The organism is Janthinobacterium lividum (assembly GCF_034424625.1).
Classification (GTDB): Bacteria; Pseudomonadota; Gammaproteobacteria; order Burkholderiales; family Burkholderiaceae_D; genus Janthinobacterium; species Janthinobacterium lividum.
This window is the reverse complement of sequence record NZ_CP139976.1, coordinates 685813-799811: the sequence shown is the minus strand read 5'-3', so window position 1 is coordinate 799811 and position 113999 is coordinate 685813. Positions and strand designations below refer to the sequence as shown.

The 113999-nt window shown below is 61.6% G+C and carries 110 protein-coding genes, 1 tRNA gene, 1 pseudogene and 1 riboswitch (2 of these 113 only partly in view); of the genes and pseudogenes, 23 read left to right on the top strand and 89 right to left on the bottom strand.

The window, feature by feature from the left end; genetic code table 11:
* The 15 genes from U0004_RS03525 to U0004_RS03455 form a co-directional block, all read right to left on the bottom strand.
* Positions 1 to 1403 carry the 5' portion of a TonB-dependent receptor gene (locus U0004_RS03525; RefSeq protein WP_070259577.1) on the bottom strand. It extends 1051 nt beyond the left edge of the window, so 1403 of the gene's 2454 nt are visible here — the first part of the coding sequence; its start codon is at positions 1401 to 1403; the stop codon falls past the left edge of the window.
* Between the two features lie 104 nt (positions 1404 to 1507).
* Positions 1508 to 2491: a siderophore ABC transporter substrate-binding protein gene (locus tag U0004_RS03520; protein WP_070259575.1), complete on the bottom strand. Its 984-nt coding sequence runs from the start codon at positions 2489 to 2491 to the stop codon at positions 1508 to 1510.
* A gap of 1 nt (position 2492) precedes the next feature.
* Positions 2493 to 3263, bottom strand: a complete 771-nt coding sequence (locus tag U0004_RS03515) for an iron ABC transporter ATP-binding protein (protein ID WP_070259573.1) — start codon at positions 3261 to 3263, stop codon at positions 2493 to 2495.
* Positions 3260 to 4210, bottom strand: a complete 951-nt coding sequence (locus U0004_RS03510; RefSeq protein WP_070259571.1) for an iron chelate uptake ABC transporter family permease subunit — start codon at positions 4208 to 4210, stop codon at positions 3260 to 3262. The genes U0004_RS03515 and U0004_RS03510 overlap by 4 nt, the downstream gene beginning before the upstream one ends.
* Complete coding sequence (locus U0004_RS03505) at positions 4207 to 5160, bottom strand: ABC transporter permease (protein ID WP_174718116.1); 954 nt, start codon at positions 5158 to 5160, stop codon at positions 4207 to 4209. The genes U0004_RS03510 and U0004_RS03505 overlap by 4 nt, the downstream gene beginning before the upstream one ends.
* Positions 5161 to 5176: 16 nt before the next feature.
* Positions 5177 to 6952 (bottom strand): ABC transporter ATP-binding protein, encoded by a 1776-nt coding sequence (locus U0004_RS03500; protein ID WP_070259568.1) that lies wholly within the window; start codon positions 6950 to 6952, stop codon positions 5177 to 5179.
* The gene (locus U0004_RS03495) at positions 6946 to 8712 is read right to left on the bottom strand and encodes an ABC transporter ATP-binding protein (protein WP_070259566.1); all 1767 of its coding nucleotides are present in this window, start codon (positions 8710 to 8712) and stop codon (positions 6946 to 6948) included. The genes U0004_RS03500 and U0004_RS03495 overlap by 7 nt, the downstream gene beginning before the upstream one ends.
* A 115-nt stretch (positions 8713 to 8827) precedes the next feature.
* Positions 8828 to 9796, bottom strand: a complete 969-nt coding sequence (locus tag U0004_RS03490; RefSeq protein WP_070259564.1) for a FecR domain-containing protein — start codon at positions 9794 to 9796, stop codon at positions 8828 to 8830.
* A gap of 3 nt (positions 9797 to 9799) precedes the next feature.
* Positions 9800 to 10318 (bottom strand): sigma-70 family RNA polymerase sigma factor, encoded by a 519-nt coding sequence (locus U0004_RS03485; RefSeq protein WP_070259611.1) that lies wholly within the window; start codon positions 10316 to 10318, stop codon positions 9800 to 9802.
* Between the two features lie 121 nt (positions 10319 to 10439).
* Positions 10440 to 11855, bottom strand: coding sequence for a lipopolysaccharide biosynthesis protein (locus U0004_RS03480; protein WP_070259563.1), 1416 nt, complete (start codon positions 11853 to 11855; stop codon positions 10440 to 10442).
* Between the two features lie 18 nt (positions 11856 to 11873).
* The gene (locus U0004_RS03475; RefSeq protein ID WP_080753191.1) at positions 11874 to 12422 is read right to left on the bottom strand and encodes a dTDP-4-dehydrorhamnose 3,5-epimerase family protein; all 549 of its coding nucleotides are present in this window, start codon (positions 12420 to 12422) and stop codon (positions 11874 to 11876) included.
* 55 nt (positions 12423 to 12477) lie between these two features.
* Positions 12478 to 13401 carry a glycosyltransferase family 2 protein gene (locus tag U0004_RS03470; protein ID WP_070259562.1) on the bottom strand — a complete coding sequence of 308 codons (924 nt, stop codon included), beginning with the start codon at positions 13399 to 13401 and terminating at the stop codon, positions 12478 to 12480.
* A 110-nt stretch (positions 13402 to 13511) separates the two neighbouring features.
* Positions 13512 to 14603 (bottom strand): redox-regulated ATPase YchF, encoded by a 1092-nt coding sequence (gene ychF, locus U0004_RS03465; RefSeq protein ID WP_034778348.1) that lies wholly within the window; start codon positions 14601 to 14603, stop codon positions 13512 to 13514.
* A gap of 153 nt (positions 14604 to 14756) precedes the next feature.
* Positions 14757 to 14990, bottom strand: a complete 234-nt coding sequence (locus U0004_RS03460) for a helix-turn-helix domain-containing protein (RefSeq protein ID WP_070259561.1) — start codon at positions 14988 to 14990, stop codon at positions 14757 to 14759.
* Positions 14990 to 15571 (bottom strand): hypothetical protein, encoded by a 582-nt coding sequence (locus U0004_RS03455; RefSeq protein ID WP_070259560.1) that lies wholly within the window; start codon positions 15569 to 15571, stop codon positions 14990 to 14992. Before U0004_RS03455 ends, U0004_RS03460 begins: the two co-directional genes overlap by 1 nt.
* 118 nt (positions 15572 to 15689) lie before the next feature.
* Here U0004_RS03455 and U0004_RS03450 point away from each other — a divergent pair, with 118 nt between their 5' ends.
* Positions 15690 to 16787: a serine hydrolase domain-containing protein gene (locus tag U0004_RS03450; RefSeq protein WP_070259559.1), complete on the top strand. Its 1098-nt coding sequence runs from the start codon at positions 15690 to 15692 to the stop codon at positions 16785 to 16787.
* On the opposite strand, the gene pth is transcribed toward U0004_RS03450, so the two are convergent.
* The 7 genes from pth to U0004_RS03415 form a co-directional block, all read right to left on the bottom strand.
* Complete coding sequence (gene pth, locus U0004_RS03445) at positions 16788 to 17372, bottom strand: aminoacyl-tRNA hydrolase (protein ID WP_034753275.1); 585 nt, start codon at positions 17370 to 17372, stop codon at positions 16788 to 16790.
* Between the two features lie 115 nt (positions 17373 to 17487).
* On the bottom strand, positions 17488 to 18096 hold the full coding sequence (locus U0004_RS03440; RefSeq protein WP_070259557.1) for a 50S ribosomal protein L25/general stress protein Ctc: 609 nt from the start codon (positions 18094 to 18096) through the stop codon (positions 17488 to 17490).
* Positions 18097 to 18264: 168 nt separating this feature from the next.
* A complete protein-coding gene (locus U0004_RS03435; RefSeq protein WP_034753270.1) occupies positions 18265 to 19215 on the bottom strand; it encodes a ribose-phosphate pyrophosphokinase in 951 nt (316 codons plus the stop codon).
* A gap of 151 nt (positions 19216 to 19366) precedes the next feature.
* Positions 19367 to 19443: transfer RNA gene (locus U0004_RS03430), tRNA-Gln, on the bottom strand.
* 78 nt (positions 19444 to 19521) lie between these two features.
* On the bottom strand, positions 19522 to 20406 hold the full coding sequence (ispE, locus tag U0004_RS03425; RefSeq protein ID WP_070259550.1) for a 4-(cytidine 5'-diphospho)-2-C-methyl-D-erythritol kinase: 885 nt from the start codon (positions 20404 to 20406) through the stop codon (positions 19522 to 19524).
* Positions 20403 to 21053, bottom strand: a complete 651-nt coding sequence (locus U0004_RS03420; RefSeq protein ID WP_034778337.1) for an outer membrane lipoprotein LolB — start codon at positions 21051 to 21053, stop codon at positions 20403 to 20405. The genes ispE and U0004_RS03420 overlap by 4 nt, the downstream gene beginning before the upstream one ends.
* Positions 21054 to 21139: 86 nt before the next feature.
* On the bottom strand, positions 21140 to 22924 hold the full coding sequence (locus U0004_RS03415; protein ID WP_070259609.1) for a tetratricopeptide repeat protein: 1785 nt from the start codon (positions 22922 to 22924) through the stop codon (positions 21140 to 21142).
* Positions 22925 to 23092: 168 nt separating this feature from the next.
* Between U0004_RS03415 and mutM the strand changes: the two genes are divergently transcribed.
* The 5 genes from mutM to U0004_RS03390 are packed head-to-tail and all read left to right on the top strand — an operon-like array spanning position 23093 to position 29506.
* Positions 23093 to 23929, top strand: coding sequence for a bifunctional DNA-formamidopyrimidine glycosylase/DNA-(apurinic or apyrimidinic site) lyase (gene mutM / locus U0004_RS03410; protein ID WP_034778336.1), 837 nt, complete (start codon positions 23093 to 23095; stop codon positions 23927 to 23929).
* A 30-nt stretch (positions 23930 to 23959) separates the two neighbouring features.
* Positions 23960 to 25861 carry a dynamin family protein gene (locus U0004_RS03405; protein ID WP_070259548.1) on the top strand — a complete coding sequence of 634 codons (1902 nt, stop codon included), beginning with the start codon at positions 23960 to 23962 and terminating at the stop codon, positions 25859 to 25861.
* A gap of 44 nt (positions 25862 to 25905) precedes the next feature.
* Positions 25906 to 27081, top strand: coding sequence for an A/G-specific adenine glycosylase (gene mutY, locus U0004_RS03400; protein ID WP_070259546.1), 1176 nt, complete (start codon positions 25906 to 25908; stop codon positions 27079 to 27081).
* 38 nt (positions 27082 to 27119) lie between these two features.
* Positions 27120 to 28886: a sensor histidine kinase gene (locus tag U0004_RS03395; protein WP_167468622.1), complete on the top strand. Its 1767-nt coding sequence runs from the start codon at positions 27120 to 27122 to the stop codon at positions 28884 to 28886.
* On the top strand, positions 28883 to 29506 hold the full coding sequence (locus U0004_RS03390; protein ID WP_034778325.1) for a response regulator transcription factor: 624 nt from the start codon (positions 28883 to 28885) through the stop codon (positions 29504 to 29506). Before U0004_RS03395 ends, U0004_RS03390 begins: the two co-directional genes overlap by 4 nt.
* Here U0004_RS03390 and U0004_RS03385 read toward each other — a convergent pair.
* From U0004_RS03385 to pilM, 10 genes and pseudogenes are all read right to left on the bottom strand, one after another.
* Positions 29503 to 32712 (bottom strand): molybdopterin dinucleotide binding domain-containing protein, encoded by a 3210-nt coding sequence (locus tag U0004_RS03385; RefSeq protein ID WP_070259544.1) that lies wholly within the window; start codon positions 32710 to 32712, stop codon positions 29503 to 29505. The two genes, U0004_RS03390 and U0004_RS03385, sit on opposite strands and share 4 nt — an antisense overlap.
* Before the next feature lie 10 nt (positions 32713 to 32722).
* Positions 32723 to 33835 (bottom strand): NrfD/PsrC family molybdoenzyme membrane anchor subunit, encoded by a 1113-nt coding sequence (nrfD, locus tag U0004_RS03380; protein ID WP_070259542.1) that lies wholly within the window; start codon positions 33833 to 33835, stop codon positions 32723 to 32725.
* Between the two features lie 3 nt (positions 33836 to 33838).
* Entirely contained in the window at positions 33839 to 34549 is a 711-nt protein-coding gene (gene dsrO, locus U0004_RS03375; RefSeq protein WP_070259540.1) for a sulfate reduction electron transfer complex DsrMKJOP subunit DsrO, read from the bottom strand.
* Positions 34550 to 34906: 357 nt separating this feature from the next.
* Entirely contained in the window at positions 34907 to 36043 is a 1137-nt protein-coding gene (locus U0004_RS03370) for a deoxyguanosinetriphosphate triphosphohydrolase (RefSeq protein WP_070259538.1), read from the bottom strand.
* A 1-nt stretch (position 36044) separates the two neighbouring features.
* Positions 36045 to 37664: a bifunctional shikimate kinase/3-dehydroquinate synthase AroKB gene (aroKB, locus tag U0004_RS03365; protein WP_034778314.1), complete on the bottom strand. Its 1620-nt coding sequence runs from the start codon at positions 37662 to 37664 to the stop codon at positions 36045 to 36047.
* A 39-nt stretch (positions 37665 to 37703) separates the two neighbouring features.
* Entirely contained in the window at positions 37704 to 39941 is a 2238-nt protein-coding gene (locus U0004_RS03360; RefSeq protein WP_231958522.1) for an Ig-like domain-containing protein, read from the bottom strand.
* 55 nt (positions 39942 to 39996) lie between these two features.
* A pseudogene (locus tag U0004_RS03355) lies at positions 39997 to 41322 on the bottom strand (type IV pilus secretin PilQ); the annotation flags it as partial.
* Positions 41323 to 41414: 92 nt separating this feature from the next.
* Positions 41415 to 42452 carry a pilus assembly protein PilP gene (locus U0004_RS03350; RefSeq protein WP_070259532.1) on the bottom strand — a complete coding sequence of 346 codons (1038 nt, stop codon included), beginning with the start codon at positions 42450 to 42452 and terminating at the stop codon, positions 41415 to 41417.
* Between the two features lie 2 nt (positions 42453 to 42454).
* Positions 42455 to 43027: a PilN domain-containing protein gene (locus U0004_RS03345; protein ID WP_070259530.1), complete on the bottom strand. Its 573-nt coding sequence runs from the start codon at positions 43025 to 43027 to the stop codon at positions 42455 to 42457.
* The gene (gene pilM / locus U0004_RS03340) at positions 43024 to 43656 is read right to left on the bottom strand and encodes a pilus assembly protein PilM (RefSeq protein ID WP_167468621.1); all 633 of its coding nucleotides are present in this window, start codon (positions 43654 to 43656) and stop codon (positions 43024 to 43026) included. The genes U0004_RS03345 and pilM overlap by 4 nt, the downstream gene beginning before the upstream one ends.
* A 301-nt stretch (positions 43657 to 43957) precedes the next feature.
* On the opposite strand from pilM, the gene U0004_RS03335 reads away from it, so the two are divergent.
* Positions 43958 to 46303 (top strand): penicillin-binding protein 1A, encoded by a 2346-nt coding sequence (locus U0004_RS03335; RefSeq protein ID WP_046681678.1) that lies wholly within the window; start codon positions 43958 to 43960, stop codon positions 46301 to 46303.
* Positions 46304 to 46478: 175 nt separating this feature from the next.
* On the opposite strand, the gene cyaY is transcribed toward U0004_RS03335, so the two are convergent.
* Positions 46479 to 46808, bottom strand: coding sequence for an iron donor protein CyaY (gene cyaY / locus U0004_RS03330; protein WP_034778305.1), 330 nt, complete (start codon positions 46806 to 46808; stop codon positions 46479 to 46481).
* Positions 46809 to 46848: 40 nt separating this feature from the next.
* Between cyaY and lptM the strand changes: the two genes are divergently transcribed.
* Positions 46849 to 47031 carry an LPS translocon maturation chaperone LptM gene (gene lptM / locus U0004_RS03325; protein ID WP_070259526.1) on the top strand — a complete coding sequence of 61 codons (183 nt, stop codon included), beginning with the start codon at positions 46849 to 46851 and terminating at the stop codon, positions 47029 to 47031.
* On the opposite strand, the gene U0004_RS03320 is transcribed toward lptM, so the two are convergent.
* The 5 genes from U0004_RS03320 to U0004_RS03300 all read right to left on the bottom strand — a co-directional run bounded on the left by U0004_RS03320 (position 47028) and on the right by U0004_RS03300 (position 52907).
* Entirely contained in the window at positions 47028 to 47681 is a 654-nt protein-coding gene (locus tag U0004_RS03320; RefSeq protein ID WP_070259525.1) for a protein-methionine-sulfoxide reductase heme-binding subunit MsrQ, read from the bottom strand. The genes lptM and U0004_RS03320 overlap by 4 nt on opposite strands.
* Before the next feature lie 9 nt (positions 47682 to 47690).
* Positions 47691 to 48668 (bottom strand): protein-methionine-sulfoxide reductase catalytic subunit MsrP, encoded by a 978-nt coding sequence (gene msrP, locus U0004_RS03315; protein ID WP_070259523.1) that lies wholly within the window; start codon positions 48666 to 48668, stop codon positions 47691 to 47693.
* Positions 48669 to 48752: 84 nt separating this feature from the next.
* Positions 48753 to 49904: a c-type cytochrome biogenesis protein CcsB gene (gene ccsB / locus U0004_RS03310; protein ID WP_034778299.1), complete on the bottom strand. Its 1152-nt coding sequence runs from the start codon at positions 49902 to 49904 to the stop codon at positions 48753 to 48755.
* Between the two features lie 49 nt (positions 49905 to 49953).
* Positions 49954 to 52050: a cytochrome c biogenesis protein ResB gene (locus U0004_RS03305; protein WP_034778297.1), complete on the bottom strand. Its 2097-nt coding sequence runs from the start codon at positions 52048 to 52050 to the stop codon at positions 49954 to 49956.
* Between the two features lie 185 nt (positions 52051 to 52235).
* Entirely contained in the window at positions 52236 to 52907 is a 672-nt protein-coding gene (locus tag U0004_RS03300) for a c-type cytochrome (RefSeq protein WP_034778295.1), read from the bottom strand.
* Between the two features lie 186 nt (positions 52908 to 53093).
* Here U0004_RS03300 and yihA point away from each other — a divergent pair, with 186 nt between their 5' ends.
* Positions 53094 to 53837, top strand: coding sequence for a ribosome biogenesis GTP-binding protein YihA/YsxC (yihA, locus tag U0004_RS03295; RefSeq protein WP_034778293.1), 744 nt, complete (start codon positions 53094 to 53096; stop codon positions 53835 to 53837).
* 76 nt (positions 53838 to 53913) lie between these two features.
* Here the strand turns inward: yihA and U0004_RS03290 are convergent, their stop codons facing one another.
* The 5 genes from U0004_RS03290 to U0004_RS03270 form a co-directional block, all read right to left on the bottom strand.
* On the bottom strand, positions 53914 to 54795 hold the full coding sequence (locus U0004_RS03290) for a hypothetical protein (RefSeq protein WP_231958520.1): 882 nt from the start codon (positions 54793 to 54795) through the stop codon (positions 53914 to 53916).
* Between the two features lie 271 nt (positions 54796 to 55066).
* Positions 55067 to 58177: an efflux RND transporter permease subunit gene (locus tag U0004_RS03285; RefSeq protein ID WP_034778288.1), complete on the bottom strand. Its 3111-nt coding sequence runs from the start codon at positions 58175 to 58177 to the stop codon at positions 55067 to 55069.
* Positions 58174 to 59346, bottom strand: coding sequence for an efflux RND transporter periplasmic adaptor subunit (locus U0004_RS03280; protein ID WP_070259520.1), 1173 nt, complete (start codon positions 59344 to 59346; stop codon positions 58174 to 58176). Before U0004_RS03280 ends, U0004_RS03285 begins: the two co-directional genes overlap by 4 nt.
* 88 nt (positions 59347 to 59434) lie before the next feature.
* Entirely contained in the window at positions 59435 to 60793 is a 1359-nt protein-coding gene (locus U0004_RS03275; RefSeq protein ID WP_034778284.1) for an ATP-binding protein, read from the bottom strand.
* On the bottom strand, positions 60790 to 61518 hold the full coding sequence (locus tag U0004_RS03270) for a response regulator (protein ID WP_034753223.1): 729 nt from the start codon (positions 61516 to 61518) through the stop codon (positions 60790 to 60792). Before U0004_RS03270 ends, U0004_RS03275 begins: the two co-directional genes overlap by 4 nt.
* A gap of 186 nt (positions 61519 to 61704) precedes the next feature.
* Between U0004_RS03270 and U0004_RS03265 the strand changes: the two genes are divergently transcribed.
* A complete protein-coding gene (locus U0004_RS03265) occupies positions 61705 to 62238 on the top strand; it encodes a Spy/CpxP family protein refolding chaperone (RefSeq protein WP_167468620.1) in 534 nt (177 codons plus the stop codon).
* Between the two features lie 96 nt (positions 62239 to 62334).
* Here the strand turns inward: U0004_RS03265 and dsbD are convergent, their stop codons facing one another.
* The 33 genes from dsbD to creB form a co-directional block, all read right to left on the bottom strand.
* Positions 62335 to 64281 (bottom strand): protein-disulfide reductase DsbD, encoded by a 1947-nt coding sequence (gene dsbD / locus U0004_RS03260; RefSeq protein ID WP_081345859.1) that lies wholly within the window; start codon positions 64279 to 64281, stop codon positions 62335 to 62337.
* 156 nt (positions 64282 to 64437) lie between these two features.
* Complete coding sequence (rplQ, locus tag U0004_RS03255) at positions 64438 to 64830, bottom strand: 50S ribosomal protein L17 (protein ID WP_034753219.1); 393 nt, start codon at positions 64828 to 64830, stop codon at positions 64438 to 64440.
* 148 nt (positions 64831 to 64978) lie between these two features.
* Complete coding sequence (locus tag U0004_RS03250) at positions 64979 to 65956, bottom strand: DNA-directed RNA polymerase subunit alpha (protein WP_008444343.1); 978 nt, start codon at positions 65954 to 65956, stop codon at positions 64979 to 64981.
* 108 nt (positions 65957 to 66064) lie between these two features.
* Entirely contained in the window at positions 66065 to 66688 is a 624-nt protein-coding gene (gene rpsD / locus U0004_RS03245; RefSeq protein ID WP_010394478.1) for a 30S ribosomal protein S4, read from the bottom strand.
* Between the two features lie 258 nt (positions 66689 to 66946).
* A complete protein-coding gene (rpsK, locus tag U0004_RS03240) occupies positions 66947 to 67351 on the bottom strand; it encodes a 30S ribosomal protein S11 (RefSeq protein WP_010394475.1) in 405 nt (134 codons plus the stop codon).
* 17 nt (positions 67352 to 67368) lie between these two features.
* Positions 67369 to 67734, bottom strand: a complete 366-nt coding sequence (gene rpsM / locus U0004_RS03235; RefSeq protein WP_046681666.1) for a 30S ribosomal protein S13 — start codon at positions 67732 to 67734, stop codon at positions 67369 to 67371.
* Between the two features lie 14 nt (positions 67735 to 67748).
* Positions 67749 to 67862 carry a 50S ribosomal protein L36 gene (gene rpmJ / locus U0004_RS03230; RefSeq protein WP_010394471.1) on the bottom strand — a complete coding sequence of 38 codons (114 nt, stop codon included), beginning with the start codon at positions 67860 to 67862 and terminating at the stop codon, positions 67749 to 67751.
* Between the two features lie 42 nt (positions 67863 to 67904).
* Positions 67905 to 68123 (bottom strand): translation initiation factor IF-1, encoded by a 219-nt coding sequence (infA, locus tag U0004_RS03225; RefSeq protein WP_005663428.1) that lies wholly within the window; start codon positions 68121 to 68123, stop codon positions 67905 to 67907.
* 18 nt (positions 68124 to 68141) lie between these two features.
* Positions 68142 to 69476: a preprotein translocase subunit SecY gene (gene secY / locus U0004_RS03220; protein ID WP_010394438.1), complete on the bottom strand. Its 1335-nt coding sequence runs from the start codon at positions 69474 to 69476 to the stop codon at positions 68142 to 68144.
* A gap of 32 nt (positions 69477 to 69508) precedes the next feature.
* Positions 69509 to 69940 carry a 50S ribosomal protein L15 gene (gene rplO, locus U0004_RS03215; RefSeq protein ID WP_034753211.1) on the bottom strand — a complete coding sequence of 144 codons (432 nt, stop codon included), beginning with the start codon at positions 69938 to 69940 and terminating at the stop codon, positions 69509 to 69511.
* Positions 69941 to 69970: 30 nt separating this feature from the next.
* Positions 69971 to 70150: a 50S ribosomal protein L30 gene (gene rpmD, locus U0004_RS03210; protein ID WP_010394435.1), complete on the bottom strand. Its 180-nt coding sequence runs from the start codon at positions 70148 to 70150 to the stop codon at positions 69971 to 69973.
* A gap of 10 nt (positions 70151 to 70160) precedes the next feature.
* The gene (rpsE, locus tag U0004_RS03205) at positions 70161 to 70679 is read right to left on the bottom strand and encodes a 30S ribosomal protein S5 (protein ID WP_010394433.1); all 519 of its coding nucleotides are present in this window, start codon (positions 70677 to 70679) and stop codon (positions 70161 to 70163) included.
* Between the two features lie 9 nt (positions 70680 to 70688).
* Positions 70689 to 71051, bottom strand: a complete 363-nt coding sequence (gene rplR / locus U0004_RS03200) for a 50S ribosomal protein L18 (protein ID WP_010394431.1) — start codon at positions 71049 to 71051, stop codon at positions 70689 to 70691.
* A 13-nt stretch (positions 71052 to 71064) separates the two neighbouring features.
* Positions 71065 to 71598 carry a 50S ribosomal protein L6 gene (gene rplF, locus U0004_RS03195; protein WP_034778281.1) on the bottom strand — a complete coding sequence of 178 codons (534 nt, stop codon included), beginning with the start codon at positions 71596 to 71598 and terminating at the stop codon, positions 71065 to 71067.
* A gap of 10 nt (positions 71599 to 71608) precedes the next feature.
* Positions 71609 to 72004, bottom strand: coding sequence for a 30S ribosomal protein S8 (gene rpsH / locus U0004_RS03190; protein WP_034753208.1), 396 nt, complete (start codon positions 72002 to 72004; stop codon positions 71609 to 71611).
* Positions 72005 to 72018: 14 nt separating this feature from the next.
* Positions 72019 to 72324 carry a 30S ribosomal protein S14 gene (rpsN, locus tag U0004_RS03185; protein WP_010394423.1) on the bottom strand — a complete coding sequence of 102 codons (306 nt, stop codon included), beginning with the start codon at positions 72322 to 72324 and terminating at the stop codon, positions 72019 to 72021.
* Positions 72325 to 72326: 2 nt separating this feature from the next.
* Positions 72327 to 72866 carry a 50S ribosomal protein L5 gene (gene rplE / locus U0004_RS03180; protein WP_010394421.1) on the bottom strand — a complete coding sequence of 180 codons (540 nt, stop codon included), beginning with the start codon at positions 72864 to 72866 and terminating at the stop codon, positions 72327 to 72329.
* Positions 72867 to 72872: 6 nt separating this feature from the next.
* Positions 72873 to 73187 carry a 50S ribosomal protein L24 gene (rplX, locus tag U0004_RS03175; protein ID WP_034753204.1) on the bottom strand — a complete coding sequence of 105 codons (315 nt, stop codon included), beginning with the start codon at positions 73185 to 73187 and terminating at the stop codon, positions 72873 to 72875.
* A 9-nt stretch (positions 73188 to 73196) separates the two neighbouring features.
* Positions 73197 to 73565, bottom strand: coding sequence for a 50S ribosomal protein L14 (gene rplN / locus U0004_RS03170; protein WP_008444317.1), 369 nt, complete (start codon positions 73563 to 73565; stop codon positions 73197 to 73199).
* Between the two features lie 253 nt (positions 73566 to 73818).
* Positions 73819 to 74091, bottom strand: a complete 273-nt coding sequence (gene rpsQ, locus U0004_RS03165) for a 30S ribosomal protein S17 (protein ID WP_010394415.1) — start codon at positions 74089 to 74091, stop codon at positions 73819 to 73821.
* Positions 74088 to 74279: a 50S ribosomal protein L29 gene (rpmC, locus tag U0004_RS03160; protein ID WP_010394412.1), complete on the bottom strand. Its 192-nt coding sequence runs from the start codon at positions 74277 to 74279 to the stop codon at positions 74088 to 74090. Before rpmC ends, rpsQ begins: the two co-directional genes overlap by 4 nt.
* A gap of 12 nt (positions 74280 to 74291) precedes the next feature.
* Complete coding sequence (gene rplP, locus U0004_RS03155; protein ID WP_034753201.1) at positions 74292 to 74711, bottom strand: 50S ribosomal protein L16; 420 nt, start codon at positions 74709 to 74711, stop codon at positions 74292 to 74294.
* A 2-nt stretch (positions 74712 to 74713) separates the two neighbouring features.
* A complete protein-coding gene (gene rpsC, locus U0004_RS03150) occupies positions 74714 to 75538 on the bottom strand; it encodes a 30S ribosomal protein S3 (RefSeq protein WP_034753199.1) in 825 nt (274 codons plus the stop codon).
* 9 nt (positions 75539 to 75547) lie between these two features.
* Complete coding sequence (gene rplV, locus U0004_RS03145) at positions 75548 to 75880, bottom strand: 50S ribosomal protein L22 (protein WP_170840583.1); 333 nt, start codon at positions 75878 to 75880, stop codon at positions 75548 to 75550.
* On the bottom strand, positions 75877 to 76152 hold the full coding sequence (rpsS, locus tag U0004_RS03140) for a 30S ribosomal protein S19 (protein WP_008444295.1): 276 nt from the start codon (positions 76150 to 76152) through the stop codon (positions 75877 to 75879). Before rpsS ends, rplV begins: the two co-directional genes overlap by 4 nt.
* 10 nt (positions 76153 to 76162) lie before the next feature.
* Positions 76163 to 76990, bottom strand: a complete 828-nt coding sequence (rplB, locus tag U0004_RS03135) for a 50S ribosomal protein L2 (RefSeq protein WP_034753198.1) — start codon at positions 76988 to 76990, stop codon at positions 76163 to 76165.
* Positions 76990 to 77307, bottom strand: coding sequence for a 50S ribosomal protein L23 (gene rplW, locus U0004_RS03130; protein ID WP_010394398.1), 318 nt, complete (start codon positions 77305 to 77307; stop codon positions 76990 to 76992). Before rplW ends, rplB begins: the two co-directional genes overlap by 1 nt.
* Complete coding sequence (gene rplD / locus U0004_RS03125) at positions 77304 to 77924, bottom strand: 50S ribosomal protein L4 (RefSeq protein ID WP_034753197.1); 621 nt, start codon at positions 77922 to 77924, stop codon at positions 77304 to 77306. The genes rplW and rplD overlap by 4 nt, the downstream gene beginning before the upstream one ends.
* Positions 77925 to 77927: 3 nt before the next feature.
* Complete coding sequence (rplC, locus tag U0004_RS03120) at positions 77928 to 78584, bottom strand: 50S ribosomal protein L3 (protein WP_010394393.1); 657 nt, start codon at positions 78582 to 78584, stop codon at positions 77928 to 77930.
* A 325-nt stretch (positions 78585 to 78909) separates the two neighbouring features.
* Entirely contained in the window at positions 78910 to 79098 is a 189-nt protein-coding gene (locus tag U0004_RS03115) for a hypothetical protein (RefSeq protein ID WP_070259516.1), read from the bottom strand.
* 240 nt (positions 79099 to 79338) lie between these two features.
* Positions 79339 to 80730, bottom strand: a complete 1392-nt coding sequence (creD, locus tag U0004_RS03110) for a cell envelope integrity protein CreD (RefSeq protein ID WP_070259514.1) — start codon at positions 80728 to 80730, stop codon at positions 79339 to 79341.
* Positions 80731 to 80816: 86 nt separating this feature from the next.
* Entirely contained in the window at positions 80817 to 82238 is a 1422-nt protein-coding gene (gene creC, locus U0004_RS03105; RefSeq protein WP_070259512.1) for a two-component system sensor histidine kinase CreC, read from the bottom strand.
* Positions 82235 to 82960, bottom strand: coding sequence for a two-component system response regulator CreB (gene creB, locus U0004_RS03100; RefSeq protein ID WP_070259603.1), 726 nt, complete (start codon positions 82958 to 82960; stop codon positions 82235 to 82237). The genes creC and creB overlap by 4 nt, the downstream gene beginning before the upstream one ends.
* Before the next feature lie 176 nt (positions 82961 to 83136).
* Here creB and U0004_RS03095 point away from each other — a divergent pair, with 176 nt between their 5' ends.
* Complete coding sequence (locus U0004_RS03095; RefSeq protein WP_070259510.1) at positions 83137 to 83685, top strand: tetratricopeptide repeat protein; 549 nt, start codon at positions 83137 to 83139, stop codon at positions 83683 to 83685.
* A 19-nt stretch (positions 83686 to 83704) separates the two neighbouring features.
* Here U0004_RS03095 and U0004_RS03090 read toward each other — a convergent pair whose 3' ends face one another.
* From U0004_RS03090 to rpsL, 6 genes are all read right to left on the bottom strand, one after another.
* A complete protein-coding gene (locus U0004_RS03090; protein ID WP_070259509.1) occupies positions 83705 to 84550 on the bottom strand; it encodes a DUF817 domain-containing protein in 846 nt (281 codons plus the stop codon).
* A 215-nt stretch (positions 84551 to 84765) separates the two neighbouring features.
* Complete coding sequence (gene rpsJ / locus U0004_RS03085; protein WP_010394389.1) at positions 84766 to 85083, bottom strand: 30S ribosomal protein S10; 318 nt, start codon at positions 85081 to 85083, stop codon at positions 84766 to 84768.
* Positions 85084 to 85262: 179 nt separating this feature from the next.
* Positions 85263 to 86453, bottom strand: a complete 1191-nt coding sequence (tuf, locus tag U0004_RS03080) for an elongation factor Tu (protein ID WP_034753125.1) — start codon at positions 86451 to 86453, stop codon at positions 85263 to 85265.
* Between the two features lie 72 nt (positions 86454 to 86525).
* Positions 86526 to 88631 (bottom strand): elongation factor G, encoded by a 2106-nt coding sequence (gene fusA, locus U0004_RS03075; protein WP_034753184.1) that lies wholly within the window; start codon positions 88629 to 88631, stop codon positions 86526 to 86528.
* A 108-nt stretch (positions 88632 to 88739) separates the two neighbouring features.
* On the bottom strand, positions 88740 to 89210 hold the full coding sequence (gene rpsG, locus U0004_RS03070) for a 30S ribosomal protein S7 (protein ID WP_010394377.1): 471 nt from the start codon (positions 89208 to 89210) through the stop codon (positions 88740 to 88742).
* Positions 89211 to 89362: 152 nt separating this feature from the next.
* Positions 89363 to 89746: a 30S ribosomal protein S12 gene (rpsL, locus tag U0004_RS03065; RefSeq protein ID WP_010394376.1), complete on the bottom strand. Its 384-nt coding sequence runs from the start codon at positions 89744 to 89746 to the stop codon at positions 89363 to 89365.
* 425 nt (positions 89747 to 90171) lie between these two features.
* Between rpsL and U0004_RS03060 the strand changes: the two genes are divergently transcribed.
* A complete protein-coding gene (locus U0004_RS03060) occupies positions 90172 to 92097 on the top strand; it encodes a phosphoethanolamine transferase (protein ID WP_070259924.1) in 1926 nt (641 codons plus the stop codon).
* 9 nt (positions 92098 to 92106) lie between these two features.
* On the opposite strand, the gene U0004_RS03055 is transcribed toward U0004_RS03060, so the two are convergent.
* The gene (locus U0004_RS03055; RefSeq protein ID WP_081345889.1) at positions 92107 to 93690 is read right to left on the bottom strand and encodes a MutS-related protein; all 1584 of its coding nucleotides are present in this window, start codon (positions 93688 to 93690) and stop codon (positions 92107 to 92109) included.
* A 249-nt stretch (positions 93691 to 93939) separates the two neighbouring features.
* On the opposite strand from U0004_RS03055, the gene U0004_RS03050 reads away from it, so the two are divergent.
* The 8 genes from U0004_RS03050 to U0004_RS03015 all read left to right on the top strand — a co-directional run bounded on the left by U0004_RS03050 (position 93940) and on the right by U0004_RS03015 (position 102856).
* On the top strand, positions 93940 to 95205 hold the full coding sequence (locus tag U0004_RS03050) for an efflux RND transporter periplasmic adaptor subunit (RefSeq protein ID WP_070259928.1): 1266 nt from the start codon (positions 93940 to 93942) through the stop codon (positions 95203 to 95205).
* A 24-nt stretch (positions 95206 to 95229) separates the two neighbouring features.
* A complete protein-coding gene (locus U0004_RS03045; RefSeq protein WP_070259929.1) occupies positions 95230 to 95943 on the top strand; it encodes an ABC transporter ATP-binding protein in 714 nt (237 codons plus the stop codon).
* An 8-nt stretch (positions 95944 to 95951) separates the two neighbouring features.
* Positions 95952 to 97274, top strand: coding sequence for an ABC transporter permease (locus tag U0004_RS03040; RefSeq protein ID WP_070259931.1), 1323 nt, complete (start codon positions 95952 to 95954; stop codon positions 97272 to 97274).
* Positions 97275 to 97302: 28 nt separating this feature from the next.
* On the top strand, positions 97303 to 98541 hold the full coding sequence (locus U0004_RS03035) for an ABC transporter permease (RefSeq protein ID WP_070259933.1): 1239 nt from the start codon (positions 97303 to 97305) through the stop codon (positions 98539 to 98541).
* 28 nt (positions 98542 to 98569) lie between these two features.
* Positions 98570 to 99922: a sigma-54-dependent transcriptional regulator gene (locus U0004_RS03030; protein WP_070259935.1), complete on the top strand. Its 1353-nt coding sequence runs from the start codon at positions 98570 to 98572 to the stop codon at positions 99920 to 99922.
* On the top strand, positions 99922 to 101253 hold the full coding sequence (locus U0004_RS03025) for a sensor histidine kinase (RefSeq protein ID WP_081345886.1): 1332 nt from the start codon (positions 99922 to 99924) through the stop codon (positions 101251 to 101253). The genes U0004_RS03030 and U0004_RS03025 overlap by 1 nt, the downstream gene beginning before the upstream one ends.
* A 239-nt stretch (positions 101254 to 101492) precedes the next feature.
* Positions 101493 to 102017: an FxDxF family PEP-CTERM protein gene (locus U0004_RS03020; protein WP_070259937.1), complete on the top strand. Its 525-nt coding sequence runs from the start codon at positions 101493 to 101495 to the stop codon at positions 102015 to 102017.
* A 59-nt stretch (positions 102018 to 102076) separates the two neighbouring features.
* Positions 102077 to 102856, top strand: coding sequence for a spermine/spermidine synthase domain-containing protein (locus U0004_RS03015; protein ID WP_070259939.1), 780 nt, complete (start codon positions 102077 to 102079; stop codon positions 102854 to 102856).
* 11 nt (positions 102857 to 102867) lie between these two features.
* Here the strand turns inward: U0004_RS03015 and U0004_RS03010 are convergent, their stop codons facing one another.
* Both U0004_RS03010 and pdxR read right to left on the bottom strand, forming a co-directional pair.
* Complete coding sequence (locus U0004_RS03010) at positions 102868 to 103473, bottom strand: hypothetical protein (RefSeq protein ID WP_070259940.1); 606 nt, start codon at positions 103471 to 103473, stop codon at positions 102868 to 102870.
* A 31-nt stretch (positions 103474 to 103504) separates the two neighbouring features.
* The gene (pdxR, locus tag U0004_RS03005) at positions 103505 to 105046 is read right to left on the bottom strand and encodes a MocR-like pyridoxine biosynthesis transcription factor PdxR (RefSeq protein WP_070259941.1); all 1542 of its coding nucleotides are present in this window, start codon (positions 105044 to 105046) and stop codon (positions 103505 to 103507) included.
* A gap of 105 nt (positions 105047 to 105151) precedes the next feature.
* Between pdxR and U0004_RS03000 the strand changes: the two genes are divergently transcribed.
* Both U0004_RS03000 and U0004_RS02995 read left to right on the top strand, forming a co-directional pair.
* Positions 105152 to 105811, top strand: a complete 660-nt coding sequence (locus U0004_RS03000) for a pyridoxamine 5'-phosphate oxidase family protein (protein ID WP_070259942.1) — start codon at positions 105152 to 105154, stop codon at positions 105809 to 105811.
* Positions 105812 to 105896: 85 nt separating this feature from the next.
* Positions 105897 to 106727: a class I SAM-dependent methyltransferase gene (locus U0004_RS02995; RefSeq protein ID WP_081345890.1), complete on the top strand. Its 831-nt coding sequence runs from the start codon at positions 105897 to 105899 to the stop codon at positions 106725 to 106727.
* A 67-nt stretch (positions 106728 to 106794) separates the two neighbouring features.
* Here U0004_RS02995 and U0004_RS02990 read toward each other — a convergent pair whose 3' ends face one another.
* The 4 genes from U0004_RS02990 to U0004_RS02975 all read right to left on the bottom strand — a co-directional run bounded on the left by U0004_RS02990 (position 106795) and on the right by U0004_RS02975 (position 113300).
* Positions 106795 to 107172: a hypothetical protein gene (locus U0004_RS02990; RefSeq protein WP_139144276.1), complete on the bottom strand. Its 378-nt coding sequence runs from the start codon at positions 107170 to 107172 to the stop codon at positions 106795 to 106797.
* Positions 107173 to 107268: 96 nt separating this feature from the next.
* Entirely contained in the window at positions 107269 to 108906 is a 1638-nt protein-coding gene (locus U0004_RS02985) for a serine hydrolase (protein ID WP_070259960.1), read from the bottom strand.
* Positions 108907 to 108928: 22 nt separating this feature from the next.
* Entirely contained in the window at positions 108929 to 110788 is a 1860-nt protein-coding gene (locus tag U0004_RS02980) for a M1 family metallopeptidase (protein WP_070259943.1), read from the bottom strand.
* 118 nt (positions 110789 to 110906) lie between these two features.
* Positions 110907 to 113300, bottom strand: a complete 2394-nt coding sequence (locus U0004_RS02975; protein ID WP_070259962.1) for a M1 family aminopeptidase — start codon at positions 113298 to 113300, stop codon at positions 110907 to 110909.
* A gap of 145 nt (positions 113301 to 113445) precedes the next feature.
* Positions 113446 to 113625: riboswitch (yybP-ykoY riboswitch) on the top strand.
* 10 nt (positions 113626 to 113635) lie between these two features.
* Here U0004_RS02975 and U0004_RS02970 point away from each other — a divergent pair.
* Positions 113636 to 113999: the 5' portion of a TMEM165/GDT1 family protein gene (locus tag U0004_RS02970; RefSeq protein ID WP_070259944.1), read on the top strand. Its footprint extends 212 nt past the window's final position; 364 of the gene's 576 nt are visible here — the first part of the coding sequence; the start codon lies at positions 113636 to 113638; its stop codon lies off the right edge, out of view.

Below are 113999 nucleotides of genomic sequence, written 5' to 3'. Positions count from 1 at the left end.
CCCGCTTCCGCCGATTGCTTTTCCACGTCGAAACCCAGGTCGGCAAGATTGGTGCGGTAGTCGCCAGCCGTGTTGAACACCTGGATCAGGTACGCTCCCGTCGACTGGTAGTCGGCCCGGCTGGCGCCCACGGCGGCATACGCCATCACTTGCGCATTCAAGTCCAGCTCGCCGCGCAGCATGGCGCCCTTGTCCCTGGTATCGTAGAACGCCCAGCTGGGATTTAATAAGGTTTCCGCTTTCGGCGGACGCGGCACGGGCAAGCCGGCGGCCAGATTGACGCCCCGGTTCAAGCCATCGGCGCGGTCCTCGCTGTGATACAGGTCGGCGGACAGGCGCGCACCGTTGCCACGCCAGTCCAGGCCCACGGAGACGAGCTCGGTCTTCTTTTTCTGATGGTCGATGGCGCCGTCGCCATCGCGGTAGACGCCGTTGACGCGGATGCCGAACTGTTGATGCTCGCCGAACCGCTGGCCCAGGTCCACATGGCCGCCCCATTGCGCGTCCGACATATACGACGCCGTCACCCGCGCCAGCGGCGCATCGCCCGCGCGCTTGGGCACGAGGTTGATGCTGCCGCCCACCGAGCCGCCCGGCGGCATGCCATTAAGCAAGGCTGACGGTCCCTTCAGCACCTCGATGCGCTCGAACATTTCAGGCGACGTGCGGTAGTAGGGCGAGATGCCGTACAGGCCGCCAAACGCGACGTCGCCGATATTCGAGCTGAAGCCCCGTATCGAATAATTCTCGCCAATGATGCCCGTCATGCCGCTGCTGAAGACGGTAGGGTCGGTGGCGGAAATCACATCGGTGATGTCGCGCGCCTGCCGGTCTTCGATGAATTTATCCGTATAGCTGATGGTGTTGAACGGGGTTTCCATGAAGTCCTTGTCTCCCAGGAATCCCACGCGGCCGCCGGACGCCACTTGGCCGCCTGCGTAGGCATCCGTCACCGCATTGCCCTTGCCCCATACCGTCACGGCAGGCATGGTGGCGGCAGCCTCGGCGGCGGCGCTATGCGCCGCTTCGCGGCGCACCGTGTAGCTGCCATTACCCTCGCGCACGGCTTGCAAGCCGTGGCCGCGCAGCAACTCGTAAAAGCCTTCAGGCACGCTGTAGCTGCCGGACAGGCCGGCGCTGCTCTTGCCTTGCAGCAGGCTAGCCTCGACCGTCAATTCAACGCCCGCCTCGGCGGCAAAGGTATTGAGGGCCAGGCCCAGTGTACCGGCCGGCACGCTGAACGCTTGCCGGGCCTGGCCCGCCCCCGCTTGCGCGTAGGCTGACGGGGCCGCCACGCCCAGCACCCCTGCGGTCAAGCCCGTGATAAGCGCCAGTTGCACGGCGGTGGCGATGCGGCTCAGGTTCAAGGCGGGAAGGTGGCGCGTTGCCATGCGTTGGGTCATACAGTAAATCCTTTCAGATGGGATGATTGCTTGCTCTCACCCTATCTCCCGAACGAAAAGGCAAAACCCTCAATGCAAATACGAATCATTACGAAAATTATCGACTATTGATAGCCCTTCAGCACATCGTCGATCACCCGCTTCAGCGACGTCACGCTCGCCGCCGTGATGTACCAGGCGTCGGCATCGACAAAGACCACGCGGCCATTCTTCCAGGCATTGGTCTGGCGCAGCAGTGGATTGGCCATCTGCTCGGCCGTCATGACGGGACGGTGTTCCATCACGGCCGTGCGGTCCACCACATAGATGATGTCGGGATTGGCTTGCTGGATGAATTCGCTGGAAATCGGCTGGCCATGCAAGCCCGCCTCGACGGCTGTGCTGGCAGGTTTCACGCCCAGCGCATCGAAGACAAAACCGTAGCGCGACTGCACGCCGAACGCGCTGAAGGCGCCATTGTTGTGCAGCACGATCAGCGCTTTTTCGGGACGGTCCTGAATCACCTTGCGCGCGTCCGCCACCTTGGCGTCCAGCTCCTGCGCTTTCCGGCTGGCGATATCTTCCTTGCCGAAGATGCTCCCCAGGGTCAGCAAGTGTTGCTTGACCACGTCGATGTGCTTGCTCTCGCTGTTCTGGTAATCCACGTCGAAATGCAAGGTGGGCGCGATCTGGCTCAGTTCCTTGTAGTGGTTGGCCTGGATCGACGTCATCAGTATCAGATCGGGCTGGAGCGCGTGGATGTGCTCGAGATTGGGCTGCACGATGGCGCCCAGGTCGCGGATGGCCTGGTCATCCTTGTAGCGGGTGAGGAAATGCGGCACGTAATCCTTCACCATGCCGGCCACGGGCACGCCCAGTTGGTCGAGAAAATCAACTTCGTTCATGTCGAGCACGGCCACCCTCTGCGGACGATGTGTGACCACCGTCGTGCCCAGCTTGTGCACGATGGTGATGGGGGTAAATGCCTGCTCTGACGCGGAAGCGGCCGGCGCTGGCGGCGCCGTGGCCGCCTTGTCGCGGCAGCCTTGCAGGGCGGCCATGGCGGCGAGCAGCACGGCCAGCGCGCAGCGGGATTTGTTCCAGATCATCTCAAGCTCCTGTGGGGGTAAAGTAATTGCAGACGCAGCCGCGCTCGTTGCGCACGATGTGAAAATCGATGTCGTACAGCGCCCGCAAGCGCTGTTCCGTCACGACCTCGTGGGCGGGGCCGGAAAAGCGCACGGCGCCGCCCTGCATGGCGACGATGTGGTCGGAATAATTGGCGGCGAAATTGATGTCGTGGATCACCAGAATCACGGTGCGGCCCTGCTCGTCGCACAGGCGCCGCAGCGCGCGCATGATCTGCACGGCGTGCTTCATGTCGAGGTTGTTGAGCGGCTCGTCAAGCAGCAAAATGTCCGTCTGCTGGGCAATCGTCATGGCCAGGAAAGCCATCTGCCGCTGGCCGCCGCTCAGCTCATCGACGTAGGCGGCGCGCAAGTTTTCCAGCGACAAGAAGGCGATGGCGTCATCGATGGCTTGCCGGTCTTGCGGCGTCAAGCTACCTCGGCTGTAAGGAAAACGGCCGAAGGCGACCAGTTCTTCCACCGTCAGGCGCAGATGAAAATCGGGCGACTGGCGCAGGGTAGCCACCAGTCGCGCATAGTCCTGGATCTTGATGTGCGCGATGCTGCGCCCGTCTATCGTAATCTCGCCGCCATTCGCTTCCTGCAGGCGCGCGATGAGCATCAGCAAGGTCGTCTTGCCGGCGCCGTTCGGGCCGATCAAGGACGTCACTTTACCCTTGGGAAACTGCGCGCTGACGTTGTCCAGCACGCGCCTGGCGCCGTAGCTTTTTTTGATATGGTTGACGTGGATCATGCGGTGCCCCGGGTTCGGACCATGAGCGCGAGGAAATACGCGCCGCACACCAGGTTGACGAGGATGCCAACCGTGGTCCGGTAGTTGAAAACGTGCTCGACCAGCAGCTGGGCGGCCAGAAAGATGGCGATGGCGATGGCGCAGCCCAAGGGCAAGGTGACCCTGTGGCGTGCCGTGCGGGCCAGGGCATAAGTCGTGTTCGCTACAAAGATGCCCATAAAGGCCGTGGGCCCCAGCAAGCTTGTCGACACGGCCACCAGCACGGCGATCAGCGCCAGTTGCAACTGCACCATGCGCCGGTAATCGATACCGAGCGAGATGGCCTGCTCGCGCCCCAGCGCCAGCACGTCGAGCGCCGGCAGGGTTTTCACCACGGCCACGCAGGCAGCGCCCACCAGCAAGGCCGAGTACAGCAATTGTGCGGACTGCGCCTTGTTGAACGATGCCTGGCTGAAACCCTGCAAAATGGCAAATTCACCGGGACTGATGCGCAGCTGGATGAACTGGGTAAATGTGCCGATCACCATCGTCAGCACGAATCCCAGCAGCAACAGGAAATACACGTTGTTCTTGCCATCACGAAACAACCAATAGTGGATGGCCCAGGAATACGCCAGCATCAGCGCGATGGACAGCACGAAGTTGCCGTTCTGCCCCAGCAGCACCACGCTGTGCATGCCCATCGCGAGGATCAGCAGCGATTGCAACAGCAAATACACGGCTTCATAGCCCATGACGGCCGGCGTCAGGATGCGGTTGCCGGCGATGGTCTGGAACACGATCGACGACACGGCCACGCAAACGCCGCCGATGACGATGGCGGCCAGGCGCGATAGTCGCTTCGGGATGATGTAATCGAAATCCAGATTTGCGCCGATGAAGAGGAAAGCCAGCCCCAATGCAAACACGGCCAGCCACAGCATCCGTTGCGTCAATACGTCCCTCATCGCCGCCCCCGGATGATCAGCACGAGGAACAGCACCCCGCCCACGCCGCCCGCCGTCAGGCCGATCGGCACTTCGAATGGATAGATCAGCAGGCGCCCGGCGATGTCGCAGGCCAGCAGCAGCGCCGCGCCGCCCAGCGCCACGATGGGCAGGGTGCGCGCCAGGTTGTCGCCGTAGCGCAAGGCCACCAGGTTGGGAATGGCCAGCCCGACAAACGGGATCGCCCCCACCGTGATCACCGTGGCCGCCACCGTGACGGCCACCAGTATCAAGCCCAGCGCCACCGTGCCCGCATAGTTCAAGCCCAGGCTGGTGGCCATGCCCTCGCCCATGCCCAGCACGGTAAAACGCTGCGCGTACACATACGTGAGGGCAACGATGGGCAGGATCAGATAAATGATTTCATAGTTGCCCTGCACGATGCGGGAAAAATCGCCGAGCAGCCAGCCCTGCATGCTTTGCAGGATGTTGTGGCGGTAGGCATAGAATTCGGCCAAGGCGCTGAGCACGCCGCCATACACGAGGCCGATGACGGGGACGAGTATCGTGTTCTTGAAGCGGATGCGGCGGATCAGGGCAACGTACAGTACGCTGGCGGCAAGGCAGAAGGCCAGCGCGAACGCCATCTTGCCGGCCGTGCCCGCCGCGGGCGCCGCGGTCAGCGCCACGAGGATACCCAGCTTGGCCGCGTCGAGGCCGCCCGAGGTGGCCGGTTCGACGAATTTGTTGCGCACGATGTGCTGCAGGATGACACCGCAGACAGACAGGCCCACGCCCGTCAGCACCAGCGCCGCCAAGCGTGGCAGCCGGCTGGCCGTGAGGGTCAGCCAAGCATCGGCGGACAGCGCGTCGGACGAGGACAACAGCTGCGCCCACTCCATCTGCCTTGCACCGACCAGCAAGGACGCGCAGCACAGCAGGAAGAACAGGCACAGCAGACTCGCGCGTATCAAATCGTCATCCCGTTCATTGCTGCGGCGCGGCGGAGGCGATGCGCCAGCCCTTGGCCGCCTGGCGCTGCGCCAGGAAGTGCGCATACAGGCCGTCCTGCGCGCGCAAGGCGCTTGGCGTGCCCTGCTCGCGAATCGTGCCACCGTCCAGCACGACGATTTGGTCGGCCATGGCCACCGTCGACAGCTGGTGCGCGATGACGATCACCGTGCGCCTGCCGCGCAGCCGCGCCAGCGCTTCGGCGATGGCGGCCTGGTTTTCCGCGTCGAGCGCGGCTGTTGCTTCATCGACCAGCAGAATCGGCGCATCCTTGACCAGCGCGCGGGCGATGGCGATACGCTGGCGTTCGCCGCCGGACAGGCGCGCGCCGCCCTCGCCCACCAGGGTATCGAGCCCCTGCGGCAAGCGGGCGATGATCTCAAACACACCCGCCTGCCGCGCCGCTTCCAGCACCTCGGCATCGGTGGCATCCGGCTTGCCGATGCGGATGTTGTCGCCGATGCTGCCCTGGAACAGATAACTGTCCTGGAATATCTGGCTGATCTGGCCGGCCAGTTGCTCGCCGGACATGTCGCGCACATCGACACCGCCCACCAGCACCGTGCCTGCACTGGCGTCAAAGAAGCGCGCGATCAGGCGCACCAGGGTCGTCTTGCCGGAGCCGGAGGCGCCGATCAGCGCCGTCATGCTGCCCGGCGCAATCTTCAGGTTGATATCCGTCAAGACGTCGGCCTGATCCTGTGCATAGCGAAAACCTACGCCGCGCAATTCGACGGCGCCATCGCGCGGCGCTTGCGGCTTGTGTGCTTCCGGCAAGGGTTGCACGGCGAAAATATCGCGCGCAGCGTCCAGCGGGCCGCGCGCGCCGCGCAGCACTTCGCCATAGCTGGCCACTTCCTGCAGCGGGTCGACAAAGCGCACCACCAGCAGCAAGGCCACGATGACAGCGATGGCGTCTTGCGCAGCGGCGGCTCCGCCCAGCAGACTATTGAACCACAGCGCGGCGGCGGCCAGCAAGGCGGCGAAGATGGCTTGCACGGTCCAGGCGTTAAGCACGGACGACAGCGCCGACAGGTAAATGAGCCGCGTGCCCGCGTGGCGCTGCGCGTCGATGGCTTGCTGCAGGAAACGCGTGCCGCCGTCAGCCGCACCACCGCCGTTACCATTGAAGGCGCGCAACACCGATTGCGCCTGCGCAAACTCCACCAGGCGCTGGCTGGTCTGGGCAAAATGATGGTGGTAGGCATCGTCGGCGCGCTGGCCCAGGTATGCCGTGAGCCGCAAGGCGCCCGCCAGCAAGGGCAGCGCCAGCAACGCGATGACACCCAGTTGCCAGTGCAGCGCAAACAGCGCGGCAAGCATCACCACGGGCGTGACGGCGCCGCAGATGACAGGCGTGAGCACGTGGGCGGGCAGCTGGGCCACATTCATCATGCCTTGCGTGATGACGTGGCCCAGCTTCGCTGTATTCTCCGGCGTAAACCAGCCGACGGGCAGGCGCGCCACGTGGTCGCCCAGGCGCTGGCGCGCCCCTTGCAAGACCGTCACGCCCACGCGCACGCCCGCTTTTTCCACCTGGCGCCGCCAGGCCCAGCAAGCGACCAGCCCGGCCAGCAGCACGATTAGCCACAGGGCCGCGCCGCCCGTATCGCCGGCCAGCAAGCGGCCCAGGGCCAGCACCAGCGCCGTGATCGTCAGCCCGCTGAGCACGCCGTACGCAAGCGCCATGGCACAGTAGCGGCGAAACACGGGCGCATCGTCGCCCAGCAGTTGAATGAATGTTTTCAGCATGGGAGCAGCGTTTCTTTCGAGGTGTCTTGATAGCCGCCCAGCGCCCACAGTTGCGCATAGCGGCCCTGGTGGGCAAGCAAGCCGGCATGGCTGCCCTGCTCGACGATGACACCGTTCTCGACAACGACGATATTGTCGGCATGCATGACCGTGTCGAGCCGGTGCGCGATCACCAGCAAGGTGCGGCCTTGGGCAAAGCGCGACAGCGCGTCCTGGATCGCCACTTCGTTTTCCGCATCGGCCGCGGCCGTCGCCTCATCGAGCACCAGCACGGGCGGGTCGAGCAGCACGGCGCGCGCGATGCTCACGCGTTGCAACTCGCCGCCGGACAGTTGCGCATCCTCGCCGAGGACGGAATCGTAGCCGCGTGGCAAGGCCAGGAGGCGCTCGTGAATGTTCGCCAGGCGCGCCGCCGCTTCAATTTCCTGCAAGCTGGCCGACGGCCGGCCCAGCCCGATGTTCTCGCGCACGCTGGCGTGGATCAGCCGCACTTCCTGCAGCACAAAACCGATGCGCCGGTACAGCTCTGGCGTGGCGATGTACCGCAGGTCGACGCCACCGAGGGTGATGCGTCCTTCAGCGGGATCGAAAAAGCGCAGCAGCAACCGTGCCAGGGTCGACTTGCCGGAACCGGAGGCGCCGACGATGGCCGTCACCGTGCCAGGACGCAAAGTGAGCGTGATGTCCGACAGCACCTTGTTGTGCCCATCGTAGGCATAAGCGACGCCTTCCAGGCGAATCTCCGTGCCGTCAGGCAACTGCTGCTCATCCGGTGCCGGCTGCGCCAGTACGGGCGTGTCGAGCAAGGCTTGCACGCGCTGGGCGGCACCCGTGGCATTGTTGAGGTCATGCGTCAGGTAATGCAGCAATAGCATGGGCGCGGAAATGCCGGGCGCCACCAGGGCGAACGGCAGGATATCCACGGGCGCCATCGCCTCCAAGGCCACGAAGGCCGTGCCGGCAATCACCACCACGCCCAGCACGGCGACGGGCGCGATCAGGGCATTGGCATTCGCCATCGAGCCGACCAGCGGACGCGTAAACGCGGCGAACGCCGCGGCAAACGCATCGACGGCGCCACGGTAGCTGCCATGCGCGCGTCCCGTGGCGCCAAAGGCCTTGACCACGGGAATGCCGTTGACGAACTCCACCACGGCATTGTTGATGCGCCCCATGCCAGCGACGAATTGTTCCATGTTGCCGCCACTGGCTTTCATGGCACGGCCAAAGAACAGGAAGAAGCCGGGAAATGGCAGGATGGCAATGAGGGCCAGACGCCAGTCCATGGCGAACAGGTAAATAATGGAGATGGCGATGGCGCCCACGGCGCGTCCCGTCGTCGTGTAGAAGTGCGCCGTGAGGCTGTGCAGGGTATTGATATCGTCCTGCATCGCCTGCTTGACCTCGCCCGAAGCGCGGCTGGTGAACCAGCCCAGCGGCACTTGCCCCAGGCGCTGCATGGCTTGCAGGCGCAGTTGATGGGTGAGGCGGTTGTCGGCCAGGTGCGCGGCCAGCTCGCCCAGCGAGATCAGGGCCATGCCGGCAAACAGGCAAGCGACGCTGGCGATGATGATCTGCCATACATCGCCCCGCGCCAGCGCGGGGTTCAGGGCGATGTGCGCGATCTGCGCGATGCCTGCCAGCGGTACCAGTGTGAGCATGGAACCAGCGCCGGCCAGCACGGCGGCGGCGATCAGGCGTCCGCGGATGGGCTGGAGTATCCGGCTGATCGGGCCGGCCTGGCGGCTTGGGCTACTCATGGGAAAGGAGGGGGAAAACGTGCATAAGGTCAATGATTAAGGGTGGCTCTCACCCTATATCCCGAACGAGAATGCGAAACCCTCAATCGGGCCCGCGAAATTGTCAGGCAGAGGCTTAGGGTATGGCTTGCACCGTCACCCAGTAGCGCGTGCGCGCAACGATTTGCACGGGCAAGGCCAGCGCCAGGTTGTGCAGCGCGCGGTCCGTGTCGCGCAGGGAAAATACGCCATTGACGCTCAAGCTGGCCACGGCAGGGTCGCAGCGCAGCAGGCCGGGGCGATAGCGGGCCAGTTCCGCAAGCAGCTCGTCCAGGCGCATGTTGTCGGCCACCAGCACGCCCTTGCTCCAGGCCATGGCGCTGGCGGACGCGGGTGCGCCAGACTGCACGATATCGGCCGAGAAGATGGCACTGTAGCCCGTGTCGATGCGCACGGCCTGGCCAGGTGCATGCGCGAGGCGCACTTCGACGGCGCCCTCGAAGACGGCCACGCGCGACGTGTGTTCGTCTTGCCGCAAAGTAAAACGCGTACCCAGCGCCCGCACCGTGCCGTGGCGTCCCTGCACGCGGAAAGGCCGCTGCGCCGGATCGGGATCGTGCGCCGTCGTGACGAGGATTTCGCCGCTGCGCAGGATCAGCAAGCGCTCGCTGGCGTCGAAGCGCACGTCGATGGCCGAAGCGGAAGCGAGCATCACGCGCGTGCCGTCAGGCAGGGTAATCTCGCGGATCTCGCCTGTGCCGGTGCCGTGGCTGGCCGTGGCCACTTGCCAGGCATCCGTGCCGCGCAGCAAGTACGCCATGCCACCCACAGGCAACAGCACGGCCAGCAGCTTCAGGGCACGGCGGCGGTTCAGGTAGGCGGCCGGCGCCGGTTCGCGCAGCGCGTGCCGGGCCGCATCGCGCGGCACGCTGTGCAGCTTGCCTTCGAACGCTTGCAAACGCTGCCAGGCGAGGTCGTGGTGCGGATGCGCGGCACGCCAGCGGGCACAGGCAGCCCGGTCTTCCTCGCTGGCGTCATCGGACCACAGGCGCGCCATCCACTGGGCTGCCTGCTGCACGATGGCCGGTGCAATCACCACCTCCATGGCTCAGGCGTCCGGCGCATGCATGGCCTCGTAGCAGGCCAGCAAGCCGGCGGCGATGTATTTTTCGACGGAGGACACCGAGACGTCCAGCTCGGCGGCGATGTCGCGGTAGCTCAGGCCATCGAGTTTGCACAGCAGCAATGCCTTGCGCGCCTTGGCGGGCAGCCGGTGCAGCACGGCATCGATTTCCGTCAGTGCCTCGATCACCAGGGCGCGCTCTTCCTCGGACGGCGCCAGCGCTTCGGGCACCAGGGCCAGCACTTCCAGGTAAGCCGTTTCGATCTGGCGGCGGCGGTACAGGTCGATGACCATGCCGTTGGCGATCTGCGTCAGGTGACGGCGCGACTCCCCGGCCGGCGGCACCCTGCCCGTCTTCATCAGGTGCAGGTACACATCGTGCGCCAGGTCGGCCGCATCGAAGGCATTGCCGAGTTTACGGCGCAGCAAGCCACGCAGCCAGTGGTGGTGGTCGGTGTAAAGACTACTGACTTGCTGCTGAAGCGCTAACTCGGCGGTGCTCACGATACCCTTCCTGTCGCCAACGGCCGGCAAGAACAGGCGCATCGGATTATAAATGAGAATTATTCTCATTGTACGCGGAGTAACAAGGAAAGCGCAACACGGCGGCGGGCAGCAAACGCCGTCAGCCCTGCTGCCTGGCCGGCTTGAGCAGCCTGAAGGCGGCCCATAGCGAAGGCCGGTAGACGTGCAGTGCGGCCGCCAGCAGCACGCCCCACGCCAGCGGAGCAAGCAGCCCCAGGCGCTGGGCAAAAAGGGCATGCCCCATCGCCAGCAGCGACAGCACGATGGCGTTCAGGTACAGCGCGCGGCGCGGCAGCGGACGCCAGACGCGCATGCCCAGTTCCGTCTTGACGACAAAATACACGAGGAAACCCAGCAGCTGCGCCACGGCGGCGCCCGTGGCGCCACAGCGCGGCACCAGCACGGTGCCCGCCAGCAAGGTGCTCAGCAAGCCTGCCGCGAAAGCGGCGATGGATAAGGAAGGACGGCGGGCCAGGCTGATGCCGACACCGGTCACTTCCGCCAGGGCGTACAGCAGCGGCTGGCCCACGGTGGCCACTGCCAGGTAGGCGACGCCATGATAATTGGGAGGCAATATCCATCCGATCAGCCAGGCCAAGGCGCCCGCCAGGCAAAAGCCCACGACCACGATAGCCTGCGCATGGCGGCAAATGGCGGCAATATTCGACAGGTCGCCACCGGCGGCGGCCCATTTGTGCACTTGCGGCACCCAGACAATCGTAAAAATCGACTGCACCAGCCAGGCGCCGGCGGCCACGCGCATGGCCAGCGCATAAATACCGAGTTCCTCAAAGCCGGCAAAGAAACGCAGCAAGCCCATGCCGGCCGACAGCATGGACAGGTAGAAAATGCCGCTCACCAGCAGGGGCCCCGCCTCGGAAAGCAAACGCCGCAGCAGCACGCGGTCCATGGTGGCAGCCCAGGCTTGCGCCAGCGATACGCGCGCATGCCACAGCAGCCATAGCGTGACCAGCCAGGTGGCGGCCACGACCAGGGTTGCCAAGTGCACGAAATTGCGCTGCGGATCCCACCACAGGACAGGCAGCAGCAACAGCAGCGTCATTTTTGGCAGCACCTGCGCCAGGCTGAATATCCAGGCGCGCTCCTGCATGCGAAAGAGTTGCGCGATCAGGCGATTGGCCAGGGCGCTCAGCATGCCTGCAGCGAACAGGACGGCCAGTGCGGGTTGCGCAACGTCAAATAACAGTTGCGATACCGGCGCGGCAAACAGCAGTATCACGGCCAGCGCCACGGGAGCCAGCAGCACGGCCGGCAACAGGCACGCCTTCAGCAAGTCGCTACGCACGGTGCTGTAATGGTATTCATGCAGAAAGGCCTTATCCAGCCCCAGCGACAGCAGCAAACCGGCCACCGTGCACGCGGTCATGAAGAAATCCAGCTTGCCGATGTCGGCAGGCGGAAACAGCCAGGCCACGGCAGGCACGGTGGCAAGGCTGCACAGCAGCGACAAGATGGGGCCGGCTGAAAAACCCGCGAGACGGGTAAGGCGCATCATTCAGCCAGGCAGGGCATCTCAGCCATGCCTGTCGTTGGAGAAACGATACGGCACCGTGTCCGAATCGGCCGGCACGCGCCAGTGGTCCGGCGCATCATAGCGATACGCATGGTCCACCGCATTGACGAGGATGGCTGGCGTGCTGCAGTAATTCTGCACGCCATGCCAGACGCGCGGCGGCACGACGAGCAGGCCGGGACGCTTGGTGCCCAGCTTGAATTCGTTGAGCATGCCAAAGGTGGGCGAATCTGCACGCGCGTCGTACAGCACCACGCGCATCTGGCCCGCCGCCACGAACAGGCGGTCCGTCGTGATGGCATGCGCATGCCAGGCGCTCAGCCCGCCCGGCTCCAGGGTCGAGGCGAATATCTGGCCTATCTGCGCCGCATCGGGCACCCATTCAGTACGGAAAATTTCAGTCAGGCTACCGTACGCCGTCAAGACAGGCTTGATTTCCTGAAAAATCACGCCATCGATCAAGGAAGGCGTCGTCGGCTTCCATTCCTTGGTGATGCTTTCGCCATCCTGCTTCGCGCCAGCCAACAACCAGTTATCTTTCTCAGCCACCAGATTACCCCCAGAAATTTTATAAAAATGCTCTTATGTATTGCAACCGTATTATCTATCGCCGCGGCAGGTCCTTCAATCCCCGGCGGCGGCGCAATTCGCGTATAAACGTTCCTTTACGCCAATATTTAAGCCAATAACTGGGTTGTGGCGGCCACATGCCAACGCTATATAACATTCGCCGCGACAACGCTTTCATGGCAGTGACCGCACATTGAAGCGGTGCAATGCGACGCTCATGGCCCACCTTGCCGTACAGCGTGGTGACAGCCTGCAGAATATTCAACGGATCTTGCATCTGCTCCCACCAGAACGCATGCTCGGCGTGTTGCCGGTCCAGGTAGGAATTGCTGCGGCTGCCAGACTGGATCAGTATGGCTCCGATGCGGGGATGGGCCAGCATCGGCCGACCCGCGCGGTACACGCGGTGCAACCACGCCTGCGACGGCCAGCAGCGCACTTCCCATGACGGCTGCCATGGCCCGATCTGCAGGGCCAGCTCACGCCGCATGACCCACAGAGTGGCCGGTACGTCCATCCACGGACGGTATGGTTGCATGCCGTCCGCCACCGCCCCCACCATGTGATATCCCTCCGGCAAGACTACCAGTCCCTGGCCAAAGACCAGGTCAGCGCCGGCGCGCTCGAGGACATCGATACTGCTTTGCAAATGATCGGGCAACCACAGGTCATCGTGGTTCAGGAATGCCAGATAGGTGCCGCGCGCCAGGCTGACACCGAGATTGTTGGGTCCCGTCTGCTCGCCGTAATTGGTGTCCAGGTTCACAAAGCGGATGCGCGCGTCGCCGAACGCGGCGACCACCTCGGCAGTGTCGTCGGTGCAGCAATCGCCGACGATAATCAGTTCCCAATCCTGCACGGTGCTGGCGAGTGCCGATTGAATCGCATACCCGAGGATATTGCTCCGGTTATACGTGGCCATGACAATGGAAACGAGCGGGTGTTTCTCTGACTGCATGGCAAGCCTTTCACATCACAGACAAAAAAATGCCGCCCAAATACATTGAGCGGCATTTCGCAATGGACGAATGCAGTATGTTGCTGGCGCTCGCCAGCAAGCATCTGTCCTTAGACGTTGAACAGGAAGTTCAGCACGTCGCCATCCTTGACGACGTATTCCTTGCCTTCGGCGCGCATCTTACCCGCTTCCTTGGCGCCCGCTTCGCCCTTGTAGGCGATGAAGTCGTCATAGGCGATGGTTTGCGCGCGGATGAAGCCGCGTTCGAAGTCGGTGTGGATCACGCCGGCCGCTTGCGGTGCCGTGTCGCCCACATGGATGGTCCAGGCGCGCACTTCCTTCACGCCAGCCGTGAAGTAGGTTTGCAGGCCCAGCAGCTTGTAGGCGCCGCGGATCAGACGGTCCAGGCCTGGCTCTTCCATGCCCATGTCGGCCAGGAAAGCGCCCTTGTCGGCATCGTCCAGGTCGGCGATTTCCGCTTCCAGCGCGGCGCAGATGGCGACGATGGGCGCATTTTGCGATTGCGCGTAGGCCGTCAGCTGGTCCAGCAACGGGTTATTCGTGAAGCCCGTGTCGGACACGTTGGCCACGAACATGGCCGGCTTGGCCGTGATCAGGCAGAGCGGCTTGATCAGTTCCATTTCGTCGGCGTCCAGGCCCATGGCGCGCACGGGCTTGGCATCGTTCAGGTAAGGCATCATGCGTTCCATGATGGCCAGCAGCTTGGCCGCGTCCTTGTCGCCCGAACGGGCTTTCTTGTTTTCGCGGTGGATGGCTTTTTCCACGGTGCCCATGTCGGCCAGCGCCAGTTCAGTCTGGATGACTTCGATATCGTCGAGCGGATTGATCTTGCCGGCCACGTGGATGACGTTGTCATCTTCAAAACAGCGCACGACGTTGACGATGGCGTCCGTTTCGCGGATGTGCGACAGGAACTGGTTACCCAGGCCCTCGCCCTTCGATGCACCGGCCACCAGGCCGGCGATGTCGACGAATTCCACGATGGCGTTGACCATGCGTTCCGGCTTGACGATGGCGGCCAGCGCATCCATGCGCGGATCCGGCACTTCGACGACGCCGACGTTCGGCTCGATGGTGCAGAACGGATAGTTTTCAGCCGGGATGCCGGCTTTCGTCAGTGCATTGAACAGGGTGGACTTGCCGACGTTCGGCAAGCCGACGATACCGCATTGGAGACTCATGGAAAACCTTTAAATAATCAATATTGCCGGCAAGCGGCTGGTGCAAAACGGCCGTTGCGGGCGTTTTCTGGATAATCTTGCTGTATTAATGCTTGTAAGGGTCAATTGTACCTCTATGCACCCTACTCTTCAAAAAAACCGCCCTCTGTGCCGCTAACTGTCGCCATCCCCGTCGCCCGGCTGCGACGCATCGAATTCCAGGATGTCGCCGGGCTGGCATTCGAGCATCTCGCAGATTTTCGACAGGGTATCGAAACGCACGCCGCGCACCTTGCCCGACTTTAAGAGGGACAAATTCTGTTCCGTGATGCCGATGAAGGCCGCCAGTTCCTTCGATTTCACTTTTTTCCTGGCCAGTACCAGGTCGAGACGCACGACGATGCCCATCAGATAAACCCGCTGTTTTCATCGGCCAGGCGCTGGCCTTCATGCAGGATTTGCGCCAGCGCAAGGAAAACCGTGCACAGCAGCAAGGTCCACAAGTCGCCGCCCGTGATGTCGATGACCAGGCGCAACTGGCTCGTCCCCTCGTCCAGCAAGCCAAACAGCATGCCGCGCACGGTCGGCTCCAGCAACGTCAACACCGTTCCCAGCAGCAAGCCGCCGGCAAAACGGCGAAAGCGCTGCGCCACCTGCGGCGTAAAAAACACCCCCTGCTCGAACTGGCGCAAGACCACGGCCAGCTGGCGTACGGCGTCGCCCAGCACCAGCAAGGCTGGCAAGGCCAGCGCCAGGCCCAGACCCAGACCCCGCTGCCACAAGGGCATGGCCGCCAGGCGCTCGAATGGCTGGCTCTGCAATTGCAGCAACAATTCATACATGCCCGCATCGCCCAGGCTGCCGTGCGCGGCCGGCGCGGGCGCCAGCCAGCCCAGCACCGTCAGCAGCAGGTACAGCACAAAGAACGCGGAGACGCCGTAGCGCACGCGCCGGCTCAGCGCCGCCGGTCCCTCTGGATTTTTTTTCATATTTAAAAGTATACGAAAGCGTCAAGTCTCGTTAGAATAAATTATCGTAAAACAATAATTAAATCATGTTTTGCGACCATTTTAACATGTTCGCTCACCCCTATCGACTGGAGACACCATGAAAACCCTGCTTGCCTCACTCGTTTGCAGCACCGCCTTTTTGCTCAGCGGCGCCGCCCGCGCCCATGACTTGCATGCCATGCTGCAGCAGGCGCTGGCCGACAAGAGCGTGCCGGCCATGGCCATTCTCGTCATCCGCGACGGCAAGATCGAAGCGCAAACGCAAGCGGGCGTGCGGGCCAACGACGGGCACGATAGCGTGCGCGCCGATGACGTGTGGAATATCGGCTCCGACGGCAAGGCCATGACGGTGACCCTGATCGCGCGGCTGGTGGAACGGGGCGTGCTGTCGTGGGATGCGCCGCTGTCCAGCATGCTGCCCGCGCTGGCCGGCGGCATGCGCGCCGAGTACCGCGATGTCAACCTGATGGATCTGCTGTCGCACCGCGCCGGCCTGCCGCCCAACCCCGATGAGGCATGGATCAATTCCACCTATACGGACACGCGGCCATTGCCCCTGCTGCGCCTGGAATACGCGCAGCGGGCGCTGGCCGATGCGCCGGTAGCCGCGCCGCGCGGCGAATCGCACTACTCGAACAGCGGCGCCATGATCGCCGCCGCCATCGCCGAGCGGGTCACGGGCAAGACATATGAGGAACTGATGCAGGCGGAGGTGTTCGGCCCGCTGGACATGCGGGCCGCCTTCGGCCCCACCGTGCGGGGACAAAACCTGGGTCACAAGGAAAACAAGCCGATTGCCGGCTTGATGGCCAGCAATCCGCTGATGATGGCGCCCGATGGGGAGATTCACCTGAGCATGCAAGACTGGGCCAAGTTTGCGCTCGATCAACTGCATGGCGAGCAAGGCAAGGGGAAACTGCTGAAACAGGAAACGTATGTGTTGCTGCACACGGCGCAGGGCGACACGAATGCGGCATTGGGCTGGGGCGTGATGCACTTTCCGCCCCAGGCCCCGCAGCGCGTGCTCACGCACCTGGGTTCGAACGGCTACTGGCACGCGCTGATCGCGCTGGCACCCGGCAGCGGCGACGGCTTGCTGATCGCCGCCAACGCGGGCGAAGGCGGCAGCGCCCAGGCCAGCCAGCAGCAGATGGCGAAAACCATCATGGCCGGCTTCGGCAAGGCGGGGAAATAATTACGCGGTGTGCAACTTCATGGTTGCCGCCTCGAACTTGCCCTCGACGATCTGCGGCATCACCTGCAAGGATTTGTCGATCGCCTGCTCGATCAGCTCCTGGTCTTCGCGGCGCGGGCGGTGCAGCACGAAATCGGCCACCTGCTGCTGCAGGCTCAAGGTGCGCGGATGGCCGATGCCCAGGCGCAAGCGCCAGTAATCCTGCGTACCCAGCGCGGCAGTGATGTCCTTCAAGCCATTATGGCCGCCGGCCGAGCCGCCCTTCTTCAGGCGCGCGATGCCAGGCATCAGATCGAGTTCGTCGTGCACGACGAGCACTTCGTCGGCGGCAATCTTGAAGAAGCGCGCCAGCGCGCCCACGGACTGGCCCGAGCGGTTCATGAAGGTCAGCGGCTCGAGCAGCCAGACTTCATTGCCGCCGATGGAAGTCTTGGCCAGCATGGCGTTATAGCGCGAATCGCGCTGCAAGCGCGTGCCGGGCAAGCTGTTGGCGAGGTTGTCCACCAGCCAGAAGCCGGCATTGTGGCGGGTTTGTTCGTATTCGGGTCCCGGGTTGCCGAGGCCGACGATCAGGCGTATGGGCATGGCTGTGTCTGCAGTGTAAAAACGTATTATCGGTGAAAACAGGCAGAAAAAAACCCGTCCGGAGCGAACCGGACGGGTTTTTCCTTGCGACTACCGCATTGCTGCGGCGGCAAAATTACTTCTTGTCAGCAACAACTTCAGCAGCAGCGGCTTCAGCAGCAACGTGGCCAGCCGGTACCGAAGCGGTAGCGATGGTCAGGTTGGCGCCGTGGGTGACAGCGGTCACGCCAGCTGGCAGGACCAGGTCGCCAACGTGCAGCGAGTGACCGACGTCGATGTTCGACAGGTCAACGTTGATGAATTCTGGCAGTTGGCCTGGCAGGCACGAAACTTCGATTTCGTTGGCTACGTGGCTGATGGTCGCGCCGTGCAGTTTGACTGCTGGGGAAACGTCAGCGTTGATGAAGTGCAGCGCCACTTTCACGTGGATAGCTTGCTTCGAGTCAACGCGCTGGAAGTCAGCGTGCAGAACCAGTTGTTTGTATGCGTGGACTTGGAAGTCGCGCAACAGAACTTGCTGGGAAACGCCGTCGATTTCCAGGTCCAGGATCGACGAGTGGAACACTTCTTTTTTCAACGCGTGGTACAGGGCGTTGTGATCCAGCGAGATCAGCACCGGGGCTTCAGCGCCACCGTAGACGATACCAGGGGTTTGGCCGGAAATGCGCAGGCGGCGGCTCGCTCCGGAACCTTGCAATTCGCGTTTAAATGCGATAACTTTCATGTGAAACTCCAAGAAGAACAAGGCTTGCGCCTTGTGTTATGAAGACTCCCGCGACCAGGAATCCTCGAAAATGGGGTGAAAAACACCCCGAAAATGAAAACACTGCGGCGCAACAGGCAAAAAGCCGGTCGCGCCGCAGGCATTACGTCTGTTGCTGCTCTTGTCGAATTAATCGATAAAGAGGGAAATAACCGAATCACCCTTGATGATGCGCTTGAACGTCTCGGCCAGCAGCGGCGCGCACGTCAATTGACGGATCTTGCCGCAGGCCAGGGCCGCTTCGGACAGGGGGATCGTATCGGTCACGACCAGCTCATCGAGTGGCGATGCCGAAATACGGTCAATCGCCGGGCCCGACAGCACCGCGTGCGTGCAATACGCCACGACTTTTTTCGCGCCGCGCTCTTTGAGCACTTCGGCAGCCTTGGTCAGGGTACCTGCCGTGTCGACCATGTCATCCATGATCACGCAGTTGCGGCCTTCGACTTCACCGATGATGTTCATCACTTCGGACACGTTCGCTTTTGGACGACGCTTGTCGATGATGGCCAGGTCGCAGCCCAGGCGTTTTGCCAGGGCGCGCGCACGTACCACACCGCCGACGTCCGGCGACACCACCAGCAGGTCCTGGTAGTTTTTCTTTTGCAGGTCGCCCAGCAAAATTGGCGAAGCGTAAATATTGTCGACTGGAATATCGAAGAAACCTTGAATCTGGTCAGCGTGCAAGTCCATGATCAGGACGCGCTCGACACCGGCTTCTTCCAGCATGTTCGCCACCACCTTGGCCGAAATCGCCACACGCGCGGAGCGTGGACGACGGTCTTGGCGGGCGTAGCCGAAGTAAGGAATTGCGGCGGTGATGCGGCCAGCGGAAGCACGTTTCAAGGCATCAACCATCAGCATGATTTCCATCAGGCTGTCGTTGGTTGGAGCACAGGTGGATTGCAAAACAAAAACATCCTTGCCGCGCACGTTTTCGTTAATCTCGACCATTACTTCGCCGTCGGAGAATTTCGAAACGTTTGCTTTACCGAGAGGGATGCCGAGGTTTTTTGCGACCCCCTCTGCCAACGCTGGATTCGCGTTGCCGGTAAAAACCATCAGGTTTTCGTAAGCCATGGGAGTCCCAAGAGGTGATATAGAAGTCTTGAAAAGCACTAACCGGGCATAGGCCCGGTCAGTCATTGTTTAGAATATGCCGCGTGGCAACATATCTGCTTTTTTCCCGTACTGGACGCCAACTTCGCATCGACAGACTACGGTGAAATGGTGGCAGGGGAAGAAGGATTCGAACCTTCGCATGCTGGAATCAAAATCCAGTGCCTTAACCAGCTTGGCGATTCCCCTACGTTACTGACTGCTTGCCGTCATGTTGGCCAGTATTATACCGACTATTTGACGCTAAGCAAAATCTTTTTTTGCTCTCTACAACATGGTGAGCATCGGGTGGCGGCTCAGCGCTTTTGCCTTCCAGGCGATCCAGACCGGTGGCACATTGCTGAGCACCGCATCCGCTTCTTCCTGACTGCCAAACGCACTGAATACACAAGCACCGGAGCCAGTCATCCTGGCCTCACCGTAAGCACCCAGCCATTCTACCGCATCTGCTACCGGCTTGAAAAGACTGCATGCCACTTGCTGTAAATCATTCTTGCCAAACCCGCCCGCATCGTTTCCTTCTGCGAGGTACCTGGAAAAGTCCGCTATTGTGACGGGTTCGGTATTTCTCGTCAAGCCTTCCGCGCAAAAAATTGCGGCGGTCGGCACTTGCACGCCCGGCTCGATCACCACGTACCAGCATTCGGGCGTGGCGACGGGCTGCAAGGCCTCGCCCACGCCTTCGGCAAAGGCGTTTTCGCCAAAGATGAAAAACGGGATATCGGCGCCCAGCGGCAAGCCCAGCGCCATCAATTCCTCGCGGCTCAAGCCCGCTTGCCACAGGCGGTTCAATGCCATCAGGGCCGTGGCCGCATCGGATGAACCGCCGCCGAGTCCGCCGCCCATGGGCAGCACCTTGTCGATGGCGATATCGACGCCGCGCGGCAAGGCGCCCGTGCGGCGCAGCACTTCCGCCTGCAGCAGCTTGGCGGCGCGGATGATCAAATCCTGTTCTTCCGGCACGCCGGCCAGTGCCGTCACGCGGCGGATCAGCGCGTCGTCGCGCAGCGCGAAGTGCAAGGTGTCGCCATGGTCGAGCAACTGGAACACCGTCTGCAGCAGATGGTAGCCATCGGCGCGGCGGCCGTTGACGTGCAAAAAGAGGTTCAGCTTGGCGGGAGCCGGGCAGTTATTCAGGGTAGTCAACGTCATTGTGCTTGAGCGGATGGGGCGGGATCGAGCACGATGCGCAGCGAGACGGCATCGGCCTGCGCACTGGCATTGCGTTCGGCATCGATACGCCGCGGTTGGGGCAAGGCGCCCGGTGTATTGTCGGCCGCATTTTGCCCTACTTCTTGCCACGACACATAGCGCAAGCGCCAGCCATCTTTCGTGGTGACGCTGTCGTTCGCCGGCGAAGCGACGAAACGTTTGCCATCGGCGCCCACGGCATAGCCTTGCAGCCAGTCGCGCAAGCCCGACACGGGCAAGGACCAACCCAGCATCTGCGCGCTCAGGGTATCGACATCGGGCGCGCTGCGCGGCGCCTTGCCGCTCTGCGTCAATACGGCTTGCTGCGGCGTGACGGCAATCGTCGCCAGCGTACTGCCGACAGGCGAATACAGGGTCACGTCCGTGCGCTGCGCCGTCTGTTGCCAGTTGAAATTGACGGTGGCCGATTCAGGCTTGTCATCCTTCTGGTACACGACGTTCAGGCGGCCCGTCAGTTCCACCTGTTCGCGGTAAGGCGCGACGGCATTACCGGACGGCGCGGCGCCGGACGAAAAGGGGGAAGTCAGGGTCGAGCAGGCCGAGAGGGACAGGCACAGGACAGTCAGAGGGATGAAGTTTTTTGGCATGGGGAATTTTTTGAGTTCACCCCAAGTGCAAAACCCGGGGTCTGACCCTCAGGGTCTGACCCCAGAATTTGCCCTTGGGTTAACAATCACAAACTGACATTCAAGCGCGCCAGCGTACTTTTCAGCGCATCGTTTTTCGGGTCCTTGCCTTGCGCCTCGCGCCACAGCTTTTGCGCTTCGGCCTTGTCGCCCTTCTGCCACAGCACTTCGCCCAGGTGGACGGCGATTTCCGGATCGCTGCGCACGGCATAGGCGCGGCGCAGCGAATTTTCCGCGGCGGCCAGGTTGCCCATGCGGAACTGCACCCAGCCCATGCTGTCCATGATGAACGGGTCGCCCGGCGCCATCTGCAAGGCTTTTTCGATCAGCGCATGGGCTTCCTCAAGGCGGATGCCCCGTTCGGCCAGCGAGTAGCCGAGGGCGTTATACGCATGCTGATTGTCGGGCGCCAGCGCCATCACGCGGCGCAGGCTCGCTTCCATCAGCTCGAGTTTATCCAGGCGCTCGGCCAGCAGGGCGTAGTCGTACAGCAGTTCCGGATTGTCGGGGAAGCGCAGCAAGGCGTTTTCCAGCACCGCATAGGCGCTTTGCACATAGCCGGCATCGCGCAGGAATTGCGCGTCGACCAGCAGCACCTGCGCCTGGCTTGCCGGATCGTCCGTTTCGATTTCCGTCAGCGCCTTGCGCGCCGCATCGAGATTGCCGCCGCGGGCGATCAGCTGGGCGCGGCGCAAGCGCGCCTCGACATAGCCGGCGGAAGCGCTGTTGTCGACCTTGTCCAGCCAGGCGATGGCGCCGGCCGTGTCGCCGCGCGTCTCGGCGATCTGCGACAGTATCATCAAGGCCTTGAACGGATCGCGCGCGTCGCCAGGATTTTTATCCAGCACGGCCAGGAAGCGCTTGAAGTACTGCTCCGCGCCCTTGGTGTCTTCCAGCTGCAGCGCCACGATGCCCAGCGCATACAGGCCCCCCACGTTATCGGGCTGGCTTTTCAGCAGCAGCAGGAACTGGTCGCGCGCCGGCTCCAGCTGTTTTTGCTCGACCAGCAGGCGCGCATACGCGCCGCGCACTTCGACGGCATCGGGATTCTTTTGCAGGAAAGTGGCCAGCACCTTGCCTGCAGCCTCGGGCTCGCCCGTCACCTGCGCCAGGGTCAGCGCGGCCAGCTCGGAGTTCGGCTTGATGGCCAGCGCCTTGTTCGCTTCGCCGATGGCGCGCTCGCGCTCGCCGAGCGACAGGGCGCCCTGCGCCAGCACCAGGTGCGCTTCGAACATGTCCAGGTAGGGCTGCACCAGGCGCGTCACCATCGCGTAGGCATACAGCTTGTCATTCGCCCGCGACAGGATCTGCTGCATCTGGAACAGGGCCACGCCGCGCGCGCCCTGCGGCGCATTGGCCAGGCGCTGGGCAAAAATCGGTTCCGCTTCTTCGATCTTGTCCGTCAATACGACGAAGCCGAGGAAGAACTGGGTCGCCTCATCGGATTCGGGCGCCAGGTCGCGCCACAGGCGGATGGCCGCCAGCGCCTCGCTGCCCTGCTTGGCGGCCAGCGCCATTTCGGAAGCGCGGCGCGCCAGGCGCGGGTCGCGCGTCTGTTGCGCCGCCACCATCATCGTCACGTACGGCCCTTGCCACTGGCCGCTCTTGAATTCCATTTCAGCCTTGGTCAGCTTGTACAGCAAATCGCTGCTCAACTCGACCTTGGGCAGCTTCTCGCCCTTGGCGTCGTCGCCGGACTCGGTACCGGGCGCTTGCGACGCAGCGGCCGCAGCGGGACTGGCCGCCCCATCGACAGGGGCAACAGGCGTCTGTGCCATGGCATGCGTGGCCATCAGGGCGGACAAGGTTACAATGGCGAAAGCGTTTTTCAAAGGCTGATCCTGGCTGAACGGCAAAGTTTGATTCTACGCCCAACGCGGCTATCGCGTACTTCACGTATGTAACGAAATATATACGTCGTGGCGGCGTAGCGCGCCCGGGCCAGCCATCCGCCGGCAACCCGCCTGTTTTTTTACCCGGTTTTCCACCATTCGAGCCCTATGCCAGAATTGCCAGAAGTCGAAGTCACACGGCGCGGTGTCGCGCCCCATCTCGAAGGCCGCGCCGTGCGCTCCGTCGTGCTGCGCCGCGACGGCCTGCGCTGGCCCTTCCCCCCTGCCCTGGGCGAGCAACTGTCGGGGCAAACCATCGGCCTGACGGGGCGGCGCGGCAAGTACCTGCTGATCCACTTCCGCCACGGCACCCTGATCATCCACCTGGGCATGTCGGGCCATTTGCGCGTGCTGCCGACGGGGACGGAGGCGCAAAAGCACGACCATTTCGACCTCATCGTGGAAGACGCGGAAGGCGGCAGCCAGGTACTGCGCATGACGGACCCGCGCCGCTTTGGCGCCGTGTTGTGGCACGACGAGGCCGACGGCCCGCTCGACGGCCACGCGCTGCTGCGCGGCCTGGGCACGGAACCGCTGGAAGGCGGCTTCACGGGCCAGCTGCTATTCGAGAAAACGCGCAACAAGGGTACCAATATCAAGCAGGTGCTGATGGCGGGCGACATCGTCGTCGGCGTGGGCAATATCTATTGTTCCGAAAGCCTGTTCCGCGCGGGGATCAACCCGAAGACGCCAGCCCGGCGCATCGGCCTGGCCCGCTATGAGAAACTGGCGCAATCGATCCGCGACGTGCTGGCAGAAGCCATCGTGCAAGGCGGCAGCACCCTGCGCGATTTCATCGGCGTGAACGGCCAGTCCGGCTACTTCCAGCAGACGTATTTCACGTACAACCGCGCGGGCAAGCCATGCCGCGTGTGCGGCGCGCCGATCCGCCAGATCGTCCAGGGACAGCGTTCCACGTTTTACTGCGTGAATTGTCAAAAGTAAACACACTCACACACTCACGGAGGGAGCCAGATGGTCAGGGACCTGGAACAATACAGCGCATGGCGGCAGGACGTACAGGCCGCCTTGCAGGCATACCGGCAAGCCGCCAGCGCGGCGGGCCTGGTCGACGGCGCCTCCGCGCTGCGCCTGGCGCGCTGTGGCTCCCGCCTGGCCGACGACCGTTTATCGGTCGCCTTCGTAGCGGAATTCTCGCGCGGCAAATCCGAGCTGATCAACGCCATCTTCTTTGCCGGCTACGGCCAGCGCATCCTGCCCTCGGGCGCGGGCCGCACCACCATGTGTCCCACCGAGCTGCTGTACGACGCGGCCTGGCAGCCGTCCATCCGCCTGCTGCCCATCGAGACGCGCGCGCAGAACCTGTCGACCAGCGACTACCGCGATCTGCCCGCCGCCTGGACCGTCCTGCCCCTGAACATCGACGCGGGCGGCGACATGCAGGAAGCCATCCGCCAGGTCAGCCTGACGAAAAAAGTCAGCATCGAAGAGGCGGCGCGCTACGGCCTGTACGACGCCGACGATGCGGACGCCCCCGCCATGCTGGACGAGGACGGCCAGGTGGAAATCTCCATGTGGCGCCACGCCATCATCAACTTCCCCCATCCGCTGCTGAAACAGGGCCTGGTGATCCTCGACACGCCCGGCCTGAACGCCATCGGCACGGAACCGGAACTGACCCTGAACCTGATCCCGAATGCGCACGCGGTGCTGTTCATCCTGGCGGCCGACACGGGCGTCACGCGCAGCGACATCGAGGTATGGCGCAACCATATCGGCGCCGGCGCGGGGCGCCTGGTGGTGCTCAACAAGATCGACAGCATGTGGGATGAGTTGCGCGGCGATGCCGAGGTGGCGCAAGCCATCGAACGCCAGCAGGCCAGCGTGGCGCACCTGCTGATGCTGGATGCTGGCCAGGTGTTTCCCGTCTCGGCGCAAAAGGCCCTGGTGGGCAAGATCAACCAGGACGCGGCGCTGCTGGAAAAGAGCCGCTTGCAGGCGCTGGAGACGGCCCTGTTCGAGGAGCTGATCCCCGCGCGCAAGGAGATCATCCGGCGCCAGCTGGCGTTCGACCTGGACGCCATCGAAGCGGCGCAGCAGGTGCAGGCGGCGGCACGCGCGCGCGGCATCGCCGAGCAGTTGCACGAGCTGCACAGCCTGCGCGGCAAGAACCAGAGCGTGATCGCGCACATGATGCGCCGCATCGATATCGAGAAGAAGGAATTCGACAGCAGCCTGTTCAAGCTGCAAGCGACGCGCGCCGTGTTTACCCGCCTGTCGACAGAGCTGTACACGAGCCTGGGCATGGACATCGTGCGCGACGATATCGACGGCGTGCGCACGGCCATGCAGCGCAGCCGCTTTTTCACGGGCTTGCGCGAAGCCGTGCGCCAGTATTTCGAGCGCATCGCCAGTAACCTGGACCGCTCGGAAGGCAAGACGACCGAGATCACGGAAATGATGAACGTGATGTACCGCAAATTCGCCACCGAACATGGCTTGGCGCTGGCCTTGCCGATGCCGTTTTCCCTGGCCCGCTACCGCCAGGAAATCGCCGATATCGAAGCCGTCTACCATAAGCAGTTCGGCACGGCCACCCTGCTGACCACCAGCCGGGTCGTGCTGATGGAAAAATTCTTCGACACCATCGCCTCGCGCGTGCGCCGCAGTTTCACCAACGCCAACGACGACGCCAGCGCCTGGCTGAAAGTCATCATGGCGCCCCTCGAAGCGCAGATCGTCGAGTACAAGGAACAGCTGAAACTGCGCTTTGCCTCGATCCAGCGCATCCACGACGCCACGGGCAGCCTGGAACAGAAAATCGCCGGCTTTGAAGCCAGCCTGGCGGCGCTTGAACGCGACAAGGCCCAGCTGGCGCAATTGCTCGCTGCCTTGCGCGCCGCCAGCGCAAGCTGAGCGCAACATCAGCAACATCAAACAACAGAACACTGGAACCCTGCATGAAACGTCTGCTGCATCCGCTCTCGCCCGCCACGGGCGCGGCACCTTTAGAAGACTATATCGACCCTAGTTTTTCCGCCACCATCATCGCCTGGCAAAAGCAGCATGGCCGCCATGCGCTGCCATGGCAAAACACGCGCGACGCCTATTTGATCTGGCTGTCCGAAATCATGCTGCAGCAAACGCAGGTCACCGCCGTACTCGGCTACTACGCGCGCTTCCTCGAACGCTTTCCTACCCTGCGCGATTTGGCGGCAGCCCCCGTGGAAGACGTGATGGCGCAGTGGAGCGGCCTCGGTTACTACACGCGGGCGCGCAACCTGCACAAGTGCGCGCAGCGCGTGGTCGCCGAATACGATGGCGTCTTCCCCAGCGACCCGGCCCTGCTGGCCGACCTGCCCGGCATCGGCCGCTCGACGGCGGCCGCCATCTCCGCGTTTTCCAGCGGCACGCGCGCAGCCATCATGGACGGCAACGTCAAGCGCGTCTTTGCGCGCACGTTTGGCATCGACGCCTATCCCGGCGAAAAACGCGTCGAGGAAGCCATGTGGCGCCGCGCCGAAGCACTGCTGCCCGCAGCGGGAATAGATTCAGGCATCGAAGCCTACACACAGGGCCTGATGGACTTTGGCGCCACCCTGTGCACGCGCAGCAGTCCCGATTGCGGCCGCTGTCCGCTGCAGCCGCGCTGCGTGGCCTACGCCACCGGCCGCACCAAGGATCTGCCCGTGCGCAAACCGAAGAAAACCAGCCCGGAAAAACACGCCGTCATGCTGGTCATCATCGACGACGGCAAGGTGCTGCTGGAGCAGCGCCCGGGCTCGGGCATCTGGGGCGGCTTGCTGTCCTTGCCCGAACTCGATGGCCACGTGCTGGCCGGCGAGGACTGTCCGCGCGACATCGACCAGGATGCGCTGGCGCGCGCCGTGGCGCCATTCGGCCAGATCGAAACGCAGGAACGGCTGCTGCCCATCGTGCACGTGTTTACCCACTACAAGCTGCACATCGTTCCCTGCCGCATCACCCTGGCGCGGCGCCTGGCGCTGGCCGGAGAGTCCACGCACGTCTGGTACGACGGCGCGAAAATCGCGGACGCGCCACTGCCAGCGCCCATCAAGAAACTGCTGCTGGACCTGTTCGGCGATGCGCGTTCGGCGCAGCGCAGCATGTTCTAGTGCGGCGTTTTTTACTCTTCGCACTGACGGCGCTGTGTTTGCACGGCGCTCAAGCGGCTGACGAGCTACCGGAGGTACGCATCGGTGTACTCGCCTACAAGGGTGGCGACGCCGTGCAGCAGGATTGGTCGTACGTGACGCGCCACCTGCAGGCCAGCATTCCCGGCATCCGCTTCATCCTGGCCGACTACGACCAGGCGGGCCTGACCCGCGCCGTGCAGTCGCAAGCCATCGCCTTTGCCATCACCAGCAGCGGCCATTACGTGGCGCTCGAACACAGCGACGGCGCCAGCCGCATCGCCACGCTCGAATCGCCGTGGACGGATTCTCCGCGCCAGGCCATCGGGTCGGCCATCGTCGTGCGCAGCGCCTCGCCGCTGCATGACCTGGCCGACCTGGCGGGCAAGAACGTGATGGCCGTGGCGCCCGATGCGTTTGGCGGTTACCAGATCGCCGCGCGCGAATTGCGCGAAGCGGGCATCGATCCCACGCATGATTTTGCCAGCCTGCGCTACAGCGGTTTCCCTTCGCAGCAGATCGTCGACGCCGTGCGGTCAGGGCACATGGATGCGGGCATCGTGCGCACCTGTTTGCTGGAACAGATGGTGGCGCGCGGCGAAGTGCGGACCGATGAACTGCGCGTGATCACCACGCGCCCGATTCCCGGATTTCGCTGCGCCAGCTCGTCGCGGCTGTATCCGGACTGGCCCTTCGTGGCCCTGCGCCAGACGCCGCCCGCGCTGGCGAAAAAAGTGGCGCAGGCCCTGCTGGCCATGCCGCGCACAGATGAAGGCTACAGCTGGACGGTGCCCAGCGATTACCAGATCGTCGATGAACTGTTCCGCGACCTGCGCATCGGCCCCTACGCTTACCTGGACAAGCTGACGTTCGAGACGGCGCTGCGCCGCTACTGGGGCTGGATGCTGCTGGTGCTGGCCTTGCTCGTCGCCTGGGCCGTGCACACGGTACGCGTGGAATACCTGGTCAGCCGGCGCACGGAGCAATTGCGCGCCGCCCAGCACCAGCAGCGCGCGCTGGAAGAGCAGGCACGCCAGCGCCAGGCCACGCTCGACCACACGGCGCGCCTGGCGATCCTGGGCGAGATGGCCAGCGCCATCGCGCACGAATTGAACCAGCCGCTGGCAGCCATCGGCAATTTCGCGCGCGGCATGGCGCGCCGCATCACGGCGGGCCGGCTCGATGCGGCGCCCCTGCTCGACGGCGCGCAGGAAATCGCCACGCAAAGTGAACGCGCGGGCGCCATCATCCGCCACATCCGCGCGATGGCGCGAAAGCGTCCCGCGCACAGCACGGCCTTCGCCCTGGCCGACGCCGTCGAGCAAGCGGTATCGCTGTTCCGCGCGGCCCATCCGCAAGCGAGGATAGCCTGGCGCCACGAGACGGTCAGCGCTGCACCGCGCGTGCTGGCCGACCCGCAGCAGGTGCAGCAGGTGCTGCTCAATCTGCTCAAGAATGCGCTCGATGCGCAGGTAGAAAACGGCAATCCGCAGCACGCCATCGGCGTGCTGCTGCACCGCGAAAACGGCGCCTGCACGGTGGCCGTGCGCGACGCCGGCTGCGGCCTGCCGACGGCGCAGATGGCGCGCCTGTTCGAACCGTTTTTTACCACCAAGGCCGAAGGCCTGGGACTGGGCATGTCGCTCAGCAAAAGCATCATCGAATCGTTCGGCGGCAGCCTGTCGGCACATGCCAATGCCGATGCGCCGGGCTTGACGGTCTGGTTCCGCCTGTCCGAAGATACCGGCATGGACGCACACAAGGAAATACAAGAGGAAACACCATGAATGAAAGCGATGCGATCATCTTTGTCGTCGACGACGACGCCGCCATGCGCCGCTCGCTGGCCTATCTGTTCGATTCGGCCGGCTGGCAAGTGCAGACGTTTGAATCGGCACGCGATTTCCTGCAGCGCTACGATGGCCATGTACCCGGCTGTCTGCTGCTCGACGTGCGCATGCCTCTGATGAGCGGACTGGAACTGCAGCAGGAGTTGAATAATAAGACCGGGCACGCCATATCGCTGCCCGTGATTTTCCTCAGCGGCCACGGCGACCTGGCCATGGCCGTGCAGACGATGAAGGCGGGCGCCTGCGATTTTCTGGAAAAGCCGTGCAAGGACCAGGTATTGCTGGACGCCGTCTCGCGCGCCGTGGCCCGCAGCGTGGAAGAAAGCCGCAGCGCCGCCAGCGCGAATACGGCGCAATCGGCGCTGGCCAGGCTCACCGCGCGCGAGCGCGAAGTGGCACTGCTGATGGCCGAAGGCAAAGCCTCGAAAGTCATCGCCCGCGAACTGGGCATCAGCGACAAGACGGTGCAGGTGCACCGCCATAACACGATGGAAAAACTGGGCCTGCATTCGGCAGCCGAGGTAGCCCGGCTGCTGATGGCAGGTGGCCAGATCTAGGCCCGCACGATGCGCGCCGGCAGTCCCTGCCGCACCGACGTGCCCGAGACAGGATCGACAAACACGTTCTTGTCGCCGCGGCTCGGGTCCGTCAGCCCCAAGTCATTCAGGTTGATGCCCGCGCCGATGGCCGGCTCGTCGGGCTGGCGCAGCTTGCCGATGCGGTGCGCGCGCGCGCCATGCTCCTTGTGGCCGAAACCGTGTTCGATGGCGATCACGCCCCGCTGCACGCCATGGCGCAGCATCACCGTCGCCCTGGCCCTGCCGCCCGGCGTTTCCAGGTATATTTCATCGCCATTTTCCAGCTTCAAGCGGGCCGCGTCGTCGGGATGCACGGCGACCGGGTTGTCCGGATGGATGCCGCGCAAGCGCCGCGCGCCGATGCTGTAGGAGTTCTGCAGCGCCGATTTAAAACTGATCAACTCGAACGGCCACTCGCTGGCAGGATAGGCTTTGCGCACGGGCGTGCCATCGGCAAACGCCGCCACTCTCCACGCGGGCGTGCCGGGGAAACGCTTGCCGCTCAAGCTGTTCTTGCTCACGCCCAGTCCCTCGTTGTACAGCATCATCGGTTTCAGATAGCGGTGCGTGGACCAGTCCTGCGGATACGGCGTCTCGTCGATCACGGGTGCAGGCGCTGCCGGCGCCTTGGGATTCGCCGGCGGCGGCAAACGCAGGCCGAACATCTCGCCATAGCTCTGGTAGCGCCCTCCCCGCGCCAGCATGAAGGCCACCTTGCGCCACTCTTCCGGCTTCAGGGTGCGCTCCAGTTCAGGGCGGATGCGCGCCACGCCGGACAAATCGATATCGTCGTCGTTGGCCTCCGGCACGGATGTTTTGCCTTGCCAGGCGATGTTGGCGCCGCCGCGCAGATACCAGTCTTCCGCACGCTGCAAGGGAAAGCGCTGGCCATCCATGTCCTGCAAGGCGTCCGGGCCGAAGCCGGGCAAGGCCATCGTCTTTGCCAGCGCGATGAAGAACGATTCCATGCAGATGGTCTGGCCGTCCGGCGTTTTCTGCACGCGCGGTTCGACCACGGGCCAGCGCGCCGTGCTCATTTTGACGGGCATGCCGCCCCAGGCGCCGGCCCAGCCCCAGCTTTCATACAGCAAGGTGTCGGGCAGCAGGTAGTCGGCAAAGGCCGAGCTTTCATTGATGAAGGGGTCGATGGCGACGATCAGGGGAATCTTCTTCGGATCGGCCAGCTCCTTGCCGATCTGCGCGCGCAAGCCCGTGATGCCGTAGACAGGATTACAGCTCCACAGGATCAGCGCCTTCAGGGTGTACGGGTAGCCGTTCATGGCGCTGGTGAGCCATTCTGTCGCCAGCGCGGGCGCGTTCGGATACCACGGCGCCTTGGCCGGATACGCCTTGCCCGCTTCTTTCTTCAGCTTGAATTCCGAGGTTTTTTCATATGGCACATTGCGTCCGATCGGCATGCCGGCCGCCTTGATCTCGCCGTCGAAACTCTCAAGGTTATAGCGCGGACCGGGTCCCGCATCCTTGAAGCTGCCGCCGTTGACGAGGGTGCCGCCCTTGCGGTTCAAATTGCCGATCAGGGTGTTGAGCATGACCAGCGCGTACGCGTTATAAAAGCCGGCGCCCGACATCATGCCGCCGTGCGCATTGACGGCGGCGCGCTTGCCATGGCTGGTCAGTTCCTGCGCCAGGCCTTCGATGATGTCGCGCGCGATGCCGCAGGCGGCCGCATAGTCATCCATGCTGTGGCGCTGCGCTTCCTCGTTGAGCATCGTCATGGCCGTCTTCAGGTGCAGCGACGCGCCGGCCACGTCCAGCGGGCCGTCGAAGAACAGGCGCGCCTCGCCCTTGGCGGCATTGTGCGGCACGATGGCTTGGGTGGCGGCATCGATCACGCAGAAAGCGTCGCCATCCTTGTAGCGCTCGTCTTCCGCCAGTTCCACCGCACCGATATCGGACGCGCGCAGGTAGCGGCCGTCGCGCGGATGGCCCTTCTCGTTGATGATCAAATGCGTGGCGTTGCACCAGGCGGCTTCGCCCGCCGCTTCCGCCACCTTCAGGTTCGGCTGCACGAGGAAGTTGCGGTCATAGCGTTCGTGCTCGATGATCCAGCGGATCATGGCCATGGCCAGCGCGCCATCCGTGCCAGGCTTGATCGGTACCCAGCGGCTGCGGTCGCCCGCGGCCAGGCTGTCCGCATTCGTCAGCACGGGGTCGACGACGACGTAGCTGAATTCGCGCTTGCCCGAGCGGGCTTTCGCGATCAGGGTGCCCTGGCGCTTGAACGGGTTGCCCGCATTCCCCGGCGCCGTGCCGACGAAAATGCAGAACTCCGTGTTTTCCAGGTCCACTTTCGCGTGCGGCATTTTCTTCATGTCGCCGAACATGGCGCCCGAGCCGCTGCGGTAGGCGCCGCCGCAATACGAACCGTGGTTGACCAGGTTCAAACTGCCGTACGACTGCTTGAAAAACCGCGTGCCGAACGCCAGGCGGCCATCGTCGGTGCTGCACATCAGGCCCACCTGGTTCACTTGCGGGCCCAGCTCCGGCTGCGCCGGATCGATCGGTTTTTCCAGCTCGCGCAAGGCGCGCAGCCCCTGCACGTGGCCTTCGCCAAACAGGTCGCCGCCTTCCGTCACTTCCTTCACCAGCTGGTCGAAGGCGATCGGTTCCCACTGGCCGCCGCCGCGCGGACCCACGCGCTTCATGGGCGCCAGCACGCGGAACGGCGACTCCATCTGTTCCAGCACGCCATTGCCGCGGCCGCAAGCGGTCGAGCGCCCTTTCAAGCCCTGCTCCTGGAAGCGCGACAGCGACACAAAGCTGTCGCGTACCGAGGTTTGATATGGCAGCGCCGGGTCGGCCGACAGGGGACTGTAGGGATTGCCCGCCACGCGCAGCACCTTGCCGCTTTTCTTGTCGAGGCGCACGCGCACGCCGCAAAACGTGGTGCAGCCCATGCACATGGTGTAGCTCACCTGCTGGTCGGGATTGACCGTCAATTTCCCCGTCGCCGTGTCGACGGAAAACTCGGGTTGCAGGGAATTGCCATGCAGTTTCTGCACGGGTTTATCCTTGCCCAGCGCATGGTCGACCATGCGGCCGGCCGTGGTGGAAAAGCTGGCGGCAAATGCGGCCAGCCCGCCGCCGATGGCGCCGTAGCGCAGCAGCTTGCGGCGTTTTTCGTTTTCGTCTTCAGGGACGTCGTTGTGTATGTGTTCGTTCATTGTTGACTCCTCAGTGCGTGGCCATGGCAGGACGGGGGCGTGCAGCGACAACGCGTCCGGCCCATGGCAAAAATTCCAGCATCAGCAACAGCAGCGCGATCCACAGGCCGGCCGTGCCGATAATCCCCATCAAGCCATCGTTCCCCATCGGCAGGTGGTAGTCGTACAGGCCCGCGCCCGTTTTCGGGATCGTCTGGCCGCCGATGAAAATCGTCCAGCGCATCATCCAGGCGCTATGCAGCGCGATCAGGCCGTTGACCAGGCCACTGCTGGCCGGGCGCCAGATGGCCAGGGCCATCGGCACGATGGACGACAGCACGGCCCAGACGGCAGTGAACTGCCATTGCGGCATGCCCGCCACCTGGGTAAAGGCCATGCTGTGGCTGGCGCTCACGCCGGACAGACTGACGAACAGCCAGCCGCCGCCCAGCGCCAGCACCAGCGCCAGCGACAGGGCCAGGGCGCGGTTCAGCGCCACTTCCAGCACCTGGTCGCGGCCCGGCAGGAAGCGGTTGAACAGCAGCGCCAGACCCACCGCCCCGACAAAGGCCGTGGCGGCAAATTGCGCCGGCAGGAAAGGCGTGAACCACAGGGGCCTGGCACGCACCACCATCACTTCCATGCCCGTGTACAGGCCCACGACAAAGGCGGCCAGCAAGGTGAAGGCGGCAGCGGTAATGATGGCCTTGCGCGATGCGGCGCCACCGCGCCCCAGCAGGCGATAGGCAAAGGCCAAACGGTCCTGGCCCTGCCCCCGCGCGGCGAAGTCCACGCGCAGCGCCAGCCACGCGTACAGCATCAAACAGCCCAGATACAGGGGAATGAAGAACGCGCCCCACGACATCCACGACTGCGGCTGGAAGTAAAGATAGAAGTGGTAGAAGCGGCCCGGCCCGTGCAAGTCGGCCAGCAGCGCCACGGGCGCCGTCATGCCGCAGACGAGCGACGCCAGCAGCGCTATGCGCCCCAGGCGTTCGTACGCCTTGCGGCCGAAGACGAAGTACGGCAAGGTCAGCATGAAGCTGCCATAACTGAGGCCGATGAGGAAAAAATACTGCACTGCCCACGGCAGCCATGCCGCTTCGCGCGTGACGTTGACAATTTCGGTGATGTGGCTGTCCATGGTTTATTTCCCGTGTTTGCTCGGTTGCCAAAGAGTCGCTTCGCCCTCGACGTGGCCGGCGAAGCGCGCATCCAGTCCCAGGTAGAACACGTGGGGCTGGGTGCCCTGCTCGGGTTTCAGCACCTTCACCTTGTTCTCGGTGAGCAGCTGGTGCACCAGGCTTTCCGGATCATTGAGGTCGCCGAAAATGCGCGCGCCGCCCACGCAGGTTTCCACGCAGGCCGGCAGCAAGCCTTCGTCGACCCGGTGCGCGCAGAACGTGCATTTGTCGGCCTTGCCCGTCTCGTGGTTTATGAAGCGCGCGTCGTACGGGCAAGCCTGCACGCAGTAGGCGCAGCCCACGCAGCGGTCGCCGTCGACGACGACGACGCCGTCCTTGCGCTGGAAGGTGGCGCCCACGGGACAGACGGGAATGCAGGGGGGATTGGCGCAATGGTTGCACAGACGCGGCAGCATGTAGGTGCCGCAACGGTTCTCTTCCTTGACTTCATAGGTCGAGACGACGGTGCGGAAGCTGTTTTCCGGCACGGCGTTTTCCATGATGCAGGAGACCGTGCAAGCCTGGCAGCCGATGCATTTCTGCACATCGACCACCATCGCCCAGCGCTGGCCGCCTTCGCCCTTGGTGGCCGCCTTGCTGGGTAGCGGCGCGATGGCCGCTCCGATGGTTACGGCTGGCAAGGCGCGCAAGAAACTGCGGCGCGATTCAATCATGGCACTCTCCTTGACTATGGGCGGCAAGCCCTTGTTGACTTGCTGCCATGATAGAAAAGAAGGCGCTACGGGGGTATTGGGGTGATAGTGCGGGAGCCTAGATGATCATGCCGATTGACAGGACCGAAAATGCGGAGTAGGTCAGATTAGCGGGGCCGCCGAGGCGCGCAGGCGCGTAATCCGACAACATTGTTGGCATGAAGTGTCGTGGTATCGCGCAGACATGTCGGATTACGCTGCGCTAATCCGACCTACGTCAGATTCCCCATGACCGCTTGCATTGGTAGGTCGGGTTAGCCGGCACGGCGTAACCCGACATGAAGCGTCGCGCGGGCATGTCAGTCCACGCAGTGACCGTTACAGCTCGTCGAGCGAATACAGCCGGCGGTGCTCGCGGATCGCGTAGCGGTCCGTCATGCCGGCGATATAGTCGGCGATCTTGCGCGCCTGCTTTGTCACATCATCGCCGTTGACCTGATAATCGGGCGGCAGCAGGGCCGGTTCGGCCATGAAGCTGTCGTACAGTTCGCGCACGATGCGGCTCGCTTTGACGCGCATGCGGTTGACCTGGTAGTGGCGGTACAGGTTCGCCCTTAAAAAGCGTTTCAGCTCCGTCGCATCACGGCGCATGGCATCCGAAAAACGGATCAGCGGAGGACTGGCGCGCACTTCGCTGACGTCGCGGGGAGCGGCGTCCGCAATCAGGGCATTCGACGTGACGATCAGATCGTCGGCCAGCGCCGTGATCAGGCGGCGCAGGGTTTCATAGATGGCGCGGCGGCCCGACAGGCCGGGAAACGCCTGCTGCACCTCGCGCCACAGGCGGCCGAAGAATTCCACCTCTTCCAGCTGGTCGATGGTGATCAGGCCGGAACGCAGGCCATCGTCGATATCGTGGCTGTTGTAGGCGATTTCATCGGCCAGGTTGGTCAGCTGTGCTTCCAGGGTCGGTTGCGTGCGGTCGATGAAGCGCTGCGCCACGGGTCCCAGTTCGCGCGCATGCGCCAGCGAGCAGTGTTTCAATATGCCTTCGCGCGTCTCGAACATCAGGTTCAAGCCATCAAAAGCGCCGTAGTGCTCTTCCAGTGTGTCGACCACGCGCAGGCTTTGCAGGTTGTGCTCGAAGCCGCCATGCTTCTGCATGCACTCATTGAGCACGTCCTGGCCCACATGGCCGAATGGCGTGTGGCCCAGGTCATGCGCGAGCGCGATGGCTTCCACCAGGTCTTCATTGAGGCGCAGGTTGCGCGCGATGGAGCGGCCGACCTGCGCCACTTCCAGGCTGTGCGTCAGGCGCGTGCGGAACAGGTCTCCCTCGTGGTTGAGGAAAACTTGGGTCTTGTATTCGAGGCGGCGGAAGGCCGAGGAGTGGATGATGCGGTCGCGGTCGCGCTGGAACTGGCTGCGCGAGGCGTGCGGCGCCTCGGCAAAGCGACGTCCCTGCCCCTGTGCCGAGTGAGCTGCGTAGGGAGCAAGGAAGTCTTCTGGCAGCATGTTATTGCACTCCGGCGGCCAGGGTGGCCAGCACCAGTTCGTGCGGCGCGGAGGTGATGTTCGGGCTGCCCAATGGTTTGAGCAAGATGAACTTGATGGCGCCGCCCTCGTTCTTCTTGTCCACTTCCATCAGTTCCAGCCAGCGCTCGACACCGAGGTCCGGCGCCTTGATCGGCAGGCCGGCGGCGGCGACGAGCTTGCGCACGCGCTCCACGGCCGCCTGGTCGATATAGCCCATGCGGCAGGACAGGTCGGCCGCCATCACCATGCCGCAGCCGACGGCTTCGCCGTGCAGCCAGTGGCCGTAGCCCAGGCCCGCCTCGATGGCGTGGCCGAAGGTGTGGCCGAAATTCAGGATGGCGCGCAAGCCGCCTTCGCGCTCATCCTGGCGCACCACGTCGGCCTTGATTTCGCACGAGCGGGCGATCGCATACGCCAGGGCGCCCTTGTCGCGCGCCATCAGCTTGGCCATGTTCGCCTCGATCCAGTCGAAGAAGGCCGCATCGATGATGGCGCCGTGCTTGATCACTTCGGCCAGGCCGGCCGACAGCTCGCGCGCTGGCAGGGTTTCCAGGGTCGAAGTGTCGGCGATCACGGCGCGCGGCTGGTAGAAGGCGCCGATCATGTTCTTGCCCAGCGGGTGGTTGATGCCCGTCTTGCCGCCAACGGAGGAATCGACCTGCGCCAGCAGGGTGGTGGGCACCTGCACGAAGCCGATGCCGCGCATGTAGCTCGCGGCCGCATAGCCGGTCAGGTCGCCGATCACGCCGCCGCCCAGCGCCACGAGAGTGGTCTTGCGGTCGCATTTGTTGGCCAGCAGCGCGTCGAAGATCTGCATCAGGCTGGCCCAGTTTTTATATTCTTCGCCGTCCGGCAGGACGATGCTGATCACTTCGCGGCCATCGCTGGCCAGCGCCGCCTGCAGGCGGCCCAGGTACAGGGGGGCGACGGTGGTGTTGGTGACGATGGCCACCTTGTGGCCGCTGATATGGCGCAGCAGCGCGTCGGCGTCGGCCAGGAGGCCAGGACCGATGGCGATCGGATAACTGCGTTCGTCGAGGTCTACGCTCAACAACATTTTGGATTGCTCGTTCATCGAAGGCTCTGCATGAATGACGCAGTTGGGCGAGGCCTCGCATTCGAGGCTGGCCAGCTGCATCAGGATGGTCTGGACCATCGATTGTACGTTAGGACGGCCCGTGTCGATCACAATGTCGGCCACTTCCATGTAATGGGGCTCGCGCTGCGACGTCAATTCTTCCAGCTTGCCGCGCGGGTCGGCCGTCTGCAACAGGGGACGGTTCTTGTCGTGGCTGGTGCGCGCGAGGATGTTGCTGACGCTGGCGCGCAGGTAGACGACCGTGCCCCGCTCCTTCAGGTAGGCGCGGCTGTCGGCGTTGAGGATGGCCCCGCCGCCCGTGGCCATGACGATGCCTTCCTGGGCGCTCAGGTCGCGGATGACCTCGGCCTCGCGCCGGCGAAAGCTGGCCTCGCCCTCGATTTCAAAGATCCACGGAATGGTCGCTCCCGTGCGTGCCTCGATTTCGTGGTCGGAATCGACAAAGCGCAAGCCCAGCTTGCGGGCCAGGATGCGCCCGATCGTGGTTTTGCCTGCGCCCATGAGGCCTACTAAAAACAGATTTTGCATGTGCTGCGACAGTTAATTTGGATTACGACAATCAGTGGCTTGTCCATACGGACTATTGACGCCTGGAGGTGAAACATCCACGCGGTTAAAGTCCGTGGCCAGCCCCGGAAGCAAAGTGTAACCGACATAAGTTGCCTCCGTCCCGGAACTGTTGCCACGAATCGTCAATTCGACGTCCAGCCAGTTGGCTCTGTCGCGCGGATAAGTCAGGGTGACAATCGCCGTTCCCGAGCTGTCGGTCTTGCCGCCGGTCGACAGATTGAGCGGAATGCCCGGGTCGAGACGGCCATTGAGGTTGAAGTCGTTATTCGGATTGAAGGTGCCGCTGCGGTCCCGGTCTTCATTATCACATGCGTTCGCTGTCCTCACGACTATCCACGACTGGGCTGCCTGGGAATATTGCAGATAGCCTTTGTAATAATAGCGGGGCCAGGCGGCGGCCGTGATGATCACATCCGGCACGGGGTTGCCGGCGGCGTCCGTCACAAACACGCTGTACGTCTTGCGATAGGTGCTGCTGTCGGAGGCGTCCAGCGCATTGCCGCTGCCAGCGCTGATGAACAGCGATTTTTTCGTCACCGTCAGCTTGACCGTGGCGGCATTGCTCGATACGCCCTGCAGTTGCGCCTTGACAACGACGCCATCGACACCGGTGGTGCCCTGCCCCGCGATGTAGCTGACCGTGGCCACGCCATCACTGTCGGTGGCGACCAGCGAAGGCGAGCTCAGGGAACCATTGCTGGCATCGGACTGGATCGAGAAACTCACCTGTGCATTCTTGACCAGGTTGTTTTCCACCGTGCCATCGCGCACGATGGCGCGCAAGGCGCTGCGCTGCGCCGTGCTGCCGGCCGTGTTGGCGCCGATGACCGCCGGGTCGGCTTGCAGGCTGATCGTGGCCTGGGCCGTCAATGGCGCGACAAACTCCACTTCCGACTGCACCGAAACACCGCTGTCTTCGTACTTCGCCGTCAATGCGGTCAGGCCGGCACCGCTGGCCTGCACGTAGGCGATGGCATTGCCGCCCGCCAGCGCCAGCGGTGCCTGCAATGGCGTGCCGCAGGCGGCATCCTGGTAAATGGCGCCGCGCGACGTACTGAAACGCACATTACCCGTTTGTGGCACGCCAGCCACATCGCTATGCACCGTCACCGCATAGCAGGTGTTCGTGTTCAAGGTGGTCAACGCCACATTGCCGCCCGACACGGCATTGATCGTGAAATTCGATGCATTAATTACAATTGGCAACACGACGCTGTCACCCTGCGCCTTGACGCTGATGCTATCGCTGCTGCCGGCCTGGGCGTTGTAGCTCAACACCAGTTGACCGTTGTTGTCGGTCAGCGCAGGACTGGCGCCGCCGCCCTTGACCGTGATGGCATTGCTGCGGGCGCTGAAGGTCACCGGTTTGCCGACGAGGGGATTGCCGCTCGAATCGACCAGCTTGACCACCATGTCGGTGCTCGTCTTCAGGTTCACCGTCGAAAAGGCACTGATGACCAGCCGGGTGCCGCTGACGCCGATATCCGTGCTGGCCGTCTGCGCGCCTGCGCTGGCCGTGACCTTGATCGTGCGCAAGCTGGCGTCGCCACCCGTATTCAGGCTGACCTGCGCCTGTCCCTGCGCATTGGTATTCACCTTGGTCGCGCCCAGCGCGCCCGAATCGGCGCTGAATGTCACGCTGGCATTGGGCACAACGGCATTGTTGGCATCCTTGACAAAAGCGATCATGTTGACGGCTGTGCCGCCCGACGAAGCGAGGGTACCGCCGGAAGACGTCAGCAGCAAGCTGGCAATGCCGGAGGTGACGGGCACCACTTTCACCACTACGGGGGCCGATTCAACGCCGCCGCTGCTGGCCTTGATGGTAATGTCGCGCAAGCTCGCATCGCCTTTCACGCTGAGCTTTTCCGTCACCGTGCCATTGGCATCCGTCACGCGGTTGGTATTGCTGATGATGCCGGAACTGGCGGTGAAGGTCACCGTCTGGCCTGTCATGGCATTGTTGCCGGGATTCTTCACCACGGCCGTCAGCACGACTTCCGTGCCGTCCGCGCCCGAAGCGACAATAGTTGTTGCACCAGCAACCAATACCACACTGCCGACGCCGGCATTCGCGCCATCCTTGACGCCCAAGGTCGGATCACCACCACCGCCGCCACACGCGGCCAGCAAGGTGCCCAGCGCCAGCAAGACCAGCCAATTCGATACCCGACTCCAATAAGTGTTGCCCCAAGATACATTCCGCATAGTCGCCATCAATCCGCTTTCGTGTGCATTGTTACTTAAACGTAAAGATGTGACATTAACGTGTTGCTGGCCGATCTGCCACTATTTTCGGCGTAATAAACACCATCAGTTCCGTTTTTTCTTGACTGCGGCCCGTGCTGCGGAAAAAAACACCGAGCACGGGGATGTCGCCCAGCAGTGGCACCTTGCTGTCCGTGCCCCGTTCGGATTGCTGATAGATGCCGCCCAGCACCACCGTGCCGCCGTCTTCCACCATCACCTGCGTGCGCACGTGCTTGGTGTCGATGGCGAAGCCGGAACGGGTTTCCTGGCCCACGCTATCCTTGTTGACATCCACTTCCAGCACCACGTTGCCGTCCGGCGTGATCTGCGGCGTCACTTCCAGGCGCAGGTTCGCCTTGCGGAACGTGATCGACGTGGCGCCGCTGCTGGTGGCCACCTGGTACGGCAGTTCGATGCCCTGTTCGATCAGCGCCAGCACCTTGTCGGCCGTCACCACGCGGGGGCTGGAAATGATCTTGCCCCTGCCGTCCGCTTCCAGCGCGGACAGTTCCAGGTTCAGGAAGCGATTGGCGGCCGCCGAAAACAGGCTCAGGGCGAAGCTGGCCGGCTGCAAGCCATTGATGCTGGCAGCTGGCAAGTTGACGAATTGCGTGTTCGGCACGAAGGCGCCGCTACCTGCCACCGTTTGCCCCGTCGCCTCGCCCACGCCCTGGTAGCTGCCGCCGATGGCCGCGCGGCGCCCGCTGCCCCCCAGGGAAAAACCGGGCAGCTGGCCCGCCGCCAGGCGCTGGTCCGTAAAGCCCAGGCGCGCGCCCAGGTTGCGGCTGAAACTGTCGTTCGCCTCCACGATGCGCACCTCGATCATTACTTGCCGTGTCGCAATATCTGTCTTGGCGATCAGTTGACGGATCTGCTCCAGGCGCGCCGGTACGTCGGTGACGAACAGCTGATTCGTGCGCGGCTCGATCAGCACGCTGCCACGGCGCGACAGCAGCCGGCTGCGCCCTTCCCCCGCGTCCAGCCCGAACACGGTGCGGAACGCTTCGGCCTTCTGGTAATTGAGCTGGAAGATGGCCGACTGTAACGGCTCCAGTTCCGCGATCTGCGCGCGCTGTTCCAGTTCCAGTTTTTCGCGCGCCAGCATTTCCTCGCGCGGCGCGATCCACAGCACGCTGCCATTGCGCCGCATGTCCAGGCCCTTGGCCTGCAGCAGCACGTCGAGCGCCTGGTCCCACGGCAAGTCGCGCAGGCGCAGGGTCACATTGCCCGCCACGCTGTCGCTGGCGATGATGTTTTGGCCCGACGCATCGGCCAGGATATGCAGGGCCGCGCGCACGCCCACGTTCTGGAAGTCGACGGAAATCTTCTCGCCCGCATACAGGCGCGGGGCCGACACGTGCACCACGGCCTCCTGGGCAAGCCCGCAGGCATGCAGACACAGCAGGGCGGCCAGGAGCATGGGGCGCGGCCTCATGGCGCCGCCTCGGGCACGCTGGCCTTCGGCCCCGCTCCCGCCAACTGCAAGGCCAGGCTGCCGCGCCGCTCGCGCCAGGGACCATCCGCCTCGCGCAGCAATTCACGGTACTGCACAGCCTGTTCACTGATCCCCGTCACCACGCCGTGGTCTTGCCCCAGGTACTGGCCCACCGCTACCCGGTACACGCGCTGGCCCGCCAGCAGCAGCGCGCTCAGGCGCCCGTCCTGCTGCACGCTGCCGACCATGCTGATGGCTGGCAAGGGCACGCTTTCCAGCGCTTCGCGCACGCGGCGTGGGTCGGGCTCCGCCACAGTACCCAGCGGCCCCGTCGCGCTGGCCGGCGGCAATGCATTAAAAGGATCGGGCAAGGCGGCGGCCTCGTAGGGATGCGGCGCGACAGCGGCAAGCGGACGCCATGCCGGCGCCGCTGCCGGCGCGCCGGCCTTGGGGGCCAAAGCCGCTTGTACCAACCGCTCCCCCGCTGCGGGCAAGCGATACGCGTGCAGCACGGCATCGAGGGTCAGCAAGCGATCCTTGCCGAGGGTCAAGGCCAGCCCATGCACCGTGACGATGCGCGGCAGGCGCGCCAGGTCCGCCAGCAGCGCGCCCATGGCGTGGTAGCCGCCGCGCAACTGTATGGCGATCGGCAAGGCGACATAGGGCGCTTGCGGCTGGGCCGCACCGGGCTTGAACAGGGAAAATTGCAGTCCGCGCGACTGGCCTGCGGCATTAATCTGCGTCAACAGCAGCGCCATCGCCTGCTGGTCGGGCAGTTGCTGTTCCAGCAGGGCCAGTTCGGCGCCGGCCTGGCGCTGCTGTGCGCGCCATTGCGGCAACTGCTTCGCCCTGGCCTGCGCCGACAGATAGGCGGCGCGCAAGCGGGCCTGCTCGCCTTGCGCCGCCTGCACGGCAACACTCAGGCCATCCAGCCATGCAAGGTGCAGTACGGCCGCCACCAGCGTACCGGCCAGGGCAGCACAAGCGAGGCGCGCAGGTAGCGGCCACAGCGATGCAGTCTTCAAGCTCAGCATGATCAACCTCCAGGACTAGGTGCCAAAGCCAGCCGTACCGTCCATTCCACGGCGCCATCGGCCGCGCCGCGCACTTCCAGTCGCACTTCCACCAATTCCGGCCGGGACCAGGGCGCCGCCTGTTCCAGCGCCAGCAGCAGGGCAGCGACCTTGTCCTGCGACGCAGCCTGCCCCTGCAGACGCACCATCGCCGCTTCCTGGCGCACACTGTGCAAGGCCACGCCGGCCGGCATCGCCCGGGTCAGCACATCCAGCATGCGTACCCAGGCATTGCGTTGCTCTTGCAAACTGGCAATGGCCTGCTGGCGCAGCAGCAGCGCCGCCGTCTCGCCCTGCACCCGCTTGCTGGTGGCAAGGACGGCATCGACTTGCTGCATGGCACTGCGCCAGCCCTCCTGGCGGCGCAGCTGCGCGTCGAGCTCGTGCCGCTGCCAAGCGCCTGTCGCCAGGGCCAATAGCAATCCCAGCAGCGCCCCGCCCGCCAGTTGCCCCAGCAGCAGCTGAATGCGCCTGCGCCGTGCCGCAGGACGATACGGCAACAGGTTGATGCGCTGCACTTGCACCCGGACCGTCATCGGGCGTACCGGTGCAAGGCCAGGCCCCAGGCCAGCTGGTATGCCACGCCACCGTCGGGCAAGGCTTGCCAGCCACCCTGCGCGAGCGCCGCCTGCAAGGCCAGCGCCTCGCTATCCATGACGACGGCCAGCAGGCCCGCGGCCCTGGCCGCATCGAGACGGCGCTGCACGCTGGCGCGCCGCGCCGCCACCAGCAGCACGTCGACCTCCTTGCCTGCCGTGCCGGGCAGCGGCGGCGCGGGGCCGAGAATGAAAAAATCCAGGCTGGCGTCTTCCAGCGCAAACGGCATGTATTGCGCCGCTTCCAGTTCCACGAGAATTTCCAGCTGTTCTTCCGCCAATCCGGCGGGCAAGCGGATCGCATGCGTGATCAGGGCCGTGGCCGGCATGGCCAGCGCCACCCGCGTGCAGGCGCTGCCACTGTCGCGGTGTGCCTGGCGCAGGGCATCGGCCAGGCCCAGCATGTCCTCGACATTACCTTCCAGTATCACGCCGCGCGCCAGCGTGGCGGCGCCGCAATGCCGGCACGACAGCTTTCCCCGCCGGCGCCTCAACTCGACGACGCGCACGGCATCGTCCGCGATGTCGACGCCCAGCAAGCTGGTGCCAAGAAAATTGCTGATGGACATGTTTTTCATAGAGAAACGTCAGCGTGGGAAGGGTTCCTGCCATCCGAAAGCCTAGTCCCGGCAGCGCTGGCTTGTAAATGGATTTCACGCCGGAGTGTGCTGCGCGCGGCGCCTATCTGGCCGGGCCGTGATCTGGCGCAGAATAATTGTTACCAAATCCTGGTTGCCAGCGGGCCAATACACGCTTATATAGAGTATCGGCAAGTTTCGACACTCCCCCCGGCAAGCGCCACAGCGCGCTGCCACCCCGGCAAGCTCGCTTATAATTGGCCGGCATAATTAACCGAAAGACATACGACGCATGACATCTTCAAAATCCGCTGGCCCCGCTGGCTCAAAGCCGCCCACCAAGGGCAGCAAACCCAAACGTTTCCTGCTGATGGCCCTGGCATCGCTGCTGGGCCTGGGCATCGTCGGCGTCTTGCTGGTGGTCTTTGGCCTGGCCATGGCCTATCCGAACCTGCCGGCGCTCGATACCTTGACCGATTACAAGCCAAAGATGCCGCTGCGCGTGTTCACGTCCGACAGCGTGCTGATCGGCGAATTCGGCGAGGAACGCCGCAACATGGTGCACATCAAGGATATTCCCGATGTCATGAAGAAAGCCGTGCTGGCCATCGAAGATGACCGCTTCTATGAACATGGCGGCGTCGATTACCTGGGCATCACCCGCGCGGCCCTGCACAACCTGACGGGCGGCGCCAAGCAAGGCGCCTCGACCATCACGCAGCAGGTGGCGCGCAATTTCTTCCTGTCCAGCGAACAGACCCTGAAGCGCAAGGCGTATGAAGTCTTGCTGGCCTGGAAGATCGAGAAAAATCTCAGCAAGGACCAGATCCTCGAAGTGTATATGAACCAGATTTATCTGGGACAGCGCGCCTACGGTTTCGCCTCGGCCGCGCAAATCTATTTCGGCAAGAACATCCAGGACCTGACCGTGGCCGAAGCGGCCATGCTGGCCGGCTTGCCGAAGGCGCCGTCGGCCTACAATCCCGTCGTCAATCCGAAACGCGCGCGCATGCGCCAGCAGTACATCCTGCAGCGCATGGCGCAGCTGGGCTACATCACGCCAGAGCAATACACGGAAGCCAAGAATGAAGAGCTGAAAGTGAAAACCGACAGCAGCGCCTTTGGCGTGCACGCGGAATACGTGTCGGAAATGGCGCGCCAGCTGGTCTACGAGCAATTCAAGGAAGACACCTACACGCGCGGTTTGAATGTCTACACCACCATCACCAAGGCAGACCAGGACGCCGCCTACATCGCCTTGCGCAAGGGCGTGATGGATTACGAAAAGCGCCACGGCTACCGCGGCCCGGAAGCGTATATCGAGATTCCGAAAACCAAGGCCGAAGCGGACGACGCGATCGAGACGGAACTGGCCGACCACCCGGACAGCGACGACATCATCGCCGCCATGGTGCTGCAAGCGTCGCCCAAATCGCTGCAGGCAGTCACGTCGGCCGGCGAGGAAATCACGATCACGGGCCCCGGCCTGACCTTCGGCGCGGCCTGGCTGTCGGAAAAAGCGGCGCCGAACCGCCGCATCAAGCGCGGCGCCGTGATCCGCGTCATGCAAGAAGGCAATGCCTGGGTCTTGACGCAAATGCCGGAAGTACAATCGGCGTTCGTCTCGGCCAGCACCACGGATGGCGCCATTCGCGCCATGGTGGGCGGCTTCGATTACAACCGCAACAAGTTCAACCACGTCACGCAAGCGTGGCGCCAGCCAGGTTCCGCCTTCAAACCCTTCATCTATTCCGCTTCGCTGGAACGGGGCCTGTCGCCGGCCACCATCATCAACGATGCGCCGATCTCGTTCGACGCGGGCCAGACGGGCGGCCAGGCGTGGGAACCGAAGAACTACGACAGCAAATACGATGGTCCGATGACCATGCGCAAAGGCTTGATGAAATCGAAGAACATGATTTCCATCCGCATCCTGCACAAGATCGGCGCCAAGTATGGCCAGGAATACGCGACGCGCTTCGGCTTTGACGCGGACAAGAACCCCCCGTACCTGACCCTGGCCTTGGGCGCCGGCAACGTGACGCCGCTGCAGATGGCCGGCGCGTATGCCGTGTTCGCCAATGGCGGCTACAAGATCAACCCGTACCTGATCGCCAAGGTGACCGATAGCGACGGCAATGTGTTGTCGCAAGCCAAGCCGGACCTGGCGGGCGAGGAAGCCAACCGGGTCATCGACGAGCGCAACGCCTTCATGATGAACAGCATGCTCAACGACGTCGTGCGCTTCGGCACGGCCAATAAAGCCATGGCCTTGAAGCGTCCCGACCTGGCCGGCAAGACGGGCACGACCAACGATTCGATCGACGCGTGGTTCGCCGGCTACCAGGCCAAGCTGGTGGGCATCGCCTGGATCGGCTACGACCAGCCGCGCAACCTGGGCAACCGGGAAACGGGCGGCGGCCTGGCCTTGCCGATCTGGATCAGCTACATGGCGAAAGCCCTGAAGAGCATCCCCGTCGAGGAACGCGCCGTGCCGGAAGGCCTGATCCACGTGGGCGACGAGTATTACTATGCGGAAAATCCACCGGGCACGGGCGTGGGCAGCCTGGAAGGCGCGGCGCGCGGCACGCCGGAGGAAGAGAAGGCGAAAGAGGCTGTGAAGAACGAGCTATTTTAAACACGTAGGCCGGGTAGGTCGGATTAGCGCGCAAGCGCGTCATCCGACAACATCGTTGGCGCCGGTGGTGGCGTCGGGTTACGGCCTGCGGCCTAACCCGACCTACCCGACACTGGACCACAAAAAATGGGCAGCCCGCAAAGGCTGCCCATTTTTCATGCATCACTTCAAACACTTACTTCAATACAACTGCCGCACCCGCCTGCTCGCTGGCCATGGCAGACAAAGCCGCAAACAGTTCCGAACTGTCGCGCGTGTTGATCCACTCGTCGCCCACGCGCTTGTAGTGGAAACCGCCGGAACGGGCGGCCACCCACATTTCGCGCATGGGGGCCTGGCTGTTGACGATGATTTTCGTGCCGTTATCGATGAACTCGATTTCCAGCACATTGCCGCTGCGGCTGCATTCGACGTCGAGCACGTCTTCATCGTTCAGCCGGTCCAGCGCCGCCTCGATCTGGGTCAGGGTGGCTTCGGCCAGGGCCAGGAATTCCGATTCGCTCATGCTACACTCCAAAGATCTTAATCAAACCGTGATTCTAATCGTGAAGTCATCCTCAGCGTTTTATATCGGCACCGCCATTGTGGTTTCTAGCGTCCTGGCCGGCTGCGGCCAGCCCGGCCCCCTGTACCTGCCCAAGCCGCCGGCGGCCAAGGGCGCGCCAGCCAAAGGCCCGGTCGAACCGGCGCCCGTGCCGCCACCACCGGTGATCGTGCCAGCAAGCTAAGCCGAGCGTACCGGGGTGGCAGCCTTGGCCGCCCTGGCGCTCTTCTCTCGCTTACTCCAGGCGAAAACCACGCGTATTAACAGCAGTAGCGCGACGATGCTGCCGAACAGGATCGGTTGCGCGAAATTATTCTTGCCCGCCTTCATCCACCAGAAGTGCAAGATACCCAGCGGCGCGATGACATAGATCAAGCGGTGCAGCCACTGCCAGCGCTTGCCCCCCAGGCGTTTCACCATGCCGTTCGTGCTCGTCACGGCCAGCGGAATCAGCAGCACGAAAGCGATGAAACCCACCGTGATGAACGGACGCTTGAGCACATCCTTCCACATTTCCTGCACATCGAAAAAGTGATCAAACCATAAAAAAGTGGTGAAGTGCAGCGCCGCGTAGAAAAAGGCGAACAGGCCCAGCATGCGCCGCAGCTTGATCAGCCAATTCCATTGCGTGAGGCGCCGCAAGGGCGTGACAGCCAGGCTGATACACAGGAAATACAGGGTCCAGTCGCCCGTGCCGCGCGTGATGAATTCCAGCGGCTCCACCAGTTGCCCCGTGTACGTCAGCCAGACCATGCGCGCGAACGGCAGCAGCGCCAGCAAGAAGATCAGGCTTTTCAGCAGCGACAACTGCTTGCTCGTGGGGTTGAGGGCCATGGTATTTCCTTAAAAGAACTTCTTCAGGTCCATGCCCGCATACAAGGAAGCGACATCGTTGTAGCCATTGAACATCAGGGTCTTGCGCTTGCGGGTGAGAAAACCGTCTTCGCCGATGCGCCGCTCGGAAGCTTGCGACCAGCGCGGATGATCGACGTTCGGATTCACGTTCGAGTAAAAACCGTATTCGGACGGCGCCGACAGGTTCCAGGAGGTGCGCGGCTGCTCCTTGACGAAACGGATCTTGACGATGGATTTGGCGGATTTGAAACCATATTTCCACGGCAACACCATGCGCACGGGCGCGCCATTCTGATTCGGCAAGGTTTCGCCATACATGCCCAGGGTGAGCAGCGCCAGCGGATGATTCGCTTCATCGATGCGCAAGCCTTCCGTGTAGGGCCACTGCAGCACGCGGCTGCCCACGCCCGGCATCTGCTTCTTGTCGGCCAGGGTGATGAATTCCACGTACTTCGCATTGCCCGTCGGCTCGACCTTCTTGATGATTTCCGAGAAGGAATAACCGACCCACGGGATGACCATCGACCAGCCTTCCACGCAGCGCAAGCGGTACACGCGCTCTTCCAGCGGCGCCAGCTTCAGCAGCGCGTCGAGGTCCAGGGTCATGGGCTTCTTGACTTCGCCCTCGATGCTGACGGTCCACGGACGCGTGCGCAGGGTGCCCGCGTTTTGCGCCGGATCGCTCTTGTCCGTGCCGAATTCGTAGAAATTGTTGTAGCTGGTGGCGTCTTTATAGGCCGTCTGCTTTTCCAGCGCCGAATAGGCAGGATTGAGCTTGGCGGCCAGCTTGGGATTGCTGCCTTGCGCGAACGCTTCGCGGCTGGCCATTTCCAGCAAGGCCGCGCTGGACACGGAGCCCAGGGCGATTTGCTTGATGAAGCTGCGGCGCGATTCAAACACGGCACGCGGCGTGATTTCGGAAGAATACGGCAACTCAATGCCGTTGGGACTGCGCTTGATCAACATGGCGGCTCCGGGAAAAGGTGATTGTTTGTACCTTACACCAGTTTTCCCGGGCCGTTCATGACGCTTCTGTCATGCAAAAAACAATTAAAGCTTGCCGTAAGAATGTAATCCAGAAAGGAACATATTCACGCCCAAAAACGCGAAGGTCGTCACCAGCAAGCCCACCAGCGCCCACCACGAGGCGACGCGGCCGCGCAAGCCCGTCATCAGGCGCATGTGCAGCCAGGCTGCATAGTTGAGCCAGACGATCAGCGCCCACGTTTCTTTCGGGTCCCACGACCAGTAGCCGCCCCATGCTTCGGCCGCCCACAAGGCGCCCAGGATGGTCGCTACCGTGAAGAAAGCGAAGCCGACGGAAATAGCCTTGTACATGACGTCGTCGAGCACTTCCAGCGACGGCAGGCGGTCGACCAGGTAGCCGCTCGATTTGAGCAGGTAGGCCGCCGCCACCATGGCCGACAGGGCGAAGGTGCCGTAGCCGATGAAGTTGGCCGGCACGTGGATCTTCATCCACCAGCTTTGCAGGGCCGGCACCAGCGGCTGGATCTCGGCCGCGTCGCGCGTGACCGTGTACCACATCAGGAACACGACGGCCGCGGAAATGACCAGCATGACGAAGGCGCCCAGCTGGCGCGTCGCGTAATGCTGCTCGTAGTACAGGTAAAACATGGCCGTGATCAAGGAAAACAGGATGAACACTTCATACAGGTTCGACACGGGAATGTGGCCCACGTCGGCACCGATCAGGTAAGACTCGTACCAGCGCACCAGCATGCCCGTCAGGCCCAGCACGACGCCGGCCCAGCACAGCAGGGAGCCGACGGACGAGCCGAATTCCGAGCGCGCCACCAGGCCGATCCAGTAGAACAGGGTCGACAGCACGAACAGGGTACCCATCCACAAGATGGCGGATTGGCTCGACAAGATATATTTCAGGAAGAATTTCTGGTTCGCCATCTCCAGGTGGCCAGCGTACAGCTCGATGGCGAACAGCGACAGCACGGCTGCCACGGGGATCAGCCAGCGCACGGGCTTCCAGTACCAGCCCAGCCACGCGAACGTGGGCGCCGCGGCCAGCAAGATGGCTTTTTCATAGATATCCATGAAGGCGCCAAAGCGCACCAGGCCGAACAGGGAGGCGGCCAGCAAGCCGGCGCCATACAGCCAATCGATCAGGCTCAGGCGCTTGAAAAATCCTGGTTCCTGCGTATATATTTGCTTGTTTGCCAATTCCATCATTTTCTCCATTGCAGGCGACGCGCAAGCGTCCCAGACACAGCGCAGCTTACGCCGATTGCGGCAGCTTTGCCTTCAAGTTCTCAAATTCTTTTTCAAAATCCAGCGTCTTGCGTTGCGTGCTCATGGCCATCAAGGCATCGCTGCCGCCCTCGCCATCCTTGATCCACACCCACAGGCGGCGCTCGCGGATATAAAACATGGAAAACACGCCGATCACGAGGAACAGGCAGCCGAGGTAGACCACGCTCTTGCCCGGCGAACGCGTCACCTGCAGCACGGACGCCTTGATTTCCGTGAAGTCGTCGAGTTGCAGATACACGGGCGCGCCATAGAAGAAGCTGTCGGACAGCGCATTCGTGGCCAGTTGCAGGAAGCGGCCATGCTTGTCATCGGCCTCGATGGCTTTCAAGCCATCCTGGGCGCGCGCCGCCTGCCACAAGTCCCACAGGCTGCCATTCAGTATCTTCATGAAGATATCGGCCGCTTTTTCTTGCTCGGCGGCAGGAATTTTCTCCAGGAAACGCGAAATGGCGAGGAAGCCGCCCTCTTGCCCATTGCCGGCAAAGATGCCCAGGCTTTTCGCCGCCGATTCCTGCAACTGGCCGCGCAAGGCTTCCGCGCCCGGTTGCGGCATGGCGCGCGCCGCATAGCGCGTGGCGGCCTGCTGGCGCAGCGCGGGATCTTGCAGCGCGGCACGCAAGCGCATCCATTCGTTCACGCTGTAATTGTCATCGGCGGGAATGCGCAGATAGCTGAACGGATCGCTGGGGTTGACGCGCATGCCGGCCAGGAACACCGTCGTGCCATCCACGGTGACAGGCTGCATGTAGTTCTGGTACTCGCGCGCCTGGCCCGTCTTGTCGCGCAATTTGTATTGCACCGAAGGACCGACGTTCTTGAGATCCTTGTTATTCGCGTTCTTCGCGGCCGAGCCGAGGCGTTTATCGAGGCCGACGGCAAACTTATCGTTGAAGCTTTCCGCCTTGCTGACGGCGCGCACATCCTGGCCGGCGCTGAGGTTTTCCACGTTGAACGGGCGGAAACCCGACCATTCCACCGTGTAGGAATTGCCGTCGCTGCGCTCGAGCGGCGTGCTGCCGCCCACTTCGCCGCCGATATCGAAGCGTTTCGTCGTCTTGCCCGTCATGGGAAAGCCCGTCAATTTGAGCTTGCTGCCGCCATCTTCAAAGCTGGACTGGTACAGGGCCAGGCCCTTGTACAGCAGCGGCTGATTGACTTTGATGGTTGCAGGGAAACTTTTCCCTGTTTCATGATCCGTCACCACGACATCGCTGGCGAACAGCTTGGGCATGCCCGTGCTGTAGAAATCGATGTGGAATTTTTTCAGCAGGATGGTGATGGGCAGGTCCTGGATCAGCACGCCATCGGCCTGGGGAATGATGGCCGTGTTGCTCGACGCGCCTTCCGGGATCATGGTGTTGCCGCGGAAAGTGGGGTTCGACAGGCTCAGGCGGTGCTGGGCGGGAATGTCGGCGATCACGCCGCTGCCGGAAAACGGCGTCTTGCCGAAGAACCATTGCTGTACGCGGATGGGCATTTCCGAATCGAGCAAGCCGCCCACGCAAATGATGACGATGGCGCCGTGGGCAAAGATATAGCCCCATTTATTGGCCGCGCCCCGCTTGGCAGCGACCAGGGTGGCGTTGTCCTTCTCGACTACCTTGGCCGCGTAGCCGGCGTCTTTCAGGCGCATCACCATCTGCTGCGCCAGCACGGTGCGCGGCAGCGGCGCCTGCCATTCCGCCTTGTGATGGAAATTGCGCAGGGATTGTTCGCGCACATTGTCGCGCCAGCTGCGCATATCCTTGAGCATCTTCGGTGCATTGCGCACGATGCACAGCGAAGTCGAGGCGACGAGGAAACCCATGATGACCAGGAACCACCAGGCCGAATACACGGAGTACAGGCTCAGCTTGTCGAAGACGGCGAACCAGAACGGGCCGAACTGGTTCACATAATTGGGCATGGGCTCATTTTGCTTGAGCACGGTGCCGATGATGGACGCGACGGCGATCAGGGTCAGCAGGCTGATGGCAAAGCGCATCGACGAGACCAGCTCGACGAATTCAGCCAGGCTGCGGCGTTGGGTCTTTAACTCGATTCCGGTCGTGCCTGTGCTCATACGTTGATACTCATACGGGATATGCAATCTTCAAGAAAATTTAGGCATGGAGCAGAGTGTTTCTCCGCGCAAGGCGGCAGCATACTCCTGTTTGGCCCCTGCCATAAAAAAGGGCAGCCTGTCGAGACGGCCGCCCTGGTTCATGCGCGCTGGTGCGCCTGGCAATCTCTTGCCACTATGAAAACTTACTTCAGGCCGGCGATGTAATCGGCAACGGCGGCGATCTCGTCATCCGACATGCGGGCGGCGATGGTGTGCATTTGCGCGCTGTTCTTGCGGGCATCAGCCTTGGTGCTGCGGAACATGGCCAGCTGGGCCACCGTGTAGTCCTGGTGCTGGCCGGCGATGCGCGGATACTGGACGGGAATGCCATTGCCCGTCGCGCCATGACAGCTGGCGCAGGCAGCAACTTGCTTGGAAGCAATGCCACCACGGTAGATTTTCTTGCCCAGGTCGATCGTGTCCTTGTTTTTCGCGGCGCCCGGCTTGGACAGCTGCGCGCCCAGGTAGGCGGCGATATTCTTCTTGTCGGCGTCGCTGAGCATTTTCGCGTACGTCGTCATGACGGGCTGGTTGCGCTCCGGCGTGGTGAAGTCGACCAGTTGCTTGTAGATATAGCTTTCGTGCTGGCCGGCTAGCTTCGGATTGACCGTGATGGTCGAATTGCCGGCCGCGCCATGGCAGGAGACACAGGCAGGCAGGCCGCGTGCCGCATCGCCATCGGCGTACAGGGTAGCGCCCTTGGCCGCGTCGACCTTGACGGCCGGTTTCGCTGCTTCGACCGCAGAGGCAGTTGCCGATACAGCCAGCAAAGCGAGCAGCATGGATTTGATAAACGGTGAAAACGCACGATTCATTCAGGCACCCTGAGACAGTGAGAAATTAGTGGTGGACATTGCCGCGCCCTGTGGATTTTTGCTTTATTTTCAGGGCCGCAAGCCGCATCGCTGCTACGCCGGCAACAATAAACAACCCCTTATTGTACAATAGCTTCTTGGCGTTATCGCTCCCTTATCGCTCCCTTTTGTTGCTTTACTACTCCCATGTCAAAACTCTGGCAAGCCCGCTTCTTTACGACCGTCAACCAATTGCGTGACCTGCCCGATACCACGGTGCCGGAAATCGCCTTTGCCGGCCGCTCCAATGCCGGTAAATCGACCGCCATCAACATCTTGTGTAATCAGAAAGGCTTGGCGTTCGCCTCCAAGACACCTGGCCGTACCCAGCACATCAACTACTTCTCCATCGGCGGCGCCCACGTGGCGCAGCACCGCAAGGATGCCACCATCGTCGAAGAGATCGAATGCCTGCTGGTCGACTTGCCGGGCTACGGCTACGCGGAAGTCTCGGGCTCGGCCAAATTGCACTGGCAGCGCCTGCTGGGCGACTATGTGCAGCGCCGCGAGCAATTGGCGGGCTTGATCCTGATCATGGATTCGCGCCGTCCGTTCACCGACCTGGACATCCAGATGCTGGAATGGTTCGCCCCGACGGGCAAACCGATCCACTGCATCCTGACGAAAGTCGATAAGCTGAACCGCAATGAATCCGTGAATGCCTTGCGCCAGGCGAAAGCCAAGCTCGACAGCTACGTGGATGAAGACGGCGTCGGTTTCCCGTTCACCGTGCAACTGTTCTCGGCCCTGAAGCGCGTCGGCATCGACGAAGCCAACGACAAGATCATGGAACTGGCCGGCATCAGCGAAGATGGCGCGGCCCAGATGGTCGAACTGATCGACATGGAAGACGACGTCGAACCGGAAGCGGGAACCGACAAACCGGCTTGATCGAGATCAACGCTGCGTAAAAAAAGGCTGCCCGTTCACACGGTGCAGCCTTTTTTATTGCCAGTTTTACGAGCGCCTAGCGCCGTCCCGGCCCTGGCCGTTTCTCGGAAAAGAACTCCTGCCGCAGGAAGGCCATCAGCTCGGCCGTGTCTTCCACGCGGGCGCTGAGGTTGACGTTGCGCCCCAGGCGTCGCGATTCCCACACGAAATCACCGGGCTTTTCGGCACGGATCAGCTGAATCATCTTCTTCACGATAGCCGTTTCGATATCGGGCTCATTGCCCAACTCGACTTTTTCCTGCTTCAGCCAGTTGCGCTTGAAGTTGCCGTTCCAGCCCTTGAACTTGACTTCGGCACTGAACGAAGTCTGGTTGACGATGGAAAACACGCCGCCCGAATCCTCACGGTCACTGCCGGAATTGCGTCCCTGGGCGCCGGCGATATTCGCCTTGGCCACGCGCATGGCGCGGTCGTTTTCGCTTTCCTCGGCCGGCGGCGCGGGGTTTTGCGCCTCGCGCTGCTTGCGGCGCTGCTCGATCATCGAACTCATGTCTTCAGCCGGCGGCGGCGGCAACGGCACTTTCGACACCAGCGGCGGCGTGAATGTTTCCAGTTTTGGCTTGTCGCGCGGCACGTCTTTTGTGACCACGCGCTTGCTCGGCGCCGGTGGCGGTTTGACCTTGGCCACTTTCGTGTCCTTCGGTTTCGGCGTGGGTTTCGGCTGCGGCTGCGGTTTGTCTTTCAGTGGCGCAATGTAGACCATCGCGCTTTCCTTCTTCGGCGGCGGGATCTTTTCGATCGTATCGCTGCGAAACAATGCATACGCCGCCAGCAGCACGTGCAGCAAGACGGACACGCCGAGCGCCACCTTGCGCATGGTGCTGGTCGTGGACCCGTAGGCCGGTGGTGGCTGGATCACTTGCCCGCAGGTGGGGCAAACATCGGAATCGGCAGCCATCAAATGGGTCGTGTCATGCAAAATGAATCGTGCTTTCTGTGTAGCGACAAAAGTAATCTTACAGGGCAGCCATAGTGCCAGAGTCCCTTGCTTTTGGGAACACTTCCTCGGCATATCCAACCCGAAGCGTACAGGATAGCGACATTCCTTGCAGCGGTAACCAGAGTACCCGAGCCGTCGCTTGACGGTTGTTACCGTATGTATCACGGCCCATACAAAACCGGCGCCGCATTCACGAGGAACGGGGCGCCGGTGCTGGCCGTGTGGCGGCTCAGGCCTTGTTGTCGAGCGCCACCAATTGCTCGTCCGTCAACGGTCCCGTGCCGCTGTACTTATCCAGGAACAGATAGATCACGGGGGTGATGAACAGGGTGATCACTTGCGAAAACAGCAAGCCGCCGACCACGGCCAGGCCCAGCGGCTGGCGCAGCTCGGCGCCGGCGCCCAGACCCAGGGCGATCGGCAAGGCGCCCATCAAGGCCGCCGCCGACGTCATCATGATGGGGCGGAAACGCAGGATGCACGCCTGGCGGATGGCCTCTGCCGGCGCCAGCCCGTCGTTGCGCTGCGCATGCAGGGCGAAGTCGATCATCATGATCGCATTTTTCTTGACGATGCCGATCAGCATCAAAATGCCGATGATGGCGATCATGGTCAGATCCATGCCGAACAGGCGCAGGGTCAGCAGCGCCCCCACGGCCGCCGATGGCAAGCCGGCCAGGATGGTCAGCGGGTGGATATAGCTTTCATACAGCACGCCGAGCAAGACATAGATCACGGCCAGCGCGGCAATGATGAGGATGATCTGGCTGGACTGCGAGCTCTGGAACACGGCCGCGTCGCCGCCGTAGCGCGTGATGATGGAGGCTGGCAAGCTCATGTCCTTGGCCATCGCATCGATCTTGCCTGTGGCGATGCCCAGCGGCACGTCCGGCGCCAGGTTGAAGGCGATGGTAACAGCCTGCAACTGTCCCTGGTGATTGACGGAAGTGGGGCCAATCGTGCGTTCCACGTAGGCAATACTCGACAGTTTCACCAGTTCGCCCGTCTTGCTGCGCACGGACACGCGCGTGAGCGCATCGTCATACTGGCGGTCCGCCGTGGCCGCTTCCAGGATCACGTAATAGCTGGCTGCCGAGGAATAGATGGTCGACACTTGCCGCTCGCCAAAGGCGCTGTACAGGGCCGTGCGGATGTCGGACATTTGCACGCCCAGCAGGTTGGCCTTGTCGCGGTCGATCCTGAGCGATGCCTGCAAGCCCTTGATCTGCGAATCGCTGGTGACGTCGCGGAAGGCGGGATCCGTGCGCATGCCGGCAATAAACTTTTCCGCCCAGTCATTGAGTGCGTCGGGACTGACGCTTTGCAAGGTGTACTGGTAGCGGCTCTTGCTCTGGCGCCCGCCCAGTTGCAAGTTTTGCACGGGCCGGAAATACACGGCCATGCCTGGCACGGTGCCCGCCGCGCGGCGCAGGTTTTCCAGCACCACCGGCATTTTCGGCCGCTCGCTGCGCGGTTTCAAGACCATGAACATGCGGCCCGTATTGCCGCCGCCGACGAACGAGGTCACGTCCTGCACGCTGGGGTCCGCCTTGAGCACGGCCGCCACGCGGGCTTGCAAATCCTGCAGTGCCGCCGAGGAAATATCTTCCGACGCTTCCGTATTCACCTGGATCTGGCCCAGGTCTTCTTCCGGGAAGAAACCTTTCGGTATCGTCGCGTACAGCAGCACCGTCAGCGCAAAGGTACACACGGCAACGAACAGCACCACGTTGCGGTGCGCCAGGGCCTTGTCGAGCAGATGCACATAACCGTTGCGCAATTTCGTGAAACCCGCTTCGAAATGGCGGCCGATAAAGGTTTTTTCGCCATGGCTGGGGTCGCTGTCATTGTGCTCGCGCGAATCGGCCGGCAGGAAGCGGCTGGCCAGCATCGGCACCAGGGTCAGCGACACGACGGCCGACACCAGCACGGCCAGCGACACGACAACGGCGAATTCATGGAACAGCAAGCCGATCACGCCCGGCATGAAGAAGATGGGGATGAACACGGCCACCAGCGAGACGGAGATCGAAATGATGGTAAAGCCCATCTCTTTCGCCCCTTCCAGCGCCGCGCGTATGGGTTTCTTGCCCATCTCGATATGCCGCACGATGTTTTCCAGCACCACGATGGCATCGTCGACGACGAGGCCCACGGCCAGGGTAATGCCCAGCAGGGAAACGTTATCGAGGCTGTAGCCGAGCCAGTACAGCAGGGCCAGCGCGCCGAGCAGGGAAATCGGCATGGTGACGGCAGGAATGAAGGTGGCCGCCGCGCGGTGCAGGAACAGGAAGATCACCAGCACCACCAGCACCACCGTCAGGGCCAAGGTCAGATTCACGTCGTGGATGGCTTCGCGGATCGACAGCGAACGGTCATTGACCAGGCTGATCTGTATCGACTGCGGCAATTGTTCCTTGAAGCCCGGCAGCAAACGGCGCACGCCATCGACCACTTGCACGGTGTTGGCGTCCGGCTGGCGCTGCACCATCAGGCTGATCGAGCGCTCGCCATTGAAACTGCCGACGGCCTTGATCGATTGAAAGCTGTCTTCCACCTCGGCCACGTCTTTCAGGCGCACGGGCTGGCCGTTGCGGCTGGCGACGATCAGTTCGGCAAAATCGGCCGCTTTCATCATTTGCGGATTGCCCTGGATGGTCAGGGTCTGGCTCGGGCCGTCAAGAATGCCCAGCGGGGAATTCGTGTTCGAGGTGCGCAAGGCGGTGGCCAGCTCGTCCATCGTCAGATTGCGCGCATTCATCAGGTCGGCACGGGCGCGCACACGCACGGCAAAGCGCTTTTGGCCATTGACGATGACCTGGGCCACGCCCGGCAAGGTCGACAGGCTGGGGGCGATCAGGTTTTCCGCGTAATCGTTGAGGTCCGACAAGTTCAGCGATGGCGACGTCATCTGGATGAACAGCACCGGCGCATCGGCCGGATTGACCTTGCGGTAGGACGGCAAGTCCGTCATTTCCGTCGGCAACTGGCGCTGCGCGCGCAGCAGGGCCGCCTGCACGTCGACGGCCGCCTCGTTGACATTGATGCTGGCGTCAAATTCCAGGGTCAGCGAAGTATTGCCCAGCGTACTCGTGGAGGTGATCAGGCTGAGGCCGGAAATCGTGGAAAATTGCTTTTCCAGCGGCAAGGCCACCGACGAGGCCATGGTTTCCGGGCTGGCGCCGGCCAGGTCGGCGCTCACATTGATGACGGGCGTGTTGTAGCTCGGCAAGGCCGCCACGGGAATTTGCAGATAGGCCAGCACGCCGGCCAGGATGATGGAGAGGGACAGCAGCACCACCATGACGGGGCGCCGGATGCTCAGTTCGGACAGGTTCATGCTGGCTTGCCCTGCGGTGCGGCGGCGCCATCGGCAGCCTTGTGTTTTTCCACCAGGCGCACCTTGCTACCTGGACGCAAGTTCTGCTTGCCATCGACGATGACTTTTTCATCGCCCGCCAGGCCGGTGACGACGGCGTTCGGTCCGAATGCATACACGCGCGTCACCTTGCGCATCTTGGCCGTGCTGTCCGCCTCCATCGAGTACACAAAGGTGCCGGCAGTACTCGTGATGATGGCGTTTTGCGGGATCACCAGCGCATCCTTGAGGGTGCGCACGGTCAGCTGCGTATTCACGTACTGGCCGGGCCACAAATCGGTGCCGCCATTATTGAAACGGGCCTTGATCCTGATCACGCCCGTGGCGGGATCGACGGCATTGTCGATAAAATTCAGTTTGCCATCGAGCTGCTTGCCGCCCGCATCGGACAGCAGCGCCGTGACAGGCACCTCGCCCGCCTTTTGCGCCGCCAGCAAGCCGGACAGGCTGCTTTCCGGCAAGGTGAACGACACGTCGATCGGGTCGAGCTGGGTGATGCTGGTGAGCGACGTGGTCGGCTGCACCAGGCTGCCGGCGTAGACATTGATGGCGCCCACCCTGCCCGCCTGCGGGGCGCGCAGGACGGTGTAGCTGGAGTCGACCTGGGCCGCGCGCAACGCGGCCTGGTCGGCGGCCAGCAAGGCGCGTGCCGCGTCGAGCTGGCTTTGCAGGGTATCGACGGCGCCCTGGGCGATGAAATTCTTGCTCAGCAAATCCTGGTTGCGCTTGAGCTGGCGCTCGAAGTCCTGCACCGAGGCGCGGTCGCGCAAGACCTGCGCCTGCGCCTTGTCGACATTCGCATGCTCGCTGCGCGCGTCCAGCGTAAACATCAGCTCGCCCTGCTTGACGAACTGGCCTTCGCGGATATGCACTTTGGTGATCGTGCTGGTCGTCTGCGGGTGCAAGTCCACGCTGCTGATGGGCATCACACTGCCATTGGCTTGCAGCACCATCGGCACATCCTGGCGCACCGGCGCGACCACGCTCACGGTCGTCGGCGCCTGTCCACCCTTGCCCCCTTTACCATCCTGCCCACTGGTCGCCGCGCCGGACTGATGATTGAAATACCAGATGCCGCCACCGATACACAGGGCCGCACCCACGAGGATTGCCAGACTAGTCTTTTTCATTGTTCTGTCACGCTGTTGCAGCGCAGGGCTGCAGGTTGAATGTAGTTGCCAGGGGGGCATAAAGCACAATATTGTCGCACGGAAATGCTCACTTTCCTGCGTAATACTCTGGCACGATGAGGGTGACTTCCAGTCCACCGTCGACGTGATTGAGCAGTGAAACCGTGGCGCCGTGCTGCTCGGCGATATTGCGCGCGATGGTCAGGCCCAGGCCCGTGCCGCCCGATTCGCGCGAACGCGACGTCTCGATGCGGTAAAACGGTTCGAACACTTTAGCCAGTTGATCTGGCGCAATACCCGGCCCGCCGTCGCGGATGCAGATGCGCGCGGCACCGGCGATGCGCTCGACGGTCACCTGCGCGTACAGGCCATATTTGACGGCATTGTCGATCAGGTTCACCAGGCAGCGCCGCATGGCGATCGGGCGCGCCATCAAAGCCATGCCCGCCTGTCCACTGAGGGTGACTTTCTGGCCAGCATCAGCCGCGTCGGAGCAGACGCTATCGAGCAGGGAATCGAGATCGAGCGCCTGCATCGCTTCCGTGCTGTCCATCGAGCGGGCCAGGTCCAGCCCTTCCTTGACCATGCTTTGCATGGCCGACAGGTCGCCCACCAGACGGTCATACAATTCCGTATCCGCCACTTTTTCCAGGCGCAAGCGCAAGCGCGTCAGCGGCGTCTGCAAGTCGTGCGTGATGGCCGCCAGCATCTGTGTCCGCTGGGAAATATGCTGGCGGATGCGCGCCTGCATGGCATTGAAAGCGGCGCTGGCCTGGCGGATCTCGCTGGCGCCCGACAGGGTCAGCGGCGGATGGTTGATGTCATTGCCCAGGTCTTTCGCCGCCTGCGCCAGCTGCTTGAGCGGGCGCATGGTCATGCGCGTGACCAGATAGGCGAGGATGGCGATGCTGATCAGGAAAGGCAGCAGGGTCATCCAGTCGTTATGTTCATTGAACGGTGGCTGCTGGCGCGGCGGCAAGACCATCAGGCGCAGCACGTGGCCATCCTGCATGCGCACGTCGAGGTTTTCGCAGGTGCCGCCCCATGGCTTGGCGGAAAACATACCCGGCGACTGGCGCGGCTTGACGCAGGCGGCCGGACGTTCGGCCAGCGCGCTGACCTTGAAGCCTTCGCCCAGCTTGGCTTGCAGGGCGGTGGAAAATTCCGTCGGCGCACCGGGCCTATGTTCCGTATCGGGACGCAACTCCAGGCGCACGCTGCCCTTGTTGGCCACTTTCAGGTAGGCGGCGCGCGAGGCCAGCGGCACCACGTCGGCCGCCATCACCAGCTGCTCGGCCCGCTCGACGGCGTGGTAGTCGCGGTATTGCTCGATGGCGCGCTGGCGTTCGCCCACGGCCAGCCACTGCGTCAGCGCGGCCGAAGCGACGATGCCGATCAACAAGAACATGAAGACACGGCCCGTCATCGAGCCCAGGAAGGCCTTCACGCGTGCGGCTCCACATTGACCTGGCCAGCCAGCACGTAGCCGCCGTTGCGCACGGTCTTGATAATTTGCGGCAAGCGGGCATCTTCACCGAGCTTTTGCCGCAGACGGCTGATCTGGATATCGATCGAGCGGTCGAACGGATCGGCGTCGCGGCCCTGCGTCAGATTCAGCAGCTGGTCGCGGTTGAGCACGCGGTTCGGGTGTTCCAGGAAGACGCGCAGCAAGCGGAATTCCGCGCCCGACAGCATGATCACCAGGCCGCTGGGATTGAGCAGGTGGCGCGCCGTCAGGTCCAGCGTCCAGCCGGAAAAGCGGATTTGCTGCGCCTTGTCCGACGGCACGTTCGACGGCATAGCATGGCTGCGGCGCAGCACGCTGCGTATGCGCGCCAGCAATTCGCGGGGCTCGAACGGTTTCGGCAAGTAATCGTCGGCGCCCATTTCCAGGCCCAGGATGCGATCCAGCGGCTCGTTGCGCGCCGTCAACATGATCACCGGCACGGTCGATTGGGCGCGCAGCTTGCGGCACAAGGTCAGGCCGTCATCGCCAGGCAGGTTCAAGTCGAGCACGATCAGGTCGGGTCGCGTTTCATCGAGGATTTTCCACATGGCCGTGCCATCCGCCGCACCCAGGGTGCGGTAGGCGTTCGTTTCCAGGTAGTCCGCCAGCAAGCTGCGGATATCGCGGTCGTCGTCGACGATGAGAATTGTAGAAGTGGGTTCCATGGTACGAATTATCCCCACTTCCCCCGCCCTTGCACAACGCATTTGTATCGTCTTGTATATAGAAGACCCGAAGAAACATATAGATACAAACTGTCTGGCAGCGGACACTTCGGGGAAACATGGCGCGTCCAACATGGATTCATGTGCAGCAACATGTACATCCCTCACTTTTACAAAGGAATCCAGATGAACGCCTCAATGACAACCTTGCGCAAGAACTTGATCATCGCCATGAGCGTACTCGGCATGGGTGCGGCATCGCTGACCGTCCACGCCCAGGAAGCGGCCGCCAGCGCGCCTGCCGCCAGTACCAAGATGCAACACGATGGCCACCGCGGCCAGCACCGCGGCGGCAATCCTGCCGAGCGCATGGCCAAGTACCAGGCCCGCCTGCATGACAAGCTGAAGCTGACGGCCGCGCAGGAACCGGCCTGGGCCACATTCACGGCCGCCAACGCGCCGAAAAAACCGATGGGTGACTGGAAGGCCAAGCGCGAAGCGATCGCCAAGCTGTCGGCGCCGGAACGCATGGAGCAATGGATCGCCATGTCGAAGGAACGCATCGCCAGCCAGGAAAGCCGTCTGGCCTCGCTGAAAACCTTCTACGCCGTGCTGACGCCGGAGCAAAAGAAAGTGTTTGATGACAGCGTGCCTGGCGGCAAGCACGGCGGCCATCGCGGCGGCCACCATGGCATGCATCAGCAGCCGAAAGCCGGGTAAGTCGGATTAGGTCCGCAGGCCCGTAATCCGACAACTTTGTTGGCGTGTATGGTGGTGTCGGGTTACGCCCTCACGGGCTAACCCGACCTACCCGACCTACTCGTCGAGCTTGCGCAAGGAGGCCAGGAAGGTGGCTGCATTCTGGAAGCCGATCACGCGCGACTGGGCAATTTCCTGCCCTTGCTGGTTGAACATGATGATGCCCGGCGGGCCGAACAGCTGGAAACGTTTCAGCATGGCCTTGTCGTCCGCATCATTGGCCGTCACGTCCACTTGCAGCAGCACGGCTTGCCCCATCTTCTCGCGCACGGAGGGATCGACGAAGGTCAGTTTTTCCATCTCGATGCACGACACGCACCAGTCCGCATAAAAGTCCAGCAGGGCCGGCTTGCCATTGAGCTGCGCCAGCGCCGCGTCCAGCTGCGCCACGGTCTTCACGCGCGTAAACGGTTGGGCATGCACCTGCCCGCCGCCCAGGTGGGCCAGCGGTGCCAGCGGGTCGCGGCCACCGCTGGCGACACCCACCAATTGCATCGCGCCCAGCAAGGCAAACACGAGGCCGAAGGCCTTGGCTACCCAGGCGTTCTTCGCGCCGCTCTTGCCCACCAACAAATACATGCCATAGCCGACGAACAAGACCATCCAGCCCAGCATCTGCACGGCGCCCGGCAGCACGGGCGAGACGAGCCACCAGGCCACGCCCAGTTGCAGCACGCCAAAGAAGCGCTTGACGGCATCCATCCAGGCGCCGGCACGGGGCAGCAAGGTGCCAGCCGACACGCCCACCAGCAGCAAAGGCACGCTCATGCCCACCGCCATGGCAAACAGGGCGCTGCCGCCGATGACGACGTCGCGCGTCTGGCTGATGTACAGCAAGGCGCCGGCCAGCGGCGCGGCCACGCATGGACCCACGATCAGGGCGGAAATGGCGCCCATGACGAACACGCCCGCCAGGCGGCCCGAAGATTGCTGGTTCGATACGGACGTCAGCTTGCCTTGCAGGAAAGCCGGCACTTGCAGTTCATACAAGCCGAACATCGACAGCGCCAGGCCCGCCATCAACAAGGCAAAGAAACCCAGCACCCACGGGTTCTGCAGCTGGGCCGCCAAGCCTTCGCCCGCCAGACCGGCCGCCACGCCCAGCGCCGTGTAGACGATGGCCATGCCCAGCGCGTACGTCAGCGACAGCAACAAGCCGCGTGAGCGGCTGACCTTTCCGCCATCGCCGATGATGATCGACGACAAAATCGGTACCATCGGCAGCACGCACGGCGTAAATGCGAGGCCCAGGCCCAGCAGCATGAACAGGGGCACGATGACGAGCAGCTTGCCGCCCTTCAGGGCCGCTTCGATCTTGCCCATCTCGCTTTGCGCGGGCGCGGGGCTTGCCGCCACGGGCGCCGCCGCGACCGGCTCGGGCGTGCTGGTGATGTCGGCCTGCGGAATGCTCATCACGGACACGCCAGGCGACGCTTGCGCCTGCGGGCCGTTGACGGCCGCCGTGTCGACTGCGGGCGCGGCCGGCAGGGCAAACTTCGACGGCAAGCCGCCCGGCGCCATGCTCTGGCCGCCGCCACCGCCCACCAGCTGGGCTGTCGCATCCTGCGGCGCATAGCACAGGCCCTTGTCGGAGCAGCCCTGTCCCGTCGCTTTCAAGGTAAACGGCCCGGCAGCTTCCACGGGAATCGTGATGGTGAGGGTCTTGCGGAAGGTTTCCACGTTCTTCTGGAAGGTATCGTCGAACTTGACCTTGCCAGCCGGATACACCGGCGTGCCCAGCTTGGCGCCCACGGCCTCGAACTTGAAGCGCTCGTGGTACATATAGTAGCCATCTGCAATCACATACGTGACGGCGATGGTGGCCGGATCCTGCATGCGGGCGGAAAACTTGAAGGCCAGCTCGGGGTCGAGGAATTCATCGTCGGCGCGGGCTTGACCCGCGCCAAAGACGGCCATGGCCAGCAGCAAACAGGTGGCAAACCAGATCAGCAGTTGATGTAGGGGAGCGGCGCGCGCGGTGGCGCTGGAGGGGAAACGGGACATGAACTACCTTTTCAACCATTCGACAGAGGACGCGCGGGGCGTGCAGTGGCTGCAGGGCCGGCGCGAAAGAAGAATAGTACACCGCAGCAAGGATAGCTGCAGCAGAAAACAAAAAAGCCAGGCTAGGCCTGGCTTTCATTGAAGCAATTACTGGGATTACTCGCCAGCAACTTCAACTGCTTCGGTCGTATCTGGACGATCCATCAGTTCAACGAACGCCATAGGAGCGTTATCGCCGACGCGGAAACCCATTTTCAGGATACGCACATAACCACCGTTACGGTTGGCGAAACGTGGGCCCAGTTCAGCGAACAGTTTGACGACCATTTCACGGTCGCGCAGGCGGTTGAAGGCCAGACGCTTGTTTGCCAGGGAGTCGGTTTTGCCCAGGGTCAGAATTGGCTCGACAACGCGGCGCAGTTCTTTTGCTTTTGGCAGGGTGGTTTTGATCGCTTCGTGACGCAGCAGCGATACTGTCATGTTGCGCAGCATTGCCAGACGGTGGGACGAGGTACGATTCAGTTTACGGAGGCCGTGACCGTGACGCATGATAAATCCTTTCGGTGAGTGTTTAAATTCCAGTTCTTCGATCAGCTGAGTGGGAAACCCCTTACAGCCGCGGACCGGTTTGGTACTACAAAATAAAAGCCTGGGACACCTGTCCCAGGCAGTTTGCTACAACTTGCTTTTACTGCGATTACTTTTCCAGGCCGGCAGGCGGCCAGTTTTCCAGCTTCATGCCCAAGGTCAAGCCGCGCGATGCCAGCACTTCCTTGATTTCGTTCAGGGACTTGCGGCCCAGATTTGGCGTTTTCAGCAGTTCGTTTTCCGAACGTTGGATCAGGTCGCCGATGTAGTAGATGTTTTCCGCTTTCAGGCAGTTCGCCGAACGCACGGTCAACTCCAGGTCGTCGACTGGACGCAACAGGATAGGATCGACCAGCGGAGCGCGCGATGGCGCTTCGGCGGCGGCTTCCGTGCCTTCCAGGGCAGCGAACACATTCAACTGGTCCACCAGGACGCGGGCCGACTGGCGGATCGCTTCTTCCGGCGAGATCACGCCGTTGGTTTCGATGTTGATGATCAGCTTGTCCAGGTCGGTACGCTGTTCAACGCGGGCCGATTCAACGAAGTACGATACGCGGCGCACTGGCGAGAACGACGCATCCAGGATGATGCGGCCGATGGTCTTGTTCGTGTCTTCGGACAGGCGACGCACGTTACCAGGAACGTAGCCGCGGCCTTTTTCAACCTTGATCTGCATGTCCAGCTTGCCACCAGCGGTCAGGTGGGCGATCACGTGGTCAGGGTTGATCAGTTCGACGTCATGCGGCAGGTCGATATCGGAGGCCAGGATGGCGCCTTCGCCTTCTTTTTTCAGGGTCAGGGTTACCGAATCGCGGTTGTGGACTTTGAAAACCACACCCTTCAAGTTCAGCAACAGATCGACGACGTCTTCTTGCACGCCATCGAGGGAGGAATATTCGTGGACGACGCCAGCGATCGTCACTTCGGTCGGCGCGTAGCCTACCATCGACGACAGCAGAACGCGGCGCAACGCGTTACCCAATGTGTGGCCATAGCCGCGCTCGAACGGTTCCATCACGACCTTGGCGTGACCTGCACCGAGAGCTTCAACATCGATAATACGTGGCTTCAACAAACTGTTTTGCATGAAATGTCCTTTTCAATACCCTCGGCTCATTACACCGATAAGGCTGATGGCATTAGTAAAACGCCCACCCGAAAGAAAACGAGTGGGCGGTGATGGTGCTAACTGCTATTAACGCGAGTACAGCTCGACGATCAGCGATTCGTTGACGTCGTTAGCGATTTCGTTACGCTCTGGCAGGGACTTGAAAGTACCTTCCATTTTCTTGGCATCAACCGAAACCCAGCTAGGCATACCAACTTGTTCAGCCAGCGACAGTGCTTCAACGATACGCACTTGCTTTTTCGATTTTTCACGAACAGCAACGATGTCGCCAACTTTGACTGCGTACGAAGCGATGTTCACAACGATACCGTTCACGGTGAACGCTTTGTGGCTGACCAATTGACGCGCTTCAGCGCGGGTCGAGCCAAAGCCCATGCGGTAGCAAACGTTGTCCAGACGCGTTTCCAGCAACTTCAACAGCGTTTCGCCGGTGTTGCCTTTACGACGGTCTGCTTCAGCGAAGTAGCGGCGGAATTGACGTTCCAGCACGCCGTACATGCGCTTGACTTTTTGCTTTTCGCGCAGTTGGTTACCGTAGTCCGAGGTGCGGGCGCCGGATTTGACACCGTGTTGGCCTGGCTTGACGTCCAGTTTGCACTTGCTGTCCAGCGAGCGACGTGCGCTCTTCAGGAACAGGTCTGTACCTTCACGGCGGGAAAGTTTTGCTTTAGGTCCGATATAACGTGCCACGATACTTCCTTTTTTTAAATGATAACGCCCCAGCCACATGCATGATCAAACACACTGATGCGGTTAGGCGCTAGTCTGATTTGGTTTCAATCAGACGGTGGCTGAAAACGAAAAACCCGTCAAACAGAATTTGACAGGCAAGAACAGCCGGGCAGTATAACCGTTTCCGGCTCCCTGCTCCAGCGTTTTCACACAACTGTACTGAGTTACAACAGACAGCAAAGCAGCTGGCGCCGAAGCGCCCTCTGCAACACTATCTTAGATACGACGACGTTTCGGTGGACGGCAACCGTTGTGCGGTACCGGCGTCACGTCCTGGATCTCGGTGATCTTGATGCCCAGGTTGTTCAGCGCGCGAACGGCGGATTCACGACCAGGACCTGGGCCCTTGATACGTACTTCCAGGTTCTTCACGCCACACTCAACAGCCACTTTACCAGCGGCTTCCGCGGCGACCTGCGCTGCGAACGGGGTCGATTTACGCGAACCCTTGAAGCCTGCACCGCCGGAGGTAGCCCACGACAAGGCATTGCCTTGACGATCGGTGATGGTAATGATGGTGTTATTGAACGAAGCGTGGACATGTGCGATGCCTTCAGCGACGTTCTTTTTAACTTTTTTACGCACGCGTGCTGATGCGGCGTTATTTTGCGACTTAGCCATAATTATTCCCTAGCGGATTATTTTTTCAGCGATTGAGCGGCTTTACGCGGTCCCTTGCGGGTACGTGCGTTCGTACGCGTACGCTGGCCACGGCAAGGCAGACCCTTACGATGACGCATGCCGCGGTAGCAACCCAGATCCATCAAACGCTTGATGTTCATGGACAGTTCACGACGCAGATCGCCTTCGACGATGAATTTACCTACTTCATCGCGCAGCTTTTCCAGTTCGCTGTCATCCAGATCTTTGATCTTTTTGTTGGTTGCTACACCGGTCGATGCACAGATTTTCTCTGCGCGTGGACGGCCCACACCGTAGATGGCCGTCAGGCCGATAACGGTATGCTGATGATTTGGGATATTAACCCCTGCAATACGTGCCATTTGTTATTCCTCGATTAACCTTGACGCTGCTTGTGACGTGGTTCCACGCAGATAACGCGGACTACGCCTTTGCGCTTGATGATCTTGCAGTTGCGGCAGATCCGCTTGACTGATGCGAGAACTTTCATTTTTGGGCTCTTTCTTTCGCTTCTTTGGTTTGATTCAGTGTGTTACTTGGTACGGAACACAATGCGGGCTCGGCTCAGGTCATACGGCGTCAACTCCACCGTCACCTTGTCTCCAGGGAGAATGCGAATATAGTTCATCCGCATTTTACCTGAAATATGCCCGAGCACCACGTGTCCGTTCTCCAGCTTCACTCGAAATGTTGCATTTGGGAGATTCTCAAGAATCTCGCCCTGCATCTGTATGACGTCGTCTTTTGCCATTCGGTATGTTTACCGCGCTTAACGCGTCGGAATTCCGCCCTTGAAATTTGCTTTGCGCAGCAGCGAATCATATTGCTGCGACATCACGTAGTTCTGTACTTGCGCCATGAAATCCATGGTGACAACTACAATAATCAATAAAGAAGTACCGCCGAAATAGAATGGTACTTTCCACTGGGCTTGCATAAATTCCGGCAATAAACACACCAGGGTGATGTAGACTGCGCCGGCAAGTGTCAAGCGTGTCAGGATCTTGTCGATGTAACGGGCTGTCTGCTCGCCTGGACGGATCCCGGGAATGAACGCACCGCTTTTCTTCAAGTTATCCGCTGTTTCCTTGCTGTTAAAGACCAGCGCTGTATAGAAGAAACAGAAAAACACGATCGCCACTGCGTACAACAGCGCATGGATAGGCTCACCAGGCCCCATCGATGCTGCCAAATCTTTCAAGAACCGCACCGCAGGGTTAGCGTTGTCGGCGCCCTTTGAAAACCAGTCCACGATAGTGGCCGGGAACAAGATGATCGAAGAAGCAAAGATCGGCGGGATCACGCCGGCCATGTTCAGCTTCAACGGCAAATGGCTGGTTTGACCGCCATAAATCTTGTTGCCTACCTGGCGCTTCGCGTAATTGACCAATATTTTGCGCTGACCACGTTCAACGAATACAACGAAGTACGTTACCAGTGCTACCAGGATCACGATGAAAATCGCGCTGAAGCTGCCGATCGAACCATTCGACACCTGAGTGAACAAGCCACCCAACGCCGACGGCAGACCTGCTGCAATCCCGGCAAAAATGATGATCGAGATGCCATTCCCCAAGCCACGCTCGGTAATTTGCTCACCCAACCACATCAAAAACATTGTTCCGGTCAACAAAGTGACGACCGTCACGAAGCGGAATGCAAGACCAGGTTCCAACACCAGACCAGCTTGCGACTCCAGTGCGACTGCAATGCCTAACGCTTGGAACAGTGCCAGGGCAACCGTGAAATACCGGGTGTACTGGGTGATCTTGCGACGACCTGCTTCGCCTTCTTTTTTCAACGCTTCCATCTGCGGTGACACGATCGACAGCAATTGCATGATGATCGAGGCCGAGATATAAGGCATGATACCCAGCGCAAACACTGTAAAACGAGACAAGGCACCGCCCGAGAACATGTTGAACATGCCCAGGACGCCGCCTTCGTGCTCCTTGAACAGCGAGGCTAATTGTGTCGGGTCAATCCCGGGAACCGGGACGTGAGCACCGATACGATAAACCACCAATGCGCCAAGCAAAAACCAGAGCCGTCCCCAAGGGAAACCGGCCGCTGCACTTTTAGCAAGTTGTGGATTAGTCGCCAATTTTCGCTCCGATCAAGCTGTTAGCGGTCAACTCAGGCTACCGAGCCGCCGGCTGCTTCGATGGCTGCTTTCGCGCCAGCGGACACTTTCAAGCCCTTCAAATTCACCGCTTTGGTGATTTCGCCGGACAAGATCACGCGCACGTCACGGGCCAACACGCCCAGAACGCCAGCTTGCTTCAAGACCAGAATGTCGACATCGCCAACAGCCAGGTTGTTCAGATCGGACAGGCGCACTTCAGCTTTGAAGGTTGCGTGCATCGATTTGAAACCGCGCTTAGGCAGACGGCGTTGCAGAGGCATCTGACCGCCTTCGAAACCGACTTTATGAAAGCCGCCCGAACGCGATTTCTGACCTTTGTGACCACGACCCGAGGTTTTACCCAGGCCGGAGCCGATACCGCGACCGACGCGACGCTTGTAGTGCTTAGCGCCTTCGGCTGGTGCAATAGTATTCAATTCCATGATTTGCTCCGTTCGTGTAAGCCCGAAGGCTTACCCGACAACTTTAACGAGATACGATACTTTATTGATCATGCCGCGTACGGATGGGGTGTCTTGCAATTCGGAAACCGAATTTACACGACGCAGACCCAGACCGCGCACGGTAGCGCGATGCGATTCGCGCGTACCGATCAAGCCCTTGACCAATTGCACTTTGACTGTGTTTGTCATTTTGTCCACCTTAAGCCAGAATGTCTTCGACCGACTTGCCGCGTTTGGCAGCGATATCGGAAGCAGTGCTCATTTTCGACAGGCCGTCCAGCGTAGCGCGTACCAGGTTGTATGGGTTGTTCGAACCGGTGGATTTCGCCACCACGTCCGTCACGCCCATCACTTCGAAGATAGCGCGCATTGCGCCACCAGCGATAACGCCAGTACCAGGCTTAGCTGGGTTCATCAGGACCTTGGAGGCGCCGTGACGACCAACAACCGTGTGATGCAAGGTACCGTTTTTGAGCGGTACTTTGATCAGGTTGCGACGGGCTTCTTCCATTGCCTTCTGCACGCCAACTGGCACTTCTTTCGATTTGCCCTTGCCCATGCCGACGCGGCCATCGCCATCACCAACTACGGTCAGCGCGGCGAAACCCATGATACGACCACCCTTGACCACTTTGGTCACGCGGTTGATCGCGATCATTTTTTCGCGCATGCCATCATCCGGCTTGTCGCTTTGCATTTTTGCTTGCATTTTTGCCATGATTGATCCTTAGAACTTCAGACCGGCTTCGCGTGCGGCTTCTGCCAACGCTTTCACACGGCCGTGGTAACGGAAACCGGAGCGGTCAAACGCAACTTCGGTAATCCCTGCTTTCAACGCTTTTTCAGCGACGCGCTTGCCGATCAAGGCTGCAGCAGCGGCATTGCCGCCTTTGCCGGATTGGCCTGCCAGTTCAGCGCGAACTTCCGCTTCAGCCGTCGAGGCCGAAACCAGGACTTTAGCGTCCGGGCTGATCAGGTTGGCGTAAATGTGCAGGTTGGTGCGATGCACCGACAAGCGATTTACTTTCAATTCCGCAATCTTGATGCGGGTTTGGCGTCCGCGGCGAAGCCGTGATTCTTTCTTATCCATCGTCAGCCCCTAATTACTTCTTCTTGGTTTCTTTAAGCTTAACCACTTCGTCCGCATAGCGAACGCCCTTGCCTTTATAAGGCTCAGGAGCGCGGTAAGCACGAACTTCAGCGGCTACCTGGCCAACCTGTTGACGGTCGATACCTTTAATCAGGATCTCGGTCGGGGTTGGTGTTGCGCAGGTAACGCCGGCTGGCATGTCATGCACTACAGGGTGCGAGAAACCCAGGGACAGATTCAACTTGTCGCCTTGAGCTTGCGCCTTGTAACCCACGCCTACCAGGTTCAGCTTTTTCTCGAAACCCTTGGTGACGCCAACAACCATGTTGTTGACCAGTGCGCGCAGCGTGCCGGACATGGCATTGGCTTCGCGGCTGTCGTTCGCCACGTCGAAACTCAGGGTTCCTGCATTGTTTTCCACTTTAACCTGGCCGGTGAGGGCCTGGGAAAGTACGCCCAGCGGGCCTTTTACGGTGATCGCTTGTGCGGAGATGGCGACTTCGGCGCCAGCTGGCACTACGATAGGCATTTTAGCTACTCGAGACATGTGTAACTCCTTAAGCCACGTAGCAAATAACTTCGCCGCCGACACCGGTAGCGCGTGCTTTGCGGTCAGTCATGACGCCTTGCGGAGTCGACACGATCGCCACACCCAAGCCATTCATCACAACAGGGATCTCGTCTTTACCCTTGTAGACGCGCAGACCCGGACGGGACACGCGCTCCAAGCGCTCAATAACGGGACGGCCAACATAATACTTCAAACCGATTTTCAGTTCCGCTTTGCCACCAGCTTCGGCAACAGCGAAATCTTCAATGTAACCCTCGTCCTTCAGGACGCTGGCAATCGCAATTTTGACTTTCGACGATGGCATGGCCACGGTCGTCTTTTGCACGCCTTGTGCATTGCGAATGCGGGTCAGCATATCGGCGATAGGATCGCTCATACTCATTGCATATTCTCCTATTACCAGCTTGCTTTTGTCATACCCGGAATTTCACCACGCATGGCGAATTCACGGAGCTTGATACGACCCAGACCGAATTTACGGAATGTGCCGCGCGGACGACCAGTGATGGCGCAACGGTTACGTTGACGCGTCGGGTTCGAGTTACGTGGCAGCGCCTGCAATTTCAGGCGAGCTTCGTAGCGCTCTTCTTCCGATTTCGATTGGTCATCGACGATGGCCTTGAGAGCTTCGCGCTTAGGGGCGAATTTCGCCACCAGGTCAGCACGCTTGATCTCACGATTAATCAGTGACAGTTTGGCCATGATCAGTTCCTGAAAGGGAATTTAAAGGCGGCGAGCAAAGCTTTGGCTTCGTCATCGGTCTTAGCGGTTGTCGTGATGCTGATATTCATACCGCGCAACGCGTCAATCTTGTCGTATTCGATTTCAGGGAAAATGATCTGTTCCTTGACACCGATGTTGTAGTTGCCACGACCATCAAATGCACGGCCGTTCACACCACGGAAATCGCGTACGCGCGGCAGAGCCACGGTAATGAAGCGATCCAGGAACTCGTACATGCGAGCGCCGCGCAGGGTGACCATCGTACCGATCGGGTAACCTTCACGGATTTTGAAGCCTGCGATCGCTTTGCGGGACTTGGTGGTCACTGGCTTCTGGCCGGCGATCTTGGTCAAGTCAGCAACTGCGTGCTCGAGAACTTTTTTATCCGCGATAGCCTCACCAACACCCATGTTCAGGGTGATCTTGGTCAGACGTGGAACTTCCATTACCGACTTGTAACCAAACTTGCTGGTCAGGTCGGCAACGACTTTTTCTTTATAGAATTCTTGGAGACGTGCCATGATTTCTTAAGCCTTCACTACTTCGCCGGAGGATTTAAAGATGCGAACTTTCTTGCCGTCCACTTCTTTGAAACCCACGCGATCTGCCTTGCCAGTCGCTGCATTAAACAATGCAACGTTGGACACGTGAATTGGCATGGTCTTATCGACGATACCACCAGTTACGCCAGTCATCGGGTTTGGCTTAGTCGCTTTTTTAGCGATGTTAATGCCGTCAACCACGATATGTTCAGCATCGATACGCTGCTGTACCACACCACGTTTGCCCTTGTCTTTCCCGGTCAGAACGATGACTTCGTCGTTTTTACGAATCTTATCCATTACGACTCCTTACAGGACTTCCGGTGCCAGGGACACGATTTTCATGAACTTCTCAGTGCGCAGTTCGCGCGTGACAGGTCCAAAAATACGGGTACCGATCGGTTCCAGCTTGGCGTTCAACAGAACGGCGGCATTGCCGTCGAACTTCACCAGGGAACCGTCTTGGCGGCGAACACCTTTAGCGGTGCGCACAACCACGGCGTTATAAATTTCACCTTTTTTGACACGGCCACGTGGCGCAGCAACCTTAACGGTTACCTTGATCACATCGCCAATGCCAGCATAACGGCGCTTGGAGCCGCCCAATACCTTGATGCACATTACTTCTTTGGCACCGGTATTGTCAGCCACTTCGAGCCGGCTTTCAGTTTGAATCATAGTATTCTCTTTCCCAACTTAAGCCGAAGAATCCACACAATGTAGACCCACGGTCAGTCTTGGTCCCGCCAGAGCCGCCCTGCTGGGCTTCACTGTTTGGGTGCATGACCTTCATACATCAACTGACCGCGAATGCTACTGTCTGTGGCCAGACACTTTGCGGCGTTACATGAACGAAGCCCGCAAGTATTACATACAATTTGCGGGCCTGCAAGTACTAATTAAAACCCACCGCCGAAACGGTGGTTTTTATTTAAACGGTTGGTGCGGCTTGAACCACACGTGTCACCGTCCATGCCTTCGTTTTGGAGATCGGGCGACCTTCCTGGATCTCGACCGTATCACCGGCCTTGACTTGGTTGGTCTCGTCATGCGCGTGATACTTGTTCGAGCGCATGATGATCTTGCCATACAAAGGATGTTTTACGTGGCGCTCGATCAGAACGGTAACGGTCTTGTCCATCTTGTCCGAAACCACTTTACCGATCAGCGTGCGCTTGAGCGACTGTTTCACTGGTTCGTTCATTTGGCTTCCTTCAGATTCATTACCGTCTTCACACGCGCGATATCGCGGCGTACCTTCTTGAGCTGCGAAGTGTTGCTCAGCTGCTGCGTAGCGATTTGCATGCGCAGGCCGAACTGTGCCTTCAACAGGTCATTCAGCTCTTTTTGCAGAGCTGGCTGGTCCTTGCCGCGGAGTTCAGATGCTTTCATATACAACTCCAATTATTGGCCGACTTGGCGGATGACAAACGTCGTCGCCAGTGGCAGTTTAGCGGCGGCAAGACGGAATGCTTCCCGTGCCAGCGCTTCATCAACGCCATCCATTTCATACAGTACTTTGCCTGGCTGAATTTCAGCGACGTAGTACTCAGGATTACCTTTACCGTTACCCATACGGACTTCAGCCGGTTTGTTCGAAATCGGTTTGTCCGGGAAAATACGGATCCAGATACGGCCACCGCGCTTGATGTGACGCGTCATTGCACGACGCGCCGCTTCAATTTGACGCGCAGTGATACGACCGCGCGCAACTGCCTTCAGACCGAATTCGCCAAACGACACGGCGGTGCCGCGGCTGTGCGAAATACCGGTATTACGGCCTTTCTGCTCTTTACGATACTTTCTGCGTGCTGGTTGCAGCATGATTATTCTCCTGCTTTCTCAGCTGGTGCTGCTGCGGCGGCCGGTTTAGCGGCGGTACGCACACGTGCACCTGGTGCTGTGGATGGTTTCGCACCGGCACCGGCTGGACGTGGACGGCCAGCTGGCTTGCCATCGTCACGGCGTGGGCCGCGGCTTTTCTTCTCGTCAGCTGGGGTATCGATGACTGGTGCATCGCCGTTAGGCGCGCGGTCACCTTTGTATACCCACACCTTGACACCGATGATGCCGTAGGTGGTCGACGCTTCGCTGGTACCGTAGTCGATATCGGCGCGCAGGGTATGCAGAGGCACGCGGCCTTCGCGGTACCACTCTTTACGTGCGATTTCGATACCGTTCAGACGGCCGGACGACATGATCTTGATACCGAGAGCACCCAGGCGCATTGCATTTTGCATTGCACGCTTCATGGCGCGGCGGAACATGATCCGTTTTTCCAGCTGCTGAGCGATCGAATCGGCGATCAGTTGCGAGTCGATTTCTGGCTTGCGAATTTCTTCGATGTTCACGTGAACAGGTACGCCCATGATCTTGGTCAGCGCCGACTTCAGTACTTCGATGTCTTCGCCTTTTTTACCAATGACCACGCCTGGACGCGAGCTGTAGATCGTGAAGCGCGCGTTCTTGGCTGGGCGCTCGATAACGATGCGGCCAACGGAAGCGTTCTTCAGTTTCTTTTTCAGGTAAGCACGTGCTTTCAAGTCTTCGTTCAGCATGGCAGCGAAATTACCGTTGCCTGCATACCAGCGCGAAGCCCAGTTACGGGTGACCGCCAGACGGAAACCGGTTGGATGAATTTTCTGACCCATCGTGGCTCCTTAGTTACCGACAGTCACGTAAACGTGACAGGATTGTTTCGAAATACGGTCGCCACGGCCTTTTGCACGCGCGGTGAAGCGCTTCAGGACCGGGCCCTTTTCGACGTAGATCGTTTTCACGAACAATTCGTCGATGTCCGCGCCATCATTGTGCTCGGCATTCGCAATAGCGGATTCCAGAACGCGTTTGATGATCGCAGCACCTTTTTTCGGGCTGAATTGCAAGATGTTGAGTGCAGCGTCAACTTTCTTGCCACGGATCAGGTCAGCAACCAGGCGGCCCTTTTGGTCCGACAGGCGCACACCTTTGAGGATAGCTTTAGTTTCCATTATTTCTTAGCCTTTTTGTCAGCTGCATGGCCCTTGAACGTACGGGTCAGTGCGAATTCGCCGAGCTTGTGACCAACCATGTTTTCGGAAACATAAACCGGCACGTGCAGCTTGCCGTTATGAACCGCGATCGTCAGGCCGATAAAGTCAGGCATGATTGTCGAACGACGCGACCAGGTTTTGATTGGCTTTTTGTCTTTGGCTGCTTGCGCGGCTTCAACTTTTTTCACCAGGTGGGCGTCACAGAACGGCCCTTTTTTCAATGAACGTGTCATGTGCTACCCCTTATTTCTTGCCGCGGCGCGAGACGATCATGGAAGTAGTACGCTTGTTGCTGCGTGTTTTCTTACCCTTAGTCTGTTGGCCCCAAGGCGAAACTGGATGACGACCAGCTGCTGTTTTACCTTCACCACCACCGTGCGGGTGATCGACCGGGTTCATGACCACACCGCGAACGGTAGGACGAACACCGCGCCAGCGCATCGCACCAGCTTTACCGATTTTACGCAGGCTGTGCTCGGCATTGCCGACTTCACCAACCGTTGCACGGCACTCGATGTGCACGCGACGTACTTCACCCGAGCGCAGACGCACTTGAGCGTAGGTACCTTCACGTGCCATCAGCACAACGCCAGCGCCAGCGGTACGTGCCATTTGGGCACCTTTACCTGGCAGCATTTCGACGCAATGCATCACGGTACCGACTGGGATGTTACGGATTGGCAAGCAGTTACCCGATTTGATCGGTGCTTCCGAACCGTTCATCACGCTGTCGCCAACGGCCATGCCTTTGGTTGCGATGATGTAGTGACGTTCGCCGTCGGCGTAGCACAGCAGAGCGATATTCGCGGTGCGGTTTGGATCGTATTCGATACGTTCCACTTTCGCTGGAATACCATCTTTGGTGCGCTTGAAGTCGATCAAGCGGTAGTGTTGCTTATGACCACCACCGATATGACGGGTGGTGATGTGACCGTTGTTGTTACGACCAGCGGTCTTGGATTTCTTTTCAACCAGGGCAGCGAACGGACGACCTTTGTACAGGTCGGCATTCACCACCTTCACCATGCCGCGACGGCCTGGCGAGGTTGGTTTCATCTTAACGAGTGCCATTATGCAGCCTCCTCGGAGAAGTTGATTTCCTGGCCAGGCTTCAGGCACACGAAAGCACGCTTGGTATGGTTACGACGACCGTTGAACTTGCCGGTGCGTTTTTGCTTACCTTCGCGGTTTGCAGTTTGCACGGACAGAACTTCAACCTTGAACAGCAGTTCGACCGCTGCCTTGATTTCAGGCTTGGTTGCATCCGGCAGTACGCGGAATACAATTTGCTCGTTCTTTTCCGCGACCATGGTGGCCTTTTCGGAAATCACGGGCGCCAACAGCACCTTCATCAAGCGTTCTTCGCTATGTTTCAAAATCGCGCTCATGCCAGCATCTCCTCAATCTTGGCCAATGCAGCTTTGGTGACCAGGATCTTCTTGTAGAACACCAGGGACATCGGGTCTGCGTGACGTGGCTCAACGACGAGTACGTTAGGCAGGTTGCGCGATGCCAGTTCCAGGTTTTCGTTCAGAACGTCGGTGATGATCAGAACCGAATCAAAGCCCAGGCCGTTCAATTTTTGCGACAACAGCTTGGTTTTTGGCGCGTCGATCGTCAGATCGTCGATGACGATCAGGCGCTCTTCGCGAGCCAGCTGCGACAGGATCGAGCAGATACCTGCGCGATACATTTTTTTGTTCACTTTGTGGGTGAAGTTTTCGTCAGGCGAGTTCGGGAAAATCCGACCACCGCCGCGCCACAGCGGCGACGACGACATACCAGCACGAGCGCGGCCGGTACCTTTTTGGCGCCATGGCTTTTTCGTCGTGTGGTGAACTTCTTCACGGTCTTTTTGCTTGCGGTTACCACTACGTGCATTCGCTTGATAAGCGATGACGACTTGGTGGATCAGCGCTTCATTGTAGTCACGGCCGAAAATCGTATCGGCTGCAGCAACGTTCGAGGCGGCTTGACCTTGCGCATTCAGAAGCTTGAGTTCCATCGTTTAAGCTCCCTTCTTGGCTTTGGTTTTGATGGCTGGCGAGACAACTACCTGGCCATTTTTCGCACCTGGAATCGCGCCTTTGACCAGCAACAGCTGACGGTCGGCATCGATACGGGCGATCACGAGGTTCTGGATCGTACGGTTAACGTCACCCAGATGACCGGTCATGCGCTTACCAGGGAAAACGCGACCTGGATCTTGTGCCATACCGATGGAACCTGGAACGTTGTGCGAACGCGAGTTACCGTGCGTTGCACGGCCAGAAGCGAAGTGGTAACGTTTGATAACGCCTGCATAGCCTTTACCGATGGTAACGCCTTGCACGTCGATCTTTTGACCGACTTCGAACAGGGAAGCAGCGACAACATCGCCAGCTTTCAGTTCAGCGGCTTTAGCAGCATCGACACGGAACTCTTTCAACAGAGTACCGGCTTCAACACCAGCTTTAGCGTGATGACCAGCAACAGCCTTGGTCACGCGGGAAGCGCGACGTTGACCGAATGCGACCTGAACAGCGGAGTAACCATCTGTTTCAGGGGTTTTGATTTGCGCAACACGGTTGTTCGATACGTCCAACACGGTGACCGGGATCGAATCCCCTTCATCCGTGAAAATGCGCATCATACCAACCTTGCGACCGAGAAGGCCTAGGCTCATTTTTTCTCCATTCCCACCTGCGATTGGGCGGGGCTTGTTTAACTACAAAGTAACGTAGGACTCAAAAAAGACGAATCCATACCGAAGCCGGCTAGTATATAGCACAAAAACCCTTGACGCAACAAGTTAACACGAGGTATGTCAAAGTGTTGCGCGACGCCCCTGCGGGAGTTGTCGGCGGGCCTGAAAAACGCTGCCGCAAGGCAATTAGACGGGCGCAAAGCACGGCGGCATGCGCCCTGACGGGCGATGCCAGAAACATACAGGGCGCGCCGCGGCGTGCGCCCCCTGCCCTCCCCCATCCCGGGCGCGATGCCCGGGAAGCTTACTGCTGGCAGTTGCTCAGGCAATGCCCGTACAAGTCCTCGCAGATGGGGCTGCCACCGAGGTGCGCCCGGCAATTGGCCACTTTTTGTCCGCACTCGCTGTAGCACTGCGTGACATCGCTGGCAGCAAACGCATACGAGGCGCTCAGGCCCAGCGCAAACAGGAAAGCCATCGTTTTCTTGATCATATTTCATCTCCGTTTTATCAGATGGAAGAACAACCAGGACGACACGCCATCCTCGCACCGCCCCGGGCAGACGCTGCGGCGCCTGCCATTACTTAAAAAGCAATGCCAATAGAATACCGTAAACAATACCAACCAACTACCAATTATCGGTGCCGCACGTATCCCACCAAAAAAACAGCCCGGACACATCACCGTCCGGGCTGGCTGCAAGCATCGCGGCGCATGGCGCCCGCATAGCCCCTACTCTTGCGGCACTCCTTTGCCAATCTGATACCAGTCCACCTTGCGCGTTGCCACCATGATGACGGCCAGCACGGCGAACAACAGAATGCTGCCCATCACCAGCGCATTGTTTTCAGAGCTGAGCAAGCCATACAGGGCGCCATACAGCAAGGTCAGGGCCACGCCGAAGCCGATGCCGCGCCACATGTTGTGCAGCACGTGCACCAGATAGAAGCTGGTCAGGGCGATACAGGCGGCGCTGGCGGCCAGATAGGCGGCGAGGAAGGCGATGTGCTCGGCCAGCCCCACCAGCAGCAGGAAGAAGATCACCAGCGACAGGCCCACCAGCAAATACTGCACCGGGTGGATCGGCAGACTCTTCAAAATTTCAAAGATGAAGAAGGCGGCAAAGGTCAGCGCCACGAACAGCAAGCCATATTTCGTGGCCCGGTCCGATTGCGAATACACGTTCACCGGCTCGATGAAACCGACACTGAAGCGGTCCACCTGGCCCAGCGGCGCACTGTCGGGCACCTTGAATTCTCCCTCGATGGAACTCAGCTGCGTTTGCGCATTGGTGGCCAGCGACGAGATATTCCACGCCACATTGAAACCGCGGGCATCGATCTGGCGATTCTTCGGCGACGGCAGGAAGCGCCCGCCAAATTGCGGATGGGGCCAGTTCGACTTGATCTGGATCTGGCTGTTCTTGGCCACCGGCACGAAGTGCTGGCGTTCGATGCCATCGAGGCCCAGGTCAAAGCTGAAGCGCACCTGCTGCGCCGCCGCCAGTGGCATGACACCCAGCGGCGCGTGCAAGCCGCTGCGGAAGGCAAACAGGTCGGTACCCTGCTCGAACTCGATCTTTTGTCCGCCCCAGTCGATTTTCGGGATATTGCGGATGCCGCGCACGTCCTCGATGGACAAGGCCACGAAAGGCGCACCGACGGTCACGCGCGAGTCCGGCGACTTGCGCGGCAGCTGGCTGCTGGCCGGCACCGTGAAGTCACCCTTGAAGGCGTGCTGGCCGCTGTAGACCAGCACCTGGTGGATGCCGCGGTAGCGGCGGTCCGTCTCGATATTGCCGTTGATCTGCAGGTCGTTCGGATACACGAGCAAGCGGCGCTGCGCCGTGCGGCGCAGCAACTCCGTGCGCACGGGTAACTTCACTTCCTTGTCATCGCCCTTGGCCACCTCCACGCGCTCTTCATACTGCTCCGTATAGGGAATCACCAGAATGGGGCCGATGATGGTTTGTTCGCGCACCGAATCGGCGGCGATGCTGTTGACGGCTTCCTGGCGGAATTCCATCCGCTCCTTGATCGTTTCCTGAATCATCAGCAAAGGCAGGCCGATCAGCAGCATCAGGCCGAACACGATCAACGCTTTGACTAAGAGAGTTTTTTGCATGGCGCATCCTTGAAGTAAGGTGGCCAGTGTAAAAAAACTGTATGCGCTGACGATGCAGTCCGTGTGAAGCCGGCAAATAAAAAGCGCTAGGCTATTGGCAGGCACAGGCGCGCGCAGGCGCCGCCTTCCGCATGATTGAGTACCTCGACCGTGCCGCCATGCAGGGAAGCCACTTCGCGCACAAAGGGCAGGCCAAGACCCGTGCTCTTGCCGGCGCTCGGGCGCGGCAAGGAATAGAAGCGCTCGAAGACGCGCTCGATCGCATACGCGGGGATGCCCTCGCCCCGGTCGCGCACGGCAATTTCCACGTGGATGCCCTGGCGCCGCGCCGTCAGGTCGATGCAGCTGCCCGGTGGCGCAAAGCCGACCGCGTTGTCGAGCAAGTTACCCAGCGCCTGGCGCAGCAGCAGGGCATCCCCGGCCACATTCGCCTCGTCGGCCTGCAGCTGCAGGCGCACGCCGCGCGCCTGCAGGGTGGCGGCCGCGTCCTGCGCCACTTGCGCCAGCAGGGGCGCCAGCGCGATGCGCTCGGGGTTATCCAGGCGCTGCTGCTTTTCCACGCGCACGAGGGCCAGCAGCTTGTCGATCAGTTGCCGCTGGCGCGCATTCTGTTCCAGGATACTGGCCAGGAACCGGCGGCGCTCGGTCGGCGGCATGTCTTCCTGCAGCAGCTCGGCCGAGGCCTGGATGGCGGCGATCGGGCTTTTCAATTCATGCGCCAGCGTGTGCATCAATTGCTCCACATATTCCTTGCCCTCCAGGCGCGTGCGCATCGCCTCGAGGGCACGCCCCAGGGTGCCGATCTCGTTCTTGCCCAGCGCCGGCAGCGCCACCTTGCGGCCCGCCTCCACGTCGCCGATGTAATGCATCAGCTTGCCCAGCGCATGGTGCAGCCACCAGGCGAATGCCAGGCCGATCAGCAGCGACAGCAGCAACAGCACGGCGCCACGCTGCAGTATCTTGCGCTGGCTGCGCTCGACAAAGGCTTGCACGCTGGCATTCGGCTTGGCCACCGTCAGCACGCCGATCACCTCATTGCCGTCGCGAATCGGTGCGGCCACGTGCATCACCGTCGACATCTCGTCATCAGGCCGGCTGCGCGTGCTGCGCGCGCCATACTTGCCCTGCAAGGTGAGATACACGTCATTCCAGCGCGAATAGTCGCGCCCCACGTCGCGCCCGCTGGAATCGAACAGCACGATGCCGTGCCGGTCCGTGATGGTGATGCGGTAATCGAGCGTGCGCTTGCGCACGCCATTGATATTGACGTCCACGCCATGGCGCGCGTAATCCTGCATGCGTTCGGCCACGGGCGACTGCGCCAGCGTGCCCGCCTTCAGGTCGGGCGCCACCAGGCTGGCCAGCAGTTGCGAGGTATCGACCAGCGTGTCTTCCAGGGTCGAGCGCACGCCGGGCTTGACCTGCTCCATGAAGACATTCAGCAGGAACCAGGCAGCCAGGCCCACGATCAGGAAGTAGCCGAGCAGGATGCGCAGGCCGATCTTCATGCGCCGGCCAGGCTGTAGCCGAGGCCACGGTGGGTGTGGATGGGGTCGATCTGCGCATCGACGGCGCGCAGCTTGGCGCGCAAGGATTTGACGTGCGCATCGACGGTACGCTCGAGCGTGTCGGGCGCACCGCTCCACACGCGCTCCATCAGCTGCGCGCGCGACAGCACGTGGCCCGGATGCTCGAGCAGGGTTTTCAACAGCAGGTATTCATAGCGGGTCAGGTCCAGCGGCTGGCCGTGAAATAGCACTTTCGCCTCCAGCGCGCGCAATTCAAAGCGTGCCGGCACGGTCACGGCAGCGGCTATCGTCATGCCAGTCTCGCGGGGCACCTGAACGACGCCGGCGCGGCGCAGGATGACGCGGATGCGCGCCACCAGTTCGCGCGGCGAAAACGGTTTGGTGACGTAATCGTCGGCGCCGATTTCCAGGCCGACGATACGGTCGATCTCGTCGCTGCGGGCCGTCAGGAAGATCACCGGCACCTCGGAAAACTGGCGCAGCCGGCGGCACACTTCCAGCCCGCTCATGTCGGGCAAGCCCACGTCGAGCACCACCAGAACGGGCATCTGCGGGGCTTCGCCGGGCGTTGGACGCAGCGCGGCCAGGGCGTGCTCGCCCAACATCACATGGCGCGGCGTAAAGCCGTCCGTGCGCAAGGCATAGGCGATGCTGTCGGCAATCGCCTGTTCATCTTCCACGATCAGGACAGTCTTGGACATGGCGGCGGCACGCATTAATGGACAGACCCGGAGTATCCCTGAAGCACGCAAGCGGCGTCAATCGCGCGCCTTGCCGCGCGCCGGCGAAAAGCCGCCCAGCCCCAAAAAACTTATAGTATATTTATCATGGCATGACTCCACCGATACACCGTGTTTGACACCCGTCCGAGGAGACTATGAAGACCCATACCATCAGCTTGCTATGCGCTGTCAGCCTGCTGGCCGCCTGTGCGGCGCCAGCGACGATCACCACCTCCAATGAACAGCAAGACGCCTGCAACGCGGCCGAACTCAAAGGCCAGTTTGGCGAAGCAGAGCTGGCTTGCGTAAAAGCGCTGCAGAGCGCCGAGCAAGCCGGGGCCAGCGCGGATATCCTCTCGCAGCGCCAGTACAACCTGGGCCGCGTCAAGCGCTTGCAGGGCAAGAATGCCGAAGCGGAGCAGCTGTACCGGCAAGCGCTGGCCACGGAAGAAACGGCGCAGCCACGCAGCGATGCGCGCGTCGGCCGCCGCATGGTGGAACTGGCGTCGGCGCTGGCCGCGCAAGGCAAATGGCAGGAAGGCACGGGCTATCTGGAACGCGTGCTGCCGCTGCTGCCGAAGCTGTCGCCCGCCTCGCGCACGTATTCGGCGGAAGTGCTGCGCCAGTACGCCAGACAGCTGCAAGGCGGCCCGCAGGCGGCGCTGGGCGCACGCTTTGAAGCCGTCGCGGCCAGCCTGCAATAAGCAACTCCCGGAGCCCGGCCTACGGCTGGGCGACGTGGATGCTGGCCTTGATGTGCTTGAGGTGGGCCACGATGGTAAACGTCATCACCACCAGCAGCGACCATGAACTCCATTTGCTGACATGCACCACCGACCAGGCGCCAAGCTGGTTCGGATAGCGCCATACGCCCCAGAAGGTGCTGATGTTTTCAGCCAGCCAGATAAAGAAGCCGACCAGCACGAAACCGAGCAGCAAGGGCATGCTGCGGTCGCGGTCGAGCGGGCGGAACACCACGGTGGTGCGCGCGTACAAGCCCAGCGCGCAGGCAGCCAGGTACCAGCGGTAATCGCCGATGTAGTGATGCGTGAAGAAGTTGGCGTAGATCAGCAGCGCGATCAGCACCGCCATCCAGTACGGCGGATGGTGGCGGATCCTCATGTCGAGCAGGCGCCAGGTCTGGATGATGTAGCTGCCGACGGCCGCATACATGAAGCCGGAAAACAGGGGGACGCCGAACACCTTGCTGTAGGCAAAGTCGGGATAACTCCACGACTGGATCGTGCCCGACACCTTGAACACCTCCAGCGCAAAGCCGACCGCATGAAACAGGCAGATGGCTTTCAGTTCATCCCACGTTTCCAATCCACTCCACAGCATCGCGCCCTGGATCGCCAGCGCCGCCAGCAGCAGCACGTCATAGCGTGGCAGGCCGAACAGGCCGGCGCGCGGCACCAGGAACACGGCAGCAAAAAACAGCCCGACGAACAGGCACGACCTCGCCTCCTTGATGCCGAAATACAAAAATTCGGTCAGGAAGCGCAGCCAGCCGCGCAAGCGGTTACGGGGCGTCGCATTTAACAGGTGGGTATCGAGGGCATGAAGCATGCAGCAACTTTATCGGCCGCCCGCAGCACTGTAAAGCAATTTTGCACGCACGCGCCGGGTCCGCCCGTGTTGGGCATGCACCAATAGCAATGGGGCCGGGCGCACTCACGATCGTGAGCAGGCCCGGCCCCATCATCAGGCAGCGGGACACCCCGCCGGCCTGGAACAGCTGTCAACACCTGATGCTACGGTATTGTCAGCTGCCCTTGAAACTATTATTGCAGTTTGATTTCGACATCAACACCAGCTGGCAGGTCCAGCTTCATCAGCGCGTCAACGGTTTTGTCCGTTGGGTCAACGATGTCCATCAGGCGTTGGTGCGTACGGATCTCGAACTGATCGCGCGAAGTTTTGTTGACGTGCGGGGAACGCAGCACATCGAAACGCTGAATACGGGTAGGCAGTGGTACTGGGCCTTTGACGACTGCGCCGGTGCGCTTCGCGGTTTCAACGATTTCCAGAGCGGACTGGTCGATCAGTTTGTAATCGAAAGCCTTCAGGCGGATACGGATTTTTTGGTTTGGTGCCGACATGATATTTCCTTAAAAGAACGAACCGCGCGGTCTGCACGGCAATGAGGTCATACGGGAATTTCTGACGCAACAACCGTCAGGGTCGACATGATAGCACCAAAATGCTTGCCAACCCCGGCAGTTGAATAAAAAGAAGGGCGCCGGGCGACGACGCGTCTTCTTTTATGCAGGCTTAAGAATTAAGCCAGGATTTTTGCAACAACACCAGCGCCGACGGTACGGCCGCCTTCGCGGATAGCGAAGCGCAGACCTTCTTCCATCGCGATCGGGTTGATCAGCTTGACGGTGATCGACACGTTATCGCCTGGCATGACCATTTCTTTGTCTGCTGGCAACTCGATCGAACCGGTTACGTCCGTCGTACGGAAGTAGAACTGTGGACGATAGTTGTTGAAGAATGGCGTATGACGGCCGCCTTCGTCTTTCGACAGAACATAGATCTCGCCGGTGAAGTGTGCATGCGGCTTGATCGAGCCTGGTTTTGCCAGAACTTGACCACGTTGCACGTCTTCACGCTTGGTGCCGCGCAGCAGCAGACCAACGTTGTCGCCAGCTTGACCTTGGTCCAGCAGTTTGCGGAACATTTCCACGCCGGTGCAAGTCGTTTTGACGGTATCGGTGATACCGACGATTTCGATCTCTTCGCCGACTTTAACAATGCCGCGCTCGATACGACCGGTCACAACGGTACCGCGACCCGAGATCGAGAACACGTCTTCCACTGGCATCAGGAAAGCACCATCAACAGCGCGCTCTGGCGTTGGGATGTATGCATCCAGCGCATCGGCCAGACGCAGCACTGCGTCAACGCCCATTTCGCCTTCTTTGCCTTCCAGCGCCATACGTGCCGAACCTTTGATGATTGGCAGGTCGTCGCCTGGGAATTCGTACTTCGACAACAGCTCGCGCACTTCCATTTCAACCAGTTCCAGCAGCTCTGCATCGTCGACCAGGTCGCACTTGTTCAGGAACACGATGATGTATGGAACGCCAACTTGGCGGGCCAGCAGGATGTGTTCGCGGGTCTGTGGCATTGGGCCGTCAGCTGCGGAGCACACCAGGATCGCGCCGTCCATCTGCGCAGCACCGGTAATCATGTTTTTGATGTAATCGGCGTGGCCTGGGCAGTCAACGTGCGCGTAGTGACGCGTTTCCGTTTCGTACTCGACGTGGGCCGTGTTAATCGTGATACCGCGCGCTTTTTCTTCTGGTGCTGCATCGATCTGGTCGTATGCTTTAGCTTCGCCGCCGAATTTCTTCGACAGAACCGTTGCGATTGCAGCGGTCAGCGTGGTTTTACCGTGGTCGACGTGGCCGATGGTGCCGACGTTGACGTGCGGCTTGGTCCGTTCGAATTTACCTTTTGCCATTTTATTCTTCCTTAGAACAATGATTTAAATGTAGGGACCGGCATTCTCGTGAAAGCCGGCCCGGAACTTCTATTACTTAGCTTTCGAGCTTACGATTGCTTCAGTCACATGCTTAGGTGCTTCAGCATAGTGCTTGAATTCCATCGTGTAAGTCGCACGACCTTGGGTCGACGAACGCAACGACGTGGCGTAACCGAACATTTCCGACAGAGGCACTTCGGCCTTGATGATCTTGCCGCCACCGCCAGCAATTTCATCCATACCTTGCACCATGCCGCGACGCGACGACAGATCGCCCATCACGGTACCGGCGTAGTCTTCCGGCGTTTCCACTTCCACGGCCATCATCGGCTCCAGGATGACTGGCGATGCTTTGCGGCAGCCATCTTTGAATGCCATCGAAGCGGCCATGCGGAATGCATTTTCGTTCGAGTCAACATCATGGTACGAACCGAAGAACAGCGTGACTTTAACGTCAACGACTGGGTAGCCAGCCATCACGCCCGAAGTCAGCGTGTCGCGCACACCTTTTTCAACTGCAGGGATGTATTCGCGAGGAACGGTACCGCCCTTGATCGCGTCAACGAATTCGAAGCCCTTGCCCGGTTCTTGCGGTTCGATCTTCAGAACCACGTGACCGTATTGACCACGACCACCCGATTGCTTGACGAATTTGCCTTCCGACTCTTCGCACACTTTACGGATCGTTTCGCGGTAAGCCACTTGTGGCTTGCCGACGGTCGCTTCAACGTTGAACTCACGCTTCATGCGGTCAACGATGATGTCCAGATGCAACTCGCCCATACCGGCGATGATGGTCTGGCCCGATTCTTCATCGGTACGCACGCGGAACGATGGATCTTCTGCTGCCAGACGGTTCAGCGCCAGGCCCATTTTTTCCTGGTCGGCCTTGGTTTTTGGCTCGACTGCCTGCGAAATCACTGGCTCAGGGAAGACCATGCGCTCCAGAACTACGCTGGCTTTTTCGTCGCAAAGCGTATCGCCAGTGGTGGTGTCTTTCAGACCCACAACGGCGGCGATGTCGCCAGCGCGCATTTCCTTGATTTCTTCGCGTTCGTTCGCTTGCATCTGCACGATACGGCCGATACGCTCTTTCTTCTGCTTTACGGAGTTCAACACCGAGTCGCCCGAATTCAGGGTACCCGAGTAGCAACGGATGAAGCACAACTGGCCCACGAACGGATCGGTTGCGATCTTGAACGCCAATGCCGAGAATTTCTCATTGTCGTCAGCTGCGCGCTCGACTGGCTGCTCGTCCTCGTCCAGACCTGGGACAGGTGGAATGTCGATTGGCGATGGCAGGTACTCGATGACCGCGTCCAACATGGCTTGCACGCCCTTGTTTTTAAAGGCGGTACCGCACAACATTGGAACGATTTCGCTGGCGATGGTACGCTGACGCAGGGCAGCCTTGATCTCTTCTTCCGAGAGGTCGCCTTCTTCCAGGTACTTGTTCATCAGGTCTTCCGACGCTTCAGCAGCGGCTTCAACCATGTTTTCGCGCCACTTGGCAGCATCGGCGGCCAGGTGTGCAGGAATGTCGCCGTATTCAAACTTCATGCCTTGCGAAGCGTCGTCCCAGATAACCGCTTTCATCTTGACCAGATCGATAACACCGGTGAAGACGTCTTCAGCGCCGATAGGCATCTGAATAGGTACTGGGTTGGCTTTCAGACGCGAACGCATCTGATCGTAGACCTTGAAGAAGTTGGCGCCGGTACGGTCCATCTTGTTCACGAAGGCCAGACGTGGCACTTTGTACTTGTTAGCCTGACGCCATACCGTTTCCGATTGTGGCTGCACACCGCCGACTGCACAGTAAACCATGCAGGCGCCATCCAACACGCGCATCGAACGTTCCACTTCAATGGTGAAGTCAACGTGACCTGGGGTGTCGATGATGTTGATGTGGTGAGCTGGGAAGTTGTTAGCCATGCCTTTCCAGAAGCACGTAACAGCAGCCGAGGTAATCGTGATACCGCGCTCTTGCTCCTGTGCCATCCAGTCGGTGGTGGCAGCGCCATCATGGACTTCGCCCAGCTTGTGGTTCACGCCTGTGTAGAACAGGACGCGCTCGGTCGTGGTCGTCTTACCTGCATCGATGTGAGCGGAGATACCGATATTACGATAGCGCTCAATGGGGGTCTTGCGGGCCATAATTAATCCTAAATGAATGGACAAAACCGAGCAGCATTTTTTTGCAAAAATGAGCCCGGCCTCGAACAACAGATGCTTGACAGCCGCCTTGCGGTAGCTGGCTTTATATTAGAAGCGGAAATGCGAGAACGCTTTGTTCGCTTCAGCCATACGATGGACTTCGTCGCGTTTTTTCATCGCGCCGCCGCGGCTTTCAGCCGCTTCCATCAGCTCACCGCCGAGGCGTTGTGGCATCGATTTTTCGCTGCGCTTGTTAGCAGCTTCACGCAACCAACGCATGGACAGGGCCATACGACGGACTGGGCGAACTTCAACCGGCACCTGGTAGTTTGCACCACCGACGCGACGGGATTTCACCTCAACCAACGGCTTGGCGTTGTTGATTGCGGTAGCAAAAACTTCGAGTGGATCTTTACCCGATTTTGCTGCGATGTGCTCGAAAGCACCGTAGATGATGTTTTCTGCAACCGATTTCTTACCGGACAGCATCAGCACGTTTACAAATTTAGCGACATCAGTGTTGCCGAATTTTGGATCTGGCAAAATTTCGCGCTTGGGTACTTCACGACGACGTGGCATATCAATTCCTTTCAATCTTCAGTTGAGCGCGCGTTCTTCGCACACTCGCGGACGACCATCATAGTCCTCCACTTACTCGACCAGATGCGGTCGACTACATTCACTTAGCTAGTTGCCACTGAGCGAAACTTGGGTTTGCTGCGTACAACTTATTACTTCTTGCCTGCTTTAGCGCGCTTGGTACCGTACTTCGAACGCGATTGCTTACGGTCTTTAACGCCTTGGGTATCCAGGGCACCGCGAACCATGTGGTAACGCACACCCGGCAAATCCTTGACGCGACCGCCGCGCAGCAGCACAACACTATGCTCTTGCAGGTTATGGCCTTCACCGCCAATGTACGAAATAACTTCGAAACCATTGGTCAGACGAACTTTAGCGACTTTACGCAGAGCCGAGTTTGGCTTCTTTGGAGTCGTGGTGTAAACACGTGTGCAGACGCCACGTTTTTGCGGGCTGTTTTCCAGCGCCGGCGATTTGCTCTTCACGGTCAAAGCGACGCGTGGATTGCGAATCAATTGATTGATGGTTGGCATCGTTATAAATCCAACAAAAAACTACGATTAATAACCCGGGCAAGATGCCCGGCGACTAAAACCTCGTCCCGCTTTCATCTACTGCGCACCGGAGGCGCCCGCAGCCACTCGATAAGGAGCGGCCATGAAATGCCAAGCAATACGTAAACGATGAGCAGAATAAAATCGAGAACTCGCTAGTTTAGACCTTGTGCTACAGGGGGTCAATCAGTTTACCGCTTTTTGCTATAAAAAAAGGCAAAAAAGAGGCAGTTTTGTGGCATTTTGACTAATCTTTGGCCGCAGCGCGCGGACGCCGGCACTACGCGGCAATTGATGATTTGGCATTCTTTCTCTGCGGCCAAGCACCGGACGCGCACATTCTTGTATGACCGCAAGATAACAAAAGGATTGATAATAGCGGACATTTTTCGCTGCCCTCCCTTATGCGCTCCTTGCTTCGCCCCGCCAATCTGTTCCTGCTCCTGACGTATGCCTTGCTGACGGCCGTGCCCTTCATTCCCGCGCTGCTGGGGCGCGCCCCCGAGCATCCCTGGCAGATACTCACCTTCGAGCTGCTGGCCTGGCTGGCCGTCTGGAGCGTGTTCAAGCGCCCCGCGTATTTCCACTGGCTGCTGGTGCCTGCCTTCCTGGCCCTGCCGACGGAAATCTACCTGTTCATCTTCTATGGCCAGGGCATTTCCACGCACCACCTGGGCATCATCTTTGAAACCAGCCCCAAGGAAGCGATGGAATTCCTCGGGCAAAAAGTGTGGCTGATGGGCGCCGTCATGCTGGGCGTGATCGCCTGGTGCCTGCTCGGCTGGTATGCGGCCACGCGCACGCGCGACCTCGACTGGCGCGGCAAGACGCGCCCGGCCGCCTTCGTGCTGCTGATCCTGCTGGGCGGCTTCTGGTGGTATGGCTATGAATTTGGTTTCGAGGCCAAGGTCCTGCACAGCACCGCCGCACCGGCCAAGGCCAGCGGGCCGGCGGTCAGCGGCAAGGCGGGCGCCTCCGGCTTCGGCGACGCCAGCTCGGCCGACGATGAAACGGCCGAGGAAGACGAGGAAAGCAGCAAGCCGGAAAACGCCAGCATCGCCGGCGCCGACGAGACGGGCCTGGGCTGGCCCAGCCTGCCCCACTGGGCGCGCCTGCCCTACGCCTTCGACACTGTCAGCAACTCCTGGCCTTTCGGCCTGGCCGCGCGCGGCTTCGATTTCTACAAGGAGCGTCGCTACCTGGCCGAGCTGGGACAGAAAAGCAGCAGCTTCCGTTTCGGCGCGCACCAGCAGCAACCCGATCCCCATCCGGAAGTGGTGGTCATGGTAATCGGTGAATCGTCGCGCTACGACCGCTGGAGCCTGAACGGCTATGAACGCGACACCAATCCCCTGCTGAAGCAGGAAGCCAACCTGGTGCCGCTGGCCGACGTCATCACGGCCGTTTCCGCCACGCGCCTGTCCGTGCCCGTCATCATCTCGCGCAAGCCGGCCACGCAAAGCCTCAAGGATGGCTTCTCGGAGAAATCCTTCCTCACCGCCTACAAGGAAGCGGGCTTCAAGACCTACTGGCTGTCGAACCAGATTTCGTTCGGCCAGTTCGACACGCCCGTGTCCGTCTTTGCCAAGGAAGCGGACGTAGTGCAATTCCTGAACCTGGGCGGCTTTACCAACAATTCAAACTTCGACCAGATCCTGTTCGACCCGTTCAAGAACGCGCTGGCCGACCCCGCGCCGAAAAAACTCATCGTGCTGCACACCCTGGGCAGCCACTGGAACTACAGCCAGCGCTATCCGAAAGCGTTCGACAAGTGGCAACCGTCGCTGTTCGGCGTCGACAAGCCCGTCTACACGGACACAGCCATCAAGCCGCAGCTGAACAACAGCTACGACAGCTCCATCCTGTACACGGACTGGTTCCTGTCGAACGTGATCGGCATGCTGAAGGACGATGGCCAGCGCACCGCCCTGCGCAGCTCGCTCGTCTATGTGGCCGACCATGGCCAGACCCTGTACGACGGCACCTGCCGCCTGGCCTTCCACGGCCACAACACGCAGTTCGAATTCCACGTGCCCGCCTTCGTCTGGTACTCGCCGCAATTCCAGCGGCACTATCCGGACAAGGTGACACAGCTGCAGCGCCATCAAAAGGCGCGCCTGTCGACGGAAAACATGTTCCATACGCTGCTCGATCTGGGCGACATCCGCTTCGCCGGCGAACAGCCCGAGTGGAGCATCGCCAGCCCCCGCTTCAAGCAGCACAAGCGCTACGTCGACAGCTACGGCTGGACCAACTACGACAACGCCATCATCCGCGGCGATTGCCGCGAAGTGATCGACAAGAGCACGCCGGAAAAGCAGGAAAAATAAGCGCGGCCATCAGGCCCGTTCGAGCACGCCGCCGCAATCGGCCGGCTGCGCCATGTGCGTGCTGAGCCAGTCGAAGACGCGCCCGGCCTTGTCTGCGATACCGGCGTCAAAGCCGCGCTGCGCCAGCAGGGCGATGCCATTCGTGGCCTGCAGCACGCCCGGCGCCAGCAGCAGCGCGCCGGCGTCATCGCGGCCCACGCACCACGGCGCCAGGCAGTCTTCCAGCAGCGGCCCCAATACCAGATTGTGCGACGAGACGATCACCAGGTGGCGCGCGGCCAGGGAATGCAGCACGGCGGCGGCCGCCGCCACGGATTCGAGGTGGTTCGTGGCGCGGAAGATTTCATCGATCAGGAACAGCGCCGGCACGCCCTCCTCGGCCAGCGCCAGCAATTCGCGCGCGCGCCGCAATTCGGCGATATAGAGACTTTCGCCGCCGTCGAGCGAGTCCTCGTTTTGCATGCTCGAATACAGGGGCAGCATGGGTACCCGGGCAGCATGGGCATAGCAAAAGCCAAAGGCGCGTGCACTGATCAGATTGAGCCCCACACCGCGCAGCAAGGTACTTTTTCCCACCGCATTCTGCCCCGAAATAAAGGCGCCGCGGCCATCGAGCCGCAACGATAGCGGTACGGCGCCATCGAGCAGCGGATGCACCATGGCGTCGAGCGACAATTGCCGCGCGCCGGCGTCCTGCGCCCAGCAGAACTGCGCGCGGCCGCGCAGATGACGCGCCAGGGCCAGGTCCGCTTCCAGGTCGGCCAGCAGCAGGAAACTCTGACGCAAGAAGGCGCGTTCGCGCCGCACCACGCGCAGGCTGTGAAAGTAGCGCCGGATATTGCCCAGCATGAGCCAGTCGTCATATTCGCTCAGCAGGGGAATCATCTTGATCCAGCGCCCTGGCGTGATCTGCCGGTTGATCACGCCGGCAGCCCACCCGCCTTCCCGCAGGTCCGCCGTGAACGCAGTCTCGAGCGCCCCCAGTCGACCATGCACCAGCAGTATCTGCTGTAACGTAAAGACGCTGCGCTCCCACGGTTTGCAACGGTCGTGAAAACGCATCTGCAACGCCATCAGCAAGAACCAGACGGGTACCGCGACGGCCCATGCCAGCGGCGCAAACAGCCACGCGGCCAGCAGCGACGCCAGCAGCACCAGTGTCGGCAGCAGCAACCAGCGGCTCCACCACGGTGCTGCTGGTGGCGCTGCGCCGCACAGCAGCGCCGCCACTTCCGCGTCCGCCGTGCGCAGCGGCAGCATGGCTTGCTCGAGCACCGCCAGCTGTGCCGGCGCCGCCAGCAACGCAGCGATGCGCGCCCGCGAGGCGGCGTCCGCCGTGCCACCTGCCAGGCGTTGATGCAATCGCTGCTGACCGAGAATGCTGACCTGCGTGGCAAGCTGCGTATGGTAGGCGTCCAGCAGCATTTCATCCCACGTCTGGCTATCGAGCTGGGGCAAACCACCCTCGATCCTTTGCAACATGGCGATGTCGCTGGCGACAAATGGATAATCGAGTTCCGCCGGTTCGGGCAGGCTGGCAAACTGACGCAGCCAAGGACGCAGGCGGGCAAAAAGGGAGGGCGAAGGCGACATCATGCTCCAAAGAAGGGGGGGCCAGCATGGCGCCGCGCGCCATCACTGCCTGGGCAGCAGTTCAGGTCGATTGCCAGAATATCAAGATCCATACGCAAACGCCGCGACGGTGCGCCGCACGCGGACACCGCCTGGACAGCGCGGACACGGCGGACAGCCGGACGCCAGAATTTTTCCCGATTCAAATCAATGACTTAACAACTGGCATGGATCGTGCATTAGAAACGCTATCCTTCACGAGACCTGACCATGATCCGCGATACTTCCTCCCAAGACGCCGTACTGTCCGCCCCGCCGGGCCAGCGCCACAAGAAACGCGCCCTGCTGCTGGCCGGCGCCGCCGTCGTCATCGGCGCCGCCATCGCTGCCGTTGCCGGCTGGCGCAACAGCGAACATTCCGTCAACGCCGACCGCCTGCGCATCGCCGACGTCACGCGCGGCACCCTGATCCGCGACGCCGCCGTGAACGGACGCGTGGTGGCCGCCATCAGCCCCACGCTGTATTCGACCACGGTGGCCACCGTCACGCTGAAAGCGAAGGCCGGCGACACCGTCAAAAAGGGCGATATCCTCGCCGTGCTGGAATCGCCCGACCTGTCGGACGCGCTGAAACGCGAGCAGTCGAGCGTGCAGCAGCTGGAAGCGGAAGTGGCGCGCCAGCAGATCCTGGCCAAGAAACAGAAACTGCTGGCCAGGCGCGAAGCGGATACGGCGGAAATCGAGCGCCTGTCCGCCCAGCGCACGCTGGAGCGCTATGAAAGCGTGGCGCAGGTGGGCATCATTGCCAAGATCGATTACCAGAAGGCCAAGGATGCCTTGAATTCCGCCGAGATCCGCAGCAAGCACGCTTCGCAGGCGGCCGGCCTGGAAGGCGAGGACGTGACCCTGGCGCTGAAGACCCGGGTCAACGAACTGGAACGCCAGCGCCTGAGCCGCGACAACGCGCAGCGCAGGGTCGACGAGCTGACCGTGCGTGCGCCCGTCAATGGCTTCATCGGCACGCTGTCGGTGGCCAACCGCAGCGTGGTGCAGGCCAACACGGCCCTGATGACCCTGGTCGACCTGTCGCAGCTGGAAGTGGAGCTCGAGGTGCCGGAAACGTATGTGGCCGACATCGGCCTGGGCATGAGCGCCGAGATCGAGACTGGCGCCATCCGCGCCTCCGGCAAGCTGTCGGCGCTGTCGCCCGAAGTGGTCAAGAACCAAGTGCTGGCGCGCGTGCGCTTCAACGGCGAACAGCCGGCCGGCCTGCGCCAGAACCAGCGCGTCTCGGCACGCCTGCTGATCGACGAGCGGCCCAATGTGCTGATGCTGGCGCGCGGTTCCTTCGTCGAAGCCGAAGGCGGACGCTTTGCCTACGTGGTGCGCGATGGCGTGGCCGTCCGCACGCCCATCAAGCTGGGCGCCACCAGCATCTCTGCCGTCGAGATTCTCGGCGGCCTGAAACTGGGCGACAAGGTGGTGGTCGCCGGCACGGAAAATTTCGCGAACGCGGCCCGCGTCGCACTCAATTAATTTCAGTCAACAAGGAGGCTTCCCATGCTGCGCATGCAAAACCTGAGCAAGATCTACCGCACCCACATGATCGAAACGCACGCGCTGCGCGGCTTCGAGATCCACGTCCGCCAGGGCGAATTCGTCACCGTCACGGGACCGTCCGGCTCCGGCAAGACGAGCTTCCTGAACATCGCCGGCCTGCTCGAGGAATTCACGGATGGCGAATACATCCTCGACGGTGTCAACGTCAGGGGCATGGACGACAATGCCCGCTCGCGCCTGCGCAATGAAAAACTGGGCTTCATCTTCCAGGGTTTCAATCTGATTCCCGACCTGTCGCTGTTCGACAATGTCGACGTACCGCTGCGCTACCGGGGTTTCAACCGCGCCGAACGCAAGGAGCGCATCGAGGAGGCGCTGGCCAAGGTGGGCCTGGCGTCGCGCATGAAGCACTATCCGGCCGAATTGTCGGGCGGCCAGCAGCAGCGCGTGGCCATCGCGCGCGCACTGGCCGGCTCGCCGAAACTGCTGCTGGCCGATGAACCGACGGGCAACCTGGACACGCAGATGGCGCGCGGCGTGATGGAGCTGCTGGAAGAAATCAATGCGCAAGGCACCACCATCCTGATGGTCACGCACGATCCGGAACTGGCGCTGCGCAGCCAGCGCAATGTGCACATCATCGACGGCCAGGTGTCGGACCTGGTACAGCATGGCGCCACGCTGTCGCTCAAGCCGCAGCACGCGACCGCCTAGGAGCCGCCATGTTCCACTACTATTTCAAGCTGGGCCTGCGCAACCTGCGCCGCAATCCCGCCCTGACGGCGCTGATGGTGCTGACCCTGGCCGTCGGCGTGGCCGCCAGCGTGGCCACCGTCACCATCCTGCATGCGATGTCGGGCGATCCACTGCCGCACAAGAGCGACCGCCTGTTCGTGCCGATGATCGATGTAGTTCCCTTGAAAGGCTATACGCCGGGCACCAAACCCAGCTTTGGCCAGTCACAGCTCGCCTATACCGATGCGAAGAACTTCATGGCCAGCAAGATGGGCATCCGCCGCAGTGTCATGTACGGCGTGGCCGGCCCCGTGGAGCCGGCGCGCAGGGACCTCGGCGCCTTCCGGGCCCAGGGCCTGGCCCCCACGCGCGATTTCTTCGCCATGTTTGAAGTACCCTTCCTGTATGGCCAGCCATGGAGCGAGGCCGACGACGCCAGCGGCGCCGACGTCATCGTCCTGAGCCGCGCCCTGGCGGAAAAGCTGCTGGGCACAGTCAATCCCGTGGGCCAGCGCGTGACGGTGCTGGGACGCCCCTATCTGGTCAGCGGCGTGCTCGATCGCTGGGATCCCGTGCCGCGCGTGCACCGCATCATCGGCAGCAAGGGCGCCTTTGGCACGGAAGATGAATTCTTCATTCCGTTTGCCAGTGCCATTCGCCACGAAACGGGACATGACGGCGGCATGGCCTGCAGCGGCGTCGAGCGCAGCCCCGGTTACCAGGGTATCCTGGCATCGGACTGCACCTGGCTGCAATTCTGGTTTGAAATGGCCAGCGCCGGCGAACGCAGCGAGCTGCAAGCTTATCTCGACAGCTATGCGGCCGAACAGCGCAAGCTGGGCCGCATGCCACGCCATGCGCCCAACATGCTGTACGACGTCAGGCAGTGGCTCGATTTCCTGAACGTGGTCGACAACGACAACAAGCTGGCTGCCTGGCTGGCCTTCGGCTTCCTGCTGCTCTGCCTGGTCAACACCATCGGCCTGCTGCTGGCCAAGTTCTCCGCGCGGGCGGCGGAAGTCGGCATCCGCCGCGCACTGGGCGCCACGCAGCGCGACATCTTTCGCCAGTTCCTGATCGAGACCGGCGTCATCGGCCTGGCCGGCGGCGTGCTGGGCCTGTTGCTGGCCTATGCCGCCCTGGCCGTGGTGAGCGCGCAATCGAGGGAGCTGGGCACCGTGGCGCACCTGGATGTCCCGATGCTGCTGCTGACGTTTGCCGTTTCCGTACTGGCGGCTTTGCTCGCAGGGCTGTTGCCCACCTGGCGCGCCTGCCAGGTCACGCCGGCGATGCAGCTCAAATCCCAATGACACCCACCTTTTCACAATGAGGCCCCACATGGAAATCCGCCCCATCCTGTCGGCGCTGATGCGCAACAAGACCGGCGCCGTGCTCGTCGCCGTGCAAGTTGCCATCAGCCTGGCCATCCTGGCCAACGCCTTGTACATCGTCAACCTGCGCCAGGCCATCGCCGCCCGTCCCACCGGCGTAGCGGCCGAAAACGACATCTTCTATGTCAAAGTCCAGAGCATGGACAAAGGCAGCCCGCAGCGCCAGATAGCCGAGCAGAAGCGCCAGGCCGCGATACTGCGCGCCCTGCCGGGCGTGGTCTCCGTGGCGCAAACCACGCAGGCCGTGCTGTCGCGTTCCGGCAGCAGCACCAACGTCGCGGCCAAACGCGGACAGGCCGAGGCCAGCGCCGGCACCTCGATGTACGTCACGCCCGATTCGCTGGTCAGGACATATGGCCTGAAGCTGGTGGAAGGGCGCGATTTCCATCCCGACGAGGTCCCGGAAATCAATGAAGACGTCGATGAAACCTTCCCCAAGGTGGTGATCGTGACGCGCGCCGCGGCGCAAAAAATCTGGCCAGGCGAAACCAGCTTTGTCGGCAAACCCCTGTTCAATGGCACCGGCGACAACGATGACGAGATGCGCGTGATCGGCGTGGTGGAACGGCTGCAGACGCAGGTCGGCCAGGTCAGCGCCCAGGGCGAGTATTCGATCATCCTGCCGGCGCGCCTGACGGGCGGGCGCGATTCGCTGCTATTTGCCGTGCGGGCAGAACCAGGCCAGCGCAACCGCCTGATGAAGGAGGCGGAACAAGCCATCCGCACGTCCAGCACCGAGCGCCTGCTGGTGCGCACGGATACCCTGGAGCAGCACCGCAAGACACGTTATCTGGCCGACCAGGGCTTGTCCTGGATGCTCATCGCCGTCAGCACCCTGCTGCTGCTGGTGACGGCCAGCGGCATCGTCGGCATCGCCAGCCTGTGGGTCTCGCAGCGGCGCAAGCAGATCGGCGTGCGGCGCGCGCTCGGTGCGCGCCGCATCGACATCCTGCGCTACTTCCTGACGGAGAATTTCATGATCACCAGCGTCGGCGTGGCGGCTGGCGTGGTGCTGGCGCTGGGCCTGAATCAGCTGCTGGTCAGCCAGCTGGAAATGGCGCGCCTGCCGCCCGGCTACCTGCTGGCCGGCGCGCTGGTATTCTGGCTGCTGGGCGTGGGCGCCGTGTATGGGCCAGCCTGGCGCGCTGCCAGTATTTCGCCGGCCACGGCCACCCGCAGTACCTGAGCCGGCACCTGAGTGATATGCTGCGCGCATGCCTACCGTACTGATTATTGACGACAATGCCGCCGTGGCCATCGCGCTGGACGTGCTGTTCTCCCTGCACGAGATCGACGCCGTGCGCGCCGCCTCGCCCGAGGAAGGCCTGCAGCTGCTCGAGCGCCACGCCATCGACCTGGTGGTGCAGGACATGAACTTCACGGCCGACACCACTTCGGGAGAGGAAGGCAGCGCGCTGTTCCACGCGATCCGCGCGCGCTACCCGGATCTGCCCGTGATCCTGCTGACGGCATGGACACAGCTCGACGCGGCCGTCGACCTGATCAAGTCCGGCGCGGCCGACTACCTGGCCAAGCCATGGGATGACCGGCGCCTGATCGCTTCCGTGCAGAACCTGCTGGAACTGGGACAGGCCAGCCGCGCGCTGCGCCAGCGCGTGGTGGCCGAGCAGCGCCAGCGCCACGCGCTGGAAAAAGACTTCGACTTGCGCGGCATGGTGTGGCAAGACCCGGCCACGGAAAGAGTTGTGCACCTGGCGTGCCAGGTGGCCCGGGCCGACGTGCCCGTGCTCATTTCGGGGCCGAACGGCAGCGGCAAGGAACGCATCGCCGCCATCGTGCAAGCCAATTCCCACGTCGCCAGCGGCCCCTTCGTCGTGCTCAATTGCGGCGCCGTGCCGGTCGAGCTGATCGAGGCGGAACTGTTCGGTGCCGAGGCGGGCGCCTACACGGGCATCACGCGCGCGCGCGACGGCAAGTTCGACGCGGCCGACGGCGGCACCTTGTTCCTCGACGAGATCGGCAACCTGCCGCTGGCCGGGCAAATGAAACTGCTGCGCGTACTGGAAACGGGACGCTTCGAGCGCCTCGGCTCGAACCGCGAACGGCAAGTGAAAGTGCGCGTCATCAGCGCCAGCAACGCCGACCTGCCGTCGATGATCAAGGCAGGCACGTTTCGCGAAGACCTGTTCTACCGCTTGAACGTAATCGAACTGCGCCTGCCGCCGCTGGCCCAGCGCCCGCTCGACATCCTGGTGCTGGCACAGCATTTCCTGGGCAGCGAAAAAACCCTGGACGCGCAAGCGCAGGCCACCCTGCTGGCGCACGGCTGGCCCGGCAACGTACGCGAACTGAAAAACGTCATGCAGCGCGCCAGCCTGCTGACGACCGGTCCCGTGATCCGCGCACAGGAAACGGGCTTGCCGCTGGCGGGTGTGCCATCGCTGCGCGCGCCGCAGGATGGCGCAGCGACGGAGCCGGACCGCGACAGCGTCACTGCGGCGCTCGCGCGCGCACACGGCGTGGTAGCGCAGGCGGCACAGGAACTGGGGCTGTCGCGCCAGGCGCTGTACCGGCGCATGGAACGCCTGGGCATCGCGCGCGGCTGATGGCCTACCGTCCCATGCGCCTTTCCCTGCTCACGCGCTGGACGGCGCTGATCGTCACCCTGCTGGTGCTGGGCATCGTCATCGCCCTGCTGCTCGCGCATTTTTTACCCGGCCAGCCACTGCTGGTGCTGGCGGGTACCCTGCTGTGCGTGCTGCCGGTGGCCGTGATTACCATCCGCGCGCAGCTGCAAGCGATGCTGTCGCTGTTTCGCGCCTTGAGCGGCACCGTCGCCAGCTACCAGGACGGCGACTTCGGCTTCAGCCTGCGCTGGCCGCAGAACGATGAACTGGCCGACCTGGTGGCGGCCCACAATGCGCTGGGCGACGTGCTGCGCAAGCAGCGCCTGGACCTGGTGCAGCGCGAACTGCTGCTCGACACCATGGTGCAAAACACGCCGGTGGCCATGCTGCTGGTGGCCGAGGGCAGCGCTATCGTCTACGCCAACCTGGCCGCGCGCCAGCTGCTGCACCACGGCCGCCGGCTCGAGGGGCATCACCTGGCCGACATCGTGCAACAGGCGGCGCCGGCCCTGGCCGAAGCGCTGGCGCGCCGCCACGACGGCTTGTTTACCAGCGGCGAAGGGGAGCAGGAAGAGGTATATCACCTGGCGCGGCGCAGCTTCAGCCTGAACGGGCGCAAGCACGAACTGCTGCTGTTGCGCCAGCTGACCCTGGAACTGCGGCGCCAGGAAGTGCAGACCTGGAAAAAAGTCATCCGCGTCATCAGCCATGAACTCAACAACTCGCTGGCGCCGCTGGCCTCGCTGGCCCATTCCGGCGCCGAGCTGGTGCGCCGCGGCCAGACGGAGCGCCTGCCGCAAATCCTTGCCACCATCGAGGAGCGCACGCGCCACCTGGAAACCTTCATCCTCGGCTATGCGCGCTTTGCCAAGCTGCCCGCGCCACGCCTGGCGCCGTGCGAGTGGCAGCCTTTTCTCGACAGCCTGGCCTCGCAGGCGGCCTTCACGCTCGACTGCGTACCGCCCGCACAGGCGGCCGTGTTCGATGCGGCGCAAATGCAGCAGGCACTGTTGAACCTGCTCAAGAATGCGCTGGAATCCGGTTCGCGGCAAGAGCATATCGGCCTGCACGTCAGCCAGGCGCAAGGGCAGCTGCGCATCGAAGTGCGCGACCGCGGCCCGGGCATGAGCGGCGCCGTGCTGGAAAACGCGCTGGTACCGTTCTATTCCACCAAGCGCAGCGGCACGGGACTTGGCCTGGCGCTGGCACGCGAAATCGCCGAAGCCCATGGCGGGCGCATCACCCTGGCCAACCGCGAAGGTGGCGGCCTGGCGGTGACATTGATTCTGCCCTTGCTGGACAGAAATTAGTTACTGGCGTAACGATTTTTTCATCACACGCTGCGCAATTATTTTTCGGTACAATATTGACAATTAGAGTTTTTAATATTGCAACTTCATGAGCGCCATGCCCGTGTGTTAGAAATAAGCTATTTAAGTTTGCATAATGATATAAAAATAGCTCATTGACAATGAAATGTCGTGGCGATAATTTATCTGAGCGGCACGGTTTTTTTTGAAACATTAATCGTTTTTTCGCGGGGATAAATATGAAACTGAAATCACTCATCGCAGCAGCGGTACTGGGCGCTGCAACCATCGGTAGCGCATATGCTGCGTCGTACACCATCAATCTGACCAACACCACGGGCAACCTGTGGACGGGGGGCTTCAACGCCACTCCCACGCCGCTAGGCGTCTTTACCGATACGTTCACGTTCACTCCCGACGCGACTTTCGGTTCGACCGCGCAAGCCTTCCTGGCCAACCTGTCGGTCACGGGCAGCGACCCGGCTTCCATCAACTTCACCAGCGCCAATCTGAACGGCATATCCCTGACCGGTTTTGGCGGCCCCACTGTCTTCGGCTATGCCCAGGGCGAGGTGCTGGCGCCAACCACACTGCTGTTCAACGGTCCGATGGTCCTCACCGTCATGGGCAACAGCAACGGCGGCAGCTATGGCGGCACCTTCAACCTGAACCTGGCGCCCGTTCCTGAACCGGAAACGTATGGCATGCTGCTGGCCGGCCTGGGCATACTGGGCTTCCTGGCACGACGCCGCAAGCAATCTTGAGCGCACCACCCAAAAGACGCTGCGGCGTCTTTTTTTCACCCGGCTGCTAAACTGGCGCCATGACGACCGACTTTACCTCCACCAGCCATACCGCTTTCAGCCACCCGGGCCACCCGCCTGCCACCACCACCGAACACCGCGGCATCCGTTACCTGCACCTGGGAACCAAGTGGGTGCAGGGCGCCATGCGCCTGGACAAGCCAGATGCCATCGAGCTCGAATACGTGCAGATGATGATGATGTGGATGCTGTTCAAGACGCAGCCCAAACGCATCGTACAGCTGGGACTGGGCAGCGCCGCGCTGACCAAATTCAGCTACCGCCGCTTCCCCGACGCCACGGTCACGGCCATCGAACTCAATCCGAACGTGATCGCCATCTGCGGCGCCCAGTTCGCGCTGCCGCCGAACGACGCGCGCCTCGATGTGCGTGAAATGAATGCGCTCGACTTCGTGCTCGATCCTGCCAACCACGGCACGGTCGACGCGCTGCAAGTGGACCTGTACGACGAAGACGCGCGCGGTCCTGTGCTCGACACGCCAGAGTTCTACCAGGCTTGCCACGACTGCCTGGCCGACGACGGCATCATGTGCACGAATGTCTTCGGCGACTTCCCCAACTACGACAAGAATCTACAGGCGATGGAACTGGTTTTCGACGCCGTCGTCTGGGTGCCGGAAATGGAAGATGAAAACATCGTCGTGCTGGCCTTCAAAAAATCGCCATCGCTCGACTTCAGCGATTTATACGAACGCGCCGCCGCCATCAGGAAGCAGTTCAACCTGCCCGCCAAGAACTGGGTCAATGGCTTGAAGCAGTGGATGCAGGACCAGCAGTAAGCCATGCGATCTCATTCCAGGACAGGCTGCCAGTTTCCTGCGGCGCGATAAAACCCCAGGCTCTTGCCGCCGTTGAAGCGCGCGGCTTTCATCAGGCCAGCGAGCTCGCTGGAGATCAACAGGTCACCCGATTGCGCATCCCTGGCGATCTGCCTGGGCGCCAGTTCCTCGTCGCGCAAAAACGTCCGCGTGAAGTAGATGACGTTGCCCTTGTCATCTTTTTCCGCGATTGAACGTTCGAGGTCCACCGTCTGTACGTGTTGCGTCGCATTCACGATGTAAAACGGCTGCTCCACAGGTTCACCGCCCGCCATGATGCAGGCGGGAGCGAGCAATTCCACGTCCTGGCCGGCGGCGCCGGCAAGGAACCCGGCCAGGCGGGCCGAGACCAGCGGCACGTCCCCCAGCAGCCACAGACAGTCATGTTTCAGGAGCCTTTCCCGGGTGCAGACGAAATGCACGGGGGGCCTGTCCATACCGAACGGATACGGAGCCCCCTGCAGCAGCGCCAGATAGTCGAAGTTCGATCCAGCCGTCTCATAGGATCCACATTCCTTGTCGTAGGAGCCGGTCAGTTTGTCATGGTAATCAACCGGGGCTTTCCAGCTCAGTATCATGGGTAGTCCTCTTCCTCGTCCTGGCAAAGGCCTATTGTGACCGCTTCGCCTGCCCAGCCGCGCCAGCTTGCGCAAGCAGCGCACCCAGGCGGCGTGCCAGGCCGTCCATGTTCTCGGCCGGCACCTGCGCATAACCGAGCAGGAACCCGTTCCAGCCCATCCCTTCTCCCGTTCCATGCGCGGACAGGGCCAGCGCCACGATGCCGTCCTGCGCGGCGCTCCGGCTCAGCGCCAGGTCATCCCATTCCGCTTCATGAAAACGCAGCGCCAGGTGCATGCCGGCCGTGCCGCCATGGATGGCCGCGCCGCCACACGCATGGCGCTGCAAGGCCTCGCTCAAGGCGTCGCGGCGCTGGCGGTACAGGCGGCGCATGCGGCGCACGTGGCGCATGCGGCGCACGTGGCGCATGCGGCGCACGTGGCGCGCAAACAGGCCGCTGCGCAGGAAGTCGGCCAGCGCCAGCTGTTCGGCTACCCGTCCGCGCGCGGCGCCCTGCGCCTGCATCTGCGCGAAGGCGCCGGCCAGCGCGGACGGCACGACGATAAAGGCGATGCGCAAGGCGGGAAACATGGTCTTGCTGAAGGTGCCCAGGTACACGACGGGCGCGTCGGCCACCAGTCCCTGCATGGCGGCCAGGGGCGGGCCGCCATGGCGAAATTCGCTGTCGTAATCGTCTTCGATGATCAAGGCGCCGGCCGCGCGCGCGCGTTCGAGCAGCGCCATGCGGCGCGCGGGACTGAGCACGCTGCCCGTCGGATACTGGTGCGACGGCGTGGTGTAGATCAGGCGCGGCGGCGTCTCGCGCCAGTCGTCATCCGTCGGCGCGATGCCATCCATGTCAACGGCGATGCCCGTCACCTGCAAGCCGGCGCCGCGGCCCGCAGCCAGCGCGCCGCCATAGCCGGGATGCTCGATCCACAAGGTATCGCCCTGGTCGGCAAAGGCGCGCAGGCAGACATCGAGGCTGCTCTGCGTGCCGTCCGTGATGAACACCTGGCCCGCATCGCAGACGACGCCGCGCGCGGCGCGCAAATGCTCGGCGATGGCCATGCGCAGCTGCGGCTCGCCGGCAGGGTCGCCGTAATTGAGCTGGCGCGGCGTCAGCGCCCGCCATGCGCGGTCCAGCATGCGCCGCCACTGCGCCAGCGGGAATTCATCGAGCGCCGGCACGCCAGGCGCGAACGCGCCCATGGCGTCGGCGGGAAACACCAGCGCCGCATTCACATCCTGTCCCGCCACGCCGCGCAAATGCCGGGCGCGGCGCGACAAGCCATCCTTGCTGCCGGCCGCCGGCACGGCTTCCGGCATGCCGGCGCTGCCGGCGACGACGGTGCCGCGCCGGTCCGGCAAGACAAACCCTTCGCTGGCCAATTGCTCGTAGGCGTACAGCACGGTATTGCGCGCCAGTCCCAGTTCGGCGGCCAGCACGCGCGTGGCGGCCAGCCGCGTACCGGGCGCCAGCTGCCCGTTGCGGATCGCCGCGCGCAGGCATTCATGCAGCAGGCGCTGGCGCGGCCAGCCCCGCTCGCGGTGCGTGCGCTCGAATGCATCAAGCAGCAAAGCAAAATCCATGCGTTTCCTTGGTGGCTCCAAATTATTTGTCGGTTCTGGATCTTTTTTCAGGGCCAGATGCCGATTATAGTGCGGCCTGCTTCTTCAACCAACCGGACTTCCGCCATGACCGCTACCGCCCTGCCTCCCAGCCCCCGTACCCGCGTGCGCCGCGTCGCCGAACTGGCCAGCTACGAGCAAGCCACCCTGTACGCCATCGTCGATGCCGCCTACCTGTGCCATATCGCCTTCCGCGACGACACGGGCAGCCATTGCATCCCGACCGCCTGCTGGCGCATCGGCGGCTACCTGTACATCCATGGCTCGAACGGCAGCCGCATGCTCAAGCAGCTCTTGCACGATACCGATGTGTGCGTGACGGTGAGCCATCTCGACGGCCTGGTGCTGGCGCGCTCCGCCTTCAATCACACGATGAACTACCGCTCGGCGATGGTGTACGGGCAGTTTGAAAAAGTAAGCGATATCGGCCAGCAGCATGCGGCCATGGATGCGCTGATGGAAAAACTGGCGCCGGGACGCCTGGCCCAGGTGCGCGGCGGCAGCGCCAAGGAATACGCGGCCACCACCGTGCTGCGCATCGCGCTCGACGAATGCGCCGTCAAGCAGCGCAAGGGCGGCCCGCTCGACGACGCGGGCGACATGGCGCATGCCGTCTGGACGGGCGAACTGCCGTTTACGCACGGGCGGGGCACGGCCATCGCCGATGCACTCAACACCAGCGAAATGCCCGCATATGCCGCCGCATGGGGGACGGAATCCGCTTGACCGGCCAGCGTCCTTGCCCGATGATCGGCGTTGATGGCGATCGCCACCAATTGAGCAACCGACCCAATCACGCATGGAGCATATGATGATGAAGCGAGTAACCCTGGCCGCGGCCTTGACGGTCATGCTGGCCTGTGGCGGCAGCGGTGCGGCACTGGCCGCCGATGCGGGCGACGCGGCCCTGAAGGCGGCCATCGCCGGCAGTGCGCGCACGCCGGCCAACGCGCTGCGCGACAGCGCCCGCCATCCGTATGAAACGCTGGCGTTCTTCGGCATCAAGCCGACCATGACGGTGGTGGAACTGGCGCCCGGCGGCGGCTGGTACACGGAGATCCTGGCGCCCTACCTGCGCGACAACGGCAAGCTGATCGCCGCCGGCAACGACCCGCAGTCAAGCAGCGAAGGCGCCCGCCGTGGCGCGGCGCGCTTCCAGCAAAAGCTCGACGCCAACCCGGCGGCTTTCGGCAAGGTGGAAATCGGCGCCTTCGCGCCCCCCACCACCTACCGCATCGCGCCCAAGGGCACGGCCGACATGGTGCTCACCTTCCGCAATATTCACAACTGGATACCCATCGGCGAAGCCGGCATGCAGACCTTGTTCAAGGAAGTGTATGACAGCCTGAAACCGGGCGGCGTGTTCGGCGTCGTCGAGCACCGCCTGCCGGCCAACAAGGCGCAGGATGCCACGGCCAGCAGCGGCTACATGCACGAAGCGTATGTGATCAAGCTGGCCGAAGGCGCAGGTTTCAAACTGGCGGCCAAGTCGGACATCAACGCCAATCCGAAGGACCATGCCGACCACCAGGGCGGTGTGTGGGCGCTGCCACCGACCTATGCCAACAAGGATGTGGACCGGGCCAAATACACGGCCATCGGCGAGAGCGACCGCATGACCCTGAAATTCGTCAAGCCCTGAGTCACTGACAAGACGATGGCGGCGGGCCGAAACGGTGGCCGCCATCGTCCTGTGCGCGCAGCGCGCCTTACAGGTAAATGCCGTACACGCCACACAGGCGCTTGACCAGGGAGCAGGAGCTGGCATCGCCATCCGTCACGCACGCGGTATAGGCTTCCTCGCAGGTTTCACGGGTTGGCAGGGCATATGCGGAAGAACTGATGGCGCCGGCAAAACCGACGGCGGCGCAAAAGACAAATACGGCTTTTTTCACATTGATCATTTTTATCCCGTTCCCAAAGAGTTGAGTTGTTATATAAAACCACTGGAAGACAAAGACGCCAGCCGCCAGAAACTGCCTGTCGAGAGACGAATTTCGTGGCGCACGGAAATAGTAACACCTTGAAAAGTTAATAAATACGCAAACAAGAAAACAAGATAACGTTTCTTTTTCATCCCATTTCATGGAATAAAAACTGGCCCGCCGCCCTCCTGCCGTGCATTTGCATGGAAACAGGCGAAAAAAAACCGCAGCACAGGCTGCGGTTCTTGTATCGATACCTTATTTCTTTGCTTCCTTCGGCTTCACCGGCACCAAGCTCAGATCCTGGAAGTCGTAGCTGAAATCCGTCTCGGCCGACACCGGCGCCATTTTTACCCGGTCGATGCTGCCATCGGGATTGAGCGAGAACGTCACGTAGGCATCGGCGTTGAAATTGCGCTCCTTCCAGCGCACGATGAAGGTGTCGTGCTGCCAGTGTTCCAGCTCGCCCGTCAGGTCCGGCGTGCGCGTAAAGCTGAGGATGTGCTTCTTGCCTTCCGGACGGATAGTGACCTTGCCATACCAGGCATCCTCGTACTCGCCGTCGTACGCCGCCAGCGGCAGCGATGGCTGCGATCTGGCCGCACGTGCGCTCGACGCCTTGCCCTGCTTTTTCACTTCCTCGGCATGCTGGTCCTGCTCCACCTTGGCCACCAGCGCCAGCCAGTCCGACGGCGCCGCCTGCAGGTAATGGTCGAGGATGCGCCATTGCAGCGCCGTCATGGAACCGCCATTTTCCGCATTGGTCAGAATGGCCACGCCCAGCTTTGCTTCCGGCACCATCACCACGCGCGAATAAAATCCTTGCAGCGCGCCGCCGTGCATGGCCACTTTCATGCCCTTGTAGTCGCGCAGCTGGAAGCCCAGTCCATATGCGCTGAAATTCGGTTTCGTTGCGGCCAGTGCCGGCTTCGGCTCGGAAATCTTGATCGGCGTTTGCGCCGTCCACATCTCGCGGCCCTGCTTTTCACTGAACAGGCGCGCGTCCTTGCCATCCTTGTCCTTCACGCCGGCGATCTTGCCGCCGTCGAGCAGCACCATCATCCACTTGGCGATATCTTCCGCATTCGTGTTGATGCCGACGGCGCCTACGGCATTCGGCACGGGCATGGACTTGACGGCGGCGATCTTGCCGTCGATCTTGCTGTGCGCACTGGCGACGTCGGACTTGCCCGCGTTTTCAAGCAGGCTGGTGGTGGTGCCCGTCATGCCCAGCGGCGCCAGGATGCGTTCATGCATGGCCTCGCCCCAGCTTTTCCCCGCCTTGTCGGCGATGATCTTGCCGGCCACGATATACAGCAGGTTATCGTAGGCATAGCTGTTGCGAAAACTCGTGGCCGGACGGATGTAGCGCAGCTTCTCGATGATTTCGTCGGTGCTGAACGTGGTGGTCGGCCACCACAGCAAGTCGCCCGCGCCCAGGCCCAGGCCACTGCGGTGCGTGAGCAGGTCGCGGATGGTCATGGCACCCGTCACGTAGGAATCGTGCATCTGGAAACCGGGCAAGTGCTTGGTGACAGGATCGTCCCAGGCCAGCTTGCCCTCGTCGACCAGCATGGCCAGCGCGGCGGCCGTGAAGCCTTTCGAATTCGATGCCACTTCGAACAGGGTCTGCGCATCGACAGCGGCCGGTTCGCCCAGCTTGCGTACGCCAAAGCCCCTGGCGGTGACGACCTTGCCATCCTTGACGATGGCGATCGCCATGCCGGGCACGTCGAACACTTTCAGGGCGGTGGCAACGTCGCGGTCAAGATCGAAGGCGGGCGCGGGCGCCGGCGCAGCGGCAACAACGGGTGCGGCGTCCAAAGCCAGCGCCGGCACGGTGATGCTGGAAAACGCCAGCACGATGGCGGCGGCAAGACGGTTCATGGTATGCATGGTCAGGATGTCCAAAGAAGGTTCAATGCGCTTGCGCGGCCATCAATTTATCGACGCTTTCCTGCGTCACCGGGTGGTAGCGTTCACGCGCCTTCGCATACACGTCCTTGGCCCAGGCATGGCCTTGCGGCGTCTTCATCAAGGCGCTGTACAGAGGCACGACGAACTTCTGGCGGCCCACGCTCATCAGGAATGCCTGCAAGGGCTGGCGCACATCGTAGCCGGCGTTCACGGAGGCCAGATAAAAGCGGTAAGCGACTTCATTGTTGCCGCTCTTGCCCACGCCGTAGGCCTGGTCCAGCTCACGCAATTGCGCTGCGCTGGCCTTGTTGTTGATATCGTTCAGGAAGTGCATCGATTCGATGGCGATCCACTTGTCCATGCCCAGGTCCTTGGTCGCCAGCTCGCCTTTCAGCCAGGCGTCGCGGTGCTGGTCGAGCAGCGCCAGGCGCGGCGAGACGACGCGCTGCGCGCTGGCCGGCACGCCTGTGCCATACAGCCATTCATCGAGTTCCGCTTCCGGCATCACGTCCGGATGCTGCGCCAGCAGGTTCTTGCGCAGGTAGGCGATGAACTGCTCCGTCGTCACGCTCTGGAACGCATGCTGGTCGAACCAGCCGCGCAGGAAGGGGTCGAATACGGCGCGGCCGGCACGGCGCTCCATGGTGGCCAGGAACCAGGCGCCTTTCGGGTAGATGATGCCATCGTCCGTGTAGGTTTCAGCGGGATTGGCGTCCGCATCGCGCGTGATCAATGCCGTTTTCGCTGCCGGCAATTCGCGGATCGCAGCGGCCAGTTCTTCCTGGTCGACCTGCACGCCCATCTGCGCCACTTCGCTGCCATACAGCTGCTCGACGATGCGCGTGGTGACGTAGGTAGTGAAGCCTTCGTTGAGCCACATGTGCTTCCACGAGGCATTGGTGACCAGGTTGCCCGACCACGAGTGGGCCAGTTCATGCGCGATCAGGTCGACCAGGCTGCGGTCGCCCGCGATCATAGTCGGCGTGAGGAAGGTCAAGCGCGGGTTTTCCATGCCGCCGTAGGGGAACGATGGCGGCAGCACGATCATGTCGTAACGGCCCCAGCCATACGGACCGTACAGCGCTTCGGCTGCCTGGATCATCTTTTCCGTGTCGGCCAGCTCGTATTCGGCCGCCTTGATGCGCGGCGGCTCGGCATACACGGCAGAACGGGGACCGAGCTTGCGCACTTCCAGTTCGCCGATGGCGATGGCCAGCAGGTACGAGGGGATCGGCTGCGGCATCCTGAATTTCCAGCCGCCCTTGCCCGTCGCTTTTTCGTCATTCTCGGCGCTCATCACGACGCGCATGCCCGCTGGCGCATCGATGCGCGCGCTGTACGTAAAGCGCACGGCCGGCGTATCCTGCGACGGCACCCACGAGCGGGCGTTGATGCTTTGCGACTGGCTGAACATGAAAGGCAGCTTGCCCGACATGGTCTGCTGCGGCGTGAGCCACTGCAGCGCGATGGCGTTCGGCGCCGTGTGATAGTAGACGCGCACCTTGCCCGGCTGGCCCGTGGTGGTGATGCGCAGCGCCTGGCCTTTTTCCGGATCGGCCTTGTCCAGCTGGTACGGCGCCATCTGCCATACGCCGCGCTTGTCCTGTACCTGCACTTTCGCGATCGACAAATCGCGCGTATCGAGCACCAGGGTGCGCGCCGCCGGATCGATCCAGTTCAAGGACAGCTCCGCATAGCCGGACAGGGTCTTTTGCTTGAAGTCCGCTTTCAGGTCCAGCTGCAGGTCGCGCGTGCGCACCTGGTCGTAGCGCGCGTAGCTGAGGGGGTCGGCGTGCGCGGCCAGGGTTACCTGGCAAAGTAGCGCACAGCCCAGCGCGCGCAGGAAGGTCAAAGTTTGCATGGTCGTCTTTTGAATGATTTGCGAAAGCCCCGGTCCGTGTGCGCCGGGGCGTCGCGCAGAATAGCACTTCCGGCGCAGGCCGGCAGAAAAAAGCGCCGGACTGGCCGGCGCCGTTTCCCTATTTCGTCTCGGCCTTGGCTTCCGGCTTGGCCTCGGGTGCCTTCAGCGGCGCATTGAAATCCTTCATCAGGTTGTTCTTGTCGCGGTCCTGCTTGAACAGTTCGAGGCGCGATGGCGTGATTTTTCTCGGCCACGCATTGTTGCTGGTGTCGATATCGGCCGTCTCCCAGTACGGATCCTGCACCAATCCCACCATCGGCTCGTCCGTAACGATCACCTTGCTAATCTTGTGCGGCGCATAGCGCCACACTTCGGCAGGCACGCGTTCGATGATCTTCTTGCCGCTTTTCAGTTCAATCTCCAGTATCAGCGGCATCACCAGGCCGCCGAGATTCGAAAAGTCGACCAGGTACAGATGCTTGCCCATGTTGCGCTGTTCCAGCAGCTGTCTCTCCCACGGCTCCAGCGCTTCCTGCTCTTCCGCATAGCTGTTGCGGTCCTTGTTGGTGACCGTGAATTCATCGTGCCGGTTATAGAAATCCTTCAGCGCGGGATCGAGGTCGACCTTCTTCGGCAGCGCCTTGTTGCGCTGGTCCGAGATCGAGATGGGCTGCCCGGCCTTCTGCGCCTTCTTCCATGCTTTTTCGACTTCCGGATTCTTCGTGCTCACGCCATATTCGCTGATGCCGTCGATGCTGATGTCGACCGCGTCCGTGGTATAGAACCAGCCGCGCCAGAACCAGTCCAGGTCCGTGCCGGAAGCGTCTTCCATGGTGCGGAAAAAGTCGGCGGGAGTCGGGCGCTTGAACTTCCAGCGCAAGGCGTACTGCTTGAAGGCGAAGTCGAACAGTTCGCGCCCCAGGATGGTCTCGCGCAGGATGTTGAGTGCCGTGGCCGGCTTGTCGTAGGCATTCGCCGTGAACTGCAGCAAGGACTCGGAATTGGTCATGATGGGTACCTGGTTCTGGCTGCGCATGTAGTCGACGATCTTGCGCGGCTCGCCATTCCAGGAGGGGAAATGCTCTTCCCACGCCTGCTCGGCCAGGTACTGCAGGAAGGAATTCAAACCCTCGTCCATCCACGTCCACTGGCGCTCGTCCGAGTTGACGATCATGGGAAAATAATTGTGGCCCACTTCATGGATGATCACGCCGATCAGGTCATATTTGGCCGTCTTCGAATACGTGAGTTCTCCCGTCTTCTTGTCCTTCACGGGGCGTCCGCCATTGAACGCAATCATCGGGTACTCCATGCCGCCGACGGCGCCATTGACGGAGATCGCGTTCGGATACGGATAGTCGAAGCTGTACTTGTTGTACTGCTCGATCGCGTGCACGACGGCGCGCGTGCTGTACTGCTGCCACAGCGGATTGCCCTCGTTAGGATAGTAGGACATGGCCATCACGCGCTTGCCGCCGCTGTCCAGTCCCTGCGCATCCCAGATAAACTTGCGGCTCGAGGCCCACGCCACGTCGCGCACATTGGCCGCCTTGAAGTGCCAGGTTTTCATGCCCACCGCTTTACTCTTTTCCGCCGCCAGCGCCTCGGCGGGCGTGATCACCAGCAGCGGCGTATTGCTGTTCTTTGCCCGCGCCAGTCGTTCGCGCTGCGCCGCGCTCAACACGCTAGCAGGGTTTTGCAGCTCGCCCGTGGCGGCCACCACATGGTCGCCCGGCACCGTCAGGTACAACTCGTAATCGCCAAACTCCAAGGTGAATTCGCCGGAGCCGAGGAACTGCTTGTGCTGCCAGCCGACGGCGTCGTAATACGCAGCCATACGGGGGAACCATTGCGCGATCTGGAAAATCGCGTTCTTGTCGTCTTCAAAGTACTCATAGCCGGAGCGCTCGACCAGCACCTTCTGGTCATTGATCTGATACGACCAGTCGATGTTGAAGGTGACGCTCTGGCCAGGCGCCAGCGCCACCGGCAGATCGATGCGCAGCATGGTCTGGTTGACCACATGCGGCAGCGGCTTGCCGTTGGCCGCTTTCACAGCGGTGAGCTTGAAGCCGCCGTCAAATTCGCGGCCCGCATGGATGGCGCGCAAGTCCTCGAATTTCAGCGCTTCGTCCTCGCTGCCGCTCAACCAGGCCTGGCGCGATGGCGCGCTCAGTACGCGGCGCTGGTCGGCATCCTGGCGCAAGCCATTCTGGTCCAGCTGCAGCCACAAGTACGCAAGGCTGTCGGGCGAGCGGTTGTGGTAGGTGATCTGTTCGCTGGCCGTGATGGCGCGCCGTGCCTCATCGAGCGTGGCGCGGATCACGTAATCAGCGCGCTGCTGCCAGTAGGCGTGACCCGGCGCACCGGACGCCGTGCGGTAGGCATTCGGCGTGGGCAGCAGTTCTTCCAGCTGGCGGAACTTGTCGTCGAAGGGCGCGGCGGCGCACAGGCCGGACAAGGGAGCAAACAAGGTCACACATAAGGCAAGCAAGCGGACAAGGACCGGCATGGCGCATTCCATCTGGGAGTCGTGGGCACACTGCATTCTAAGTCGAGTCTGTTTGCAAATCGATCATTGTTGTCGAAGTCCCACACACCAGGCCGTGACGTGCCCCGCCGGTACTGGCGCCGGCGCGGGCATTGGCGTATGATGCGCCTCGAACATTGGGGAGTAGTCGTCCCGCGGTCCTGCCGCGGGAACCTGTATCAACATGATTGGCCCGCAGGCCATGGTGCAGGTGGTTGCAGAACTTGACGAGACCATTGATCCAGGGCGGCCGCATGGGCCGGAGTCGCCCGTGGATCATTGGTTAATTCGTCCGGCCCGCGTACTCTTGCAATCTCATGGAAGCATTCCTCATCTCCACCGGCATCGTCGGTCTCGCTGAAATCGGCGACAAAACCCAACTCCTGGCCTTTTTGCTGGCCGCCAAATTCCGCAAGCCCCTGCCCATCGTGCTGGCGATCTTCGTCGCCACCATCGCCAATCATGCGTTTGCCGCCGCCGTCGGTACCTGGATCACCAGCATGCTGGGGCCCGATGTGCTGCGCTGGGTACTGGGCGTATCATTCCTCGCCATGGCCGCCTGGACCCTGATCCCCGACAAGCTCGATGAAGGCGAAACGAAGCTGGCCAGGTATGGCGTCTTCCTGACCACTCTGATCGCCTTCTTCATGGCGGAAATGGGAGACAAGACGCAGGTGGCGA

Excerpts from the sequence above, each read along its gene's own strand:
- U0004_RS03520 (WP_070259575.1), bottom strand. The coding sequence starts at position 2,491 with ATGATCTGGAACAAATCCCGCTGCGCGCTGGCCGTGCTGCTCGCCGCC.
- U0004_RS03515 (WP_070259573.1), bottom strand. The coding sequence starts at position 3,263 with ATGATCCACGTCAACCATATCAAAAAAAGCTACGGCGCCAGGCGCGTG.
- U0004_RS03510 (WP_070259571.1), bottom strand. The coding sequence starts at position 4,210 with ATGAGGGACGTATTGACGCAACGGATGCTGTGGCTGGCCGTGTTTGCA.
- U0004_RS03500 (WP_070259568.1), bottom strand. The coding sequence starts at position 6,952 with ATGCTGAAAACATTCATTCAACTGCTGGGCGACGATGCGCCCGTGTTT.
- U0004_RS03495 (WP_070259566.1), bottom strand. The coding sequence starts at position 8,712 with ATGAGTAGCCCAAGCCGCCAGGCCGGCCCGATCAGCCGGATACTCCAG.
- U0004_RS03490 (WP_070259564.1), bottom strand. The coding sequence starts at position 9,796 with ATGGAGGTGGTGATTGCACCGGCCATCGTGCAGCAGGCAGCCCAGTGG.
- U0004_RS03480 (WP_070259563.1), bottom strand. The coding sequence starts at position 11,855 with ATGATGCGCCTTACCCGTCTCGCGGGTTTTTCAGCCGGCCCCATCTTG.
- U0004_RS03470 (WP_070259562.1), bottom strand. The coding sequence starts at position 13,401 with ATGCAGTCAGAGAAACACCCGCTCGTTTCCATTGTCATGGCCACGTAT.
- ychF (WP_034778348.1), bottom strand. The coding sequence starts at position 14,603 with ATGAGTCTCCAATGCGGTATCGTCGGCTTGCCGAACGTCGGCAAGTCC.
- U0004_RS03460 (WP_070259561.1), bottom strand. The coding sequence starts at position 14,990 with ATGGGCATCGTCGTGCGTCTCGACCTGGTACTGGCCAGGAAAAAAGTG.
- U0004_RS03455 (WP_070259560.1), bottom strand. The coding sequence starts at position 15,571 with ATGAAAAAAAATCCAGAGGGACCGGCGGCGCTGAGCCGGCGCGTGCGC.
- U0004_RS03450 (WP_070259559.1), top strand. The coding sequence starts at position 15,690 with ATGAAAACCCTGCTTGCCTCACTCGTTTGCAGCACCGCCTTTTTGCTC.
- pth (WP_034753275.1), bottom strand. The coding sequence starts at position 17,372 with ATGCCCATACGCCTGATCGTCGGCCTCGGCAACCCGGGACCCGAATAC.
- U0004_RS03440 (WP_070259557.1), bottom strand. The coding sequence starts at position 18,096 with ATGAAAGTTATCGCATTTAAACGCGAATTGCAAGGTTCCGGAGCGAGC.
- U0004_RS03435 (WP_034753270.1), bottom strand. The coding sequence starts at position 19,215 with ATGGCTTACGAAAACCTGATGGTTTTTACCGGCAACGCGAATCCAGCG.
- ispE (WP_070259550.1), bottom strand. The coding sequence starts at position 20,406 with ATGACGTTGACTACCCTGAATAACTGCCCGGCTCCCGCCAAGCTGAAC.
- U0004_RS03420 (WP_034778337.1), bottom strand. The coding sequence starts at position 21,053 with ATGCCAAAAAACTTCATCCCTCTGACTGTCCTGTGCCTGTCCCTCTCG.
- mutM (WP_034778336.1), top strand. The coding sequence starts at position 23,093 with ATGCCAGAATTGCCAGAAGTCGAAGTCACACGGCGCGGTGTCGCGCCC.
- U0004_RS03405 (WP_070259548.1), top strand. The coding sequence starts at position 23,960 with ATGGTCAGGGACCTGGAACAATACAGCGCATGGCGGCAGGACGTACAG.
- mutY (WP_070259546.1), top strand. The coding sequence starts at position 25,906 with ATGAAACGTCTGCTGCATCCGCTCTCGCCCGCCACGGGCGCGGCACCT.
- U0004_RS03390 (WP_034778325.1), top strand. The coding sequence starts at position 28,883 with ATGAATGAAAGCGATGCGATCATCTTTGTCGTCGACGACGACGCCGCC.
- U0004_RS03385 (WP_070259544.1), bottom strand. The coding sequence starts at position 32,712 with ATGAACGAACACATACACAACGACGTCCCTGAAGACGAAAACGAAAAA.
- nrfD (WP_070259542.1), bottom strand. The coding sequence starts at position 33,835 with ATGGACAGCCACATCACCGAAATTGTCAACGTCACGCGCGAAGCGGCA.
- dsrO (WP_070259540.1), bottom strand. The coding sequence starts at position 34,549 with ATGATTGAATCGCGCCGCAGTTTCTTGCGCGCCTTGCCAGCCGTAACC.
- U0004_RS03370 (WP_070259538.1), bottom strand. The coding sequence starts at position 36,043 with ATGCTGCCAGAAGACTTCCTTGCTCCCTACGCAGCTCACTCGGCACAG.
- aroKB (WP_034778314.1), bottom strand. The coding sequence starts at position 37,664 with ATGGGCGCAGGCAAAACCACGATCGGGCGCATCCTGGCCCGCAAGCTG.
- U0004_RS03360 (WP_231958522.1), bottom strand. The coding sequence starts at position 39,941 with ATGCGGAATGTATCTTGGGGCAACACTTATTGGAGTCGGGTATCGAAT.
- U0004_RS03350 (WP_070259532.1), bottom strand. The coding sequence starts at position 42,452 with ATGCTGAGCTTGAAGACTGCATCGCTGTGGCCGCTACCTGCGCGCCTC.
- U0004_RS03345 (WP_070259530.1), bottom strand. The coding sequence starts at position 43,027 with ATGACGGTCCGGGTGCAAGTGCAGCGCATCAACCTGTTGCCGTATCGT.
- pilM (WP_167468621.1), bottom strand. The coding sequence starts at position 43,656 with ATGTCCATCAGCAATTTTCTTGGCACCAGCTTGCTGGGCGTCGACATC.
- U0004_RS03335 (WP_046681678.1), top strand. The coding sequence starts at position 43,958 with ATGACATCTTCAAAATCCGCTGGCCCCGCTGGCTCAAAGCCGCCCACC.
- cyaY (WP_034778305.1), bottom strand. The coding sequence starts at position 46,808 with ATGAGCGAATCGGAATTCCTGGCCCTGGCCGAAGCCACCCTGACCCAG.
- U0004_RS03320 (WP_070259525.1), bottom strand. The coding sequence starts at position 47,681 with ATGGCCCTCAACCCCACGAGCAAGCAGTTGTCGCTGCTGAAAAGCCTG.
- msrP (WP_070259523.1), bottom strand. The coding sequence starts at position 48,668 with ATGTTGATCAAGCGCAGTCCCAACGGCATTGAGTTGCCGTATTCTTCC.
- ccsB (WP_034778299.1), bottom strand. The coding sequence starts at position 49,904 with ATGGAATTGGCAAACAAGCAAATATATACGCAGGAACCAGGATTTTTC.
- U0004_RS03305 (WP_034778297.1), bottom strand. The coding sequence starts at position 52,050 with ATGAGCACAGGCACGACCGGAATCGAGTTAAAGACCCAACGCCGCAGC.
- U0004_RS03300 (WP_034778295.1), bottom strand. The coding sequence starts at position 52,907 with ATGAATCGTGCGTTTTCACCGTTTATCAAATCCATGCTGCTCGCTTTG.
- yihA (WP_034778293.1), top strand. The coding sequence starts at position 53,094 with ATGTCAAAACTCTGGCAAGCCCGCTTCTTTACGACCGTCAACCAATTG.
- U0004_RS03290 (WP_231958520.1), bottom strand. The coding sequence starts at position 54,795 with ATGGCTGCCGATTCCGATGTTTGCCCCACCTGCGGGCAAGTGATCCAG.
- U0004_RS03285 (WP_034778288.1), bottom strand. The coding sequence starts at position 58,177 with ATGAACCTGTCCGAACTGAGCATCCGGCGCCCCGTCATGGTGGTGCTG.
- U0004_RS03280 (WP_070259520.1), bottom strand. The coding sequence starts at position 59,346 with ATGAAAAAGACTAGTCTGGCAATCCTCGTGGGTGCGGCCCTGTGTATC.
- U0004_RS03270 (WP_034753223.1), bottom strand. The coding sequence starts at position 61,518 with ATGGAACCCACTTCTACAATTCTCATCGTCGACGACGACCGCGATATC.
- U0004_RS03265 (WP_167468620.1), top strand. The coding sequence starts at position 61,705 with ATGAACGCCTCAATGACAACCTTGCGCAAGAACTTGATCATCGCCATG.
- dsbD (WP_081345859.1), bottom strand. The coding sequence starts at position 64,281 with ATGTCCCGTTTCCCCTCCAGCGCCACCGCGCGCGCCGCTCCCCTACAT.
- rplQ (WP_034753219.1), bottom strand. The coding sequence starts at position 64,830 with ATGCGTCACGGTCACGGCCTCCGTAAACTGAATCGTACCTCGTCCCAC.
- U0004_RS03250 (WP_008444343.1), bottom strand. The coding sequence starts at position 65,956 with ATGCAAAACAGTTTGTTGAAGCCACGTATTATCGATGTTGAAGCTCTC.
- rpsK (WP_010394475.1), bottom strand. The coding sequence starts at position 67,351 with ATGGCTAAGTCGCAAAATAACGCCGCATCAGCACGCGTGCGTAAAAAA.
- rpsM (WP_046681666.1), bottom strand. The coding sequence starts at position 67,734 with ATGGCACGTATTGCAGGGGTTAATATCCCAAATCATCAGCATACCGTT.
- rpmJ (WP_010394471.1), bottom strand. The coding sequence starts at position 67,862 with ATGAAAGTTCTCGCATCAGTCAAGCGGATCTGCCGCAACTGCAAGATC.
- infA (WP_005663428.1), bottom strand. The coding sequence starts at position 68,123 with ATGGCAAAAGACGACGTCATACAGATGCAGGGCGAGATTCTTGAGAAT.
- rplO (WP_034753211.1), bottom strand. The coding sequence starts at position 69,940 with ATGGAATTGAATACTATTGCACCAGCCGAAGGCGCTAAGCACTACAAG.
- rpmD (WP_010394435.1), bottom strand. The coding sequence starts at position 70,150 with ATGACAAACACAGTCAAAGTGCAATTGGTCAAGGGCTTGATCGGTACG.
- rpsE (WP_010394433.1), bottom strand. The coding sequence starts at position 70,679 with ATGGCAAAAATGCAAGCAAAAATGCAAAGCGACAAGCCGGATGATGGC.
- rplR (WP_010394431.1), bottom strand. The coding sequence starts at position 71,051 with ATGGATAAGAAAGAATCACGGCTTCGCCGCGGACGCCAAACCCGCATC.
- rplF (WP_034778281.1), bottom strand. The coding sequence starts at position 71,598 with ATGTCTCGAGTAGCTAAAATGCCTATCGTAGTGCCAGCTGGCGCCGAA.
- rpsH (WP_034753208.1), bottom strand. The coding sequence starts at position 72,004 with ATGAGTATGAGCGATCCTATCGCCGATATGCTGACCCGCATTCGCAAT.
- rpsN (WP_010394423.1), bottom strand. The coding sequence starts at position 72,324 with ATGGCCAAACTGTCACTGATTAATCGTGAGATCAAGCGTGCTGACCTG.
- rplE (WP_010394421.1), bottom strand. The coding sequence starts at position 72,866 with ATGGCACGTCTCCAAGAATTCTATAAAGAAAAAGTCGTTGCCGACCTG.
- rplX (WP_034753204.1), bottom strand. The coding sequence starts at position 73,187 with ATGGATAAGATTCGTAAAAACGACGAAGTCATCGTTCTGACCGGGAAA.
- rplN (WP_008444317.1), bottom strand. The coding sequence starts at position 73,565 with ATGATTCAAACTGAAAGCCGGCTCGAAGTGGCTGACAATACCGGTGCC.
- rpsQ (WP_010394415.1), bottom strand. The coding sequence starts at position 74,091 with ATGAACGAACCAGTGAAACAGTCGCTCAAGCGCACGCTGATCGGTAAA.
- rpmC (WP_010394412.1), bottom strand. The coding sequence starts at position 74,279 with ATGAAAGCATCTGAACTCCGCGGCAAGGACCAGCCAGCTCTGCAAAAA.
- rplP (WP_034753201.1), bottom strand. The coding sequence starts at position 74,711 with ATGCTGCAACCAGCACGCAGAAAGTATCGTAAAGAGCAGAAAGGCCGT.
- rpsC (WP_034753199.1), bottom strand. The coding sequence starts at position 75,538 with ATGGGTCAGAAAATTCATCCAACCGGTTTCCGTCTGGCGGTCACCCGT.
- rpsS (WP_008444295.1), bottom strand. The coding sequence starts at position 76,152 with ATGACACGTTCATTGAAAAAAGGGCCGTTCTGTGACGCCCACCTGGTG.
- rplB (WP_034753198.1), bottom strand. The coding sequence starts at position 76,990 with ATGGCACTCGTTAAGATGAAACCAACCTCGCCAGGCCGTCGCGGCATG.
- rplW (WP_010394398.1), bottom strand. The coding sequence starts at position 77,307 with ATGAGCGCGATTTTGAAACATAGCGAAGAACGCTTGATGAAGGTGCTG.
- rplD (WP_034753197.1), bottom strand. The coding sequence starts at position 77,924 with ATGGAACTCAAGCTTCTGAATGCGCAAGGTCAAGCCGCCTCGAACGTT.
- rplC (WP_010394393.1), bottom strand. The coding sequence starts at position 78,584 with ATGAGCCTAGGCCTTCTCGGTCGCAAGGTTGGTATGATGCGCATTTTC.
- U0004_RS03115 (WP_070259516.1), bottom strand. The coding sequence starts at position 79,098 with ATGATCAAGAAAACGATGGCTTTCCTGTTTGCGCTGGGCCTGAGCGCC.
- creD (WP_070259514.1), bottom strand. The coding sequence starts at position 80,730 with ATGCAAAAAACTCTCTTAGTCAAAGCGTTGATCGTGTTCGGCCTGATG.
- creC (WP_070259512.1), bottom strand. The coding sequence starts at position 82,238 with ATGAAGATCGGCCTGCGCATCCTGCTCGGCTACTTCCTGATCGTGGGC.
- creB (WP_070259603.1), bottom strand. The coding sequence starts at position 82,960 with ATGTCCAAGACTGTCCTGATCGTGGAAGATGAACAGGCGATTGCCGAC.
- U0004_RS03095 (WP_070259510.1), top strand. The coding sequence starts at position 83,137 with ATGAAGACCCATACCATCAGCTTGCTATGCGCTGTCAGCCTGCTGGCC.
- U0004_RS03090 (WP_070259509.1), bottom strand. The coding sequence starts at position 84,550 with ATGCTTCATGCCCTCGATACCCACCTGTTAAATGCGACGCCCCGTAAC.
- rpsJ (WP_010394389.1), bottom strand. The coding sequence starts at position 85,083 with ATGTCGGCACCAAACCAAAAAATCCGTATCCGCCTGAAGGCTTTCGAT.
- tuf (WP_034753125.1), bottom strand. The coding sequence starts at position 86,453 with ATGGCAAAAGGTAAATTCGAACGGACCAAGCCGCACGTCAACGTCGGC.
- fusA (WP_034753184.1), bottom strand. The coding sequence starts at position 88,631 with ATGGCCCGCAAGACCCCCATTGAGCGCTATCGTAATATCGGTATCTCC.
- rpsG (WP_010394377.1), bottom strand. The coding sequence starts at position 89,210 with ATGCCACGTCGTCGTGAAGTACCCAAGCGCGAAATTTTGCCAGATCCA.
- rpsL (WP_010394376.1), bottom strand. The coding sequence starts at position 89,746 with ATGCCAACCATCAATCAATTGATTCGCAATCCACGCGTCGCTTTGACC.
- U0004_RS03060 (WP_070259924.1), top strand. The coding sequence starts at position 90,172 with ATGCGCTCCTTGCTTCGCCCCGCCAATCTGTTCCTGCTCCTGACGTAT.
- U0004_RS03055 (WP_081345889.1), bottom strand. The coding sequence starts at position 93,690 with ATGTCGCCTTCGCCCTCCCTTTTTGCCCGCCTGCGTCCTTGGCTGCGT.
- U0004_RS03050 (WP_070259928.1), top strand. The coding sequence starts at position 93,940 with ATGATCCGCGATACTTCCTCCCAAGACGCCGTACTGTCCGCCCCGCCG.
- U0004_RS03045 (WP_070259929.1), top strand. The coding sequence starts at position 95,230 with ATGCTGCGCATGCAAAACCTGAGCAAGATCTACCGCACCCACATGATC.
- U0004_RS03040 (WP_070259931.1), top strand. The coding sequence starts at position 95,952 with ATGTTCCACTACTATTTCAAGCTGGGCCTGCGCAACCTGCGCCGCAAT.
- U0004_RS03035 (WP_070259933.1), top strand. The coding sequence starts at position 97,303 with ATGGAAATCCGCCCCATCCTGTCGGCGCTGATGCGCAACAAGACCGGC.
- U0004_RS03030 (WP_070259935.1), top strand. The coding sequence starts at position 98,570 with ATGCCTACCGTACTGATTATTGACGACAATGCCGCCGTGGCCATCGCG.
- U0004_RS03025 (WP_081345886.1), top strand. The coding sequence starts at position 99,922 with ATGGCCTACCGTCCCATGCGCCTTTCCCTGCTCACGCGCTGGACGGCG.
- U0004_RS03020 (WP_070259937.1), top strand. The coding sequence starts at position 101,493 with ATGAAACTGAAATCACTCATCGCAGCAGCGGTACTGGGCGCTGCAACC.
- U0004_RS03015 (WP_070259939.1), top strand. The coding sequence starts at position 102,077 with ATGACGACCGACTTTACCTCCACCAGCCATACCGCTTTCAGCCACCCG.
- U0004_RS03010 (WP_070259940.1), bottom strand. The coding sequence starts at position 103,473 with ATGATACTGAGCTGGAAAGCCCCGGTTGATTACCATGACAAACTGACC.
- pdxR (WP_070259941.1), bottom strand. The coding sequence starts at position 105,046 with ATGGATTTTGCTTTGCTGCTTGATGCATTCGAGCGCACGCACCGCGAG.
- U0004_RS03000 (WP_070259942.1), top strand. The coding sequence starts at position 105,152 with ATGACCGCTACCGCCCTGCCTCCCAGCCCCCGTACCCGCGTGCGCCGC.
- U0004_RS02995 (WP_081345890.1), top strand. The coding sequence starts at position 105,897 with ATGATGAAGCGAGTAACCCTGGCCGCGGCCTTGACGGTCATGCTGGCC.
- U0004_RS02990 (WP_139144276.1), bottom strand. The coding sequence starts at position 107,172 with ATGAAATGGGATGAAAAAGAAACGTTATCTTGTTTTCTTGTTTGCGTA.
- U0004_RS02985 (WP_070259960.1), bottom strand. The coding sequence starts at position 108,906 with ATGCATACCATGAACCGTCTTGCCGCCGCCATCGTGCTGGCGTTTTCC.
- U0004_RS02980 (WP_070259943.1), bottom strand. The coding sequence starts at position 110,788 with ATGCAAACTTTGACCTTCCTGCGCGCGCTGGGCTGTGCGCTACTTTGC.
- U0004_RS02975 (WP_070259962.1), bottom strand. The coding sequence starts at position 113,300 with ATGCCGGTCCTTGTCCGCTTGCTTGCCTTATGTGTGACCTTGTTTGCT.